The sequence below is a fragment of the Dyadobacter endophyticus genome (genome assembly GCF_014641595.1).
Lineage (GTDB): Bacteria > Bacteroidota > Bacteroidia > Cytophagales > Spirosomataceae > Dyadobacter > Dyadobacter endophyticus.
Window position 1 is genome coordinate 2,537,548 of sequence record NZ_BMIA01000001.1, and the last position, 115,343, is coordinate 2,652,890.

Sequence of the window (115,343 nt, forward strand, 5' to 3'; positions counted from 1 at the left end):
GAAAAAAAAGGCGCCGATCCTGAGCGGATTGCAAGGCGTCAATTTCAAAATTTCGACTACTAACCCGGAAGCACAGGCCTATTTCAACCAGGGAATGATGCTCTCCTACGGTTTCAACCACGCGGAAGCTGCCCGGTCGTTTTATGAAGCCACCCGGCTCGATTCGACCTGCGCCATGGCCTACTGGGGTTTCGCCTACGTGCTCGGACCCAATTATAATGCAGGTATGGAGGAAGACAATTTTGAGCGTGCCTGGGCTGCGGGCGAGAAAGCACAACGGCTGGCAGCCAACTGCACGCCGAAAGAAAAGGCGCTGATCGGCGCACTCGCCGCACGGTATGCCAAAGTACCTCCCGCCGACAGAGCTTCGCTGGACATTGCTTATGCCGCAGCCATGAAAAAAGTATACACGCAATTTCCTTCCGATCCTGATATCGGGGCGCTGTATGCCGAGGCGCAGATGGACCTGCACCCCTGGGACCTGTACGAAAAAAAAACGAAGGCTCCGAAATCCTGGACACCGGCGCTGGTAGCTGTTCTGGAAGGCCTGCTACAAAAGAACCCGCAGCACCCGGGTGCGCATCACCTGTACATACACGCACAGGAGGCTTCCGCAACGCCTGAAAAAGCCCTGGCTTCTGCCGCGCTGCTCGATTCTCTGGTTCCCGGTGCCGGTCACCTGCTCCATATGCCGTCGCATGTTTACATCAATACCGGCGACTACCATCTGGGCTCGCTTTCCAACGTCCGCTCGGTAGAGGCCGACAGCAGCTACATTACCACCTGCCATGCGCAAGGTGCCTACCCGCTCGCCTATTTTCCGCACAATTACCACTTCCTGGCCGCTACCGCTACACTGGAAGGCAACTCGGAGCTGGCTTGGCTGGCTGCGCGGAAAGTACAGCAATACACCGCGAAGGAGGTAATGCGCCAACCCGGCTGGGGCACGCTGCAGCATTATTATACCATCCCCTATTATGTAGCCGCGAAATTTTCGATGTGGGACACCCTTCTTGCAGAGCCGAGCCCGGCAAAAGATCTGGTTTACCCGCGGGCAATCTGGCATTACGCGAGGGGAATGGCTTTTTTAGGAAAACATGACCTGCCCCACGCACAGGAAGAAGTGAAGGCACTCGGTGCATTGGCAGCCGACACCACCCTGAAACACCTCACCATCTGGAATATCAACACTTCGGCGGACCTGGTACAAATCGCGTCCAAAGTGCTGTCGGCCGGCCTAGCAGCACAGCAAAACCAGCTCGACAAGTCAGCCTCGCTGCTCAGAGAGGCCATTGCCATCGAAGACAACCTCAACTACAATGAGCCGCCCGACTGGTTTTTCTCGGTCCGGCACCACCTGGGCGCGGTGCTGCTTAAAGCCGGAAAGAATGCAGAAGCCGAACGCGTCTATCGCCAGGATTTACTGACCTGGAAGAAAAACGGCTGGGCGCTGATTGGTCTCTACAATGCTTTGGAACAACAAAAAAACACCACCGAAGCGCAAGCGGCAAAATCCGCTTTCGGCAAATCCTGGCAGCATGCCGACATCAAAATCGCCGCATCATCGAGTATTATGGATTAGTAAAAAGCAAAAGCGGGTGTCTCAAATCCAATCGGGACACCCACTTTCATTTTTTGTTTTACCTAAACGTCCATCGCGTCGTACACGATCACCTTATCCCAAAGGTGGCTGCAATCCTTGATGAACTTTTGGTGGATCGGGTGGTCCTGATAACTGGCCTGGCCGGCAAGATCTTCAAAAAACATCAGTTCCGACACCCCCCAGCTGTTGTCGACGACGTCCCTTTTCTCGGTACTCGCCACTACGCCGATACGGAGCTCCTTAATAGCCTCGATCTTCCGCAATGTTTTCAGGCCTTCGATGATCCGGTCACGATCGGCCACGGAGCCGGGGTTTTTAAGCCAGAAAAATACATGGTGAACCAATGGCGTTTTGCCTTTCGCAGGTGCGGCGGGCGCAGCTACCGACGCGACAGCGCCTGCTGCCAGTGTGACGGAACTTGCGATAAATTTACGACGGGTGTTGTTCATTGTAGATGTTGAGATGTATTGAAGGATGAAAAGTGGCTTAATTGCTGCAATTTAGGGTCTTTTTGAATTAACTAGAAACAGCTTCGCTTTCTCATGAAAATGAGGCTATTTCCACCCAGGCATGCAAGAAAAAAGAACTCGAAAACGCGCGCCGGACAGTCAAAACCAATTAAAGCGCTTGACAAACCATCCCCATTCATTCTAAAAATCAACAATCCTATTAAAATAGGCCTTCGGTTGAAGCTTTTCATCGAACAGCAGCGGGTAATCCTTCCTGCCGCGTACCGGGAAATTGTCCAGCCAGGTGGTCTTGTCGGATACATTCCAGAAAGTAATGCCGGTAAGCACGCCGCGGTTTTTGCGGAATATTTTGAAAAGCATTTCGTATTGCGCTGCCTGTTTGGCGAGAATCTCAGGCGTGAGCACGGTTTTGTCGGCCTCGGTCAGTTCGCGTCTACCGTGTTCTTTTGCATGAATGGAAACGTCCAGTTCAGTGATCTGAACCGCCAGGCCCAGGCTGGCAAACCGGCTGATCGACTCTTGCAGTTCCGCCTCAGAAGGCTCATACACAGACCAATGCCCCTGTAATCCTACGCCGTGGACGGGCACATTCTTCGCTTTCAGTTTTTTGAGTAGCTCAAATATCTTCGCCCGTTTGGCGCTGCTCTCGGTATTATAATCATTGTAAAACAACTTCGCGGAAGGATCGGCGGCGTGGGCATATTCAAATGCCTTTTCAATATAATCTTCCCCGATGATCTCATAAAACTTCGATGGGCGGTAAATGGCCGTTCCCGTGTCAGGCACCGCCTCGTTCACCACATCCCAGGCGTAAATGCGGCCCTTATAGCGGCTTACTACGTCGGTAATATGCTGTTTCAAGCGTTCCAGGAGCACTTCGCGCGTTACCTGCTTGCCCGCGGCATCAGTAAAAAACCATTTTGGCGTCTGGTTATGCCAGCAGAGCGTGTGGCCCCGCACTTTCATACCGTTCTGCTGCGCAAATGCCACAATCGCATCGGGCGCCTCCCAGGCATAGCGATCCGGCTCGGGATGGATCGGCCCCATTTTCATCGCATTTTCAGGGGTGATGCTGTTGAACTGCCTGACGATCAGCTCCGCTTCCGGGCCCGACAAATTCCTTGGAGCCACCGCTACACCGACCGGGAAGTAGTCCTGGTAAGCATCCTTCAAAGCTTTCTGGGCAAATGCCTGCTCTGTGGCCAGGACCAAAAACCCGCAGCCCAACATGGCAGATAGCACGGCCTGCAAATTGTATTTTTTCATAATCCAAAAATTGCTTTTGACCTGAATCACTTGAAAAGCACCTGCGCAAATTCGAACAGGTCGTGCCGCCATACCGGCCAGGTATGCCCTCCGGGATATTCGCTGTACTGGTAGCGAATGCCCGCCTTGTCGTACTTCGCCAGCATTACCTTGCAATTCTCGTAGGCGATGTCCTTTTGGCCCCCCATCGAAATGCGGAAATGTTTCAGATTAGTGTTGATATTATTCGAATTCCCTTCGATCAAAGCATAATGCGACTTCGAAAGCTCCGCGTTGTTGGCAAACCAACCCGAGCTAAATACACCCAGGTAGGCAAACTGGTCGGTATTTTTCACGCCCGCATACAAAGTCTGCAAACCGCCCATCGAAAGGCCCGCCAGCGCCCGGCCCTGTGCGTCGGTTCTCACCCTGAAATTGCCCTCAACAAATGGCATAACACCCTGTTTCAGTTCATTTTCAAACATTTTCAACGCATTCTCATTAAAACCTGCAATGCCGCCGCCACCGCCCATGTTACCATCCATCATGACCACCACCATCGGTTTGGCTTTGCCTTCGGCGATGAGGTTATCCAGAATAAGGCCAGTCCGGCCCTGGGTTGCCCAGCCGCGCTGGTCTTCACCTCCACCGTGCAGCAGGTAAAGTACCGGCAGCTTTTCGGCCAGCTGGTCGTAACCTGGCGGGGTATACACGCACATTTCGCGCCAGGCGTTGGAAGCTTTCGACAAGTACTTTTTCACACGGATATCCCCATGCGGCACATCGCGGAGCGCATAATACCCGCCTCCTTTAAACGGTATTTCAATGCCGCTCGCCATGCGGCCCATTCCGTAGAAGGTTTCACTGGCCGGGTCGGCCAGCGCAACGCCGTCGATCAGAAGCGAATAATAATGAAAGCCTTCCCCGATAGAATCGGTCGTGACAGACCAGAAACCGGCGGTATCTTTCACCATATCGTACTTTTTACCCAAATCCACCTGCACCCGCTGTGCACCCGGCGCCTTGGTACGGAACACGACCCGGTTATCAGGCAAGATTTGTGGATATTTCGCCGAGCGGATATTGGTTTCAGCCGGTGAGCCGAGGATAGTGTATTGATTGAGACTTTTGATGTCCACCGGTTTGAAAAGAAACTGTGAAAACATAAACAGCCCATTCTTCCAAACCTTGAAATCGTGCACGCCTGGCTCTACATAGTACACATGCGGCACGTCGTTCACGAACAGGTAGTCGTGCGTACGCTTGCTGAAAGTGATTAGCCGGTCGTCGTCGCCGCAGGATAGCCACAACAACTTCAACTTTTGCCGTGCAGCCGCCGGGTCGGGGATCAGTTCTTCGGGCTTTTTGGTGTTGGGAGCGGAAGAAAAGCCGCCCACCCAGGCAAATTTGTCGAGATTCCCGAGCCCGAAATTCAGCGACTGCCCGCCGCCCATCGACAACCCGGCGATGGCGCGGTGCTCGCGATCGGTAAGTACGGGATATTTGCTTTCGACAAACGGGATCAGGTCTGTGAGCAAATCCTGCTCGAACGTCGTAAATGCCGCCACCTTATCGGCCGCCATGATGTTGCCGGTGGCGCGGTCGTCCTTCATCGCACGGCCATTGGGCATTACCACGATCATCGGCTCAATCTTCCCGTCGGCATACAAGTTGTCCAGGATCAGCTGCGGATTACCGCCTTTGAGCCACTCCTTTTCATCCCCGCCAATACCGTGCAAAAGGTACAAAACCGGGTATTTAACCCTTTTGGAATAGCCGGGCGGCGTGTACACCAGCGCTTTCCGCACCGCGCCCACAGTCTTCGACTTGTAGCTTACCGTATCGATTCGCCCGGCCGCAACACCCTGCCGGGGCACATCGAAGCCCTTCGGCATTTCCTTCGCGGTATTGTTTTGGGCAAAAGCCCCCCAACCCGCCAGAAACGGGATCAGAAACAGGAAAATTTTGAGCATAATTATTTGTATAAATTTAAATTCTGACGCTCTTACCCGATGCTACCGATTTGTAAATCGCTTCCACGACACGTATGTCGCGCAGCCCTTCCTCGCCGGGGGCGATCAGGTCGGTGTTGTTTATAATGGCCAGGCAGTCTTCGTCCATTTGCTTCGCCTGCTGGCTTTTGATCGGGAAATTGATAATCGTTCCGTCCGACATGCTGCCCTTGTTCCCGTTGTAACCCGATTGCGGCTCCATTTTCAGCCAGCCTTTTTCGTAGTTTACTTGCAGGTAGTTCATGTTAATGCCGAAACTGGTCTGGCAGGCAGCCCTGGCCCCGCTTGGGAAATCGAGCATAAACATCATTGTTTCTTCCACTTCCTTGTAAATGTCGGGCCGGGTGGTCGAAGCCTGGGCGATCACGCTGACAGGCTCTTCGCCCGTGGCCAGGCGCGCACCCTGCAATGCATACACGCCCATATCGCCCATACAACCGCCCCCAAGTGCCTTTTTCTGCTTCCAGTGATCGGTACGGGCATCGAAATACCCGGCGGCGCTGTTGACCATTTTTACTTTCCCGAACTTCTGTTCCTTTGCTACCTTTATGTAAGTCTGGATATTCGGGTCGTGCTGGCAACGGTAGCCGATCGCGAGCTTCACTTTATTGCTCTTGCAGGCCGCGATCATCGCTTCACAGTCGGCTACGGACGGCGCCATGGGCTTCTCGCAAAACACATGTTTACCGGCTTTGGCTGCCCTTACCACATATTCGCGGTGCATCGAGGGCGGCAATACGACATACACAATGTCGATATCCGGGTTTTTAGCAATCTGGTCGAAGTTCTGGTAATTGTAAATGTTCTTGTCGGGAATATTGTATTTGGCTTTCCAGGTTTCGGCTTTCGCGGGCGTGCCGGTAACTATGCCCGCGAGATAGCACTTTTCGGTCAGTTGCAGCGCGGGAGCAAGCAGGTCGGTACTGTAATAGCCCAGGCCCACGAGCGCAATGCCGAGCTTGTCCTTTTTCGGGGAAGTTGCGGCGATGAGCGGGTTACCGGAGAACAACGTAGCGGCCCCGGCCAGTGTTAATGTCGATAAAAAATCGCGTCTTTCGATTTGCATAGCTTGTATGATTGAATGCTTTGGGATAGGTCATCGGCACGAACATGCCGGTACAGCTTTTAAAAGCCGGTACCGGCATCCGTTTTACCAAAATAATCGGTATTATTTTAAGGGACGATCGGGACGATCGCGCCATCCGCGCCACGCACGAGCTCGCGTACCTTCACGTTACGCAGGTGTGTCTTGCCGGAAATCTCGGTGTCGTGGTAAAAGATGTACCATTTTCCTTTGAATTCTACAATGGAATGGTGGGTCGTCCAGCCTTCCACCGGTTTCATGATCACGCCTTTGTAAGTAAATGGCCCGTAAGGCGAGTTGCTTTCGGCATAACAGAGCAAGTGGGTATCGCCGGTAGAATACGAAAAGTAGTATTTGCCGTTGTACTTGTGCATCCATGCCCCTTCGAAAAACCGGCGATCGTGATCGCCACCGAGCAGCGGTTTTCCTTGCTCGTCCAGGATCTGCACGTCGCGCGGCGTTTCGGCGAACGTGAGCATATCGCCACTCATCTTCGCCACTTTGGCGCTTAATGCAGGCTCCTGGTCATGGCCCTTGCCCAGGTCGGTGGAAAGTGACTTGTCGTACTTCCCCGAATGCCAGCGTTGCAGCTGCCCGCCCCAGATGCCCCCGAAGTACATATAAGTCTGCCCGTCGGTATCGGTAAAAACGGCCGGATCGATGCTGTAACTACCCGGAATAGGCTTTGCCTCAGCCTTGAAAGGGCCCGCGGGCGATTGGGCAGTAGCCACCCCGATCCGGAAAACATCCTCCTTATCTTTCACAGGAAAGTACAAATAATAAGTACCGTTCCTAAATGCCGCATCGGGCGCCCACAGCTGGCGCCCTGCCCAGGGAATGTCTTTCAGGTCCAGCACCACACCGTGGTCGGTCACCTTGCCGCCGATGTTATCCATCGAATACACGTGGTAATCCCGCATGTTGAAATGCCCGCCTTCATCGTCCTGAGGCACATTCGCCTCGATATCGTGGGATGGGTAAATGTAAATCCTGCCGTTGAAAACATGCGCGGACGGATCGGCGGTGAACAGGTCGCTGATCAACGGCTTCACCTTGGCGTGCTGACAAAAGCCCGTTCCCAGGCCGGGGCCAACCATAGCCGCCAGAGCCAGTAGTCCGGCTGATAAAAAGCTGCGGGTCATATACAATGCTGATTAATACGGTTTAATATCCTGAATTTTGAGGAAAAGCAGGCCCGTCCACAACTCTATCGATCTGAGACTGCGGAATTGGCCTTAACATATTGAATTCCTTCACATATTGTGCCGCCTCCTGGTTCCATTCCTGCACGCGGCGCACAAGCGAGCGCGTACGTACGAGGTCGTGCCAGCGTTGCCATTCTCCGAAAAACTCGCGGCTACGCTCGTCGAGGATGAAATCCAGGGTCACGTCGGCAGCGGTAATAGCCATGGCTGCGGCTGCGGCTGCATTCTGCGCGGTGGTGTTGCTTTTGCGGAATGCCGCGCGCTGGCGTACGACGTTGATCAGGGCGGCAGCCTTCGCGGCGTCACCGGTTTTGAAATAGGCCTCCGCGCCAGTCATGTACACATCCGAAAAGCGGTACAAGACGCAGGGACGGGTGGAGGGATCATTAAAGTTGGCACCGCGGCTCGGGTCCATGAATTTCTTTAATGCAGGGAAAATACCGTTGTTCCAAAGACTCGGCGGCACCACAATGCCCTTGAATGGCCTCGTGCCAACGAACTGCGGGGCACCGGGCACCTCGTAATCCGGCAGCCATACAGCCGTATCCGAGCCAACGACGGTGGTATAACCGATCCCCCGGCTGTTGTTGGCCGCATTAGCCGCATTGGTGATGGAGGTATTGGAAATATAAACCGTGTAGAAAGAATTGGCAAAACGGGAGTCAACGTCGCGCTTGGTAAACGCCTGGTCGAGGAAATAGTTCTTGCCTGCGTGTGGGCCGGTGGGCCATTTGTCGGAGTTCGGGCGCATACGTATATAAGGGCGACCGTAATACGAGTCGCGGATCATGCCCGAAGTACCGCTGTTGACAAACGCGCCAGCGGCATTTTTAAATGAGTTGATACCGCTGTTGTTCGGGTAATTCCAGTTGGTAAACCACGGCGAAAGGTTCTGTGCCGCACCCCCGCCGGCCGCACCACCTACGCTGTAATAGCCGTATTTAGGGTCGAGGACGTGGTCGCTGACGAACATGGTTTCCTTCCCGTAATCATTGCCGGCCACGAATGCGTCGCCGTAATCCTGCCATAAATCCAGCCCGTAAGCCGATTTGTTGGCGATGATCTCGTCGCACAATGCGGCTGCTTTCGTAAAATCGGCCGCGGTGTTGTTCAGCCAGCCTCGGGTAAGGTATGCTTTTGCGAGCAGGAATTGCGCCACCGCCTTGGTAGCCGCCTTCCCCAAAAACGGTGCGGTCGGCTGGTTAGGCAGGTCGACCGCAGCTTCGGTCAGATCTTTAATTATCAACTCATAAACCTGCGCCGCTGGCTGGCGCGATGCAGCCTGCGAAGGCACGGTAATAAACTCGGTATGCAAGGGCACATCTCCCCAGGTTTGGACCAGATAGAAATACCAGAATGCCCTTAGGAACTTCGCCTGGGCCAGGTATTGCTTCCGGGTAGCTTCGGGGAGGTCGATCGTCTGGCCGTATTGCAATACGCCGTTCAATGTATTGATATCCTGAAATGCGACGCCCCAGGCCGACCCGAAGTTACTGCCGTTCAGCCCATTGTAAGTATAAGGAATGGGCGTACCAGCGCTGAGGCCCTGGATAAACTCATCGGTACCGGCCTGCATTTCCACGGTAAAACCTTCGGTACCCCATTGGCTGCGAATGTCGTTGTACACCCCGGCAATGCCGCCGAGCACACCCGACGGGCTATTGAAATACGAAGGGACGATCTGGGATTGCGGATGCTCTTCGAGCACTTTTTCACAACCGGAACCCAGCAATGTGACCAGGCCCGCGGTGATTAAAACTTTTATGGATTTCATAGTCGGATCAGAATTTAAGGTTTACGCCCACGGTGAATTGCCTTACCGGCGGATTATTAAGGTTTACGGAAATCTGCCGCTCCGGTGCCCCACGCTCACTGGCCCCTTGCGGGTTAAGCGTCGACTGACCGCTGGCATAGCTGTTCCCTTCCGGATCGACAGCCAGATTGTCTTTCACCAGGGGTGAATAGATAATGAACGGGTTCGTCAGGTTGACGTAAATACGGGCTGACGTAGCCCCGATCTTTTTGATAATGTCGCTGGCGAACGTATACCCGAGGTTAATGCTGCGGCATTTGATGAACGAGCCGTCGTAATACCCGAGCGTCGAACCGAAGTTGGCGACCGCGCTGCTGGCGTCGGGCGCCGGGAATGCGTTGGTGGGGTTGGTATCAGTCCAGTAGTCGACTTTCACCTGGTTGACGCGGCTTTGGTTGAAGAATGCAAACCCACCCGAACCCGTAGAGTTGCCGGTAAGGTAAGGGACAAGCACTTTCATACCCATCCGCGCATAGGTAACGATGGACGCGTCGAAGTTTTTGAAACTGAAACGGTTAGTAAGCCCTCCCTCCCATTTAGGCTGGAAATTACCGAGGATCTGCCGATCGTTCGCGTCGATTTTCCCGTCCGCATTCAAGTCCTGGACCCTGATCTGCCCCGCATATTGCACGGGGGAGGTCTGTTTAGCCAAAGTACCATTCTCGGCGTCGCTGAGCTGCCATATACCCAGTTTTTTATAATCATAAATCACCGAAAGCGGCTGTCCTACGAACCATCCCGCGCCCAGGTTGGCCTTTTCCTGCGGGGTGGTCAGCTGTGTGATTTTCTCGCGGTTGAAGAAATAGGTCGCGTCCACGCTCCAATTGAACCCTTTCGGTTTTCGGGCAATTTCAAAAGTGACAGCCACTTCCAGTCCCTTACCCTCTGTTTTACCCAGGTTTTTCAATGTGGAACCGGCTCCATTGCTTGGAGGAAGCGGTACGGAGAGCAGGATATTCTTCGTTTTCTGATGGTACCAGTCCACGGAGCCGGTAATGCGGTTGTTCAGAAACCCGAAGTCGATACCAATATCGACCTGAGAGGTTGATTGCCAACTTAGGTTGCTCGCGGGAAGGCTGGTAACGGTGTAGGCCAGTTGCTGCCCTGCGGTACCGGTCCCGAAGTTGTAATACCCGGCCGACAATGCGCCCAGCGTCGAATACGCGCCCACATTCCGGTTCCCCGATACCCCCCAGCCGCCACGCAGTTTCAGGTTGGAAACAAAGGCAATGCTTTTCATAAATCCTTCCTCGATCACATTCCAACCCACTCCCACGGCCGGATAGTTGAAGTACTGATTACCGGGCGACAAGGTGGAAGAGCCATCTCTGCGCAATGTCAACGTGAGCAAATAGCGGTCGTCATAGCTGTAATTGATCCTGCCCATGTAGGAAAGCAGGCCAGTCTCCGAAAACGAGTTACCGAAATCCGAATTGGCAACCGGTTGGCCGGATGCCAGCGAGAAGTTCGAAGTTTTAATGTAATCCGCCGGAACGCCCGTCACCGTGAAGCGGCTCCCTAATGAGTGGTTTTTAGTATATTCATAAAGTGCGGTGAAGCCCAGTTTGTGCTTATCTGCAAATGTTTTGTCATAATAAAGCAAATGTTGCAGGTTCACGTCCCAGTACTCGGTATTGCTGATCTCGGCTGTCGACGAGGATTGTACCGTCGCAGAATTGAAATACGTGAGCGGGCCATTGTAGCCATTGTAATTCGATTGACTGAAATTCAAACCCGCATTAAACCGGTATTTCAAACCCGGCAAAATGGTCACCTCCGCATAGAGGCTATTGAACGTCCGCACCGAGCGCGTACGGCCAAGGTACGAATCCTTTTTGGTCAGAATCGTGAGCGGACTCACGCCGGCAGCATCGATCGAGCCCTCCGACGGGAACATATTGACGCTGCCATCGGCATTGTAAGGTGACGCCAGCGGAGTCAGGCGTACCAATCCGCCTGGTACGCCGCCACCACCGGGCGTGTTCTGGTAGGTGAGAGTATTCAGCGTGTTCAGCCCGATTTTGATATTCTTCCCAATGCGCTGGTCAACGGTCGCGCGGAGGTTGAAGCGCTGGAAACTCTGATTAGGGATAATGCCCGTTTCATTGAAATACCCCAGCCCGAGCGAATACTGCGTGTTTTCAACGCCGCCCTGCATGCCAAGCTGGTGATTGGACATGAAACCCGGCTTGTAGATCAGGTCCTGCCAGTCGGTAGACACGCCGTTGGCCAGGGCTTCCTGCTCCTTAGGAGTGAGCAGATAACCCGATGTGCCGGGGCTGCTGCGGTTGTATTTCGCCGCGTCGGTTTTGAACTGGGCATATTCAGCGCCGTTCATGACATTGAATTTACCCATAATGCGGGTCTCTCCGTGGTAACCGTCGTAACTAAAAACGGGCTTGCCTACCTTCCCTCTTTTGGTTGTCACGAGGATCACACCACCCGCGCCGCGCGAGCCGTAAATAGCCGTTGCAGAAGCGTCTTTCAATACTTCCAGGCTTACAATATCGTCGGGATTGATGTCGTTCAACCCTCCGAAAGGTATTCCGTCGACCACCACCAACGGGCCGTCCAGCCCATCGCTGGATCCGGAACTTGTCGTAAGCGTCCTATTGCCCCTGATTCTGATCTGCCCCTGCGAGCCGGGCGTGCTGCCATTGCTGATAATGGACACCCCCGCCGCACGGCCTTTAAGCTGGCTGATCAGGTTGGGCGCGGGCACTTCTTTGAGGGTTGACTCGCTTACGGACACCACCGAGCCGGTCACATCCCGTTTGCGTTGCGTTCCGTAGCCGACCACCACCACTTCTTCCAGCACCTTGTGATCGGGTGCGAGCGACACGTTGATGATCCTCTGATTGCCCGTCACCACTTCTTTGCTAGCGTAACCCACCAGCGAAAATACGAGTACAGTGCTCTCATTATCGGGGATCGAAATTCTGAAATTACCATTCTCGTCGGCGCTCGTGCCCCGTGTGGTGCCTTTAATGAGGATATTCGCGCCGGGCAATGCATCGCCCGTCTCGCCAGTAACCTTGCCCGTTATCTCCACATCCGCAACGACATAGCTGGCCTGCCTTGCCAACCGTTTGTTCAAATCGGTTTCCAATGCACGGACGGGGGCCGCGTGGCCCAGCGTCGCCATGAGCATTATCGGCCATCCTATGGTCGCTAATGCTTCGAGCCGGTTTCTCTTGTTCTGTAAAAAGTAGCGCATAGGCTTGCAGGGTTTTTGTTGAAAATTTTTATTTGTCATTTTGACAATATATTTTTAGAACATAATGATTCCAATAATTTATGGTAACCTGGCAATGGACAAAAGTAGCATGGCCGTGAGGCCGCCCGTGAGCACATTTGTTCAAACTATGGGAACAAATGTTCAAAACAGGGCGAGAAGTGGCCGATTCAGGGACAAAGTTGCATTTAACCCATTCCTGACGAGGAGAAAAGCATCTTTCTTTCGTCTTTATTACTGACCTCTATTTAAAGCATTGAAATTGAAACAGACCAGGCCTTTCCTGCTCCTGCCGATTTGCTTCCTGCTGCTGTTCATCGGCGTTGGCAGGACGGCCATGGGCCAAAACGAACAGCCTCGTTTTACAGCCATTACTTCCATGGACGGGCTTTCTTCCAACACGGTCACCGCAATCCTGAAAGACCGTTACGGGTTGCTCTGGTTCGCTACCGACGACGGCCTTAACAAATTCGACGGGACAGGTTTCACCGTTTACAGACACCGGAAAACAGATCCGAACTCCCTTAAATCGAACGACATTTCGGCGCTCTACGAAGATCGAGCGGGACGCATATGGGTCGGGACGATCATGGGCTCCCTGCATCTGTACGACCGCCGGAAAGATTCGTTCGTGCGGATCAAAACCTATCACAGTATCAATTCGATATGCGGGGATGGGCAGGGCAAAATATGGATAGGAACTACGCAGGGCCTGATTATCGTCGATCCTCTCACATTTGAGATCAAAACTTTCGCAGCTGTTCCCGGTACTCCGGCGCAGGTAGCGGGGAAGCACGTACACCGAATATTCCGCGACCGTCAACAGCAAATGTGGGTCGGTACGGGCAATGGGCTTTTCAGGTATTTGAATAAACATAACCGCTTTTTCTCCATAGACTACCGCGCTGCCGAACGCTATCAGGCGGGGGCAGAATTTGTAACGTCCATTGAAGAGGACAGTACCGGCAGCATGTGGGTCGGCACGCAGAATGGCCTGTTTGTCCTTTCTGCGGAAGGGAAACAAATCCGGCGTTTCAGCTATCAACCGGGAAACAGCCATTCGATCAGCAACAATATGATCTTCTCGGTTGCCGCGCAAAGCCGGGAGGAAGTCTGGGTCGGCACCGACGGCGGATTGAACATCATTGATACCCGCACGGGCGGCATTACGCACCGCTCACCCGACCCGCGCACGCCGTTCAGCATAACGAACAAGTCTATACGCAGCATTCTCACCGATCCTGCGGGCATTACCTGGCTGGGCACCTACAAAGGCGGTGTCAACAAATACGACCGCAGCCTCATGCTTTTCGGCTTGAAACGTTGTGATCCTTACGACCCGTACGGCCTCAGTGCTCCGTTTGTGACTTCCTTCGCCGAGCATTCCGATGGCCGCATTTTCGTTGGCACCGACGACGGCGGGGTGAACCTGTACGACCGCAAAACCAACCTTTTCCGCAAATACGCCATTCATCCGAGGAACAAGGCCGCTTCATCGGGGCTTGCCGTGCTGTCGCTGAAACTGACCGCGCCCGATGCGCTCTGGATCGGCACATTTCAGGACGGACTTTTCCGGCTCAACCCCGCTACCGGCCGGTACGAGCAGTTCACGCAGGGCACGGAAGCCGGTTCGCTGGGCAACAACAACATTTTTGCCCTTACCAAAGACAAAAAAGGAAGGCTGTGGATCGGTACCAATGGCGGAGGAGTGAATATATTCCACCCCGAAACGGAGCAGTTCGAACGGCTTTTTGACCAGAATATTTCCCTGCCAAATCGTATTATCCCGCTGAATGCCTACATCCGCGATATTCTGGAAGATCGGCACGGCAAAATGTGGATCGCGTCGCACGGTACCGGCATCGCCGTTTTTGACCCCGAAAGTCGCACTTCCGTACTGCTCGATCGCGACAAAGCCGCATTGCCCAGCAACAATGTACTCTCGCTCCTGGAAGACAGCCGAGGAAACATCTGGGCCGGTACCGGCGGCGAAGGTCTCGCTTTATTTAATCCGAAAACACGAAAATTCATCACATTCGGCGTCAATGAGGGGCTTTCGAGCGGCATGATCAACAAGGTGTTGGAGGACGCGCAGGGGCGTATCTGGGTAAGTACCAATGAAGGGATCAGTTTTTTTGATATACACAAGAAGAAATTTACCAACTATACCACGCATAATGGCCTGCAAAACAACACTTTCGCATTAGGGGCAGGCCTGCGCACGTCCGATAACCTGCTCTTTTTCGGCGGCATTGCGGGTTTCAACTACATCGATACCCATGGCCTGAAAAGAAACCAGGGTCAAACTCCGGTGATCTTAAGGGACCTGAAAGTAGGAAACCGCACCATTACTTCCGCAGATTCGGGCATGATCGATGCCGATATTTCCGTCGCGCAGTCGATCCGGCTCGATTACAAGCAGAATTTTTCCATCGCTTACGGGGCACTCAACTACACCAACCCCGAACAGACCGCCTACCGGTACCGGCTTGTGGGACTGCAAAACGAGTGGCAGCAGGCGGGCAAGGCAGCTACCGCCAGTTATACCAACCTCAGTCCCGGCGATTACCGCTTCGAAGTACAGGCCAGCAGCGACGACAGTGATTGGAGCTCTCCACCGGCGACTGTCGCCGTGATTGTGAAGCCGCCGTTCTACCTTACCATTTATGCCTACATTTTCTATGTGCTGGCGCCCGTTGCGGCGGTGTTCCTCATGCGGCGGCGCGGTATCCGCAGGCTGCACCGGAAATTCAGGGAAGAGCAGGCCCGCCGGGAAACCGAACGCGCCCAAGAGCTGGACAGGCTCAAAATTAAGTTTCTGACTAACCTCAGTCATGAATTCCGCACGCCTATTTCGCTCATCCTCGCACCCGTCGACAACCTGCTCGGCCAGGAGCAACGGCATCAGCCGCAAATTGCGGCCATCCGACGCAACGCCAAACGACTGCTCAATCTGGTTGACCAGCTGCTGGATTTCAAAAACCTGCAGGAACAGGAACTGAAAGCCGATTTGCGACGCGCCGACATCGTGCCGTTCATCCGCGACGCCTGCGATTCATTCAGCGACCTTTCGCAGCGGAAAAGGATCCGTTTCACTTTCGACAGTGCTGTGGAACATTTACTGATCGATTTCGACGCCGGCAAAATGGAGCGCGTACTATTTAACCTGCTTTCGAATGCATTCAAATTTACACCCGAGGGCGGCGAGGTGGCATTGCAATTGAAATGCAGCACCGACGATTCGCAGCAAAACTGGCTGTATATCAAGGTATCCGACACCGGCATCGGTATTTCGACCGAAAATCACGAAAAAATATTCGACCGGTTCTTCCAGGACGAGGCCGACGCTTCGGTACTCAACCAGGGCAGCGGGATCGGTCTTTCCATTGTCAGAGAGTTTGTGCAAATGCATGGCGGGTTCATCACTGTCGGCAACAATGCGGGTAAGGGTAGCATTTTCACTGTCGCGTTGCCTTGTGAAACGTTGGTGTTCAACCCTGTCGAAATTACGCCAGCGGATGCAGCCGCGGCTCCTTTCGCGGACATTGTTCTACCTGAAAAAGTCGCCGGACCGGCCGGTAAAATACCGCCAGCCCCCGATGAAATGCCGCGCAACGGTTTGCCGCGCAACGGTTTGCCGGGCAACGACTTGCCCCGAATCCTGATCGTGGAGGATAATGTGGAGTTCAGGCATTATCTCAAAGAGAACCTGGAAACGCATTACCGTGTGCTGGAAGCGGCTGATGGCCGGGAAGGCTGGCAAAAAGCATTAAGCTACCACCCCGAGCTGATCGTAAGCGACATCGCGATGCCGGAAATGGATGGGCTGGCCATGAGCGAAAAAATCAAATCCGATAAACGGACCAGCCACATCCCGATCATTCTCCTCACGGCGTCGAGCGGCGAAGAACAGCAATTGAAAGGGCTCAGCTCCGGGGCAAACGATTACCTGACCAAGCCTTTTAATTTTGAAATACTGAATGTGAAGATCAATAACCTGCTGCTGCTCAACCGGCTGCTTAAAGATGTGTATTCGAGGCAGATACAAATGTCGGGCCGTGATGTGGCAATCGAATCCGGGGATGTAAAACTGCTCCGCGACATGCTTTCGTATATCGACGACAACCTGAATTCACCACAGCTCAGTGTAGAAAACCTCGCCCGGCATGTGGGCATGAGCCGGGGGACGCTTTATACCAAAGTACTGGAAATCAGCGGACAAACACCCATCGAGTTTATCCGGTCGATCAAATTGGAAAAAGCTGCGCTATTGCTCGAAAAAAGCGATATGAATGTTTCGCAGATCTCCTACACGGCCGGTTTTGCCACGCCCAACTATTTCACCAAGTCGTTCAAGGCCAAATTCAACATGCTCCCTTCCGAATACATGGCAATGAAGCGCAAGCCATTTTTACACGCATCACATTGAATTACATTATTTTAAATAAAATCGGATTGTTCCGGATGAAGATTTCAAAACTCCTGACCTTGTTCCTCTTCTGCGCGGCCATACCGCTGCACGCGCAGATACGCTTGCCGAAACTGATTTCAGACCATATGGTTTTGCAGCGTGACCAGCCGCTGAAAATATGGGGCTGGGCCTCGCCGAAAGAAAAGATTACGCTTCAATTTGATCGCAAAACCTTTAAAACGACGGCCACCGCAGCCGGAAAGTGGGAAATAGCGCTTCCCGCACATTCCGCGGGTACCGGTTATTCGATGGTTTTGAAGGGCAGGAGTGAAATCCGCATTACCGACATTGCATTCGGCGACGTGTGGCTTTGCAGCGGGCAAAGCAATATGGTGATCAACATGGAGCGTGTGAAGGAGCGGTTTCCGGCAGACATTACGTCGGCCAGCTACCCCGAAATCCGTAATTTCTTCGTCCCCACGCTCACGAGCCTGGGCGGGCCCGCGGAAGACTTCCCAAAAGGCGAATGGAAAACCGCCAGTCCGGAAAACGTGCTGACATTCGGGGCCGTCGCCTACTTTTTTGCTCGGGAAATTTACGAAAAACACAAGGTGCCGATCGGTATTATTAATAGCTCCGTGGGAGGAACGCCCATTGAGGCGTGGATCGGCGAGGGTGGTTTTAAGGATTTTGAAAATATCCGGCAAACCATCGCACAGAACAAGGATACGAGCTATGTCAATGCATTTGCCCGCATCGTGACCGCGGTCCCGCAAGAGCGCACAGTGGCGGACGCGGGGCGGGCGGAGCACTGGGAAAGCGATGCATACCAGCCCAAAGGTTGGAGAAATTTCAATATTCCGGGTTATTGGGAAGATCAGGGATTGAAGGCGCTGGACGGCGTGGTGTGGTTCCGAAAAACAATTGAAGTGCCCCAAAACTGGGTAGGGAAGCCTGTCAAACTGTACATGGGGCGCATTGTGGATGCGGATGAAATGTATGTCAATGGCAAGAAAATCGGCAATATCACCTACCAATACCCGCCCCGGCGGTACGAAATCCCGAGCGGTTTGCTCAAAGCGGGGCGGAATACCTTTGTCGTAAGGGTTACCAATTCGTCGGATAAGGGCGGATTTGTGCCCGATAAGCCCTATTTCATGACCACCGGGAGCGACACGATCGATTTGAAGGGCACCTGGCAGTACAAAGTCGGCGAGGTATTTCCACCCGGTCGAAATACCGCTACCCCGCGCCTCGTGCACCAGAACCAGCCGACGGCGTTGTACAATGCGATGATTGCGCCGGTTTTACCACTGAAAATCAAGGGATTTTTATGGTACCAGGGCGAGTCCAACACCGGAAACCCGGAGCCTTACAACGCATTGCTCCCAGCGCTGATCAAGGACTGGCGGGCGCATTGGCACGACGACCATCTGCCTTTCCTGGTTGCGCAGCTGCCCAATTTCCAGGACATCGATTACACCCCGGCGGAAAGCAACATTGCGTTGCTGCGGGAGGCGCAGAATAAGGCCCTCACGCTGCCCAATACCGCCGTGGCCGTCACGATCGACCTGGGCGAATGGAACGATATTCACCCGCTTAATAAAAAAGATATTGGTAAACGGCTGGCGCTCGCCGCCCGAAACCTCGCATACGGAGAGAAAGACGTGATTTACTACGGCCCGGTGCTGAAATCGTACAGCACTGAAAACGAAAAGATTATATTAACATTCGACCATGTGGGCGATGGCATTTTTTCGTCCGACAGTGAAACATTACGCTGGTTTGCCGTCGCAGGTGACGACCGGAAATTCTATTGGGCGGAGGCTGAAATACTCGGAAAAGACCGGGTCGCATTGCGCAGCGGGCAGGTTACATCGCCTAAATACGTTCGCTATGCCTGGCAGGATAACCCGGAAGGCGTCAATTTTTATAATTCAGCCGGGCTGCCAGCCTCCCCTTTTCGGACGGACGGCCAGGGGGCAGAGGCTATTCAAAGCCATTCAACACATTAAATCACGCTTCCACCGGAACCAACCTTATTTATGATGGTACTTACAAAAACCCTTTTTCACAGTAAGATTCAAAACCTGGCCCTGCTGCTGCTCCTTTTTGTAGCTATCTCAAACAATGCCTCGGCTGACGACGGCTACCGGCTCTGGCTCAAATATGACCGCATTCAAAATACCACTATAAGCGCTACTTATAGCAAGTCATTCAATTTCATAGCCTTATCCGGCAACAGCGACATTCTGAACAATGCTGTCAAAGAACTTCAAACCGGCCTTACCGCCATGCTCGGCAAGCCAATTCCGATCGTGAAGACACCGGTCATTAACCAAGGCGGCATTATCCTGACCATTTCGGCCAACGGAGCATCCGGTGACGGGTATTCGATTCAAATGCAGTCAGGAAATACCGTGATTACCGCTTCGAAAGACGCTGGCGTACTTTATGGCAGTTTTGCCCTGCTCCGGCATTTGCAGCAGCATTTACCCGTCGAAAAAGTGGTAGTTCAGAGCAGTCCGAAGATCCAGTTGCGGATGCTGAACCATTGGGATAACCCCGAAGGACCCATCGAGCGCGGGTACGCGGGGTCGTCGTTATGGAAATGGTACGAGCTGCCCGAGACCGTCGATCCGCGTTACACTGATTATGCGAGAGCCAATGCGTCGATCGGGATTAATGGTACCGTGGTGAACAATGTGAATGCGAGTGCCCGGTTTTTGACGGCTGAATACGTGCACAAAGTGGCTGCATTGGCCGGCGTTTTCAGGAAGTTTGGGATTAAAACCTATCTGTCTATTCATTTTGCCGCCCCAAAAACGCTCGGCGGGTTGAAGACTTCCGACCCGCTCGATCCGGAAGTGCGGAAATGGTGGATTGAAAAGACGAAGGAAATTTACAGCATTATCCCCGATTTCGGAGGGTTTTTGGTAAAAGCCAATTCCGAAGGCGAACCTGGCCCGCAGGATTACGGCCGCACCCATGCCGATGGCGCCAATATGCTGGCCGAAGCGCTGGCACCATTCAATGGCGTGGTGATCTGGCGGGCTTTCGTTTACAAGGCCGATCCAAATGCAGATCGTTTCAAAGCAGCCTACGACGAATTCGCCACGCTCGACGGAAAGTTTGCGAAAAATGTCATTGTCCAGGTCAAAAACGGCCCGATCGATTTCCAGCCGCGCGAGCCATTTTCACCGCTGTTCGGCAATATGCCCCGCACGCCGTTGGGCATGGAGTTCCAGCTCACCCAGGAATACCTTGGCTTCGCGACGCATTGGGTTTACGAGGCCCCGATTTTCAAGGAGTGCCTCGACGCCGATACTTATGTTAAAGGCAAAGGCTCCACCGTCGCCACGATTGTGGACGGTTCGCTGCACAATTACCGATTAACCTGCATGGCTGGCGTGGCCAATACCGGTTCCGACCGTAACTGGACCGGCAATCCCATGGCCCAGGCCAACTGGTACGCATTCGGGCGGCTGGCCTGGGATCACACCCTGAGCCCGGAAGCCATCGCGCGCGAATGGACACAACTCACATTAACCACCGAGCCAAAGCACGTCTCGGCGATCAGCGACATCATGCTGCGGTCGAGGGATATTTATGTGGATTACAATACGCCGCTCGGTCTCTCGCGCCCGTGGACGGGCAGCCATTACGCGCCCGAACCGTGGCAAAACCGCAGCTCGCGCCCCGACTGGACGGCCATTTACTACCACCGCGCCGACTCGTTGGGATTGGGATTCGACCGCACCGCCACCGGCAGCAATGCATTACTGCAATACCGGCCCGAAGTAAGCCGCACCTGGCTCAATGCGGAAACTTGCCCGCTTCCCTATTTGCTTTGGTTCCATCACATTCCCTGGTCGCAAAAACTCAGCTCCGGCCGAAACCTCTGGGATGAACTTTGCCACCGGTTCTACACTGGCGCCGACTCAGTATTGTGGATGCAAAAACAATGGGCCGGCGTTGCGTCCTCCATTGACCCGGCGATCCACTCCGACGTTACCGGCAGGCTCGCGAAGCAATATAATGAGGCGATCTGGTGGCGGGATGCGTGGGTGTTGTATTTGCAGACATTCTCTAAAAAGCCCATTCCCGCCATTTATCCTAAACCGGAAAAGACATTGGAAGAAGTTAAGAAGCGTGTTAATGTGTATTTGATGAGGTGATGTTGATCAGGAACGTTCAGTTTCCCGGACGGGACTCGTTCATTTGCCGCTCTTTTATCCGCTGCTCGGCCAGGGTTTCGACATTGTGGGCTTTACGCTCCTCGTCGCTGACTTTGGTCGAGTCGATGCGGTACCGTTCAAATTTTGCGTTGGGACCCATTTTTACATATTGGGTCCCGTAAATCTGCGGCTGGCCTTTCCGCATCAGGTGCCTGTCGATAGCCGCGGCGAGCAGCCATTTATTGGTATTGCTATCCAGTTCGATAGCCTTTTTCATTAACGTTATGGCCTTACTGGAAGCAAGGGTATCTATGCCGTGTTGAAAGATCATTGCACTGTGATAATAGTCCTTTCCTGTTCGCACCTTGTTCGAATCGAGAAGCTCATTCACGCGGGTACGCCTCTGTGCGTCATCCTTGTTCAGTTGGGTCCAGTTGATGTTCTGGGCTTTTCTGGCCGACTGGTCTTCATTATACATCCTGAGAATTTCGGCGTTATCGACCGCCTGTGCAAAGACGGGCGCACGGCCGATGAATGCTATCGATACAATAATGATTGCCAGCCTCATACTGATGTTTATTTAAATGTCAATATTGGTGACAAAAGTATTCGATGGTCAAATCATACTGGCGTTAACTACTACTTCCAACTTGCATTCAGGGACGAACACCTTCACCGTACCTTAACAGGCTCTTGTCGGGCACGAGCGGGCCCATGAGGAAGAGCATGATCAGCAGCCCGACGAGCGCCACCAGCCCGAAACCCAGGAAAAGGATGTTGTAAGCGTAATGGTAGCCCATTTCCGCAGCATTGTTTTTAAGGATAATCCCCGATACGGACTGAAAAACGGCGCCGCCAAGTCCGGTACCGACGCAAGCCATGCCCCATACTGAGGCAGCCGAGTTCTTTGGCACCACATCAGCCGGAAATGTAAGCGTGTTGGCCGTGTAGGCCGTGTAGCCGAAACCCGCCAGTCCGAAGACAATCAGTGCCGAAATAGGCGTCGAGATCACGAATGGCCCGGCAAGCAGCGGCAATATCATAATGAGACTCGCGATGGTGACCGCCACTTTCCTTGCGCGCGGGATAGGCATGCCTCTTTTGATAATGTATTGAGTGAAATAGCCGCCCGCAATGTTACCGACGTCGGCGATGACGAAGGGAATCATGGCCAGCCAGCCGATTTGCTTCATTTCGAGGTGATGCACATCCACCAGGTAGCGGCCGATCCAGAACGTTACGAAGTACCAGACAGGGTCCATGAAGGTTTTGGATAAGGTAAACATCCGCACGAACCGCGTTTTCAGGAGCGCCTTTACCGGTACTCGAAAGGCCTCCTTCTTTTCCTCTTTATTTTCTTTGGGAGTGTAATAAATAAACCAAAACGCTACCAGCCACAAATACCCGCAGACCGCCAGAATAACGAATGTCGCCTGCCAGCCGTAGTTTACGCCCAGTAATGCCACCAATGGCGGGACAATCACTGCACCCAATGCAGAGCCGCTGTTGAAGATCCCCGAGGCCGTGGACCTTTCGTGCGGCGGGAACCATTCGGTGGTAAGCCGGATGGCGGCGGGCCAGTTTCCCGCCTCGCCGATCCCGAGCATAAACCTGCAAACGCCAAACTGAAAGGGTGTTGAAGCAAACGCGTGGACGAGCCCGGCCGTTGTCCAGAATGCCATGCAAAGGGAATACCCTACCCTGGTACCGAGGCGGTCGATTACAAAGCCGGAGAATGCATTCGAGATCATGTAGGCCGCGAAAAATGCGGTACCGATGTAGCCGAATGCATCGTCCGGGATGAGTTTGCGCAGCTCCCCCTCCGCGCTCAGGTAGTTGAACGACAGCCTGTGTACGTAGTTCAGGACCGTCGCCAGGAAGGCCATTCCGACCATGACCCATCGCATCCCCGACATTTTGATCGCCGGGGACACGGGTATTTGATTTTCTACCATTCAAATGCAGGTTTTAGAATGTAAACGGAACGTCAGAGCTGGAATAGCGGGCTAAGTCGCGGTGTATCGGACGAAACCGACAGTCTGTTTTGAAGCGGCCTCCCCTGCCCTTCCCAATGCACGGTCATGAGGTCGTTGCTTTCGAGCAGCAGCTTGCTTCCGAAACTGAACGCGTCGGCACCGAAGAAATGCACGTGGGCCTGTAAAGGAAGCCTGTGGCCAGGGTATTTGAAATGGTGGTATTCGAGGTTTTCAAGACTGTGGGCCATATTTTGCTCGCCGGTTTGGATATCGGCGCTCCATTTTACCTGCTCGTTGGCCGACACCTGTACATGACCTTTAATATACCCAAAATCACCTCCTACTACCAGCTCCGGGCCGATTGCACATTGCCTCAGCTTGGAGGGTGCGAGGTAGAGGTAGTTCTTTTTCTCCATCACGTGATCGGAAAACTCGTTCCCGGTCGCGAAGCCGATCCGGTGCGGCGTACCTTCCCGGTCGACGATGTAAATGCCGGCAATTTCCGGCTCTTCGCCCCCATCGTCGCCGAAGTCCGGTACTTCGAGCGTTTCGCCGTGTGCCCTCAGTACTGAGCCGTTGCCTTTGTAAAACCACTCCGGCTGAACGCCGATCTCACCGGGCTCCGGAAAGCCGTTTTCCACGCCCCATTCGTACATGATGATGCTGTCGGTGGGCTTGGTACCCTCGGTCGCGGCGTGCATCGCCTGGCGGTTGAGGGCGCTGTTTTTGTGTGTAAGGCCGGTTCCGGCTACCAGGCAGCGGAACGGGTCGCCCGGGCAATCGAATGCCGGGAGCAGCTTCCATTCACTGGTTCCCGCATACACGTCGTCGTAATGCAGTTTCGTTTCCGAGCGCGCGGCCAGCAGCAACTCCACGAGCGTCTTTTTAGTATCGATGGCCTCCATTGCGGCTTCGTAAACCGATTTGGCGCCATTTAAAAGCACCAACGAAGGTTCTTCCACCCTGGCCAGGGCGCGCCCGTGCTGCGGGTGTGAGATCTGTACGATTCTTGTCATGTTTTGCATTAATATCATTTAAAAAATCATACGTACTACTGCGTCACCCACCCGCCGTCGATCGAAAAGCAGCCGCCGGTGGAATAGCTCGAAGCCTTGCTGGCCAGGTACAATGCAATGCCGCCAATCTCGTGTAATTCGCCCCAGCGGCCCATTGGGATCTTGGAAATGAATGCTTTATATTTTTCGGGGTCGTTAATGAGAGGCAGGTTGAGGTCGGTGGCGAACGGGCCGGGCAGAATGGCGTTCACGGTAATGCCGTCGAGCGCTACTTCCATGGCCAGCGATCGGGTGAGCTGCAAAATGGCGCCTTTGCTCGTCGCGTAAGGCGTGCGCTCGGGAATGGCCGTGAGCGCGAGCATGGAGCCGATGTTGATGATCCGGCCGTAACCGTTTTCCTTCATGACCGGCACAACTTCCCGGCAGGCGAGCCAGGTGCCGGTCACATTCACACTCTGTACTTTATTGAAATCATCCAGCGAAAGTGCCTCGATAGGCCCGCGGATATTGATACCGGCAGAATTTACCAGAATATCGATTTTTCCAAAAGTATCAACCGCCGTTCTGACGGCCGCTTTGATATGCTGCTCGGAAGTAACATCGCAGCCCACGCTGATGCAGTTGATGTCGTACGTTTCTTTGAGCAGCTGCTCCGACTCCCTGTTCACCGCCTCGTCTCGCGCCGCGATCACGATATTGGCACCGGCTTCGGCGAGGGCTTTGGCCATGGCCAGCCCCAGCCCGCGGTTACCGCCCACAACGAGCGCGGTTTGCCCGTGCAGTTTAAACTGGTCGAGAATGCTTTGTTGCATGCTTAGCGTTTCCATGGTGCTTATTCGGAAATAATGAAATGTTCGAGACCTTCTGTTTTGAGTGTGAGACCAACACCCGGCAATGTATCGCTGAGCTGTACCCTTCCGTTTTCGGCGATCGCCTCGCCGTCGAAAATGTACCAGAACATTTCGTTGCCTACTTCGATCTCCGTTTGCGGGAAATACTCGGCCATCGGGCTCGCGAAGGAGCTCAATACCACATGCAGATTATGCATTTGCCCCCCGTGTGGGATTACTTCAATGCCATGTGCGAGGGCCATATTACAGATCTTCTGCGCCTCTGTAAATCCTCCCACCCGGTTGGTATCGAACTGAAAAATGTCCAGCGCACCGGTTTGCAGCAGGTCGTGGAAGCCGTAGCGGGTGTATTCGTGCTCCCCACCCGAAAGCGGAATGTCGGTATAGTTGCGGAGTTTGGCAAAATTGTGGATCTCGTCGGGCAAAAGCAGCTCTTCGGCCCAGCGAAGGTTGTACGGTTCCAGCGCTTTCAGGAATTGCTTCGCATAGGCCAGGTTGAAGCCCATATAACCTTCCAGCATCACATTGATGTCGTCGCCCACAGCTTCGCGCACCACTTTCACCATCTCCACGTTCTTCCGCATTCCCGCCACGCCTTCGGTGAGCGGGTAGCCGCAGCGTAGTTTCATGCCCGAAAAGCCCTGCTCCTTGTAATGTACGGCCTCGGCCTGGAGGCTGTCGAGGTCGCGGGTGTAGAGGCGGCTGTAATAGGTTTCGATATCCGGCGTCGTGCGCCCGCCCATGAGCATGAACACGGGCTGGTTCATTACTTTGCCTTTGATATCCCAAAGGGCAATGTCGATGGCGCTGATGGCCGCGATTACGGTGCCTTTCCGGCCGAATGCGACCGTCGAGCGGTACATTTTCTCGAAAAGATATTCGGTATTTAAAGGATTTTCGCCCAGCAGGATCGGCGTCAGTTTGCTGTCGATCACAGCCTTGGTCACATCCGGGCTCAGCCCTGCGTTACCGTAGCCAATATGCCCCTCGTCGGTCTCTACTTCCACCACCAGCCAGCTGAAAAACCGGAAGGCGGCCTGCGAATCGGTTTGGGAATGAATGGGACTGAGCGGCGTCGCAAACACGGTATTGGTCGTCAGCACCGGGCCTGTCCATTTATATAATTTCGCTGTTACTCTCTTGATTTTCATTGAAATGCATGTTAAAACTAAATCATTTTACTATCGGAATGATCTCACTTACCACTTGAAATGCAGGAATGAAACACCCTGGCGCGGGAGCTGCATTTCCACGGTCGTACTGCCATCTTTCGGTTCGATCCACTGCGGCGAAGTCAGCAATTCGAGTTGACCGGCCTTTTCGAGTTGCCTGATCTGCTCCGCCGTCGGTTGCTTCGGCGAGCCCATCGCTTTCCACACTTCGTAGGAGTTGCTGTTTTCCTTGTCGATGCGGTAGTGGTAGAGCATCATTTTCTGCTGCGGCAAGCCTTTCACAGACACTTTCACAGTCGCATCGGGCACGGGCACATTATCGTCGTGATAATTCCACACCATTACCGCCGCCGAATTGGCGCTTTTGGAAGCAATACCATTGATGTCCGCCTCTTTGCGAACGCTTTCGTCCCTAACCCTTTTGAAATCGTAGGCCAGGTCCTGCTTCACTTCCACGCGGTTGCCTTCCATCATGCCAAACATCCGGAAAACGTTTAGTACCGGCTTGTCGACGCCATTGGTAGCCAAATCGCGGAAGCCGCGGAACCAGGCCTGATCCTCAAATTCGAACGACCAGCTCACCGCGCCCAGCAAATTCACTCCACGCGCCTCGGCCAGCTCGTATTTACGTGCAAACGACGCCGCCGTGTAGCTCGAATACATGGTACCATTGCGATAGGCATTCTGCGGGCTCACATCCTCCGAGCAGGCCGCGCAGCCCTCCGGATCCGATTCGCCGATGATGATCGGCAGCTTTTTCAGTGCCGGGTAAGAAGCCACGATCTCGAAACCCTTGTCCAAATCGCGCAGCTGCGTGCCCATGTTCATCTGCACGTGCCCGTCTACAATTTTCGGTGCACCTTTCGCATGGTAGGTAATGAAATCGATCGGCGTGCCCGTTTTGCCGGTCACGTAGTTTTTGCCGGCGGTCACGTGGTCGAGGAATTTTGTCATAAAAACCTGCGACTTATCCCACGACGGTCCCGTCACTTCGGGCCCGCCTATTTTAGCGGTAGGCAATGCGCGCTTCACCGCGTCGGCCGTGTAGTCGTATAGTTTAATGTATTCATCGACAGTCCCCTTCCAATAGCTGATGTTCGGTTCATTCCAAAGCTCCCAGTACCAGCTTTCCACCTCCTTCTTGCCATAGCGGGCTACCGAGTGCTTCACCCATTGAAACACGAGCTCCGCCCATTTGTTGTAGTCATTGGGAGGATAGGCCCAGCCGAGGTAAATGTCGTTGTAATTATCGCCCGGCTTCCAGTGGTGACGGTAGGGCTCCGGTTTGGAGGACAGTGCCTGCGGCATAAAACCGATCTGGGCAATGGGTTTCATGCCTCTTTCGATATAGGTATCGAAAATTTTGTCGACGATCTTCCAGTCGTACACCGGTTTGCCCTGCGCATCTTCGGTGTAGGCATTGGTGGAGCCCCATTTGAGCGCCGCCTCGCCGTCGCCCGTCACGAGCAGGCTGTGCGCTCGCACGTACACGGGAACTTTGCTGAACTGGGAGATTTCCGTGAGCAGCTTTTTCCCGTCCTTCATGTAGGTGTAATTGGGCTCATCGTAGCCAAAAAACGCCCAGATCGGCTGCATAGGGGCTTTTACCTTCGCCAGGTTGACGTCGATAGTGACGGGTTGCTGCTGGCTGAAAACAGGAGTGGACAATGCCGCGCCCAGGGTGGCTGCGTGGAACAGGGCAAGTTTGGTTTTTTTGAAAAACATGAGACTCTGGTTAAGCGTAAAAATTAATATCCGGGATTCTGTTTAATCTGGCTGTTCCGGCTGATCTGCTGGGTGGGTATCGGGAAAAGATTATGCTTCTCGGCTGCGGCGGTAACGCCATTCGCCTGTGCAGTAGCGATCAGGCGGTTGTGCCGGATCAGGTCCCAACGGTAATGCCCCTCGCCCACAAACTCCTGCGCGCGCTCTTTGAGCACCGCATTCCGGAATTCCTCTTTCGATAACCCTTTCAAATCGGGATAAACCGTCGCGGGTTGTTCGGAAGCCGTACCCACTGCCCTTGCCCGTCGCCGTACCTGGTTGAGCGCCTCGAATGCCTGGGGCGTCGGCCCATCGGTTTCATTGGTCGCTTCGGCGTAGGTGAGCAGCATGTCGGCGTAGCGGATCAGTGGATAGTTTACGCCTTCTTTAAGGTAGCCGGTGGCAAAATCTATCCGATGAAACTTGGTCAAAAATGGCGCGTACATCGTAACCGTGTCGCGGACGAGCTCCTTTGTGCCATTTTTGTAATAATAGGGCATTTTCTGGCGCACCGACTGCCACTTGCGGTAAGTGTCAGGGCTTTCAGCAAAAAATGATTTCCGCGCCTGAAAAATGACCAGGTCTTTAAGCACATGGAACTGTACATTCACACCGTTGACCGTCTGCGCGGGCGGGCCGAACAGGTAAATCATCCGCGTCTGGTACATCTGCGAGGTATTGTTGCCATTCCCCCCGTGCTGAATGGAGAAAATATGCTCCTTACCGTTCTGAAAATCAGGATTATTGATGTTTTCATAATCCTCAAAAAGGCTAAAAACGCCCGCATCCAGTACTTTTTTGGCCTCGGTGGCCGCTTCTTTCCATTTGCGTTGCTGCAAATAAACCTTGGAAAGCAATGCAGTAGCCGAAATGGTCGTAGCCCTGCCGGCGGTGATATCGGCCTTGTTGAGCGGGCTGAGCAACGTTACGGACGCATTGAGATCGCTCACGATTTGTGCATACACCTCCTCTTCGGAACTTCTCGGCTTATCCACTTCGCTCAGATCGGTGGTCGCTTTCACGTGCAGCGGCACGCCGCCGAACATTCTCACGAGGTTGAAGTAAAAGAATGCACGCAGGAACTTCGCTTCGCCCAGCACCTTGTCTTTCCCTTGAAATTCAGCCACTTCCATCTTATCGATCAGCGTGTTGGCCCGGTTGATCACCTGGTAAAAATAGTCCCAGGCTGTCACGAGTTCCACGGCATCGGGTGTCCACGAATAGGTATTCCATTCGTTCTGAATGCCCGAGCGGTCGCCCGAACCATTGGCAGAGCCGCCGCCGATGAGCGTAAATGCGGTGACGTCGCCGAGGGTAACCCATTGTCCGTCGCGGTAGTTATCATTCCAGAGATAGTTATAAACCCCGTTCAGTCCCAGCTGCGCCTGGTCGAGGGTTTTGTAAAAATCATCGGTCGCCACCTGGCTGTATACTTTCTCTTGCAGGGAATTTTCGCAACCGCTTCCGCCCAGCAGCGCCAATGCGGCAAGGGCAACGGCGCGGTATGTTGGTTTTTGTTTAAATCGGATCATGTCAATTCAATGTTTTTGCATTAAAACCCTAGCTTGATTTCCACCCGGTAGGTCCGCGACGACGGGTACCCGAACCGGTCCATTCCTTTGGTGGTATTGCTGCCGCCGAAAGCGTTCACTTCCGGATCATACCCCGAATACTTCGTGATCAGTGCCAGGTTATCGACGCCGATGCCGATCCTCGCATTCTTGACAAAACTCACAAAACCAGGGATCTTGTAGCTCAGCGACACATTCTGCACACGCAGGAACGAGCCGTCCTCCACCAGAAAAGAACTCACGCGCTGCGGGTGCGAGGCGCTCGCGGCGGGGATATTGCCGTTGGGATTTTCAGGTGCCCAGCGGTCGAGGCGCTTAGCCGATACGCCGATCCCATCCAGCACGTATTGCTGCGTCGCCAGGTTCAGCACCTTGTTGCCCTGCATGCCGTACACGAACACGTGCAGGCTCAACGGACCGAACGCCAGGTCGTTGGTAAGGCCGTAGCTGAACTTGGGAAGCGGGCTACCCAGGAAAACATCGTCCTTTTCGGTATCGTAAGTGCCGTCGCCATTCACATCCTTATACCGGATATCGCCCGGCTTGGCGGCCGGCATGGTGCCCACCTCCTTGATTTCTTCTTTCGAACGCCAGATGCCTTCATACACCGAACCGTAAAACTCGCCTACGGTATGGCCCGGTTGAAGCCGTACCGTGTTTTTGGCGTGCGGGTTCACGTTGGCACCGCCTACCCAGCCGGAATACAGGTACTCGGCACCGCCCAGCGACAGGATTTCGTTTTTATTAAATGAAATGTTGAAGTTCGTCGTCCAATTGAGCTTGCCGTTGGTATTCACGGTATTGATACCGAATTCCCAACCTTTGTTCAGCATTGCCCCCGTGTTTTTCAGCACACTTCCGTAGCCGGTTTGCGATGGGGTCGGCACGTCGAGGAGCAGGTCGGTGGTTTTTTTGTGATAATAATCCACTGTAAAACTGAGGCGGCCATTCAGCACCGCGGCGTCCAGTCCCACGTTAAACTCGCCTGTCTTTTCCCAGCTCAGATCGGGATTGGCGATGTTGGAAGGGAATGCGATAGGCACGCGGGCACCGCCGAAAATGTAGGAGCTGCGCGTCCCGAACGAAGTACCCAGCAGCGAAAGCGACCGGTAAACGCCAATGGCCTCATTACCTGTTTTGCCATAGCTCGCCCGGAATTTCAACTGATCGAACACATCCAGGTCGCGGATGAACTTCTCCTCGCCCAGCTGCCAGCCAAATGCCACGGCCGGGAACACGCCATATTTGTTGTTGACCCCAAATTTAGAAGAACCATCGGCCCGTACTGAGGCAGTGAACAGGTATTTGTCCTTCAATGAGTAGTTCAAGCGGCCCAGGTACGAAATGAGTGTCCATTCATTCATATTGCTGCCCGGCGCCTGCGGGCTACTGCCGAGGCCGAGATTGTAGTACTCAAAAATATCACTCGGAAAACCAAACGACGAGGCGTCGACGGTTTCATTAGTTTCTTTCTGGTAGGTAAACCCGGCCAGGACTTTCAGGTTATGAATGCCTGCGAAAGTCTTGGAATAGGTCAGTGTATTCGCATTGGTAAAATTGAGGTTGCGCACACCGATTTGCCGGGCTTTTCCGTTCGCCCCAGCCGCGGCCTCGGAGCCGATCGGAAAGTATTGGTGGAATTTCCAGTCGCGAATGTCGGCGCCGAAGCGGACATTCAGATCTAGCCCCGGGATAATGTTGTAATCGGCGTAAATGTTGCCGAGAATGCGCATGGTATTGCTTAGCTGCCGGTATTTTTCCGTCATCGTCAGCGGGTTTTCTAGGCCGCCGCCCATTGGGAAATTCCGAAGGTTAGTGGCCTGGCCGAGCTCGTCGCGGGCCGGAATGGTCGGCGGGGCTTCGTACACGGCGTCCACGACATTGGAAATACCCTCGTAGCCCTTGGTATCGGTCGGCACCACGTTTTCGTTGGTCATTGTAAAGAGCAGGCTCTGCCCTATGCGCAGCTGTTTGCTGATATCCGCATCGATGTTAATGGACGTCCCGTATCGCTTGAAATTCGAGCCCGGAATGATCCCGTCCTGCAAAGTGACGTTTTCGGCGAGCATGTAACGCACGCTGGGGCCGCCGCCGGAGAACGACAGCTTGAAGTTCTGTCTTGGCGCGGAGTTGTAAATTTCGCTCTGCCAGTCGGTACCCTTGCCAAAACCGGCCACCTGGGCAGGCGTGTACACCTGCGATTGCCCGAGCAGGCTCGCTCGCTCGTTCGCCTGTATGGCCCATTGGGTCGCGTTCATGAAATCGAGCTTCTTACGGATTGTCTGCAAGCCGAAAGCATATTCGAAATCGACCCGCTGCTGGCCTGCTTTGCCTCTTCTGGTGGTAATCAATACCACGCCATTCGCCGCACGCGAGCCGTAAATGGCAGATGCCGAAGCGTCTTTCAGGATTTGAATGGATTCGATATCCGACGGATCGATGGAATTCATCGGATTTGCATTCCCGCCAAACGAGCCGGCATCGCTGCTGGCGCCCGTCTGGAAACCGTTGCTGATCGGCACGCCGTCGATCACGTACAGCGGAGAACCGCTCGCGGAAAGCGAAGCCGTGCCCCGTACCTGCACCGAAATGCCGCCGCCGGGTGCGTGTGAGTTGGTATTTACTTGCACACCGGCGATTTTGCCCTGCAATGCCTTGTCGGGCGTGTTGATCGAGCCTTGTTCGATGTCCTTGCCTGCAATCGTAGCGATGGCGCCGGTGAGGTCCTTCTTCTGAACCGTACCATAACCTACTACTACCACCTCGCTGAGCTGCTCCGCATTGGGCGAGAGTTGCACGTCGATCGTCGTCTGGTTACGCACGGCGATTTCCTGCTGCACATACCCAATAAAGGAAAACACAAGCGATTGATTTTCAACAACATTATTCAACTCATATTTACCATTCCCGTCGGAAGTGGTCCCAATGGAAGTCCCTTTCACAACGATGTTGACGCCTACGAGCGGCTGGTCTTTTTCGTCGGTAATTCTACCTTTTACCGCCTTGTCGACGGGCCTTGTGTGATGTAATTCAGGCCGGTACCTGTTCTTACCGACAGCCACTGTACTGATCAGGAGGGTGACTGCGACCCACAGGGGAAAGCGCAGCCAGTTACCCCCTCGGGGGTATCGTATAGCATTTCTCATGATTTTGTTAAAGCTAAGGTGCAGGCAGTATCATACCAGGCCCAGCGACTACCGGAAAGTCGGGACAAAGCATGCTCCGCCAGTTTTTAAACACTGTTCGGACTAAGTTTTTGAAAAACAATACATTCCTGATAACCCTATGGCATAGGGCAGGCAACGTTGCTGACGGGGTCAGCGGACTAAAAAACAGGCAATTAGATTCTCTCGCGCTTTCACTGAAAGCGCGTCAATGCGGTGTGCGTATCAGGCAATCAAGCGTAAACGATAACGACTATACGAAAATATCAAGGTACTTTACTTCATCGGAAACCGGCATAATTCCGTGTTTTTGAAGGCAATTGAAATACATGCTGTCGCCCGCCTTCAAAAGGTATTCGGTATCACCCAGCGTCATTTTCATTTCGCCTTCGATCACATAAATGAATTCCTCACCCTCGTGGGAAAGCTCGTGCTGCTTCACTTCGCCTTTTTTGGCTACGAAAAGCATTGGCTGCATTTTCTTCTGATGGTACTCGGTACCGAACGGGTAAATGAAATATCCCTTTTCCGTTTTCGTCAGGTTCTGCTCCGCCGTAAGCCTTGCTGTGAAAATAGCGTTGAGCCACTCCTCGGTTTCCAGCAAACTGGAAATGTTGGTCCCCAGCACCTGCGCGATTTTCACTAATGCAGCCACCGATGGGACGGTCTTGTTGTTCTCGATTTTGGAGATCATGCTTTTGGACAAATCGCTTCCATCGGCTACCTCCTGCAAAGTTCTTTTCTGGCTCGTTCTCAATATCCTGATCCGGTCTCCGATATTAAGCGTATTCCCTTCGGCTATCAACATAATTTTCAACCCTGTTTACTTATTTGGCGCTTTGTTTCATATCATTCAACAAGGTTGAATGCAAATATAGATGGAAAATACGACGAAGCAAGGAAAACTCTAAATATTTTATGCTTTTGTGCAATTCTTGAACAACCGCTGTTTTTCTTCCAACCTTTTAGGGCTAAAATAGGCTAGTCAGGGGGATTTTCAAATTGAGACAGTGACATCCGAAGCAGGTAGCTTTGAAGTTTGTTTTACCCGAACAAAAAATACAAACATCCCATCACCACGCCAATGCACGCCCAGCCCAGCCAAACTTTGCTGCGGTCGTAATGCGGCTGGGAGGCGTATGTTTCGGCCAGGGTCGGTAATGACGAAACGGTTTCTTTTTCAGGCAATAGCAGGGAAACGACGGTCATAAAAACCATCAAAAAGGCAGTCAGCAGAAATGTGAGCAGCATGAAATGCGGCCAGAATGCTTTGTGGGGAAATTCGGACAGCTGCATAATGCCCACGCCGAGGCAGAGGGGCGAGCCTAGGTACAACGCGAGGTTAGCGGAGCGGCTGGTGGCTTTTTTCCAAATCACACCCATTAAAAATACGGTGGTAAGCGGCGGGGCGAGGTAGGTTCCTACGGCTTGGGAGAGGTCGAACAACCCTTTGTCGACGGTCGACAGCAAAATCGACATCAGCATAGCAATGAACGACGATCCGATGATCACCAGCCGCCCGACAGTCCTGAGCTTTCGCTGCGAGGCATTCGGATCGATGAATTTGGAATAAACATTCAAGGAAAATACCATGCTGAATGCATTGATGCCTACGGCGACGTCATAAATAAGCGCCGCAATAAGCGCCGCGAGGGTAATGCCTACCAGCCCGGCGGGCAGCAGGTTGGCCGTCATAACCAGATATGCGTGGTCGGGATTGGTGAGGTTGGGGAACAGGATGTAGCAGTAAATGCCTGGAAGCAGGAAAATGAAGGGTACGAGGGCTTTAAGGGCTGCCATAAGCATGGTGCCATATTGCCCGTGCTGGATGTTTTTGGCGGCGAGGGTTTGCTGGACGATCGTCTGATCGGTACACCAGTACCAGATCCCTACCACAGGATAACCGAGCAGTACAGCGTGCCAGGGATACACCGGGTCGTCCGACGGGCGGAATATCGTCCAGAATTCTTTCGGCGACCGGCTGATTACCTCGCCCACTCCGCCTATGCGGTCAATGGCGATGACGCCCACGATCACAGCCGCGACGGTCACGACCACCGATTGCAGCACGCCGGTCCTGGCAATAGCTCCGAGACCGCCCGTGGCGGTAAAACTGGTTGCCAGCACGGTAGCGCCGACCGCCGCTACCCAAAACGGCACGTCGAGCATTTGCGCGATCACGAGCCCGCCCGTGAGCAGCACGAAGCTCACCGATACGATGAGCGTCGAAATCATGGAATAGTAGGTAAGGAAGGTAAATGACCGCTGCCCGTAGCGCCGCAGGAGGAATTCGGGCATGGTACTGACTTTCGTGGCAAAATAATGGGGCACAAACACCATCGCCAGAAGCAGCAGAAACCACCATGCGAGCCAATCGAAGTTGGCGGCAACCATGCCGGTCGTGTAGGCCATGCCGCCGTAACCGACCAGCATGACCGGGCTCACATTACTGCTGAAAATCGAAAAACCTACATTATACCATTTCAACGACCGGCCGCCGAGGAAGAGGTCGTTGGCTGTTTCGATCTTGCGCTTCCGCGAAAAATAAAGCCCTACCCCGACCAAAATGGCCAGGTAGAGCACGATAATGCCGGCGTCGATGCCGCTGAGTGCCACTTTTTCGCGCATGGGCCGTCACAATGTTTTTCTCCGGATCAGCACATTGGGCAGGATCACCTGGATCTTCTGTTTTTGCATGATCGCCTGACCCGCGAGCTTGCCCATCAGCGCGAAGTCGGTGGAGTAAGTGGTAATGTCTACAAACTCCTTGGCAGGTTCGTCGTTGACCGACAGCAGCCCCACGTCCACACCCATTGTAAGGTTTTTGCCCTTGCATTCTTTCAGTATCGACCACATGGTGTAGTTGTCGAGCGTGAAATAGGCCTTCCCTTTTTCGACCGAGCCCGGTACGAACTCGCTCACGATCTGCCCTCGGATGGAATAGTCGTGCAGGAACCGCTTGAAAGAAGAAACGATCTCTTTCGGGTCGAGGGATTTGGGGGAATGATAGAAAATGATCTCGTCGAACTCCCGGATCTTGTCCGCAAGTGTTTCGAGTACCGCGTAGGTCGACCGTTCGAATTCCTGGGCAATGTAGCTTACGTCTCCGTCCAGCGGCTCGAAGCGGTCGAAAGTGAGCAGGTTATTACGGGGAATGGTTTCCAGGATCTCCTTCGTTTTGCGGTGTGGGATAGGCGCCACCACGTACATGCCGTATTTCCCCTTAATTTGAAACAAGGTGCTTTCGAGTACGTCGACGCTGCCATGATGGAAGAATACATCCAGATGCACTTTGCTCCCTAGCTCCTTCCGGAAATTCCGGTAAAAAAGTTCTTCGAATGTATCGAGATTGTACATGATCAGGGCCACTTTCATGAACTGGCTCGTCTGCGCATTGGTAACGTAGTACCCGATCCTGTTTTTGGATTCGACCACTCCCCTGTCTACCAGCTCTCCGTACCCCTTGCGTATGGTCTCGCGGGAGAAGCTCAGTTCCTGGATCATCTGGTTGACCGACGGCAGCAAATCATTGGGTGAAACGATTTTCTGGTCGATGGCATTGATGATCCCTGTAACGATCTGATCATGCTTGGAATAGGATGTCACTTCCCGTAATTCCCTTATTTTATCAAATATGCTCTCCATTCGGCGGTATTTACTGCGTAAAGCTAAAAACTTATTTTTTCAATAAAGAGGTTGTATCACCTCGTTGTCACGCCGGGCGTACGGGCCCGCTAGGAGGCCCGGTTCGCTCAGCGTGACAGGATAATCGGCGTGACAGCATACTCACATTTAATACAACCCCAAAAATTACTCAATCCTGGCTGTAACCTCGCGGCCCGCCGGCACCGTCACTTCCAGGAACGATGCTGTCCGCGACCCTTTCACGACCGTCTGGCTTGCTTTCCTTCTGGCCCCGTTCACCATGATAAACGGATGTTTTCCAGCAAACATCACCCGCCATTGCACTGCACTGGAACCGGCATTACGCAACGAAGTGGTTTTTACGCTTTCGGTAACAGATATGTTCCGCTGCAAAACAGGCAGATTCTCAATGGTATGCGTGTCCTCCGCCCGTCCGTTGAACAATGTAGTGACCCGGTTCACGCGTGCATCGGCGTCGATACCCATAATGCCCTGCACAACACCCTGTACAGCTCCATAGGACACCTCGGGGTATTCGCGGCGCTTTGTGGCCGGGTCGGTCAGGTGCAGTACCTGGCTGCGGATCTGGTCGGGATAGCCGTATTGTCCCAGCACATAGGGGAAGTACGACTGATTTTCGATGTTCCAGTCGCGCGCGAGGATCTGATCAATCGTCTTGCGGGTGCGGGTGGTGTCTTTCAGCACATCGAACCAGAGCAGGAAAGTTTCACCTTCGGTATAGCCAAATGCACCTTTGGATGAATAATAGGTAAAGTATTTGTCCTCTTTTTCGCTCCACCATTTGTTTTCGATATGCTGCCGGTACTGTTCCGCCTTTTTGTCAAATGCGGCGGCCTCTGTGTTTTTACCTTCCAAGCGAAGCATATCCGCGTAGGTTTGCATACCGCGCGACAGCGCCGCAATCAGGTCGACACCCATTTTCAGGTCGTGCACGCCTTCGGAATAGGACGCTAGACCGCGGCAACGGTGAAAGGAATCTTTATCATCATAACCCGCAAGCGCATTCGGATGAAGCGGTCTCGACAGCAGCGAATCCGGCTGCAATACCCAGCGCTCCACATATTCGCGGACAGATTTCCGGTAAAAATTGGCAAACTCGAGGCCATTGACGTACCGCTTGTCGCCTGTCCACAAATAGAGCTTCCAGGCAGCGTTCAGCACATCGAAATTCGCATTGAGGTTGTACCAGAATTCTTCGTCGTTCCGGTAATCTGCCGGCGCGGGCTTTCCTTCCTTATTGATTTCCCAATACGAGCACCAATCCTTGCTGTCGGAGATGTTTTTGGCAAATTGAGAAAACATATTGCTGTTGGCCTTGCCGAGACCAAGCATTTCGGCCGCCATGCTCTGATGTGCGACGTCGCGCATGCAGAATGCGAAGCGCGAGGGCAATGCGGCTTCGTACCAGTCGCCCACCGGGTCTGCCGGGTTTCCGCGGTGGCTCAGGGCCATTTCCGTGGCCCGGTCGAATGCGGTTTGCAATGCAGCGTCCGTCGATCGGAACCTCAACCTTTCGCTTTGCGCCATACAATCCTGCTGGAAGCCCTGCTGAAATGCAAACCATATGGAAGCAGCTGCGATGAATCTGATCATTATTCTTGTTTTTGAATTAAAATACAATCTCTTTAAAAATATCCTCTTAAAGCAAAGTTGCATCACCGAAACCTTCGCTCAGGCTGACAGCGATGATGCAAATTCGCTCCCTTTCATACAACCACTATCAATTATAATTCGGATTCTGCGTCAAAGCCGGGTTGCGCTGTAACTCTGTCCGCGGTATCGGGTAAAAATACAGCGCGGGAATCCAGGTACGTTTCTGGACCGTAGACGATTGATAAGTAAATGTACCGTCGGCCTGTTTGGTGATGATCACGCCCAATGCATCCTTTGAGCCCGTCTCGGCAATACCCCACCGCCGGATATCGAAATACCGGTGGCCTTCAAAGCAAAGTTCGATGCGGCGCTCCTGCCGGATTTTGTCCATCAATGCCTGCCCGGAAGCAATCACGGCCGGCATACCTGCCTTTTGAGCACGCAATTTGTTCAGATAAGTGAGCGCCTCGCCATCCTCGCCTAGCGCGGCACAGGCTTCCATATAGTTCAGGTAAATTTCCGACAGCCTGAAACCGACCCATTGCGATGCCGCATAGTCCTGCTTTTGCCAGTCGACGGACTCATCCACCATTTTGCGGATCACATAGCGGGTCTTGGAAGCGTTCCATGGCGAATACGGGCTTTGCGGCGAATCGTCCCCGCCTTCAAAAAACTGCGTCGTGCGGCCTTTGAATAGCTGATTATTAGCCAGGATCGTCGCATAAAACCTTGGATCACGGTTGGCATAGGGACTTTTGGCATGCACCGGGTTAGTCCAGCTGAAAGGCGTCCCGTCGGACATTTCAAATGCGTCCACCATTTGCTGCACTACATTATAGGCGCTATACCCTTCATAACCATTCGGGCTGAGGTCGCGGCTTACGGTATTGTACCGGTCGGCACGGGCCAGACCGCTGTAAACCCTGGCAAAAATCACTTCCGGGTTGAAAAAATCCAGATAGGTCTTATTGTAGGTTCCATTACCGGCATTGCCGTACAGCGCATACGAAGCTCCTTTAAAATCGATCACCGCTTTGGCGGCTTCCTTGGCCAGCTGCCACAGCTTTTTGTCTCCTGATGTATTGAAATAAGGGCTGGCCGCGTACAGCAGCAAACGGGATTTGAGGGCAAGCGCCGCCCCTATCGTGGCCCGGCCTTTGTCGAGGTCGTTCGCATAAGCGGCAGGAAGCAACTTCGTCGCCTGCTCGATGTCGGCCAGGATGAAGTTCTGCGTCTCGGTCCAGGTCGCGCGCTTTTCGTTGAAATCCTTGTCGTTGACGTCGTAAACTTTGGTGATCAGCGGCACGCCGCCAAATCGTTTCAACAGTTCAAAGTAAGCCAATGCTCTCAAAAAATGAACTTCACCCCGCATGGTGCGCACTACCTGCCCATTGGCGACGGTGTCCAGCCTGCCGGCGTTACTCAGAAATACATTACATTTCCGGACAGAAGCATACAGATCTCCCCAGCGGTTGAGCGAAGAAGCAGTTTGGTTATCGGCCGTGGCTTCGCCCTGCACGTAACTGTTTTCGTTGGTCCAGTTGAAGTTACCGTACAATTCGTCGGTCTGCGCGCCCCAGCCGAAGCCGCCGTCTTTGTATGCCATTACTGTCTGATCATAAATCCCGTTTACATATACCTGGACCAGGTTCGGATCTGTCCATACGTCGGATTCGGAATAGGCATTCAGCGGTTTCAGGTCGAGCACATCTTTGCAGGAGCTGACCAACAACATGCCAGTCGCAAGGGCAATGCCTGCGAACAGCGTTTTATGATTGATTTGTGGTTTCATCGGATAAAGAGTAAGGATTAGAAGCTGATGTTGGCGCCCAGGTTCACGACGCGCTGCTGTGGATAGTAGTAGCCCGAGTTGTTAGGGATCTCAGGATCAAAAGATGGCCCGAATTGATCGATCGAGAACAGGTTACTGCCATTGATGTAGATCCGCGCGCTATGCATTTTGGCCTTTTTCAGCAAGCCGGAAGGCACCGTGAAGCCCAGCTCTACGTTTTTCAGCCGAACAAATGCCGCATTGCGAAGCCAGAAATCCGACGTCAGCGTATTCACCCCTCTCGATGCGCCGGTAGGGCCATTGAAATTGCGCGGAAACTGATTATCACCCTCTTTTTGCCAGCGCCCGTCGAAAAACTCCCTCGCCATATTCAGCCCGGCAGGTGCCAGGTACGACTGCGCCCTGGCCTGGCCCTGAACAAACAGCGAGAGGTCCAGGTTACGCCATGAAAAGCCCAGTGAAGTACCATAGATGAGTTCGGGCGTCCGGACCGACGATTTCCTCACCTGATCCAGACCACTGATGGTCCCGTCGCCATTGATGTCCTTGTAGCGGATGTCGCCGGGAGCCGTGTTGGCCGGGTGTGGACTGCCGTCGATCTCGGCCTGGTTCTGGTAAATGCCGTCGGATTCGTACACGAGCCACGAATCGATAGGAATATCTGTTTTGCGTTGATAGGAAGGCACGCTGGCCGCCTCGTCCATGAAAATCACCTTGTTGCGGACGAAAGTTAGGTTGCCTCTGATATTGTATCCGAAGCTCGTCCCGATGGTGCCGTTGTAATAGGCTTCGAGCTCTATGCCCCGGTTCAATACTTTTCCGAGGTTCTGGTTGGGCAATGTCAGGCCCGTGTACGCGGGTACGGACTCGCTGCGCGTGATGAGGATGCCCGAGCGCATGGAACGGAAATAGTCGACGGTCAGACCCAGTTTGCCTTTGAGGAACTGTGCGTCGAGCGCCACGTCGGTGGTAGTGGCCACTTCCCAGGTAATGTCCTTGTTGGGGGTTGGGCCGGGTACCAGCGAGCTTACCTGCGAGGCATTCGGCCCGAGCGAATATCCGAAGCCTGTTCCAAGGAGGTAGGTCTGGATGTAGTTAAATGCCGAAACAGCATCGTTACCAGTCTTCCCCCACGATCCGCGCAGTTTCAGCTCGGTAATGCTTTTGGAATTAAAAAAATCCTCCTGTGAAATGCGCCATGCTGCCGAAACTGCCGGAAAAAAGCCGTAGCGCTTACCTTCCGGAAAGTTTTGCGAGCCGTCGTAGCGCATGTTGTAATCAAAAAGGTATTTGTTCTTGAAACCGTAGGAAGCACGGCCGATGAAGTTGTTGCGGCCCGTCTGGGCGGCAGTCGCATTGTTCTGCTGGCCGATCAGGCTGCCCGCCGAAAGCTGATCGAGCGAGTTGCTGAGAAAATTCAACCTGTATGCGCTGATCTCGTCGGCATTGCCTTCGAAACGCTCATATGCCGCGAAACCTTCGACAGAATGGTCGCCGAACCGGTTGTTATAGCCCAGCCGGATGTTCAGCAGGTTTTGTTTCAGCGTACCACGCAGTTCCGACAAGCTCGGTTTAATGGCCGAATTGATTTGCACATAATTACCCGTCGCGCCGTCATAACGGAAAGCGGGCGGAGGTGTTTTGGTAAATGCTTTCGTCTTCGAAAAAGTAACATCATAGGCATAATACCCGTCCACGAACACGCCGTTGGCCAATTTGGACAGGTCCCATTTGAAATAGGTCTTGGTTTGCAAAAAATCGTTGGTCGCACGGTTATAGCCAGCCTCGCCGCCGGTGATGTACACCATGCTGTTGTTAGGCCCGCCGCCGATGCCCGGTCCCACGAGACCGTTCGGATAAATGGGAACGAGGTACGGATACGCGAGCCACAGCTCCCGAAATATCGCCCCGGCATTGTAATTGCCCACGGCCGAGTTGCGGAATTCGTTGCGGTACAACACATCTACCCCGATTTTCAGGTTGTCCGTCACGGCAATATCCACGTTGGCGCGCGCCTGGGCCTGCTTGTAAAAAGCCGCGTCCCGCTTATAAATGCCGTCCTGCTTCTGGTACTGGCCCGAAAGGAAATAGGTAACCTTGTCCGTACCCCCGCGCAGGGAAATGACCTGGTTGTGCTGCAATGCCTGTTTTTTCATCGTCGCATCCCACCAGTTGGTACTCGGGAACGAGAGCGGGTCGGAGCCGTCGCGGAACTTTTGCAATGTCGCGTCGGGCCAGGTAGGTTTCTGGCCAATCATCTGGTCGTATTCGTTGGTAGCCAATGCGTATTCGTAGGAATTCAGCATTTGCGGTACGCGCGTCGCCTGCGTGAGCGACCAGTTGGTACCGATGGACAGCACCGGCTTGCCGGCCTGCCCGCGCTTGGTGGTGATCAGAATCACGCCATTGGCCGACCGTGCGCCGTAAATCGCCGCCGTGGCGTCCTTGATCACCGTAAACGACTCGATATCCGCCGGATTGAGCCGGGCAAAACCGCCCGAGCGATCGGGAATGCCGTCGATCACCACCAGTGCGCCGGTACTGCCGAGAGTAGCTTTCCCGCGGACGAATAACTCGGCATTGTCGTTACCCGGCTCGCCGCTCCGTGTGTTGGCGATCAGACCGGGTACGCGGCCGGCAATGGAGTTGGTGAGGTTACTGGCGGGCGATTTTTCCAGATCGGCGCCTTTGATCGTCGAAACCGAACCGGTAAGGTCCGCACGGGTTTTGGTCCCATAGCCAACTACCACCACCTCGTCGAGGGCTTTGGTGTCGGCTTCGAGCAGGACATCGAGCTTGCTTAGTTTGCCCACCTGTATTTCGCGGGGAATGTAGCCAATGTAGGAAAAGACGAGGACCGCATCGGCAGAAGGCACATTGATCGTAAAATTTCCGTCGGTATTGGTCGATGTGCCGCCATTGGCACCCTTGATGATCACACTTACGCCTACGAGCGGGCCGGATGCGTCCGTTACCCGGCCCGAAACCGGAACCTGGGACCTGACCGCCGGGGCGCCGATCAACAGCAGCAACACGGCCAGAAGCAGTGGAGAAAAGCGGGTAGAAAAAACCATGTTAAAGAGAGTTATAGGTGAAACGCGAGTCGTGTTCCGACCAGCCTCCGGATGCGGCCGAACACAACCATACGTCTAATTTTTTATCAAAAGAACACAATTTTTTTATTAACCTATACTATTCTATACTATTTTAAATAAAAATATTTTTTGAATTACCCTCCAACTGCCAATACATCATTTTATGGCTAAATAGCTATCAATAAGTATCATTATGACACTTTTAGAGGATTATATGGTAAAAATTAAAGCACTATACTATTCTATACTTTCACAAAACAAAAAGAGACAAGCCCGCTCACGACGCAGACTTGTCTCTTTCATTTTACGCGCCGTTACCGGCAGACGTACCCTATTCCACTACCAGCCAGGTGTAGCTCTCCGCAGGTATCTCCACTTTGTAATCTACCTCGTAGTTACGACCCACCTTGTAGGATTGCGCTACGCCTTCTTTTACCCGGATCTTCACCGATTGATCTTTGCCGGTGTAGTATAATGGCAATTTGATATTTCTGACCATTTTCTCGCTCGTTGGATTGTACAGCATCACCAATCCTTTCGCCGGCAACTCGGGGTTGACGTGCATAATGCCGTCCCAATCGCGGCCGTCGGCGCGGCGGAGGTGGATAACGTCGGAATTGAGGATGTCGCGGTACTTTTTATACCAGCTGATTACATTGCTCACGGTCTTTTTTGTCTCGTCGGTATCGTACAGTCTTGGGCCGCGGTAGCATGCCTGCACACCAGCGCCATAGTACTGCATCATCAGTTGCTCGTAGGCATCCAGGTGCTCCGACAGCGGTTCGAGCACCGCCTCCGGCCCGCCGCCCTGGTATTTGGTGAGCGGCACAAAACCCCATACCATCGACGGCGTTTCGTTCCAGGTCGCGTCGTAGATGTTTTGGCGGTTCAGGATTTTCTGCTGTTCGCGCGGGAGGGAAAAGTTCACCTCCCGGTAACCGAGGGCCACTTTGTTGGTGCCATCGAGGAAATACCAATCTGGCGCATTCACGTAAATACCATTTTCGGCACACCAGTGATAGAGGCCTTTTTGCAGCGCCATCTGCTTCCATTGCGAGTCAACCAGGCCCTCGTGGCCCGGATGTGACGTGGACGCACAAACGTCGCCCGGATAAGGCCCGTCGTTTTCAAAAATATCGAAACCCGTGTAGCTCATGAATTTTTTTAGCTTATCCAGGTAAGCCAGGCCCCATTTGCTCCCCATGCAGGGCGCGTTGCCGAAGAATGCGCCGCCGGTTTTACCCGTTTTTGGGTTAATGACGTCGTCCTCTTCGCTGATCTTCCGCGAGCTAAAAAGCGAATAGCTGCCGATCATGATCTTTTTACTGTGTGCATAGTCGGTCAGGTCCTTCCATTTTTTGAGGTTTTCGGGTGAAACATCCTCCATATTACAATGGCTTCCGAAGCTAAGGATCAGCGCTTCATAGCCCGTAGCCGCGCATTGGTCGATCGCCGTCCGTACCTGCTCGTCGTTTTTGCTTACCAGGTGCATGAAAATCGGGTTGACCGTCGTCCAGGGCGCGATGGTCCGGTACATTTTACGAATGGCCATCCCTTTGCGTTCGCGGTCGTAGCTATCCATCAGCAATTCGTACGTACGGATTGATTCCAGCTTTTCGCCCGCTTTAAGGCGCGTTCCCATAGCTACCTTCGGATGAACTTCGAGCAAACAGGGCGTCTGGTAATCGTAATTAACCTGCGAGGTGTAGCTTTTATCCACCTTCCAATGCGTCGCCTGGTCGCTGAGCGGGTAACGCATGGCATTGTTGAATGCGAAATTGTTTTCAATGTACAAACCATTGGGCTTAGCCATTTCTTCCGGCTTGCCTACTACCGCGCTTTCCTCTTCCGTCACGGCCAGGATCTCGTTCACAACCTGATCGACCGTCATATCGTTCTTGCTTCTGTTTTCGATCGTCACCCATTTGGATACCAGCGGAATGCCGTCGAAGATCGCGTAATGCACGTATACATCCACGCCCGCGAGCACGGGAAGCGACGAGCCGAAACGGAATGTTACCTCACTTCCGGTGGCATTTTTCTTGCTTCCTGCCCACATGGCGGTCTTCCATTTCAGGTAAGGCTCTATTTTCGAAATTTTCAGGTCGATGTAATGAAACGCACTGTCCGACACTTTCAGCTGATCGATCCACTGCGGCAGCAGGTACGCATTTTCTTTCTGCCCGTACAATCCGCCTACATTATAGGCGACGCCATTCACTACCACCCTCGCTTCGGGTTTCACCGCGCGGAGCAGTTGCTGGCCGTTGGTCAGGTTTTTGTATTCAATGCAAGCCAGGTCGGGTTTGAGCCGGAATGCCCTTTTCACCAGGCCATTGGACATGACGATATCGCCTGCTGATTGATCGATACGCGCTTTGGCGATGGTGGGTTTGACAAGCCAGTCGCTGTCCCCGCCGGCCGTTTGTGCGCGGGAGGAAAAACTGAGGAGGCCAAGTGCTAAAAGAAAGTATTTCATAAAAGGTAATTGGGAATTGATTAAGGGCGGTTTAAAAGGTTACTGGTTGTGGCGTTTTCCTGCCATAGGTTCTTCCAAGGTTTTTCAAAAATACTACTTCCCCTCGCAAAGTCGCACCGTTTCACGCCGGGTACTATTGGTAATGGGCCATAACAAATTCTTTTCGGCCGATTTTAAAGCAGATGACGGCACCAGCCGCTCGGCGAGCAAATAGCTTTCAAATCCTCCCTTCCCGTCATAGGAAATGGTGATACGCTGGCCTTTATACGGTCGCAGATCGAATGCCTGCATATTCCAGGCCCGCGCCTTTTCGCTGAGCATGCCCGCTCTGGCATAACCGGCAAATTGGTTGATGCCGGATTTCGAGCTCCTTCGCGGGGCTACCGTCGCTCCGTTTATTTGAATCACCGGAAGCTCCGGATAGCCGATCAGCAGCAGGTCACAGCGGTTACCCGTGTCGGTAGGTACGGTCAGCGTGGTTTCCCTCTTACCGTTTGCTTTGCTTATATTGTTCCAAACGATCTTACCCGCAGGCTTGACAGATCGCATTGGTTTCCCTTTCCCGAATGAAAAAGCCATGGTCGCATAGCCCGGCAGCTCGATCACTATCTTGCCGCCTGATTGGAACGCAGCAGGGTAAGCATCCTGATACGGGAACAGCACGGTTGCAGCATAGTTTTCTCCCTTTTTCTTGTAAAAACCCGTGCTTTCATCGAAAGGAATAATCAGTTTCTGTGTTTCCGCGCTGGGGTTACGGGCCACAAGAATGCCGTTTTGGTCATGCCAGCCTATATAGCCATAGGCCTGGCCTTCGTCGGGCCTGCCTCCCACGTACACCGTATTGTTGAGCGTTTCCCGGTTTTCCTTTGCCCAGCTATCTACGGTACAAAGCGCTTTCCATTCGTCGGGTTTTAGGGCGGAGGGCGTAATGTACCATTCTTTCAGCAGCGTACCCCGGCCGTAATGCATCAGCACGTGTTCCAGCCAGTCCTGCAAATCATCCTCCTTGCTTTCCATTCTGCCGTCGGAACTTTTGATGATCCCGTGGGTCATGAGGCGCGAGATGGGTACCAGCGGGCGGTCGGCGGCATTGCCCCACATGCGCCAGATGTACGTATCGCGGTCGGTGGAGGCCATGGCACGCGTTGAGATTTCCGGCCAGTTCCCATTGGTACCGTCGTCACCGGCGAGCATCCACAGGTAGTCACCGTACATCAGCCACCAGGGCGAAAACCAGACCCAGTTGGTGAGGTTTTGTAAAATATCCGGTTTTACTTTCCGTGTTGCCAGCAGTACTTCGATGGCCGCATCCAGGTTCGCTTCGTGCCCGTGCCTGTCGGTAGCCGGGTGCCCGTTCCCCTCGCCCGTGTCGCTCAGCTCGTTGAAATCGTGTTTATAGTAAACCGTCCCTGTTTCTCTCACGATATGTTGCACCTGCCGCAGCAGTTCGCGTTTGTAGGCCGGCGCCGACAGGCTGTAATATCGCCTGAATTGTTTAAAGTACGGGTTAGGAATAGCCTCACGGTAGCCGTTTTGCACTCCCCAGTCGATGTCATTGGTATAGCCGTTCAACGAAAGCCAGAATCCAAAGTCAACACCTTCCTTTTTGAGGTTGCCGGCGAGCTTTTTGACGTCCGCCCAGCCATTGGGGAAAAATTTTGGCAAAGGCTGCCAAACCGATTTTCTGTCTTGCCAGCCATCGTCGATTACCATGGCGTCGAGTTTCACGCCGTAGGGTTCCGTAGCGGTGCGGAATTCTTTATAAATATCGACCAACGCATTCCCGCTCAGGTCTTTCGCCCGTGGTTCGAACCAGTTGTTATAATGCAAAAACGACCGCGGTGCTTTCCATACCGTAGCCAGGTATTGTATGAATGCTTGATGGATCGACGAACCTGCCTGCGCAAATCCGAACACCGCTGTCTTGCTTTTGATACTGAAACGGACCGAGTCGGCGGTAGCGGCGTAACCCGGAAAATGCATCAGCCTGATCAAACCTGCCTTTCCGGCGGGCTCGATATCCCTTCCTTCAAGGTCGATGAAGCTGTAATTGCCTACTTTCTCATAATGCCTTGCATAATCGGCAGGCGTGTTGCCGTTGGTATGGCGGCTGTACCCGGCCGGATATTCGAGACCGGCAAACCATTTGTTGTCGATAAAAACAGGTTCTCCCCGCCCGCCCCCGGTGGCTGGCTTACTCACTTCGAAGCGCTCCACTTCCAGGCGATCGACCGCGGCCGGATGGCCGGACCCCGGCGATCCGGTCGCGGGATCGCCGGCCGCGGTACCCGCATAATCCAGTGCGAGGGCTTTACGGATATGCCGCTGGCCTTTAACTGTAAAATAGGTAATGAGCAGCTTTTCGGGCACGCCCGACTTGCCCGCTATCGCCGGTTTGGGCCGGTAAGCGATTCTGACAAAACTGGTATCAGCCGAATGCGAACTGACCGGCAGGCTGTCGGCAACGAAATCGCCTACTGTGAAGCCCTTCTCTGCTTGCATGGGCAGGATGTGAAACTCGTCGCTCCGGGTAGTCAATGCAGTTTTGCCGGAAGCGTCCGCAAACCGGACCGTTCGCCATACCTGCCCGTCATAAGACAACACACGCTGGATCTGGTCATTTCGGATAACCAGCTCCTGCGCGAACGATGTTGTGGTAAAGCAAACGAGTATTCCTGCGAGAATGCCTCTCTTCATGGGTTTAGGAAAATTTGGTAAAAGAAATAAGGTGTCCCGTTACGCAGCTTGCATTCCGGGACACCGGTTTCATCTTACATCCCTTCCAGCGGGTCGAAAGTGCCGTCGCCCCAGCCTTTGGTTTGTTTCAGATTAGCATTTCCCTGAATGGTAGCCGTGCTTAGCGGCAGGAAATACATGTTTTCATTGTAAACCATCGGCGCATTGTCGCGGTCATAAAGCGTATAGGTAAAACCGCCCGGCTTCGAAGCATCGGTGTTCAGGATCATCGCATGACGTTTGTCTTTGCCCGTCATTTTCAGGTGCATCAGCCGCCATCTGCGCAAATCCCACAACCTTTTCTGCTCGAATGCAAACTCGATGTACCGTTCGTCCTGGATAGCCTGCCGCATTTCCGATTGGCCCATGGAAGGGCTCAGCCCGTACAGCTTGCCTGCCAAAGATGCATCCCCAGGCGTCGTTTCATTGATGCCCGCGCGCTTGCGGATCTGTTTGAGCACGTCAAATGCCTCCGGCAGCTTGTTGAGTTCCATCGCCGCTTCGGCATAGTTCATCAGCACTTCGGCGTAGCGCATATCGATGTAATCCGTTCCGGAGATTTGCGAATTGGTAATGTCCAACGACTCGTCCACCGCCTTTCTTGAATAATAGCCGGTGAGGCTGCCATTCTGCTTGCCGTAGGAATAACCGTTGCCGGAAGCGTCGGCATTCAGCTCCATGGTTTTGCCAAGATAAGAAGCGCCATTGTACACGACTGTGGTGTAGAACCGGTTATCCCTGTTCTGCCAGCTTTTGGTCACATCGCCTGCATATTGAGGATCGTTCCAGGCGGTCTTTTTACCGCTCTTCAATGGGAACGCGTCCACCATTTCCTGCGTTGGGTGGCAGCCACCGGTTGCATTCGCCGTAAAGTCTATCGGCCGCACGGCCGCGTCGCGGCTCTGCGTGCGCCCGGCGGGGTTCAGGAAGCGGATCGCGAAGATTACTTCCTTATTCATCTCAGCCAGGAACAATGCCGCATTGCTGTAAGTATCCACCAGCCCGACTCCTTTGGAAGAAAGGTAAGTGATGGCCTCCTTATTAGCGTCGTAAGCCGCCTGCCAGTGCGCCGCGTTATTGGTAGGGTTGAACTGCGGACTGGCACGGAAAAGCAGCACGCGTCCTTTCATCGCCAGCGCTGCGCCTTTGGTAACGCGCCCCAGGTCTGCGGCCGGATACGATTCCGGCAATTCGCCTGCCGCAGTATTCAGTTCGGAAATCACAAAATCGAAACATTGCTTCGTCGAGCTACGCGGCACGAGCAGGTCGTCTTCGCGCTCCTGTGCGGTAATTACCAGCGGAACGCCGCCGTAGCGCTTGATCATTTCGAAATAAACGAATGCCCGGATAAACCGTACCTGCCCTTTCAGCGTCGTTTTGACGGCCTGGTCAATGGTGCTGGACGGTTTGTCGATCTCCCGCAGGAACAGGTTCATTTTGCGAATATCGGCATAAGGCCAGTAAGCCGGCCCTCCGTTATCGATGGTGGTGGTACCCGAAATCCAGATACTGCCCCGGGAGGCTTCGTCCGTCGCATCGGCAACGGCCACATCCCAGGAGGGCACCGACAGGTAAACATTGTTCACAAATGCCGTCGCCAGCGCGGGGTCCGTCCACACGTCCCGTTCGGTAATAGCCGACAGGTTCTTTTTGTCCAGCACATCCTCACAGGAAATCAGTCCGAGGGAGCTCGCCAGCATAACAGCGCACAGGTATTGATATGTTCTCTTTCTCATTTTTGTCTAATTCTTTGATCAACTGAAACATTGTTACCCGTCCCGCTCAAAACCTGAGGGACAATCCCGCATTGTAGCTTTTCATGATCGGGTACTGGTATACGCCGAACGGACCTTCGATGGCTTCCGGATCGGAGACCTTGATTTTATCGAAGGTCAGTAAGTTAGCACCGGATACATATATACGTAACGCCCCGATACCCAGCTTGTTGGTCAAAGCCTTCGGCAATGAGTAGCCGAGCTCGACGTTTTTCAAACGAATGTAGTTGCCGTTCATAAGCCAGAATGAGGAAGAAACCCGGCTCGCTCCGTAACTGCTCGCACCGATACCTCCTACACGCGGGTATTTGGCGTCGGGATTTTCCGGTGACCAGGAATCCGTCCATATTTTCAATATCGCCTGCTCGTCCCAAAGGTCGCTGCGGTTCGGAAATACGAGCTTGCGGTTGGCAACGCCCTGTAACAGCACATTCAGGTCAAAGCCTTTCCAGCGCCCGCCGGTAGTGATGCCGTACATGATTTCCGCCGCCGTGCCCTGTTTCGATAGCACGACCATATCTTTCGAATCGATTGTACCGTCACCATTCTGGTCTTTCAGGATCACGTCCCCAAGCGACCATTCGTAGGTGCCCCATTTGGGCAGGTTTTCCAGGTCGGCCTGGGTGCGGGCTATGCCGGCTGCTTCATAACCGGACAAATAACCCATCGGACGTCCTGTCGGGATTTGATAATCGAACGCGCCGGCTGCGTAATCCTGCTGCTTTACTTTGTTTCTTGCAAAACTGAAATTACCGCCCAGGAAATACTGTAAGCCGTTTTTCAGGGTGTGGTCATGTCGCGCAACAATTTCGATGCCCTGGTTGCTCACGATGCCATAATTTTCTTTGGGGAGCGTCGCCCCGAAAGTATTGGGTATTGAAATCACCCTCGCCCCAAGAATATCGTAGGTATACTTTCTGAAATAATCCAGTTCAAAACTCAGCAATCCTCTCCACAGCGACCCTTCGAGACCGATGTCGGTAATTCGCGTTTTTTCCCAGGTAATGTTGTAGTTCGGCAATGCACCCGGAGCAATACCGGAAGTGGCCGAACCGAACACCGCACCGCTCGCAACGGAAAAGACGCTCTGGTAACCATACTCGGCCACATTTGCCCCACCATCATTCCCTAGCAAACCGTACGAGGCGCGCAGTTTCAGGTTGTCGATGTTTTTGAAATTGTTTTTAACAAACGATTCCTCCGACAAGCGCCAGCCTGCCGACACCGAAGGAAAGAAGCCCCAGCGGCCTTCCGGCGCAAATTTCAGGGAAGCATCCGACCGAAAGTTTGCTTCGAAGAGGTATTTCTCATTGTAAGAGTAAGTCACACGCCCAATGTAGCCCAACCTGCCGGTTTCGGAAGCGCTGCCGGTGGCGCTCTGGTTTTCGCTGGCGGCATTGCCGATAAATAGCTGCTCGATGGTGGGCGTCAGCAGCTTGTTCCGGCTGCCATAGAGGTAGTTCCCGGTGCCTTCCGCCTGCTCGTACATTCCCATGATGGTCAGGAAATGCTTTTCGTTGAATGTCTTTTCGTATTGCAATCCCGCGTTGAGCTGATAGGAATTAGCCTCGCTGAAAGACGCGTATGCGTTGTTCTCCCAGTCGCCCAGCAGCAGGCTGTTGGTTACTTCGTCCGTCAACAGGTGGTTGTGCCCGCCTGTGGTTTTGAATTCAGAAACCGGGTATTTTTTACGGACGGTCTTGTCGTAATCGTAGTATTTGCGGTAGTTGAAAGAGACGTTCGCTTTCAGACCGTCGACGTGCGGAATGGCATAATCCAGTTTCAGTATCCCATTGAATGTGTTTTTCCTAATGCTTCTGAAACCGGCGTTGTCGATCAGGCCGATGGGGTTCCACTGCTGGAATGCGCGGACATACTTATCCCCTATTTTCCAGGGCATGAACGATGGTTTGTTGAGCAGCCCGCGGTAAAGATCGTACATCCGGTCGTCGTCCCCGCCGTCGTACGGCCAGTACGGCCTGTCGCGTTTTTGGAGGCTGGCGTCTACCATCAATGCCATATTGAGGCCTTTCGCTATTTTGGCATCCACATTGGACCGTAGGTTAAAACGGTCGTATTTCAGGTTTTTGAACCCGCCATCCTGATAGTTATAGCCCAGACTGGAAAAGTACTTCACCTTTTCGCTCCCGCCCGACACGCTCAGGTTGTGCTGAGTGAAAACCGGGTTCTGCCAGGCGCCTTTAAACCAGTCGTAGTTGACGTTGTTGTTCCGGAAATAATCGATTTCATCCTGCGTATAATACGAAGGGTCGGTAATAGGCCTGTTGTTGAACCGGGCCACATTGTTGCGGTACAATGCATGTTCATACGCATTCATACGCTCGGGGACTTTGCTGGGAGACTCCTTGCCCACGTATGCGCTGTACGTGAAAGTAGGCGCGTCCGCGGTGCCCCGTTTGGTGGTCACGAGGATCACCCCATTGGCCGAGCGGGCCCCGTAAACGGCGGCCGAGGTCGCATCCTTCAATACCGAAATATTGTCTATTTCAGTCGTGCTGAACGCCTCGAAGTCGCCGGCGGTGCGGACTATCCCGTCGATTACATAAATAGGATCTGTTGAATTGAACGTGCTTTTACCCCTGATGATCAGCGTACTCCCAGATCCCGGCGCGCCGCTTTTCTGCGTTGCGAACAAGCCTGCTATGCGCCCCGCCAACGCATTGGTAATGTTCGCGGTGGGTACGTTTTTGATGGCGTCGGCAGACACCGTGCTTACTGCTCCTGTCATGGAAATCTTCTTCTGGGTACCATATCCCACGACGACCACCTCGTTCAGCGCGCTGGCCAACGGTTCCAGTTTAATATCCAGATAAGTCCTGCCTCCGATGGGCACTTCTTCGGATACAAATCCCACAAAACTGAACACCAGAATGCCGTCGCCGCCGGGCACGTCGAAGGAAAACTCGCCTTCCGCATTGGTGAGCGTGCCGGTGGTGGTGCCTTTGAGCAGGATGCTGACGCCCGCAAGCGGCACGCCGATCTCGTCGACTACCTTTCCCTTAACCGGCGCCATGTTGATCATCTGCGCCTCGTTCACTTCCACTTTCACGGGCGTGGGCGCTGCGGGAATGCGCGAGAGAATAATGTGCTTCCCGCTCAGCTCGTACCGGATGTTCATTGGCTGAAAAAGTTTGTCGAGCAGGTAACCCAGCGGCGCGTTGGTCACTTTGAGCGTAACCACATGCTGCGACTGGCCAATCTGGGGCGTGTAGGAGAACCGCACGTCAGCGATCCTTTCCAGTTCTTTCAGTGCAGGTCTGAGTTTTACCTCTGTCAGGTTCAGGCTGACCCGACGACTCAACAGTTCCTGTGCTGACAGATCGTTAGCCCAGGAAACCCCCATAAACACAAACGCCAGTAACGCCTGAACCAACGATATTTTCATACATTGGAATAGTAAATGTCTTGCTTGTTTCATACTTTTGAATCAGTTGTTCGTTTGAAAAATTCGGACACAAGCGATCCTTCCAACCTCTCCGGGATGCTAAGGATTAACACAGGCCAATGATGGAGCAAGCATCATTGGCCATGTTGCTTAAGAAGTATGGGATAGTAGTTATGTTCTCATGGGAAGAGGGATTTGGTTGAAAAGGTTAAAGGGTTAGGTAAGTCAAAAAAATATAGCGTTATGGTTTACATCCGGTGGTGGTGATCACTACCTGCGCGTCGATGATCTCGTACGACGCGCCGATCGTTTTGCAAACCACATTCAGTTTCTCCGGCAGGCTTTCATCTGAAAATGCGGCTGAAAACTGGCAATTTTCCAGTAATTCGGGGTTATAGACTACATTTACCCCATATGCTTTTTTAATATCTTCAAAAAACCTCACCGCGTAGGCGTCCTCGTATTCGAATCTGGGCAGGGATTTTATGTCGGGCAGCGATACGGGGTTTTCCACTAAGCGCTTGTCGAACAACTCCGCTTTCCGGTCGAACACCACAAGCTGGTTCGGCAGCAGCAGAATAGCTGACTGTTTCGGGGCACCAATTGCCCCATTATTCCTCACATTGTTCTGATAGACAGTTACTTTACCATCCAACACCTTTACCGTAACATCCGAGCCGTCGTCGAACGCGACTACCTCGAATTTGGTACCCAATACTTTGGTAACGACCTCGTTGGCATACACATAGAACGGCTTTCCGGCATTCGGAACCACATCCAGCGTTGCTTTTCCCGAGAGGTATACGCTGCGATTCTGCTGGTTATATGCGGAAGTAAAACTGACCTCGCTCTTCGGGGAGAGCATTACCGACGAACTGTCGGGCAGGTAATAAAGCTCTGGCTGCGCCGATTTGTTGGTGTGCCGGGTTACTGTGGAAGTACTTTCCAATGCGGTGATGGTTTCGGCATAACGGCCTTGGGGGGAATTTTTCGGCCGCCACGCCAGGTAACCCGTCGCTATGACTGCCAATGCGACGGCGGCAGCGACAGCGGCTCTCAGGTACCAGCCCGAACTTTCCCGGAGCGGCTTTACCGGCGCGGCTTCTTGTGTGCGGATATCTGCGTCGTGCGCTTCCGTGGTACGCAGGATCCTGTCGAGCAGCTTTGCTTCCTCTTCTTCGGAAAGATACGTTCTCGAATAGCTCGTCAGCCCCAGCAGCACCGCATTGAGCAGTTCCCCCGCTTGTAGCCATTCTGTTTTTTTGTGGGGATAGATGCCGAGGTACTCCGCCCAAAACGCCTCTGAGTTCGCTGAGGGAGCCAGGCGATGCCTCAGAAACTGATCGTCCGTTACGAAGTCTACCGGTCCAAAATGCTCGTATGTGTTGTCCACTGCAAGATTGTTTTACAGTTAGATAACAGATACTTCATTTTCATACTCGGCAGGTTGAATAAATTTTAAAAAAATTTTAAAAGTACCGGGAGTTACAAAATATTATTTTCAAAAGGAGCCGGATTGAAAAATGAAGAATGCCGCTAAAAGCCAGCCACGTAGTTTTTCCATGGCTCGAAATACCAGATTATGCGCCGACTGGGTATTGACTTCCAGCACCTGCCCTATTTCGTTGTAATCCATGTTTTCGACGAACCGGAGTCGGATGGCTTCCTGCTGGCGCGGTGGGAGCCGGGCAACCATGCGAGTAAGCAGTTCCTCCCTGCTTGCCGATTCCTCCTTTTGTGTGAGGATATCTTCTGCGGAGGATTCGAACCACAGGTCCTCGAAATTCTCCTGGGGCACAAACATATGCGGGCGCTCCTGCCGTTTCAGCAAATGCAATATCCTGTTTTTCAACGCAACAAACAGGTACGAACGAATGTTGTCGGGAACAGTCAGCCGCTCGCGTCTGATCCAGATCTCGGCAAAAACATCATGAATGCAGTCCAAGACGAACTCCTCGGAAATAGACACCAGGCTCATCCCGTAACGGTACATTGCCTTCACGTGCAATCCGTAGATTGCCGCATAAGCCTCTTTGCTGCCAGAAAGGAGCTCCTTCCAGCATTTTGTTTCATCTGTGGGTTCGCCGGCCATTGCCTGGATATTTTTCACCGGTAAAGTGAAAGATAAAAAACCTTAAATACAAAAAAAATTCACGGTTTGGGGAAACACCCCCATTTTCTGGTCGCGGTACGATTTTTGTATGGAAAATGGTCTCACCTGTTCTTCACTTTCAGTTTAACCACTTTTCGATCAGCCACTTATGAACACACTACCACTCTGGCTCGCATTTACGGGCCTTCTGATGCCGGCGGCCGACGCCTGGCAAACCGCCGGGGGCCGTCTGGTCGCAACGGTTGTTAAAAGTCCCCTGAATGAAAATGTCGGCTATTTCTTTGCCCTGCGGCAAGTGCCTCTTGCCGACAAGCATTACATTTTTTCAGCAGATCTTCTGAAGAAAGCTGTTTTTGTCGACGGGGACAAGAACATCTTCCTGAGCCACACTATGACCGTGAAGAGTGCCAAAGGGTTCGAGATGTACTTTTCAGCAACCGACTATAACATTACCCTGGCTGTAAAAGAGGCGAAACGAATTGACGACGGGACGACGGAGTACAAGGGTACGTTGTTCGTCCGGCATGGCTCTGAAAAACACAAGTTCGCCGTGCATGGCTTCCAAAATCGTTGAGTGAAGGTATTACATCCGTGCTGTTCCGTTGCCTGGGACAGGCTTACACCTATTTGGCACAAATCTCCACCTCATTCCGGTGGATCTGAGGTAGCATTGCGGTGTCGCTCAAAACTTCACCCATGCTATTATGAAAAAACTGTTCTACTTACTGCTGGCATTATCGCTAACCACCCAGGCATTTGCCCAAAATGAATTTATTACCCGATGGAACCTGGCCAATGTCGGATCAGGACTGACGCAGCTCTACTTTGTAATCAACTCCACCGGGCCGGTCAGCTATTCCTGGACGGAAGTATCGCCGGGTAGCGCCTCGGGCTCGGGGACATTTACCGGACCGATAAGCATTATCACCGGGCTGCCTACGGGTGCTACGATCGACGTCAGTATTAGCCCCACCAATTTCAGTAACATCATTGTCGGTGTAGGCGGCGACGCGGAACGGCTGATTGATGTCCGGCAGTGGGGAACGACCGTATGGACAACTATGGCGACAGCGTTCCTTGGTTGCTCCAATTTGCAAATCAGCGCAACCGATATGCCCAATCTGAGCCTGGTTATCAGCATGGCACGGATGTTCTCCAGCTGCAAGGTATTGACCGGACCGACTAATATAGGTGCCTGGAATACCGCCAGCGTCACGAACATGAGCGCGATCTTTGAAAATGCTTCCATGTTCAACCAACCCATAGGTACCTGGAATACAGCGAATGTAACCAACATGTATGGTATGTTTTCCAATGCCGCCGCATTTAACCAGCCGATCGGCAGCTGGAACACAGCCAACGTATTGAACATGAACAGCATGCTTTTTGGTGCCAAGGTCTTTAACCAACCCATCGGCAACTGGAATACCGACAAGGTTACCGATATGAGGGGCATGTTTCTGGACGCCTACGCATTTAACCAGCCCATCGGCAGCTGGAACACTGCTAATGTCACCGATATGAGCCTGATGTTTCTGAATGCCTCCGCATTCAACCAGCCGATCGGCAGTTGGAACACAGCCAAGGTTACCGGCATGACCTTTATGTTTAACAGCGCCACGGCCTTCAATCAGCCAATCGGGACATGGAATACCGGCAATGTTACCGATATGAGTTTCATGTTTCAGCATTGCCAGTTCAACCAGCCGATCAATGGCTGGAACATCGGAAAAGTCACGACGATGAGGGGCATGTTTGCGAACGACACGCTCTTCAATCAGTCCATAGGCATATGGAACACCGTTAATGTCACGGATATGAGCTCGATGTTCGCTGGCGCTAAGGCATTTAACCAGCCGATCGGGAACTGGAATACTGCCAATGTTACCAACATGAACAGGATGTTTCAAGACGCCTCCGTATTTAATCAGCCCATCGGCACCTGGAACACCGCCGGCGTCAGGGATATGACGTCGATGTTTTTGAGCGCTCCGGCCTTCAACCAACCCATCGGGACCTGGAACACCGCCAACGTGATGGCTATGGAGAGCATGTTTCAGGGTGCAACTCAATTTAACCAGGCCATCGGCGGATGGAATGTAGCTAGCGTGGTGGATATGAGTAGCATGTTTTTCAGTGCCAAGGCCTTTAATCACCAGATCGGCGACTGGACTTTCAGTGCGGCCGTCAACCTGGGCAGTATGCTGAATAACAGTGGACTGGACTGCATTAATTACAGCGCCTCGCTGATCGGATGGAGCAACAACGCCCTCACGCCCAACGACCTCGAACTTGGCGCATTCCAACGACCATATGGCACCAATGCGGTGGCCGCCCGAACAAACCTGATCAGCAACAAGGGCTGGATAATCAACAACGATGAGGCTTCGGGGACCAATTGTGCTTTACCCGTGAGGCTGATCAGTTTCACAGGCAAACAGCAGGGCAACGCCGTTTTACTAAACTGGAAAACAGCCGGTGAAGAAAACAATGCAGGCTTTGAAATCGAAAGGAGTGCTGATGCCCGGAAGTTTGAAAAAATCGGTTTTGTCGACGGCAGCGGGGATGCCAGTGAAGTGAGGAAATATGATTTTACGGACTCAAACCCATTCCCGACCAGTTACTACCGCCTGAAACAGATCGATTTTGACCATACGTTCGACTATTCCAGTATTATTTCGGTCAAAAGTCATGCGGCAATGTTTGGAATTTACCCTAATCCGGCTCAAAACCAACTATTTGTGAAGAATTTGGGAACGAACAATGAAGTATCCATTTCCAATATTGAAGGGAGATTGTTACTGAAAAAAGAATTCAATGCAGCGGTACCCATTGATATTCATGTGCTTCCTCCCGGACTATTTTTTGTCAAAATCGGGGCGGAAACGCAGAAGCTTGTAATCCAGCGATAGCATTAAGATAAACCATTATTGAAGAACTTCCGCCCCCCAAAGGAAGCCTAATACCTTTTTGACTTCCGTATACGTTACATGACGGCACCAGGTTTCGATAACGGTGCCGTAGGTTGCACCTTCGTGCAAAGCATTCAGAAGCGGGGGTATTTCAATCTGGTTAAGGTAAACCATTGGCCTTAAAAGATTAGGATGCACCAATGCACGCCGGATTTCGACCCGGTCGCCCGTGACAGCGAATTCGGAGCTGAATGCCAGCTGGTCCGACAAGCGAACGGGCTTGTCCCAAAGAAAACGGATAAGCGGATCGATGGGGATGGCTGGCGGTTCTTTGATTTCCCGTGCCGCGTCCTCCCGGGTCGACCGCTGTTTTACCAATGCAGTAAAGTCATTGGAAACAGTTATGTCGTCCAGGCGAAAGTTTCTTCTTTTTGCCCAAAAAGAGGACGGCGTTTCCAACTTGCCCGACTGTGCATAATAGTCGGAAGTCCAGCGGCAATGACTGGCCACGGCGTCGGCGAGCTTACTTTCATAGAATGTCCTGGCCACAGCCGGGTTTCCGTCCGAAAGCATCGTATGGACCGCGATGGCCGTTTGCAACGAAAAGCGCATCGCTGCCTCCACCCCTGTTGAGGATAGGGGATCGAGTGTAAATGCAGCCTCGCCGATCTTTATGAATCGCTCGTCCCACGGGCGGGTATGCACGTAGGCGTTCACGAGGCAGCTTTTGATGCCCGTATTCAAAGTATCGTTAGCCAAAGGTGCGAATAACCGCGAGTTGGAGCGCATTTGCTGTAATACCCTTGCCGGACCTTTTTCTTTAACCGACTCCGGGTCCGCGAACGCCATGATGCGATACTGGTTCCCCGGGACCGGCGCGCCCCATATCCATCCTTCGTCAACCGTTTCAATACGGGTTTCGTGGGGTCGGGCCGGCATTGCATTGGAAGGAACGTTCGTCCAGATACCGACCGACGCCGGGGCCAGTTCAACCCGCTCGCGGGAATGCGCGCCCTTCCGGCCACGACCGTCTAAAACTACGCGGCTGGTAATCTGTTCGTTACCAGCCGCCGACTGTATTTTCAATTCATACTGATCATTGCGAAACGACGAGGCGACTACTTTCGCAGGCTGGAAAACATGTAGTCCCTTACCTACTGCCAATGCCAGTAGGTGCGCGTCCATCCGTGCCCTGTCGACCATCAATCCAGCGCCCCGTTGTCCCGCTTCCAGCAGGGCAGGCTCGCCCTCGCCCCACGCGACCCTTGCCGGTATATCGCGCAGGTAATGAGCATCTTCCAATAACTCTCCGGCCCCGAGGTAAGCAAAAATATGCCGTACCCCGGGCGAAAGCGATTCCCCGATCTGCGGGCGGGGAAACGCTTCCTGCTCAACGAGCGCTACCGAATGCCCCATTTCCATTAAACGGATAGCTGCGGTAAGCCCGGCCGGGCCGGCACCGATAACTACGATTTCAAATTCCTGAACCATAAGCCATTACATGTTCCATCCGGGCGCCAGACGCGATAGCCTCTCGTGGGCCTGTATCGTATAATGCAGCCACGCGCGTATGTAGTCGCACGAGAGCCTTCCTTTGGCGATCACCTCGTGATGGCACCCGCCCCCGCACAGGTAACGGGCCCAGCATTGCGTGCACGGGCTTTGATTGCCCACGTGGCGCGACGACAGCCAGTTATTCTGTAAAGTTGCGTCGATGCCGTCGCTGAGGTTACCCATTTTGCCTTCGTCCTCATTCACGAACCGATGGCAGGCAAAGAGCTCCTCGTCGGCGGAAACACCCATGTAACCGGCACCGGCCCCGCAGGGATACGGCCTGTGCGTACCTTTTGAAATCTCCTTCAACGCATTCACCATATTCAGGAACGGGTATCGCTTGCCTGCCAGGACGCTTTTCTCAAAATTCAGCCCGCAGGCAATCATGTTTTCCAGTAAAACCGAAAGCTCTTCCTTCCCCATTTCGTCCCGGCCGTTCATCGACCTTAATAACGGCGAAAATCCGACGCTGTGAAAACCCATTCTGATGAATTCATCGAGCATAACCGGCAAATCAAGGTTGCGCGGCGTGACGGTAACGCGGGCGGAAACCTGCATTTTGCCCTGCATAGCCAGCAATGGCCCCAGGTTTTTCATAATCAAATCAAAACTTCCCTTCCCCCCTTTCATCGGCCTTTGCAAATCGTGGCTTTTACCAATGCCATCCAGGCTCACGGTAACTGCGAAGCCATATTCTTCAAAAAACCCGGCGTCAGCTTCGGTAACCATCGTACCATTGGTGGTAATCGAAAAACCGACTTTGATTTTCTTTTTTTCGGCTTTGGAAACGGCATAGGCGGTGGCTTCTGTCAACGCTTTCCGGTTCGCGAGCGGCTCGCCGCCCAGAAACGTCAGCTGTACCTTTTCTCCCTCCGGACATTCGTCCATCAGCAGGTCTATCGCCCTCAGCGCCGTTTCCAGCGACATACTTTTAGCCTGCCCGCCAAAGCTGCCCTGATCGGCATAGCAATAGGTACAACCCATATTGCATTTCTGCGCGATGGCCAGCGAGAGTGCATACAGCCTGGGGCTTTCCAGTGGCGTGCTATCCACATAGTCGGGTGCGGAAAGGCCGCATCTGACCAGCAAATCCTGCAATTCTGCTTCATCGCCTGCGTCCAGTGCGCGGGAAATCCTTTGCTCGATGTCGCCCGCCACGGCGTAAAGCCTGCTGCCGTTCGGAATGAAAAGTTGTGACTGCCTTCCGCCTTTGATCAGGTGGGCCGACGGCGATTTGGGCCGGGACTGCGTGGCAATAGTCCCGGCCAGTCGTGAAACCGCCGGTTCGATTTCAGCTGTTAAGTGCATCTTTTCCTTCCACGATAAAGTTGAGCTCGCCCTGCCAGTTAATGAACAGGTCGTCATAGGAAAGCAATCGGGTATTGACCCGGTCGTCGGGGATGTATTTGCCGGTGCGTTTTTTAGCCATCCAGCTGTCGCCGGTACTCAGTCCCTTTTCGTCGGCAACGACATTGACGTAGTCGGGCCTGCTGGCTGCCCAGTAATAGCAGGCGCATTCGCGGTAGTCGTTCTGCCACGGGGCGCAAAGTCCCTGCGTAAGTTCACCGGGTTTAATGATCTGGTCGGAAAGTGCGGCGCTGTCGCCTTCGAAAACCTGATTGACCGTCAGCATTACCTTGGTATACCGGGCAGGGTCATCGAGTTTTTTGAGGTCCACAACTACTTCATGCGTGCTGGTTTCAGCCGTAAAATAGCAAGCAACCTGCTGCCCCTGTTTTTGCAGGACATTCACCATCGAATTGGACCATTCCATAAACGATACGCCGTTCGGGTTGGCTTCCGTGCGCAGGGCTACGCTGTCCCCATCCGGAAACACGGGCCCGGAAGTAGCGACCATCGTAGGCTTCCCATCGATAGCCACCAGGCGGTGATGGATTAAATGCTTAAAGGCATCATCGGCATCTATCACGTAATTGTTGTTTTCAATTAATACAATTCCCTGAAATGCCCTCCGCCACAGGTTCCGGAAATCAAATTCAAGGCCGGGGAAGCAGTTGGATATGGCGGTCCGGGGCAAGACGCTGACGGGATTCCCTTTTCCACGGTAATGCAGCTGGGCGGTAAGGTTGGCAGGAGCCAGCGGCACATCGTCTGCAATATGTGCGAGGTCGCCCCCGGGCATAAGCGATCTGGCAGCGGCTTTGATCACCATGTTGATCTGCCGGGAGGTAAACGTAAGCGACCGCCCATCTGCCCCGCGCATCAACGCGGGCATTTTGCGAAGTGCCTTGGCCGAAAGATCGCCGATCTCCTCGGGTTTGCGGAGCAGGTCCGCAAACCAGGGCGAGGCTCCGGTGCTCAGGCCTGCAAAAACGCGTTCGTGCAATACCTGCAACGCCATATTGTCGACCAGCGAAGTGGCCATAATAGGCTCGTAGAGGCGTCCGAAGTCGTTGGTATTCTGCCTTACCATCGTGCTCGCCACGTTCAGTTTGCCTTCGTAGGCGTTTCCGTTCATAATGGCGGTGTTCATCAACCGGATCGTTTCGAATGCGCGGCGTATGATCTCCTCCGCTTCCTCAATCGTTACTTCTTCCTTAATGTCCGTACCCAGCAGAATTTGTTCCAGCTCGTCGGACACGACGCGTATCGGCAGCGTGTCGGGCGCGTAAGCGGGCGGGCCCGCGCTGATGTGTGCATTGGCCGACAATACCGTGCCCACCGGCCCGGAGAGCTTCACCGTCACGAACCCGTCGCATTCATCGTCCAGGTAGCCCCAGCTTACCTGGTTGCCGTTTTTATCCGCATACCCGGCAAATATCTGCGCCGGATTGGTATAAAGCGGGTTAGGCGTACTCGTTTCGGAATAGCCATGCCATTTTCCTTTTTTAATATCATATAAAATAGGGTCCTCGCGCCGGCCGGCAAATACCGGGTCGATCTCTTCCTTTCCGTTATTGAACCTGGTCAGGCTGGAACCGTATACCTTCCCGGCAGCGGGTGTAAACCGGAACCGAATTTCAGGAAAATCAGGTGTTGGTTTGATGAATTGCACATACCCGAGCGGCAGCGTTTTGCCGTCGATGAAATTAGGGCATTCTCCAAGCAGCGGTTTCAGCTCGTGGGACCGGATGTCATCCATGTCGGCATACATCTTGTCGTTTTCGTCGTTCGTCCTTCTGAATATCTTGATATTGCCCACACGAACGTCCCAGCTAATGTCTCCCAGTTCGTGGCCCGCCTTTTGAAGCAAGTCGACCGTGAGCGGCACCAGCGCATCCGGTGCCTGGTCGGTAATGGCAAACACTTCAAGGAACGGGGCGACCGGGTGCGCTTTTCCGGTTTTGTCGTCCAGGCTTTCGGCATCTTTGAACTGTACTTTTTTCGGTTGGTAGGCCGTTATTTCGCCGGTCGACGGATGCACATTAAACGTTTGCTCCGGTACGATTTTCCGGAAATCCAGGGGCTTTTCTTTGGATAGTTCGAGACCATAAGCGGCCATTGGCTCGTCCGATTCACCCAAACGCCCTATCGCGATGGGCGGAAGTATTCTTAATGCTAGAATTTTCATATCCGGCAATGGTTTTTGGCTTTGATGTGTTGAGAAACTCAGGCCAGCTCGGCCTGCATAAGTTGGGAAATGGCTTCAAGCAGCTTGCGGTCAATCTCCTGCAATGCATTGAGGTACTGGCTATGCGGCTGCGTTTTCAATGCCTTCAGGCTGGCGATGAGCTTGGCCGACGCTTCGAGCAAATCGCGGTGCAGGCGCCAGCGGTTGTGCTCGCCGAATGGCAGATCGAAACTGTACGGCGATGTAAACGGCGGACCGGCCATCAGCTTGCTTCCTTTCGCCAGCGGCGTTTGCACGAGAATGGTAGCCAGGCTCCTGAGGTTGTACATCTCGCCAAAAGTAGAGTTGATGATCAGGCCGCGTGGCGTAAACGAGCCGACGTTGTTGTTGCCATTGTCCAGCAGAAAACTGTGATTGAGGAAGTTAAGCAGTAAGCGATAACGTGTATCAAAGAGTTCGGCCCACAAAATGCCTTCCTCGCTGGTAATCTCGTTCTGCTCCATTTCATCTGCCGGCTCGTTCGATGCCGTGCCCGCATGGTCAGGGTCGCCCGCATACGGATTGGTGGCGACATTGTATGAAGGATCAAAATCCCCTCCCGACTCTTTCAATATAGACTTAAACTCCTCATATATAAACAAGAAGCGCTCGAAATGCGATGGCGTGTCCGAGGCCAGCTCATCGCCTTCGCCCTGCTCGGCGATCTGTTCGAGGGCATTGTAGGCATCATCGCGGGACAGCAGCGGCGCTACCAGCACGTCGGGACTTTTGGTGAATTTGCCGCCATTGGCGCTTCCTCTGTCTCCCCCGGTATAACCCCGGCCCCATTCGTCAAATTTGGCCTGATAGGGATAGGTTCCCGGCTGAAACGCGTCGTCGGAGATCACATCCGGGTCCTGGATCAGTTGCAGCAGCACTTTGAAAAGCGCGCCCACAGTATGCGGGTCCGAAGCTTGCGCATGCACGCTTTTATTAATTTCCTTGGCGGTCGGGTTGTCACTGCTGAGCCACTCCGCTGGCGCTTCGGCATATACGTACTTTGCCAGCGACCCGAGGGTAAATTTCTCCAATGTGAAAGGGAACGGATAAAACGGCACGTCCCAGGGATAGCTTTCACGGCCGAAATTGAGCGGGGCGCCGATGATTTTCAACACATTTTGAACGGAGATAAAATGCCCCATTTCCTCCTTGGCGATCCCGAGAATGATGTTTTTCCAGTTATGAACCCGTTCCTTGTACTTCTCCTGAATTTGGGGCCCGCCAATGCTGTAAGCCGCATACAGGTATTGCAGCATCAGTCCGTGTTCTATTTCCGCATCGACATGCAGGAGCATGGTGATGTAGTCTTTTCCGGTAAACTGCATGGGAACAACAAACGGCATTTCAGCATCCGCCCCGGCATCCGTTGCCGACACATCGGCCAGACCTTTCAGGCGAACTTCTTTGTGTTTCTGATTGGCCCTGGCCCATTCCAGAACCGGATCAATAAAAGATTTTCTTAACTGTTTTTCGTCCATGATGATAATTTTTGTGTAACAGGTAGGCAATACATTTCCTAAGCCAAATGCAGGTGCACTGGTCACTGAAAAAGCAATATGAAGGAATTTAGTGGGGCGCTTAAAAAAAGCTACTTCGAAGTAATTCTATAAGCAAAAAGCAAATAGTTTCGTAACCTACCCGTCGCGAAACTATTATTTTTTTAAGAAAATAAATAAGTAATGCCTGCCTTGCCGGGCGAAAGCGTCATCAAATCGTAGTGTATTCGATCTTCGGCGAATGGCCACTGGTCCAGTTTACATTGGGCAAATCAAATGCCAATGTGACGGTAGTTCCTTCACTTCCGTCGATATGAAGTATCCCGCTCACCTCCGTGGCTAATCCATGCATAAGGCTCATTCCCAAAGATTGCACCTGGCTTGCATCGAAATCGGGCGGCAGCCCCATGCCGTTATCTTTGATCATCAGGGTTACCTGAGTTCCTACCTTATATTTAAAGCTAACCGCTATTTTGCCCGGCCGGCTTTCAGGAAAAGCATACTTAATGGAATTGGTTATTGCTTCGTTGAGCAGCAACCCTATCGGTATGGCGTGTGAAACATCGAGGCTGATCTCATCTACGTCCGTTAAAAATGCAATATGATGCATCGAACCAAAACTGTCGCGCAAATACATGACCAGTTCTTTCATATACGCCTGCATGTTAACAGTCGTAATATTCTCGGTCAGATATAGTTTTTGATGGATTAAAGACATTGCTTCAATCCGGTGCTTACTATCCATCACCGCATCAAATTCGCCGTTGTTCAGGTAAGAAGCCTGCGAATCGATCAGGCTGACAATCATCTGAAGGTTGTTTTTCACACGATGGTGAACTTCGCGTATCAACCACTCCTTTTCCTGCACCAGTTGCTCCAAATAGGCGTTTTTCTGAGCAATGCTGTTGCTATATTTCTTAACGATTTTCCACCTGCTGAAAAGCGAGAACAATAAAAGGAATGAAATCAAAAAGGCGACGATCGTCACATTTCTCGTCGTGTTACTTCTGCTAAGTAACTCAACCTGCGTTGCGATATCTTTTTCAAGCAGTTTAATATTCTCCGATTTCAGTTTAATTTCCGCATCCTTTTTTTCGAGATCATACCGGGCAGCAAGCACTTTTAACTCATCCTCCGACCGGAGAAGGTTCAGGGAGTCGCTATACGCTTTATAATTGAGGTGATTAAAGAATGCACTTTTAAATTTCCCTGAAACTGAATCGCTACGGTAGCTTACATAATAATAATCCTGTAAGATGGACAGGTCAGTAGTTTTTTCCTTTAACAGGGAATATTTATCCAGATATACTCTGGCCATTTTTATATTTCCGACCAGCAGGTAATACTCTACCGCGTCACGATAGAGGTTTGCATTGAACGAAATTTTCCCCTCCGGTTCGTAGGCGAGGCATTTATTTAAATAATAATAAGCTTTGGGAGCATTACGGGATTTTAGAAAAAAAAGGCGTAGATCTTCTTCGATCTCGTATTTAACAAACAAAGTCATGTTTTTCGAATGCTTTTGCAGCAATCTTTCCAGGTAGGATATCTGGGCATTCATTTTATCGCCCATTTTGATACTGGTATCAATGATATTCCCCAATATTTCGACCGTGCCATCGTCCCATGCATTTTTGATAGCAAATGACAATCCCTTTTGCAGAAATTCCAACGCAGTCTCGAAACGTCCCAGTTTGGCATAAGTAACACCGAGCCGATTGTACGTTGTTGCTGCCACAATGGAAGTGTCCTGCCTTTCTTCCAGCACCTTCACGGCCATATGCCCGTAAGTAAGCCCGTTATTTAAATCGCCAGAGACAGTATAGATGTGGCCGATCAGGTTATATACCGACTGTAATGCCTCATATTTCGACTCCTTATAGAGCGTAATTGCTTTCCTGAGGCAGGAAATTGCTTCTGCCGGTTTGCCCTTCAACTGATAAAGGTCCCCGAGTTCCAGGTAGGCATTCGCTTCGTGAATTTTATCGCCGGCAGCTGCAAACCGGTTTACCGCCAGTTTTACAATATCGATCCGCTGGTCCATTCCCGGGCCATCCCAGTGATAATAATGGCGCAGCTCCATCAGCGCCGCGCCTTCGCGATCGGGATTATTGGTTTTCCTGAATAGCTTAATAGCCTCATTTACTTTTTGAATAGCCGCCGTTTTATTGCCGGATTCTTTTTCTATCTGAGAATCTAAAAGGAAAATATCACCGCTCACCAAATCGGAATGCAATTTGTAATTCAATTTGGCAACTGCATGGCAATAATAGCGGGCAAGTTGCAGGTCCTCTTTGGTTTCACCAGGTTTCAGCAAATAAAAATAACCTAATTCGACCAGCCACTTTGCTTCCTCAACGGGTGTTTTCGCCTCTGCCAATTTCGTTTTCAGCTCCCGCAAGCGCGCAACCTGATCGTACCCCTCGGCGCATGCGCTTTGGGCCACAATAGTTAATGCGATTGCCAGCGCATAAATGTATTTCATGAAAAGTTTTATTTAATCGTTGTCAAACTTTAGGTGACTCCGATGTGCCTTTTGATCCCTAGTTTCTTCATTTTCGAACCCAATGTAGTGGCGGGAATTGCCAGCACTTTTGCCGCCCCGTTTTCTCCGCTTATTCTTCCTTCACAGGCTTTCAGTACCGCTATGATATGGTCCCGTTCATTTTCGAAAATGTTTTTAAATGTCGGCTCCGGCGTACTGGGTTCATTCGTGGGCGTACTGTTGGCCGGTAAAGATATTTGGTCGATGATATTACTCCTGGCCAACAAAACGCTTCTTTCGATCACATTTTCCAATTCGCGGATGTTACCGGGCCAGTCGTAATCTGTTAAGGCTTTTAGTACTTTTTCGGATACACCGTCGACGGCCTTCCCGATTTTACGGCTGAAATAGCCGATGAAGTGGTTTACGAGCAGCTCTATATCGTCGCGTCGCTCACGTAGCGACGGCATGACGATGGGAAAAACGTTCAGCCGGTAATAGAGATCGAGCCTGAATTTCCCTTCGGCGATGGCCCTTTCGAGGTTACGGTTGGTTGCAGCGATCACCCTGATATCGATTTTGATCGTTTCCGTCCCACCCAGCCTTTCGATTTCGCGCTGTTGCAGGACGCGCAGCAACTTCATCTGGATTTCGGCAGGCATGTCGCCAATTTCGTCCAGGAATATCGTGCCGCCATTCGCTTGCTCAAACCGCCCGATGCGCTTTGCTGTTGCACCTGTAAAAGCTCCTTTTTCATGGCCAAACAGCTCGGATTCGATCAGGCTGATCGGCAGGGCTGCGCAGTTTACCTTTACAAACGGCTTATTTTTCCTCGACGACAGCGAATGAATATTATCAGCGACCCGCTCCTTTCCCGTGCCGCTTTCGCCCGTTACCAGAACCGAGGTGTCGGTCCCTGCCACCTGGTTGATCAGATTGAATACGTTCAGCAGCAAGTGGCTCTGGCCGATCATGCCTTTGAACGAATTCTCTGCATCCCGGTTCCCCGCGACAATCCCTACGGATTTGCCCAATCGTACCTGAGGAAAAGCCGCCGACGTCCTGCCGGTCATTTCCTTGACGATGTGTTCGAGCGGTGCCTGGATCCGGTCGCAAAGTTCTAGGTCATTCCCACTGAACGCGCCCGGTCGCCGGCTGTACAGGGAAATGAAGAAAAACTGACCGTCCATCGAGATGTCCGGATATGGTATGGTCAGGTTAGATCGCATTCCGAATTTTGCGGCTACCAGTTTTCTGATGGAGTTGCCCGATGCCATTTCCCTAAATCGCTCATCGTTATAAAATTGCGTGCGCGGGTCCACAGGAGTTGCTTTCAATAATGCATCCATCTCATCTTTCCGTATGTTCCACACGGTCTGAATACCCTCCGAATCCATTACCTGATATTCGTCGAAACCGGTCCGCAGAAAATGGAGGGCGTTGAAGGGCAAATGCCGGGTTCCCATAAAACCTACCGCGGCATAGTCAAAAGAAATTAGCTTTTGCAACGCCTTGACAATCCCCAACATCTGCCCTGCCCATTCATTTTCACTTTGGAGGAGCTGCTTTACTTCAAGCTGAAAGTTGGCCTCCTGCCTCAGCTGTGATTCACTGCTGTTTTCATGCAAGTATTCCGCGATTTCAAGCGAAACCAGTAAATCCTTTTCCCGGAACGGCTTCACGATAAAGCCGCTCGGCCTGGTTGCTTTGGCCTGTTTAAGCACTTCCTCGCTGGAATTTGCGGATAGATACAGGAATGGGATATGCTGCTGGTTCAAGACGCCGGCAAGATCAATCCCGGTCTTTTTGCCGGCCAGGAAAATGTCGAGCAAAACGATCCCGGGCGGGTGCTGGCGGATCAGGCTAACGGCCTCTTCAAACGTCCTGGCGATACCGGTTACCTCGTAGCCGGCACGTTTCAGCATAATCCGGAGGTGGTTTGCTTCAACGAACAGGTCCTCAACGATCAGTATCTTTCGTTTCATGCAGCTATGTTTGTAAGGAAGAGAATCAAGCGGTTTTTTGAAGCAAACAGTCATGCAAAACCGTGCCCGCTGCCAGTAGAAACACAAATTATTTCATCTCCTACTGATCCTAAGCCATTTATCACACGCCTATCGTCGCCGGTGTGCTGCCGACATTGCATGCGCTCCCGAAATATCGTCAATAGATTCGTCAATTGACGATATTTCGTCAAAAACACAATTGGTGTCCCGCATCGAAGCGATGCTACTTATTCAGCGCTTCAATTTTTCTTTCCAGAACCTGTTTCGCCGGGCTGGCCCTGGTAAGTTGTAGAGCCAGGCGGTAATGATCTATGGCTTTGCCGACATCCGTCACTTCGTACAGGTAACCTAATAACTTGTGATACTGGTCGTTACCGGTCAGCCCCAGCTTTTCGGTTTCCAGTATGGCTTTCCCGTGCCCGTACACCCGGGCTAGCGCGAAAGCCCTGTTCAATGCAGCAATCGGCGAGTATTCAATGAGAATGAGCTGATTATACAGTTGCAGGATATGCCTCCATCGATCGGGGGAGGCGGGATGCGCATGCCAATAGGCGATCGCCGCTTCGAGGTGATATTTGGATACCTCGTTGCCCTGGCAGGCATTTACAAGGTAGTAGTTCCCCTTTTCGATGAGTTCCTGATTCCACAGGCTTTGGTCCTGCTCTTCAAAAAGGACCATTTCGCCCGTGTCGGCGGCACGCGCTTCGAGCCGTGATCCCTGATAGCACATCAGGGCCAGCAGCGCTTTTGTTTGTGCGTTGTCTGTCAACGGATTGTCCGTCAGCATCAAAGCCAGTTTCATTGCCTCGGCACAAAGTTCATTCCGGATCAACTGGTCATTGGTTTTGGAAAAATAACCTTCATTAAACAACAGGTACAGCGTTTTCAATACCGTGTCCAGCCGCGACTGGATACTGGCCGCGCTCAGTGTCCGGATCTGAAATCGGCTGTCACGAAGCTGGGTTTTAGCCCGGTACAAGCGCTTTTTGATAGTTTCGAGGTTGGTCAGGAAGGCATTGGCAATCTCTTCCACACTAAAACCGCAAAGGATCTGAAGCGCGAGGCAAATCTGGCTCTGCGCTGAATTACCCGGATCGCAGACGGCGAAGATCATCGCCAGCTGACTGTCCCCGATATAGCCGCTCCCGAACCCAAAATCGGATTCCGCCTCTTCCTCGTCGGGTTTAATGTGACCGGCAATACGGGTTTCGAAAAGCGAAATGCGTTTGAGGTGGTCTTTGGCCTTGTTTTTGGCGACAGTATAAAGCCAGGCGGCCGGGTTTTCCGGCACGCCGTGGACGGCCCAGTATTCGGATGCTTTCAGGAACGCATCGCTGATAATGTCTTCCGCAATTTCAATATGCTCCAATCCGAACCGACGGCATAGTACAGCCGTCATCTTCGGGTATTCCTGCCTGAAAAGGTCTCCCAGCAGGCTGTTATTCCTGAATCGCTGTCCGGTCAATGCAACTTATGCTTTATGACTTCCCTAACCTCGATATTTCCCCCAAGTTTGAAGATCGTGTTTTCCTTCGCCATTTCCACCGCTTCATCGATGGTTTCTGCTCTCACAATAATATAGCCTACAATAAATTCTTTGATCTCCGTGTAAGGTCCGTCGGTCACCTCGTTGTCGGGGCGCACAGTTTTAGCACTTTCGGGAAAAGGCGAGAGGGAGTTACCCTGGTCGACCAGCTTGTTTTGTGCCGCAATGCCGGCGAGCCAGTTCAGTCGTTCCTGTATTTGCTCCGGCGTCGGCTTAAAGTCGGCTATATCTTTTATCCTGAAAATCAGCATAAACTCTTTCATATTCTGTCGGTTAAAGGCTTTGAATAATTTCTTCGTAGTCGATCGCGACACCCGGCATGGCTGTGCCTTCAACCCTGTATGTCGAGACATCGGTAATGCCCGCATAGGTACTGAACACGGCCTTTATATGTGATTCTATAAACTCGTAACCTTCCGGCCAGAACGCCAGTTTTCCGCCCGATGCGATGGCCAAATATACCTTCTTGTTCGTCAAGCACCCCGATTTTGAGCCGTCGTCGTTGAATTTATAGGTAAGCCCTACCCGTACCAGCTGATCGAGCCAGCCTTTCAACAGGGCCGACATCCCGAGGTTATACATGGGTGTACTGAGAACGATAATATCGGCCTGGTTTATCTCGTTGAATACCCCATCGGCATAGGCCAGCAGTTGCCGCTCTTCCCCATTTGTCGCGCCGGCCTGTTTGTAGAACTCCCAAATCAGCGTTTCATCCAAAAACGGCGGCGGTGACTGGGTCAGGTCGCGCTCTACGACGGTACTTACTTCGTTCCGGGAAACCAGCTTATTGATAATTGCCGTGCTGAGGCCCCGGCTGTACGACTGCCCGCCCCGCGCACTTGATGTAATGTGTAATGCCCTTTTCATATTGTTATTGATGATTTTGGGCAGATGACGACCGGCGTTCGTCAATGGGGACAGCTCACTGAAAAAAAGAGGGAGGTATCGGCAAAATTTTCATTTAGCCAGGCAATTCCACAAAAAATGTCGTTCCGGCGCCGCTCGCCGATTCAAACCAGATTTTCCCTCCGTGTGCTTCTACGATCTGCTTGCAAATCGAAAGCCCGATCCCGAAGGATTGTTCTCCGGCGGTGCCTACTCTCCGGGCATCGTTGGTAGAATGAAAGATGTGCCCCTGAAGATCTTCGGGAATCCCAATGCCGTGATCCTGCACACTAAGCAGCGCCTGGTTCGAACGCTTTTTCAGGTTCACCTTTATGGCACTTTCCGACGGGGAAAATTTGACCGCATTACTCAGCAAATTGGAAAACACGCGCCAGATTTTTTCCCTGTCAACGGCTACCATCGCTTTTTCGTAATCGTAGTAGATCGTCTGCCGCTTTTCCTTGCCCTTATAACTCAGCATATCAATGCAAGACTGAACTATTTCCGCCAGGTCCTCCTCATTCTTAACGATCTTTTTCCTGTCCGTTTCCGATTGCAATATCTGGCCGATCAGCCCAAACGCCAGCTGGCCGGACTGCTGAATGGCCTCGATGATCATGGCCTGCTCTTCGGACGGAGGCTGGTCCCAGAAAAGCACATCTGAACCCGAGATCATCGCGGCGATCGGGTTCCTCAAATCATGCGCCACGATCCGTAACATATTTTCCTTATCGATTTCGGATTGTTCCAATGCATTGACCGTATCCAGCAGCGCGATATTACTTTGCGTGATCTCTCCATTCAATTTGGTCACGGCACGCAGGTTCATTGCTTTTTTTCGGGCATTTCGCCAGATCAGGTAAACAATCACAGCCATAGCGAGGGAAATCAGTATCGAAAACCGGAGGATCAAATCTTCCCGTGCATCTTTCCCGGCAGCCAGTTCTATTTCATGCTCGCGCTGAACCTGTTGCAGAAGCCGCCCGACATTACTTTTAGTTGCTATATTTCTTTTCAGTTTAGCAATGCGCTCGTTTTCGAGTTCGGCCAGTAACAATTTGCCAGCCTCTTTATAATCCCCGCGGCCATACAAAATAGAGGCTTGCATTCGCTGAAATGAGTTGTATTTGAATGCATTGTTTACAGCACCAGGCAGGCGCCGAAGCGTGTCCAGCTCGGCCTGCGCTTTGTCGTACTGTTGCGTATCAATGTAAATCTGCGTCAATATCTGACGGGATTCCTGCTCTACTTCCACAGACCAATCGATATTCGGGTCGTGTTCGAGGCATTTTTTGATTAATTTTTCGGCGGTCCGGTTATCACCCTTCAAAGCATAAGCTTCCGCCTGGTTTCTTAAAATGACAATCCGGGCAAACCGGATAAAATTTTTCTCACGGGGAAACCGGGCCGCGTTCTGCCTGACGAATTTACTTGCCTGATTAAAGTAATCAAGCGCCATGGCCGGGTCGTTCAGGTGCAGGTAAGCAGTTCCGATATTTCGCATGCTTCCCTGCTTCTCAATAAATTCCAATTGAAAATTATCCGCTTCCCTACACTCCGACAATTCCTTTAATTCCTGCTTCCAGTATTCAATAGCCTGGTAATAGTTTTCTTCCTTAAAAGAAATGGTTGCGATTCTGCTGCTGTAACGCGCACATTCGCAAATTTCACCAATCGACGTCAAAAATGACTTGCCTTTATAATAGTTGCGGTATGCCAGATAATATTCTTTTTGTTTCAATAAATCATCTCCCTTTAAAAGCAACGCTTTCGAATAATCGTTGGGATTTTCCAGACGGACGTGTTCGGGGTCGAACAGATGAAGCAGGCTATCGGTATAGATCAACGCGTTGTGTTCCAGGGTAGAATCGCGGTGGCTTAATACCTTCATGAACTTATAGTAGAGGATACTGTCATGGACGTTTTTATCCTCCTGGGTAGCCATGAACGAATCGAGCCTGGCTATCGCTTTCGGGATACCCATCTCCCGCGAGTGCCTGTCGAGGCTGTCGATCCACACTTTCAGTTGTACATGACGCTCACTTTTTTCCGATTTCCGGCATCCTGCAAGGCATCCGGCCAAAACCAGGAAAATCAGAATAATCCTACATTGAAAGGAAGGCAACAATAGGGAAGATGGATTACTCATCGTTTTCAGATCGATTTACCTCTATAACGATACCAGGAGATACAAAACCATAATGCGTTTTGTACAATTCATCCACGGAGGCCAGTCTTCTGTGGATATATCAAGATTGAAAAGTCAGCAAAAATCTACACAATTCGTACGGAAAAATTGTAGAAAAAATTCAGTCGACGGGAACGAGTCGAACGCGTCGCGGGGTGACAATGGGAGCCGGATGAGCAGGGTGCCATACTGAAAAAGCCGGCAGAGTCCTCCGCGACGGGGACTACTGCCGGCTTTTTATGATAACCAGGATGATGCGTTTAATACTTAGAATCTGAAAGAAAAACTGGCTACAAAGTTTCTGGTAAACTGCGGATTTCCGACCGAGTCCCAATATTCCACATCGGCAATATTGTTAAGTTTCAGCCCGAACTTCCATTTTTCCTTTTGATAAAAAGCGGTAGCATTTATCGTGTGGTAGGCCGGAATTGCGTAGGTATTGCTGGAATTAAAATATGATTCACCTACATAATTGCCGCCGAAACCCAAGCCAATACCCTTAAGAGTCGGGAAGGGCAAACGGTAGCTAAGCCAGTAATTGGCGATATGCTGTGGCGCCTGTGTTTCGAACTTGCCTTCATACACATCGGCTTTCACGAATTTGTTTTCATTGAAGCCATATCCGGCTACGATATTAAGCCCAGCTACCGGATTGGCAGTAAGTTCGACTTCCAAGCCCTTGCTTACCTGCTGGCCATCCTGAAAACTATATTGCGCATCGTCGGTACGCAATGCATTATCAATACCAATATAATAATAGCTTACGCTTCCACCCAGTTTATTTCCTGGCAATTCGGCTTTTATGCCTCCTTCCAATTGATTGGCAAATACCGGTTTAGGTTTAAACAAGCTGCCGTTGGGTTGTTCAACTGGCCCCTGGTTCCGAAAGCCATTCATAAAATTACCGAACAGGGATACCTGGTCTTTTACCACCTGATATACAACGCCCAACTTTGGAGAAAGCGACGGTTGAACAAAACCGCCTTCATAAGTTTGTTCGAACCTGTCATAGCGCAAGCTCAGCATCGTCGATAAACGATCCGTCCAATTGATAACGTCAGAAACATATACGCCGAAAGCATTTCCTCCGTAAGCGTCGTGCGAGGCAACGGTTGAAGGATTGGCTAAAATGCTGTTCACCCTGCTCAGGCTCACTTTTTGGAAGGGGTCGTTGATATTGATTTTATCAAGCGGTAATGCCCGGTAAGTCAGTGTTTCGTCATTGTACTCGTAACTGGCCCCAATCAACAGGTTATGGTGAAACCTGCCCGTATTGAAACTTCCGTTGAAATTCTGCTGGACATTGGCGTAAGTCCTTTCCCTTGGGCCGAAAAGCCTGATACTCGTTACAGCCGTATCGGCGCTGATCCAGTTAACATAAGGCTGAAAGCTGTTATTCAGAAATTCGTTCACGTAAGAAACACCCGTTGTGGAAGTCCAGTTTTTACCTATCTGATACTTGGCCTGTCCAAAATATTTGGTCGCTTGCGCATCGCTGAGCAAATCATTTTCGAAGAACGATTTTTTGAAACCCAGCCGAATATCCTTCGTGGATTTGAATGGCACCTGATCAGCAAAAAGAATCGTGTAGGACAGGCGCGTGGCATTACTCTTGAAATACTCAAAATCAAAAAGAAACGAAAGGCGTTCGCTGGCCTGGTAATAAAGGCTCGGGGTAATGACATACCTTCTGTTTTTACCATATTCATTCGAACTGTTCTGCTGGTGGTTCACAGCGTTGAACCGCAACAGCACCGTCTTCTCCTTATTCAGCGGTGTATTGAGATCGACAGTACCCCTGCTCAGGTTAAAACTGCCCATACTGTAAGATACTTCGCCCCCGAAACCGGCATATGGCTTCTTGGTAACCAGGTTCATCGCTCCGCCGAAAGTGGATACCTGCGAACCGAAAAGCGTACCGGACGGGCCCTTGATCAATTCGACCCGTTCGAGATTCGCGATTTCGGTTCCCGTCCTGTAAACCGACGTCGCCATCCCGTTCCGGGCATAATCGAAGTTCGTGAATCCCCTGAACACGACGGCAAAACTGCCGGTCACGTATTCGGTAGGAGCAACACCGGCTGCAGCGCGAAAGACGTCCTTAATGTCGGTCATCTGCTGTTCCTTAATCAGGTCCTTCCCCACCACGTTGTACACCTGCGGGTTTTCCAGGTTCTTCAAAGGCATCCGCGCCACATATTCGGTTTCCTTGTTCATAAGCCGGCTATCGTCCCGAACAACCACCTCCTGCAATTGCCGGTTATCTTCGGCAAGCGTAAAATCCACCGAACTGGTTTCCCCGGCGGTGACGGTTACAGTACTTTTCTGTGCGATAAGCCCTGTAAAACTCGCTGTGATCGTGTAGGTTCCGGCAGAAACTTTGTGGATCACATACTGCCCCTCCTCATTCACGACGGCTCCCCTGGCCGTTTTTTCCAGCACAATATTCACAAATTCGGCAGGCTTACCGTCCGAAGTAGTCACCGTGCCCCTGATCGTCCCGGTTTGCGCATAGGCCTCTACCGAAAGCAACAAAAATAGCAATAGAAATCTCGACATTTGCTTATATTTAATTTGGACTTATTATAAATAATAGCAAATATAGAGAAACTTCCGGTTCGATTGCAAGCCGGAAGAAATCGGGAGTGTCGGTCTACACCTGTGAATAGGCTGTTGGGGCCAAAAAAGTGTTACTGATTTTCGAAATAGTGTTGGCGTATTGGGGATCCCCTACCAATTTCTTCCATGCCGCGTCGGCTACGAAGGCAGACCACCCTTTGTCGCGCTCTTCCATGCTGTTGCATGTGAGCATATAGGTGAGCCGGGGCATCCTGTCGCCGGCAATTACTTCCCCAAAGAATACAGGATTCAATTTCGCCCTGGTAAATATGGGAAACTCTCCGTCATGGAACATCTTGATTTTTCTTCTCAGAGCGTCTTCATTGGCCGCCTCATACGTCCGTAATTCAAATACCCGGGATGCGCCCGATGGTAACGTCAAAGCGGGCCAACCTTCGAAAGCGGTCATCAAAGAGGAGGTAAAACGGTCGTAAAGCGGTTTATCGGCAGGTAGGCTGTTATATGCTGAGCTATTTTTGATGTAATCTGCGTCCGATTTTAATTTTGTGTTGATAGAAATATAGCTTTCAAAAGAAGCATAGGGCGTCAATAAATAAAATTTAGCCGGGTCCGACGGCCGCCACTCTTTAAAGACGCCCACCGTTTTAACGCCAAGCTTATTTAATGCAGGAATAAGCGCCGTTTTGAAATAGTTTTCAAGCTGGCCCTGGTCGGCACCGAAACGCATTTCGTATTCACGCCATTCATACACTTCTTTTTGTGCCTGATATTTTTCATGGGCTAATGCGGGGTTGACGGCGACGGTCGTTGCCGCAAGTGAAGATTGGATAAATTTCCTTCGTTGCATGTGAAATTGGTTTAGAGTTTAGAGTTTATGAGCGGTCTGAGCTAAGCACTTATGAGGTCATATAACCGAATTTTCGTTTAATATAACTGATACCAACCTGTGCTGGTCCTGCGAATCGGCTATGGTTACAGCCTGTTGGGAGAATGCCTGCCCAGAGCGCTAATTACAAGCAACATGGCTATTACCATCCTTCGAACGCGATCCAGCGAGTTGTAATTTTGAGAGTAGTATACCATGGGTTAAACGAGCAAAATATTTGTTTAAGTGAACCTGATACCGGCTTGCCTATCAACTTGCCGACGTTTTAACCGGGTGGCTACATGGCCGGACTACGCCTAATCTTACAAGCTGGTACCTCCCGTCGGATCAGAACACCGTTTCTTTGGTCAGAATTCAGAAAAGATCATGAGAGAAATACTGACCAAAATAGTTCAACGAAGCGAACTGCACAAAAAATGGCTTAACACGCTTTCTTTTTTGGAAAATGCCGGTGCGCGCAAAATCTCGGCCTGCGAAGAGCCGGAACTGGTTGACATCACACAGCTCAAACATGCGGCCGAGGAGCATCGGCATGCCTATTACCTTAAAAAGCAGATTCAGAAGCTCGACGGGCCGGCCCCCCGGCATTACGGGCTTTCCGAATTGCTGGCGCCTATTCATACCCGGCAGTATCTCCACAAACTCGACATCCAATGCGCACGTTACCTTAAGGCCCAATTTGGTTTCGAGGGGCGCAAGTTAAAGTATGCAGCCTATTTGTACGTCACTTACCTCATCGAGGTGCGGGCGGATGAGCTGTACCCAGCCTACCAGGACGTGCTGACCGGCCAACAATCCAAAGTAACCGTCAAGTCCATCATACTGGAAGAAGAAGGTCACTTGAAAGAGATGACTTCCATGCTGGAAATCCTCCATCCGGACTGGCAAATGCACGCATCCCATCTTCAGAGGATAGAAGAGACACTATTTAACAATTGGTTTGAGGAAATAGCGAAAAACGTTCTTAGGAGTGAACCACTTAGAGCTGAACTGGCATAACGCCCTTTCAACACGGAAGGAAAACGGTCATTTGCGCCGATTAAGGCCACCGAACGAAGGTTGTGATTTTTATTCCAATGATTACCTGGGATTGTCCGCGGATGCCGCGTTTCAACAGACTATTTACGAAGCGATCGGCCGCGATACGAGGCTCCTAACCGGGTCAACGGGCTCACGATTGATCAGCGGCAATTCGGATGCAGCGACCGGGGCTGAAAAACGGATAGCGACGGCACATCAGGTCGAAGACGCATTGCTATTTCCATCGGGGTACAAGGCCAATCTTGCATTGTTTTCCTGCATTGCGGGCAGGCACGATACCATTATTGTGGATGAGCTCATTCATCGTTCGGTTCACGATGGCTGCCTGATGTCGACGGCCCGAAAATGGAAGTTCCGACATAATGATTTGACCCACCTGGAAGCCCTGTTGAAAAAAGCCAGCGGGAATGTGGTCATCGCGGTAGAAAGCCTTTATTCCATGGAAGGCGATTTCGCTCCGCTGGGCGCAATTGTAGCGCTGGCGAAAAAGTATCAGGCGGGCATCGTTGTCGATGAGGCCCATGCCATCGGTGTTTTCGGCAAGGGCCTGGTACATCGTGCCGGGCTGCAACAGGAAATGCTTGCAACGGTGGTGACCTACGGAAAAGCAATGGGCGTGCAGGGAGCCGCAGTGCTGGGGACCCATTTGCTGAAAGAATACCTGGTGAACTTTGCGGCGCCATTCATCTACTCTACCGGAATGCCCGGCGTGCAGATCGTAAGCATCACGGCCGCATACGACCACCTGGAAAGGCATCCAACATTAGCGATCACACTGCAAGACCGGATCCGGCATTTCAGAAAGTATCAATTATCCAATACCTCCCAGGAATCGAGCCCGATCCAGTCCGTCCAATTTCAACACGACCGCGAGTTGCGGGCAGTAACACAGGCTTTGGCCGAGGCAGGCATTGGCGCGTATGCACTTTTCCCGCCCACAGTCGGGCAGGCTCGTTTGCGGGTGAGTATTCACGCTTTCAACTCCCATGATGAAATAGACCAACTGTGCGGAATCATCCAACAATATGAATACAGGAAATAGGTTCTTTATCACCGGCATCGGAACCGGCGTTGGGAAAACGGTGGTTTCGGCTGTGCTCGCACAACATTTTCAGGCCGGTTACTGGAAACCCATTCAATCGGGAGACCTTGCGCAATCCGACAGCATTGAAGTCGGGGGCCTGATCAATCCCTATTTGAAGATCTACCCGGAGCGGTTTCGTTTGCAGCTTGCCGTCTCGCCGCACCAGGCAGCGGAGGCAGAGGACGTTCGCATCGAATTGTCTGATTTCCAGTTACCCGGCACCGACGGCCCGCTTATCGTAGAAGGTGCCGGCGGTCTGTTCGTTCCGATCAACGACCAGCATTTTGTGATCGAACTGATAGAGCAACTGCAACTACCTGCGGTTTTGGTCGTGCGTGATTACTTAGGCTGTATCAACCATACTCTGCTGTCGGTACAAGCATTAAAAGCGGCCAACATTCCCGTTGCGTTTGTCGTTTTTAACGGCACTTTCAACCCGGCCACCCGGGCTGTTCTGATCAGGCACCGCCCCGCCGAGGCGACGATCATCGAATTGCCTGAATTTGAGTATTTAAACAGAAGTGAAATTTACAAAGCAGCCATTGCTTTAAAGAAATACCCTCATTATGACCCAACAAGAACTAATCAGGCGGGACCGGCAAGTTAACTGGCACCCCTACACCCAGATGAAATCGGGAACGCTGCTGCCGATCGTCAAAGGGGAAGGAACCTACCTCTTCGATGCCGACGGCACGCGATATATCGATGCCATTTCTTCCTGGTGGGTCACCTTGCACGGCCATGCACACCCCTATATTGCCCGGAAAGTAGCTGAGCAGCTGTCGACGCTGGAACAGGTAATTTTTGCGGGATTCACCCACCCTCCCGCCATTGAACTGTCCGAGAGGCTGTTAGCATTGTTACCCGATAACCAGCAGAAGGTTTTCTACACCGACAATGGATCGACAGCCGTAGAGGTTGCCCTGAAAATGTGCATCCAGTACCACCATAACCAGGGTGTTGGGAAGACCAAAATTCTCGCCTTTCATCACGGATACCATGGGGATACTTTCGGGGCAATGTCCGTCAGCGGCCGGAGCGCCTGGACGGCACCTTTTATGGACTTTATGTTCGAAGTTGTGTTTATCGACGTCCCGACGAAGGACAATCTTCCTGAATTAAAAAAGGCGATCGATCAACATTCCGCCGAGCTGGCGTGCTTTGTATACGAACCGCTGGTACAAGGCGCGGCGGGCATGCGGATGCATGGCGCGGAGGAATTATCGGAATTACTCGCATACTGCAGGGCAAAGGAAGTTTTATTGGTGCAGGATGAGATTTTTGTAGGTTTCGGACGCACGGGAAAGCTTTTTGCAGCCAATCACCTGAGGGTTGCCGCAGACGTGATGTGTTTCTCCAAGGGCCTGACCGGCGGCACAATGCCCCTTGGTTTAACGACCTGTTCCCAAAAAATATACGATGCATTTTATTCCGACGAGAGGTCGAAATCGCTCTTTCACGGCCATTCGTTTACGGCCAATCCGATAGCGTGCAGCGCCGCGCTGGCAAGTCTGGACCTGCTGCTCAGCGACTCCACCCAAAGGAATATTCAACGCATTTGCTTACAGCACCAGGCGTTTATCCAGAAAACAGATGCTTATGCCAACCGTCTGACGGCAAGACAATGCGGCACCATACTGGCTATCGAATGGAAAACAGAAGAGGCCACCTCCTATTTTAATTCCATTCAGGCATTCCTCAGCAATTTCTTCCTGGACCATCACATATTGGTGAGGCCTCTCGGCAACGTCCTGTACTTCGTGCCGCCCTATTGCATTTCGGAAGAAGATTTAGATTACATATATGACCGTGTTTTTGATGCGCTGAACATGACGAATGCATAGATTAAAACGGCGAGCTACTTCTTGATGATCTTCCAGGAGTTTTCCTGTTTGCCGCGGTTCAGTTTTAAAATATAAAGACCCGACGGCAACATCCGGGTATCGATCTCGTAGGAGGCGCCGGGCGAAGGAACACCGATCCCTTTTTGAAAGAGTTTTCCGTCGGCACCGTAAATGTGCCACTGGAAAGCATCCCGCCAATAGGACTTGCCACGCAGCATAAGCCGCTCGGTCGCCGGATTGGGATAAGCCGTAATTCCATTTCCCGAAAACGGATCGACACCGACCAACAGGCTGACGGTCACCGTACGGTTTCCGGCAACCAGCCCGTAACCGCAAACATTCCGCACCGAGTCAAGTGAAAAAACCGTCGTTTGACGCACAGTGAGCACCTTGCCTGCTGTCGGTTCACTGGTCGTTCCGGACAATATGTCGGCCCCGTAGCGGAGGTAGTAATAGGCGGGCAATGTCCCCTTCAGAAACAGCTTCAATTCCACGTCCTCCCCTTCAAAAACAGCCGCCTTACTCAGCGTGAAGTTCCCTTCCGCACGGCTGCGCATCGGATTGATTGGAGGTAAAATCGACATCAGGATTGACTGCCACAACCCGGATCCGGTAATCATTTCCTTCGGCGAGCGCGGCAGGCAGGCGCATTCGAACCGGACTGCCCGCACTATTGCCAAGCAATGCGGCAGAGCCAAACCCTCCATTAGCATCGGAAAGCTGGGCTGCGTAGGTCCGTTCGCGATCGGGTCCTGTCACGGTAAAGCTCACGGCAACAGAGTCTCCGTCACAGAGCGCCGTTTTAAATGGTGCCAAGGTCAGTTGCGAAACATCGGATACGGTCAGGAATGGCTCTTTGACCGCCACTTCCACCGCGCCGCTCACATCCCCTGCCCCGCACCCATTGCTCACCGAGCGCAGCATGTACGGCCCGGTACTGCCCGCCTTCACCCGAATGGACGTGTCGGCCGCGGCAGCGGTACCTTCCGTTCCGTCGGACGCCACATAATGCCAGGGCCCCGGTCCCGCAAACTTCACGGACAAGGTAACGAACTCGCCCTTCCAGACCGTGACCGCCGGGGCAGGCAGGATTGCCGCCGTCGGCAATGCCTTCACAAACGTCTCCGGCCCTTCGAGGTCATCCATAAATGCATTTTTAGTGGCTATTCTCACCTTGTATTTTCCCTCAGCCAACCCCCTGGGCAGCCGTCCCAAAATGGGCGACCGCGTCCCTTCACCGAACGGCACATCACCGGTAGCGGTTACCAGCCTGGCTTCGTATAAAACGGGAAACCCTGATTCGTTGCCAACCGCCTCAAATTCCACACTGACCGTATCCCCGGCACACGTCTGCTGGCTCAACGCCACGGTTCCCAGCTTGAATTGTTTGGAAGCCGGCGGCGGTGCCAGGCCTAGCGGCATGCTGATCAGCTGTGCGTCGAATGTAAATGGGTCTGTGGCAGGATTGACAGAAGTCAACGACATCGGATAGATGTAATAGCTCACCAGAATGTAGTTGATCCCGTAAACAAAGCCGCGGTTGCTTAATGTGTAGGTGACTTCCTCCCGACCATTCCCAAGATCCTTTGTGCTGGACGCGGTGATCTCTATGGGCTGTCCGTTCACGAGCAGAAGGTGCTCTTTTGTGTAAAAGCTTTTCCGGTTGGAAAGGTTCTTATCCCGCAGCAGTGTGAGTTTGAAGCCGGCGTAGGTCTGGGCTGAGCCGTTCAAAACGAAACTTCGTCTAAACCATAGCCTTTCCGCAGGAACCATTACCTTTTCAATCAAATAGGTGGCCATCGGGTATCCTTCATCACCATGCCCGAAACCTGCAATGCTCTTAACCGGCATTTCAAACGGAGGGCCTGTGAAACTCCACGGGGCAATGCATTGCTTTTCAAGTTTAATATCCTTGCTCATAATACCAGCCATCAGCGGGAGGAGCCATTGCGACCGAAACTTAATCAGCGTATCGCCCGTACTGACCGGTTTGGGATTGGTAACATTCACAATAAAGGTATCGGCCAGGTAACCCTTATCGTCTTTGACGTAGAATGTGCTCGAACTACCCGGTCCGATGCTCAGGTCGCGTACACCTGATGCCAATAGCACCCCTGGCTGCTGAGCAGTGTACCAATTGTACTTGCCGATCCAGGAGGCAGTCAGTTTGACTGCGTCTCCACCGTTCTGAATCGTCATGGTCTTTTTCTTGCTTACATCCTTCATCACCACGAACGAATCCGCAACGACAAATCTTGGAGACACATCCGACTCCTTGATAAATTTCACATCCAGCCGGTTCTCCTGAAACACCAGTTCCACCGATCCGCCTTCCTTGTGATAAAAGTCTGTGGTATTATCGCCCGTCAGATTGTCCAGCGGGGGCACCGAGGTGCTCGGGTGCTTTATACTCGAAGAGCCCGGGGTATACCCTCCGTCGCTTAGACTGGTTGTGTACCAACCACGACCCGCCGACCCGGACAGGATATAGGTATAAGCTGTTTCGCTGTTAGTCTTGGCATATGGCAGCGTATTGGGGTATCTTCCCAGGTTACCATTTCCGGCTTGCCCGCCGGTTTGTGTATAATCGCTAGTCCGCGCCTGTGTGCCTTTTTTGCGGATCATCCCCGCACGCTCATATGCATGCGAGTGCGATACAACCAGCGCATCGACATGGTACTCAGGCTTTTCCAGAATCGGCAGCAGCTTCTCCTGCACCCGCAACAAATCTTTCTCGGTTGGAAAATGGCCTATCGTCGAGAAGGGCGGCAGGTGAAAGGTTACCACCGTCCACTTTTGCTTATTCTTGGTCAAATCTTTGACCAGCCATTTAACCTGCGGCAAGGAATCGATGGGCGAATTGGTGGAATCGTCCATCGCAATCGAGTTTTTACTGAACAGGTCATAGTAACCTGCGGTGGAAGATTCCCGTTCCCAGTTTTCGTTCACATTCTGAGATTCGACCATCGGTGGGTTCAAAACGACAAAATGGACATTACTCTGGTTAAAAGAATAATACCCCTTTTTATTATATGTAGGTTCTCCCCCGATCTGCGCGCTATCCGGGTAAGCAAAAGCTGAAAAGCTCGCGGCTGTCTGGTTTTGATAACCCTTTTTGAGCTTGATCGTCTTTCCGCTTTTGGTTTTGTAGGCCAAATCCGGATCATAATCGTGGTTTCCGATGACCGTCCAGGAGGGTATGCGCGAGAGCAGCTGCTTGTCGGAAGGGTTGTTGTAAAATTTGAACAGCGTCAGGTCCAATGCGGTCTGAAGACCCTCATAAGGGAATGTATTGGAATTGTCACCCAGGAAAAGCATACCGTCGACCTTCGGGTTGTTTTTAGAGGCCAAATAGGCCAGGTAGGCATCCCGCACGTTGTAGGGCCGCGGATTGGTGCTTTGCCCTGCTCCGGAGTCACCCAGCAACCAGAAGCGCAGCGATTTGGTAGTATCGGCCGGGTCATGCAGCGTTCGGAAGTAATTCACCGATGGGTTGTATTGCAGCTGCACGTAGTCGTAACCGCTGTAATAGCCTACGCTATAATAATATTGGGTATCGGGAGCCAGGTTTTTAAGCGTAACGGTGTGCAAGGTATCACTGACTGACGACCTGACCTCCTGGTATATTTCCAGATCGGGATTGGTACTATACCGGACGCTCGCATTGGTCTTTACATTGGTGTACCAGTAAACCGTCATCTGATTGTGCGAAGCCAGTTGCAGGTACGGATGGCGGAACAACGACGGCGGTGCCCCTGCCGGCTGCCCATCCAGTTGCAAGTCGAAGTAAATATCGGAGCTGGTTTGGCCTGTCTGGTGCAATTCAACCGCTATGATATTGGTCCCGTTTTGAATCCGGTTTACCGATAACACAGTATCGATCGTCAGCAGCGGGGTACCTACGGGCGTACCGGCGTAGCCTCCCTGGGAGGGTGTCATATTCTTTCGGGCAACCTCCACCCCTCCGATATAGATGACAATGCCGTCGTCGAGCGTAGCGCGCAACCGTAAACTAGCATACGTCGAGGTATTACTGACCTGAAAGCTTTTTCGAAAATAAAACACCGGGTGGTTCGGCGTCGTATTGTTGGGCCCACGCTGAAGTGTGGTGGCATAGGTATAGCCTGCATTGCTTCCGAACCCGAATGGCGCATTTCCGCTTTGCCAGCTGGCGTCATTATACCCGGCAGTGGCCCAGGTGCCGCCATTTTGCACTACTCCATCTTGCAGGTATTTCCAATTGGACTGGTAAGGTACGATAGTTTGTGCCAAAACCTCCGCGGCACCGAACAGTAGTAACCAGACCAGGAGCGCGCCGGCGGCAGCATGCCCCGGGGCTCCCTGATGAGCGGGTTTCGTTTCCATAACATACTGAATTTGAGGGTGATCTTCGCTTTAATTTACAGATTTATTTATAGAAAAACTATAAATAAAATAAGAAGTAAAACAGATCGAAATCTGGCTGCTTTACGAGCGCCGAAACGACGACTACGTGCCGGGTTACAGCCGGACATTACAAACTAATTCTACCGATAACTCAATACTTTATTAGAAAAAAGTGCTGCCAAAAGTAAAAATAGCTACATACTCCTTTGTCCTAAGATCATCGGCCAATACCGGTTGCATTCGATTGCAATTAGGGGCAGTCCGGATTTCCATTCATTCACATCAACCATTTAAACTGAAAACAGATGCCCTCTACCATCAAATCAGTTGCGATTTATCCACCGCTCGGCATTGCGCGTGTCGGGAACTCGGATGAATTTTTCCTGGCCTCGGAGATACCGGGACAACCTCCTGTGCCCGAGAGCGGGTACAAGGATGCGCTCGGGCGCGTGAAGAAACAGGCCGTTCTCTTCCGGATTTACGGCATCGGCGAAAACGGCGAGGTGATCAGGGAACTGACAGCCTCCGACAATGTAAGCATTAGCTGGCGGGTGCATGTTGCCAACAGGAAGGCCGGCTGGTACCAGTTTATGAATGCCTTGGATATTCCCGGTTACGGAATACCGGCGGCATTTCGTAATGCGGGCGTCAAAGGTGATGACCGTTCCCAGTTAATCATCGACCCCGGGCCAAGGGCGATCAACGGCCAAAACGTGAGCGGCCCCGCTTACCAGTTTGACGGTGGCAAGTTTTACGATACCGAGGTTCCGCTTGGAGAAGTCCGTACAGATCACGCAGGACGCCTGATCGTGTTGGGCGGGGAAGGAAAGTCGGCCTCGCATAACAGTTTGCCAGCCATCACTTTTGCCAACAACGACGGCTGGCACGACGATGTTTCCGACGGCACGGTCCGCGCGACTGTCGTGCTGGATGGCCAGACGTTCGAGGCTGCGCCGGCGATGGTAGCGGTAACGCCTCCCAACTTCGGACAGGGATTGTTTGCCGTCGTGACCATGTACGACGTCGTGTATGACCTGTATGTACGCAGCGGCTGGCTGGAAAAACCGGAAGCGATCGTTTTCTATGAACACATCTATCCGATCCTCAAACGGACCGTCGACACGCAGTGGGTAAACCACGGTTTCTACATGCTGTTTGGCCAGAATTCGCCCAGCGATTTTACCGAAAAAGACATTCTTGCCAAACTCTCCGACCCTTCCGAAAGCAGCCGGGCAGATAGGGAACGGGTATTCAATTGGTACCGCAAGCCGAATGGCGACCAATATGAGCCGGAAAAGATCCCGCCGTTTTACGGAGATACCTTCGGCGATTATGAAGCGCTACCGAGCGTGGATTTGCCTCTCACCGCAACCCAGTATGAATGCATGGAGCGTTGGGCGAATGGAGATTTTACCACGGGTTCGCTACAAGCACCACCGTTGTTTGACCATCTGAATCCGGAAGAACAGGTTGCCGCCCTTAACAAGGCCCCCCTGGAAGAATGCCTCGGCGGGCCATTCCACCCCGGCATCGAAATCACCTGGCCTTTCCGCAACCTGATTTTCTGGCAGGAGAAAAAGCCTTTCCGTATTAAAATACTTCCGGAAGGTGTTTCGCCCAAAGACGATTATGGTCCCCTGTTGTCCCCCGCCATCGCCCTGCAACCAGGAGGGCCGCTCGATGGCAGCGGGCCGGGGTCGCTCACCCGCTGGCTTGGCGTGCCCTGGCAAACCGACGAAGCAAGCTGCCTCTCCGGATATGTGGCCTCATTGTACCTGGCGCTTCCCTCCTTTTGGGCCGCGCGCGTTCCTAATCAGGTGCTTTCGAGCGACAGTTTTACCAGGCTGTCAGACAGCGGTATGAATGACGCCCAGCGGTTGAAGCACCTGGATTACCGCCAGGACTGGCTGCGCGACCTGGGTACACAGTATCAATCCAAAATCAATAATATGGTGGCCCGCTGGCATGAGCTGGGCATTATCGTGCAACATCCGCTGCCGAAAACCGGTGAAACCAAGTGGCTCCCCGAACAGCTATGGGTAGAGTCGGACCGCGCGCAGTTTACGGAGAGCGACCCAACCTACCAGCAGGTCCTGGAAGCGGAACATGCAACGCCACAGATACTTCGGGAAGCTACGGTGCTTTTGAAAACCGTGGCGGGAGACGAGGAAAGCCCCGCGCGGCCACGGCGCGAACGGCGTGCATTCAGACGCGACGAACGCTAGATGGAGCACACAACGCCCGTCGTGATCGCCGGAGGAGGCATTGCCGGGATGGCTACTGCATTGAGTCTGATTAACCGTGGAGTTGGTTGCCTGGTTGTCGAGCCTGAAATTGCATTGACGGCTAAAATCGGCGAAACGATTCCACCCAATGCGACTTCCATATTGGCAAGGGCCGGGATCGATCATTTGATGGTCGATCCGGCTCACCTGCCGTGTTATGGCAACCATTTCGTATGGGGCAGCGATGTTCCGTACGAAAAGAGTTTTTTCACACAGGTCAATCCGCATGGGTGGCATCTGGACCGGCCTTTTTTTGAAAAACAGCTGCGGACGCACTGCATTTCCCGTGGCATTGGATGGCTGTCGGGCCATCGCGTGACATACATCGAACAACTTCCCGACCGTTGGCAGGTTTCCCTGGATGGGGAGCAAAATGCCACAGTTTCATGCAGCTTCCTGGTGGATGCCACCGGCCGCCAGGCCCGGATCGCCCGCATTCTGGGCCGGAAGCGAAAGCGGCTGGATGCGCTGGTGGGCATCTCCGCGCAACTGACCGTCGGCGACACTATGCTGCGGCAAAATACTTTTATCGAAGCTGTCGCAAACGGCTGGTGGTATGCTGCGCCGCTTTCCAATCACAAGCTGTCAATTGCCTACATGACCGACAACGACCTGGTCGACAAGGAATTAATGAATACCAATCATTTTATGGCATTTGCCCAGTCAAGCACCAACAAGTTAATATCCAACCTATTAAAGAAACCCATTGCCTGTAATGCCGAAGAAATAACGCTAAGACCCGCCTCCACCTCCATGCTCGATGAGCGAACTGGTAACCGGTGGCTGGCCGTCGGCGATGCTGCCTATTCTTTCGACCCTATCTCTTCATACGGGATCATGTCGGCATTGGAAGGCGGCTATTATGCGGGCCACGCGATCGCGGACACGCTTGCGGGTCACACGGACGCCCTGCTCGCTTACGATGTGATCATCAGCCAGGCATTCGATATTTATCTTCAAATGCATAGCCAACAGTATTCAGCCGAGCAGCGATGGGCGGGATTGCCTTTTTGGAACCGGCGGAAAGTCGGATAAAACAAAGGGAAACGCTTTTTTAAATTCAGCTCATTGCTTCCCGGCCGCGAACCGCGCAACCTGGTTTTGCTGATATTTGATCACCTCATCCAGTTTTTCAGCACCTAATGTTTCGACCAGCATGTCGGCAAAGCTCCGGGTGCGGTTATCGCCCAGTATCCTTCCATGCTTCGTCTCAACAGGCCCCAGCAAGCTTATAATCAGATGAATATCCACTTTCGACATTTCGCCAAACAATAGGTAAGCGGGAAAATAAAGTCGTTGATAAAGCGAAAACAACAGCTGTTTCCCGGTACCGGTGAGTTGAACCAGCTTGGCGCGTTTGTCCGATGGATCGGTTCTTTCGGAGATGTAACCCGCTTTTTTTAATCGGTTCAGTAAGTCGATACCCGTGGTTTGCTCGAAAAAGTTATAGCTGATCACATCAATTTTTCGGGCCTCGCCCTGGTGGAAAATTGTGTTCAGACAATAGAATGCATCCAGCTCCACTTCGTCTCCCTCTTTCAATGCCAGCTTGGAATAGGCGGCTAGCATACTGCCTAGTCTTCCAATCAATTTGGCAACGGTCGATGTCTGATCTGGCGGCTCCACCCCTGCAAAGAGCCCTTCGGACACGCTGTTAATCTCCGTCATGGCCAGGTAATGCCTGCAAAAGTCCGACACGGTCGCGTCAGGATGGGTTTCCTGGTAATTATCCCATTCACTGATCAGTTCAACGACAGGTTTCATAATAAATCGATTTTGTTGCAAATATAAATAAAATAATCGGTTTCGTTGTTTTTATATCTTTTTCGATCTAGTTTTGTATTTATAAAACGAAATCGATGTAAATATCAGGAGCGTTTTACAAAAATCTTTACGGCATACAGCCGGAAACGAGGCTCCCTTTCACACGTCTGACAAATAGCGGAAAGAGTTCTGAATTCCTTAAATGAAGCGTTTATATGAAAGCAATTATTATTGGCTGCGGGATCGCCGGCCCTGCCATGGCACTTGCCTTGAAAAAAATTGACATCCAGTCTGTGATCTACGAAGCAAAACCGGATACTGACGACGAAAAAGGCGCTTTCCTTGGTATTTCCCCGAACGGACTTAACGTTTTGAAGCAATATGTCGCATTAGATGAAGTCCTGACGGAATACACGCCCGGAAAGATCCGGTTTTTCAATTCCCGTAACAAGGCCATCGGCGTGATCGATAATGCGGATCAAATTTCCCGCTACGGCAGTCAGACGGTTCAGATTAAACGTAGTTTGCTTAATAGCTCCCTGCGCAAGGCCGCTCAGCGGGCCGATATTCGCGTCGAGTTTGGTAAATACCTGGTATCTGTCGTTCAAAATGAGGAGAATGGCATCGTAACGGCCCATTTTGCGGACGGTTCCACGGCCGAAGGCGATTTGTTGATTGGCTGCGACGGCATTCATTCGGTCGTCCGCCAGAAACTTTTCCCGGATGCACCCAAACCGGAGTACACCGGCTTGCTGTCCACCGCGGGGACCAGCAATTTGGCCAATTTTTCGCTTCCGACGGACGCTATTCACATGACATTTGGCGAACGCGGGTTCTTCGCATATGCGGTCTCGAATCATGGCGAAGTCTGGTGGTTTAACAACATCGCCCAAACAACCGAACCGTCCCGGCAAGCGCTGAACCGCTCGGAGAAGGCCGATCTGACAGAGCGGTTGCTCGCATTGCACCGGAATGACCCGGAACCCATTGCAGCTACCATCCGGGCCGCACATTCGATTGAAATTTACCCAATTTACGACATCCCGTTTTTGCCGGAGTGGCATCAGGGACGCATTTGCCTGATCGGCGACGCTGCCCATGCTACGGCCCCGCACATTGGCCAGGGCGCCTCCCTGGCGCTGGAAGATACACTGGTTCTGGCCCAATGCATCCGGGATTTTGCCGATCTGTCAACAGCCTTTACGCACTTTCAATCCCTACGTCAGGCACGGGTTCAGGCCATTATCCAACAAGCCCGCAAGGTTGGGGATAGCAAAACCGTCCCTAACCGTTTTCAACAATTTTTCCGCGACTTGCTCCTGCCGTTGTTCGTCAGGCTGGAAGCCCGAAAAATGGAATGGGTATACGGCTACCAGGTCGACTGGCATCGAAAACTGGTATGATTCAGACCGAAAAAGCCATGAAAACAATCCTCATGCAACTACTCAGCCCTTGTCAATACAATGCTGCCGCTCGCACGGCATTTAAGCCGCAGAAGCCCACCTTCATCTTTGACGATCTCAATTCCTTTGGCTGACGCTACCCGGTATTTTTCAAAAGGTTTTTTCAAAACAATTTCACCCTCCTTTTCGGCGGTCATTCCGATCGATGTAACCTTACCGCCACGTTTGGCAGCACTTACGAGAACGGCCCCTTCGGCGCGTAAATCCTTAAAATCAGCGTCTTTCCATACTTCGGGCACCGCCGGCATGATCTCAATAAAACCGGCATAACTTTGTAGCATCATTTCCTGCAAACCCGAGGCGAATGCGAAATTACCTTCCAGGGTAAACGGCCGGTAGGTAAATTTTGAAAGCCCCGATTTCGTCTGGTCGCCGTTGGCGTGGAAGCTATTGGGCAGGCAGAATGCCTTCGCGAAAATTTCAAGGGCCTTTTGGGCGCCCGCTCCGTCTTTCGCCCGCGCTTTCAGGTTTGCCAGCCAGGAATAGGAATAGCCGCACCAATAATCGGGACCGATTTTATCCAGCAATGCGATGGTGTTCCCGATCATTTTCTGCGCCTCCGGGCCATCCTCCCATTTGATGAGGCCCAATGGATGAATGGCCATCAGATGCGAAAAATGCCGGTGCGATTCGTTGTACGGAAGCGTTGGGGCAAACATCAGCTCGCTGTTTTCAGTAAAGGCAAACGGCGGGAATTCGGCCAGAAGCTCACGCCACTTTTGCGCCTGTACCCGGTCGCCCGTCGCGAGCGCGAGTTCCGCACCCGCCCCGAATGCAAACCTGATCAACGCCAGGTCATAATTCGTTGTCTGGGGAAACCAGGCTTCCAGCTTGTTGTCGCGGATTTCGGGACTCGAACTGATGGGCAATTGCCGGATCCCCTTTTCATTTTTAATAGTAATATTTTCAAAGAATGTACAAACCTGTTTGAACCAGGGATAGGCACGATCTTTCAGAAAATCGCTATCCATACCGTAGCGCCATTGCAGATAGTAATGATGCGCAAGCCAGCCCGATACGGTCGGGGAAAGCGAATACTGGATCCAGCCGCCCATTTCGGTACCATCGAGGGTGGTTACGCCCGGAACAGCGAGACCTTCTACACCGAAATATTGTTTGGTATAGCGTTGGTAATTCTCCTTGTTTTCGTCCAAATGATCGAGGTATCCCAATGCTTCTTCCAGGTGGTTACCACTGTAAGCAGGCCAGTAGCTGAGCTGGGTGTTGAGGTCATGGTGGTAATCACCTTTCCATGGCGGGATACGGCCATTATCCGCCGTCCATACCGCCTGCAATGAAATGGGCGGGGCGCCACGCCGGGCGGCCGAGCCGAACTTGTATTGTTCGACGTACCATTGTTTTTCGATCAGCGCGTCCGGCACACGAATGGACGACATATTCCAGAATTTCTGCCACCAGGCAACGTGCGACGAATAAGCGGTGGAGTAGGTCCCTTTTAATGCATCGCTCGTAATCGCGGCAGCATTGGGTCTGGCCGCTGCGTTCGGATAATGTGACGAAACACTCCATACCCCTTCTATAATTCCGTTACGAAGCGGCTTCCATTTCACGGCGATCTCGTAACTGAAACCGCCCCAGCCCTCCTGACGATAAGTAATGCTATTGGCTTCCCGCGTAATGATGCCCTGTTTGTACCCGAGGCGGGCGAGATCATCACCCACCAGCGAGTTGACCTCGCCTCCTTCCTTGACCGCCCCACTGTATTTGGGCGCAATGAGCTCTGGCATCACATTCTCCGAAACATGCTCAAACCGGAACCAGCCCGCTGGTTTAGTGGCGTGTACAAAGGTCTTCAGCACCATCCCGTTGGACCATTCCACCACTGCCGTGGCCGAAGCCAGCAGCACATCCGCCTTCGTTACTTCAATCCCTGCGGGAAGGGCGAATTCCAGTGCGCCGGCAGGAATCTTGGACGGCGCCGGCTCGCGGTCATAAGGCGCATCAAAATACTGCTGCACAGGCTTATAATCCTTTTTCCGAACCTGGTCCTGTACCCATTTGTAGCTGAATTCTTCGCGATGCAGGCCAGCCATCGGGCGCATGTCCCAGATATCGGCGCGATCCAGCGAGAGGCGTAGCTTACCTTCGCGTTCCCAGATCAGCGCTCCTACCGTGCCATTACCCAGCGGCAAAGCCTCGTCCCAAACTTTGGCAAGCTTGTCAAAATGGAGGTTATGTTTCTCCTGCGGTTGGGCCTGGCCCGTCAAAAACGACAACGCCGCCAGGCAGGTCAGCGTGGTTTTCAAAAAGAAATTATGATCAGTACCCGTCATTTTGTTCCTCATTTCAAATCTTCAATAGAATTGATAGCCGATTCGATATCCTTGATAGCATTTGATTTACTGACAACCTTTCCGGCCTTATCAACCAGAAAATAGGTTGGAAAGGCGACAATATTATAGGTCTGGTTCACTTTTCCATTGTCTGCTTCAAGCTCGGAGAGCTGGACCCAGTTCAGGTTATTTTCCTTAATCATATTCACCCATTTGTCGCGGTCATTTTTGGATTCTGCCGCAATCCCGACAATCGTCATTTTGTTTGCGAAGCGGTCATAAAGGGCCTTCAACGCCGGAAATGCCCGGACACACGGGCCGCACCAATGGCCCCAAAAGTCGAGAAGGACGTATTTACCTTTGAAATCAGCCAACGAAACAGGGTTGCCGGAAACATCCGGGATTGTGAAGTCGGGTGCTGATTTGCCGGGAACAGGTTGATTTCGGACGGCATTTAATCTCTGCGAAAGCTTTATTCCCTGCTTAGAGGCACGGACAGCCGGCGTGAATGCCTGCCACAACGTTTCGTGTGTCGCGAGCTCGGCATCGTTGTACATGGATTGCCAATAAAGAAGCTCAGCGGCCATGCGGCTGGATGGATGCGATTGGATGAATGCCCGTGTTTTTACCTCCTTCTCCTTTTCCAGTTTGCTCTTCACCGAGTCGGGTTTACCATTTGCCAGCTCGTCATATTTCCAGTCGATTGCTGCATTGTACTGATCCACCAGCGCGTTTTCCTTCCCACCCTTTAAACGTAGCCTGAATGGGTGATCAAAAGAGCCGGAGACAGTTACTTCGCCCGGTTCAACCCATAGCCGTAAATATCCCGACGTTGCGAAGAGCATTGTCAATGTGCTATCGTCGGAGCCTTTGGGAGTGTATTTAAAATGGTCATTTACAGCTAAAACTGTATCAACCTGGCGCTTCCCGTCCTTCACATACCGGAATTGGATTGGCGACTTCCCTATCCCGGTAATTGATCCGGCAATGGTCGGTTTTTGGGCATAGGAAGTAAAAACGCCGATAGTGAGAAATAGAAAAACCGATTGGAGAATGATGTTCGGGTTCATGCTGGCTAATGTTGGTGGACGCCTTTCGGATTTACAATGTAATCGAATTTTTCCCTGCTTTTAAATATAGCATCCTGCCGACCCTGAAAAATCGGCTGCGACCTTATCCGTACGTGTGTATCGGGCGAGCGGTACCGCCCCGCACCGGGCCGCCTTATTGCCCAATGTGTCCGTTTCGCAATGATTCCGCTTACGTAACTTCCGCCAGCACGCCAATTTTGGACATTAATCCTTGTCAACAGACAGTAATGTTCATCCTTACAATTCAAATTATGAAAAAGTTATTATTGGCGGCCTTAGTGCTAATGTCAACAGGTGCATTCAGCCAGGGTTTGGTGCCCGGCCTGACGAAAAGACTGGAATTCGGAATCAAAGCCGGCGTGGGTTACAGCGATTTCGTTAATGCAAACTTCGCTACCGATCCGCTCGTTGGCTATCACTTCGGAGGCACCATCGGCTTTAAGCTCAACGACCGGTTTTCTATCCAGGAAGATATTTTGTATTCTCTGCAGGGAGCCAAAGCCAAGTCCGATATTTTGGGCAAAGAGGATATCAAACTCCACTACACGACCGTCCCGATCCTGCTTCGCTATAAAACAAGGTCGGGATTCTATCTTGAAGGCGGTGCGCAAGCGGCTATGCTTATTAAAGAGGAAGTGCCGGGTCTTGCCGGTGACCAAAAGTTTGCAAAAAAAGTCGACGCCGGCGCAGTAGGCGGTATCGGTTTCCAATCCAAAATGGGCCTTGGTATGGGGGTGCGCTACATTTATGGTTTTACTAAAATCGGCGACACAGGTAATCCGATCATCAAACCGGACTTTACGACGTCGACCGCGCAGGCAAGCATCTTTTATACTTTCTAGCGGCTTACCGCACGCTCATATTCCACAACTCCGGGTAGCCGACAGCCGCCCGGAGTTTCCTCATACCGCTCCGGTAAGCCATTTGAGAAAGGCTGGCGCCTTCTCTTTACTAATTGTCACCGTTTCACTTACAGGCACATTCACACTGATGGAAAGCTTCCGTGACAAGATACTCGACGCATTCACGATCGCGCTCCGGTTGACCAGATATTGCCGGTTTACACGAAAAAATCGTCTCCCACAACTCCTTCCAATTCATCCAGACTTTTACCCGGATAATAGATCTTTTTCTCAAAAGTAGTCAGGTGGACAATTCCGTGCTCCAGACGGAACAGCGCGATATCCGCTATTTTAAGCGGGAATATCGTATCCTTAAAATGGATCAGCAATGACGAGGGCCTGGCCGCCCTCACATCGGAAAACAGCCGCCTGACCGATTCGTATTGCGTTGAAATGTCCCCGACCTTGCCGCGGGTCAGGTTTTTGTATTTAGCCAGTGCCCGGGAAACGGATTCTTTGGTAAAAGGTTTGAGGATATAGTCGATACCGTTCGCATTAAATGCATGGAGCGCATATTCGTCGTAAGCAGTACAAAAAATCACCGGAACCTGCTGTCCCGCGAGTATTTCAAAACTCAATCCGTCGCCCAGCTGGATGTCGCTGAATATCAGGTCGGGGGCCGGGTTGCTCCCGAACCAGCGAACGCCTTCGTCCACCGATTTGATGATTGCAGTGATTGCAAGGGACGGATCCGCTTCCTGTATCGTCTGCATCAGGTCATCCGCCGTCAGCCATTCGTCTTCGATGATTACGATGTTCATTTGTTGAGAATTTTAATGCTCACCCTGAATACCTCCGGGCCCGATTCGATCCCGATCTGCCCTGCTCCCAGGAGTCGGTACCGCTCGGTCAGGTTCGACAGCCCCTGACCTGTCGACGGCTCCTTGTAGGCCCGTACTTGCAGGTTGTTGCTTACACGAATGTAGCCTTCGTGCTCGTCGATCAGGATTTTAATCGGTTTTTCTTCCGTCAGCAGGTTGTGCTTCAACGCATTCTCGACCAGCGGCTGCAAGGAAAAGAATGGCAGGAATCCACTATTCACCGTGTGGTCGGAAAGCGCTACTGAATAGGTCAACGCGCTTCCAAACCGGACCTGCTGCATTTGCAGGTAGTTCAGGCAAAAGTCAAGCTCGTTTTTTATCAATGTGGTGGTGGTACCATGGTTCGAGACGGCGACCCGGAGAAAATTGGCCAGATGCACCAGGTAACGTTCGCCTTCGTTAACATCTCTTTTGTAAAGTGATTTGACGGTGTTCAGAGCATTGAACAGAAAATGGGGATGGATTTGCTGACTAAGCAGAAGATTCCTCGTTTCTCCTGCATATGCTTTCAATTGGAGATTTTCGATCTCGCTTCTGGCTTTGCGGTGTTGCAGGATCACCAGATTTTGCAGCATCAGGATCAGTGTGTTGAATGCAGATACCGCCAGTATCGCCAGGCTGTAAGATTCCAGCATGTTTTCCCCCTCGCCCTCCCAGGGCCGTCCCGTTACAGCCATATGGAAGTATCTGACCAAAAGCCAGACCAAAATGGCCACGCAGTAGCTCAGACTATAAAATAGAAACTGGTCGTGAGTGAGATACCGCGAAGATCTTCGGGCAAAAAGGATGTGTAAACAAAGATTGAGAAAGCCCGCCAGGCCGATAAATAGCGAGATCTGGACAAACCGTACAAGGGTGTCGGCCGGATTCTTGGTGATGGCCAGGAGAAATACGCAAAACACGACCGACAACAATACAGAAAGCACGATGTTGAGCTTTACGAGATTTCTTGTCGGCAGCGATTCAGACATTGACCAAGGGAGTGTTTGACAATGCCTAAAAATAGTTTTTTTCTTCTATCCTACCGCCGGATATGAAGAAAGACTGACTTAAAAAGCCAGTCTCTTGCGTACCACCGATTAACCTATCTAATGGGTATTCTGCTCTAATTCACTATGATCTCGTCCACAAACATCCAGCCTTTTCCTCCCTTGCCCTGATGCCAGGCCGGCAATTTCCCGAGGGGTTTAGCCACGACTTTAACGCAACTAAGCAACTGGGGTTCGAACGCCGCTTCGTAAACAAGGTTCTCCGCTCCCGGGATGTCCTTTGCGGGCACTTCCGGGGTGATCACTTTCAGTAATTTGAGCGATTTTTCATTGGCGCCACCCCACACCTCGATCCGGGTTGGCGGGAAAATATAACTTCCCAGGTTTCTAAGCATGCTGACGGTCACATTAGCCGCTTTTACCGGTTTTTTGAAATACAGATAGCCCTGGAAATCACTCTGGTTATAACCCAGCCAGGTCCCGCTGACCCGTTCGGTGTCCCCTACCTTGCCGTCGAACAGTGATAAAGCTCCCTTTCCCTTGTAACCCTGGTCTGCCGGCGTGAGCAGCTGCGCGCTGTCGACGGGGTAGCCGGCTTTGAAAAACACCTTTCCAACCTGCTTGCTGCCATACCACCCCGCTCTGAATGCGCGGGCTTTCAGCATCGTGTTCCTGGTAATGGAAATCGGCTTTTCGTACACTGGCGATTTTGTGCTATCGGGCTCGCTGCCGTCCAAAGTATACCGGATAACCGTACCGGCTATCTGATGTTTAAGGGATAATGTACCGTCCGCGCCCACGAGCTGATTTTCGGTAACAATAATCGGCGGGTTGAGGGCCAGCACCACAGTATCGCCGCTAAAACCCGTTTCAAATGCGATTTTAGAGCTTTTTTTCAGTCTTGCCAGCTCGTCTTTCTTCATGCCCGTACTCCACAAATAAACCTTTTTCAGGGATGGGATGGCTTCCAGCGCTTTCACCTGCTCCATTTTCACGGCAGTACCACTCAGCGACAGTTCACGAAGCTTTCCGAGTTTTTTCAGCTCCCCGAGCGAATTACCCGTCACATCGGTGAAGTTCAGGATCAGCTTGCGGAGTTCGGGAAAACCGGCTATCACTTTAATGTCCTCATCACGCACCGGCATCTTGCTCAAATCCATGGAGACGATCTGAGCCTTCAACGGCTGCAATCCTTCAATCTCTGTTATTTTAAAATTGGCACGACTATAAAAATTAACAAACAATGCCGGGGATTCCGCTGAAAGTGGTTTGATCAACCGGTAGCTTGTATTGAGCTTAATCACTTCGTCGGGGTCCGCTGCACTAAAATCATATGCCTCTTCGGTCCGGCCGCCCCCCAGTACATTCTGCCCGTAGGCATAAACCGGATTCTGAGGCGATAGGGAACTAACCAGCTGATCGAACCGCGAACCACCCTTCACCCATGCCGCGAGCAACATAATTTCGTCGTCCGTGAGCTGTACTTTCCCGCGTGGAGGCATGTGTTTTTTGTCGTCGAGCGGCAAATGCAGCCGGCCGATGAGCAGGCCGAGGTCTGCTTTGGTAGTATCCCACAAAATGCCTCCCTTCCCTCCTTTGGTAAGCAATGCCTGGGTCTGCATCTGCAAATCCCCTTTCGATTTCTCTGCATTATGGCACGAGAGGCATTTCTGATCCAATACAGGTTTTACTAGATCGGCATAAACTTTCGCCTCTTCAAAGGCCACTTTCGGGCTTTCCTCTACCGCTGGCCCCAGGGGCGAGATCAGGAAATCCTCGCCGTGGGTAAGATTCCCCCCCAGGTGCCCGCCTACAAAAAGCAGCACCAGAAACGAACCCGCCACCATTTTGGAAGGTATTTTCCAAGGCATCAGCGACTTCCGGAACCCATACCAGATAATGCTCGCAAGCGAGATCGCGACACCCAGCCATTTATGCCATAACAATGTTCCCGATTCATACCCCTCTTCTTTGGAGAGGATAAAACCTGAAAATGCCGCCACTACGGCCGTCAGCGTCCCGATGATCAGCAAACTATCCGCCAATCCGGTATTCCATCGGGCCGACTCCGGCTTTTCGACGATGATCACCCATAAACTGTACAATATCAGCACCACCAAAGGAAAGTGTAAAACCAATGGGTGCATCCTTCCGATGGCCTGCATCCAGAACGGGACGACAAAACGGCCTTCGAAAAGCAAAAGGAATACGAGTAAACCATTCAGGAAGAAGGCCAGGTTATAGACCAGCCCTTTCCAATCCGACAAATATCTGCGCACTGTTTCGAGGTTTGAGTTTGATTATGCAATGATCCCTTTCACCAGCTTGCCGGCTACATCGGTAAGTCGATAACGGCGTCCCTGGTGTTTGAAAACCAGTTTTTCGTGATCCAAGCCCAACTGATTAAGTATGGTCGCATGAAAATCATGCACATGCACCGGGTCCTTCACGATGTTATATCCGAACTCATCGGTCTCTCCATAAACAATGCCCGGCTTCACACCACCGCCGGCCATCCATACGGTAAAGGCCCTCGGATGATGGTCGCGACCGTAGTTGTCTTTGGTGAGTGTTCCCTGGCAATAGTTGGTACGACCAAACTCCCCGCCCCAGATCACCAGCGTCTCATCCAGCAATCCACGCTGTTTGAGATCGGTGATCAAAGCCGCCGACGCCTGGTCGACATCCATACATTGCCCCTTGATCTCGTTCGGGAGCCCGCCATGGCTGTCCCAGCCCTGATGGTACAGCTGCACGAAGCGGACGCCCTGCTCGGAGAGCTTCCGTGCCAAAAGGCAGTTCGCCGCGTAAGTACCGGGCACAAGGCACTCCGGCCCATACATTTTCACAATGGATTCCGGCTCTTTGGTCATGTCGGTGATTTCCGGAACGGCAGTCTGCATACGAAAAGCCATTTCGTATTGCTGCACCTTGGCGGTAATTTCCGGGTCACCAAATTCATTATATGTTCCCTGGTTCAGCTCGGTCAGATTGTCAAGCATTTTACGACGCTGCGCCCTATCCATGCCGTCGGGGTCATTGAGGTATAAAACCGGATTTTCCCCACTGCTGAACTGTACGCCCTGGTGTACCGAATCCAGGAAGCCATTAGTCCACAATTTGGAATAAACGCCCTGTCCGTTTCCTTTCCCGCGCGACAACAAAACGCAAAAGCCGGGCAGGTTCTGGTTCTCGCTTCCCAGGCCGTAACTCAGCCACGACCCGAAACTTGGACGGTTGCCTACCTGCGCACCGGTCTGGAAAAAGGTAAGGGCAGGGTCATGGTTGATTGCCTCGGTATTCAGGGTTTTGATAATACAAAGATCGTCGGCGATACTTGCCATATGGGGCAGTAACTCGCTCATCCACGCGCCGCTTTTCCCGTGCTGTTTAAAATTAAATACCGAACCGGCCAACGGAAACTTGGCCTGATTGGCCGTCATACCGGTCAGGCGCTGGGTACCGCGGATCGATTCCGGCAGGTCCTGCCCATGCATTTTGTTCAGCATGGGCTTGTAGTCGAACAGGTCAAGCTGCGACGGTGCACCGTTTTGAAAAAGGTAGATCACGCGTTTCGCTTTGGGCGCAAAATGAGGCAGGCCGGCCATGAGCCCTTCCACGTCCGGTTCTCCGCCTCCGCCTTTAAACAGATCCGGAATGAGTAGCGAGCCCAGGGCAGCACTGCCAATTCCCAGACTCAGTTTGGATAAAAAGTGCCTGCGGGTGGTATTCATCCCGAAATCAAATATTGGCTTTTCCATTGTCACTAGTTTTAGCTTTTTGTAATCGTCTCTTCCATGTTGTACAGCGCGTTGATCACCCGCATGAGCGCCGCTGCCCGTACCTCATCCGCTTTGGCTTCGTGCGGATATTCACCCACATTCAGCACTTTGAAAGCGTGCTTCTTGTCTTTGGAGAACATAGAGGCTTCGCCATTGTAGTAATCTGTCAGCAGCTTCACCTCCTTGTCGGTGGGCTGGCGGCAGACAATCCGTTGAAACAACGTCCTGATATTGTGATCTACGTCGGTAGATTTCACAACAGTCCGTTCGGCGAGTACCCGTGACGCTTCCAGGACCGTGGGGTCGTTGAGCATCACCAGGGCCTGCAATGGCGTGTTCGTTTTGGAACGTTTGACCTCGCAATGGTCGCGGTTACTGGCATCGAAAATGATCATCGACGGCGGCGGTACAGTCAGCTTAATGAATGTATACATCCCACGCCGGTACAATGCGTCACCTTTGTCCTGCTGATACGTCCGCAGCGTGCCGCGCCCCGAAGTTGCAGCCTCCCAGAGTCCTTTCGGCTGGTAAGGCTTTACGCTAGGCCCGCCGATTTTCGGGTTGAGGAGCCCGCTCGTCGACAATACCATGTCCCTTACCAGCTCCGCAGGCAGCCTGTAACGCGGGCCGTGCGACAGGTAAATATTATCGGGATCGGCTTTGAGCTTTTCTTCGCTGATCTTAGCCGATTGCCGGTAGGTGGCCGATGTTACGATCTGCTTCACCAACCTCTTAATGTCCCAGCCATGGTTCATGAAATCAACGGCAAGCCAATCCAGCAACGCCGGGTTTGTAGGCAGGTCGCCCTGCATCCCGAAATCACCTGTACTTTTGACAATACCTCGGCCGAAGAACTCCTGCCAGATCTGATTCACGAATACCCTGGCCGTGAGCGGGTTGCTTTTGCTGGTTGTCCATTTGGCCAGTCCCAACCTGTTCTGTGGCATTTTGGTGGTGTCGAATTTCATTACTGCCGGCAATGCGACCGCGGTCACCACGCGCCCGGGAGCGTCGTACACGCCGCGGTTGAGAATGTGCGTAGGCCGGAGCGTGTCCAGGTCGCCCAATACGGACACCATGAGCCTGCTGGTATCGGGCCTGTTGATGAACGATAGCAACGTCTTCGCTTCGGCGTCGGAAATCGTCATCACCGGTATTTTGGCCGGTCTGGTATTATCGATCGCGCCCTCGAAACCGAGCTCTTTCGAGTTGTTGAAAAACGCGAAAAGCCGGTAGTAGTCTTCCTGGGAAATGGGGTCGTACTTGTGGTCATGGCATTGCGCACATTCTACGGTCAATCCCAATATCCCGGTACTGAAAGTCTTCGTCTTGTCGATATTGTACTCAATCCGATATTCCTCCGGGATCACTCCGCCTTCTTCGGTGTATTTATGGTTCCGGAAAAAGGCAGTCGCCAGTATTTGCTCCTTATTGGCATTGGGCAGCATATCGCCCGCGATCTGCCACGACAGGAAACGGTCATAAGGCATGTTTTTGTTGAATGCATTGATCACCCAATCGCGCCAGGGCCACTGGGTACGGTACTCATCGTCCTGGTAACCATAGGAATCGGCATAGCGGGCCACATCGAGCCAGTAAACAGCCATTTTCTCTCCAAATGTCTTTTGAGCGAGCAGCTCATCTACTATCTTTTCGTAAGCTTTGTCGCTTTTATCGGCGGCAAATTTTTGCTGCATTTCCAAAGTGGGTGGCAGGCCGGTCAGATCCAGCGCGGCCCTTTTCAGCAGATGGCTCTTCCCGGCCTCCTCGTTAGGCGCAAGCCCTGCTCCCTCCATTTTTTGAAGGACAAAATGATCGATCTCGTTTTTAGGCCAGGCTTCATCCGACACTTCCGGCACGGCAGGCAATACCGGGGCGGCAAACGCCCAGTGCTTTTCATATTTGGCACCTTGCTTGATCCAATCGCGTACCAGCCCGATTTCCGATTCACTCAACAAACCCAGGTGCGATTCGGGCGTAGGCATCTGATAAGAGGGATCTACCGAAGTGATCCGCTTGTACACCTCCGACTGTTCAGGTTTGCCCGGGAAAATCGCGAAACCTTTGCCATCTTTCAATTTGGCATAGGCACTTTCGGCAACATCGAGCCGTAAGCCCGCCTCCCGTTTCTTGGCGTCGGGACCATGGCAGGCAAAACATTTATCAGAAAGGATAGGCCTGATATCAAAATTATAACTGACAGGCCCGGTGCCTGATTTTTTCTGCAAGGTCCCGTTCTTTTGAAAGCAGGAAACCACCAGCAAGGCAAAGGCGCCAATTGCCAACACTAAAAATAAAGACTGCTTCTTCATTTATCGATCACTAAAACTGGAAAAAACTCATCCGATTATCCGCTCCAAGCCATGCAAACTCCGCACCCAGGTAAATGCTAATATACTATCAGTGATATCTGCCCCTCGCCTCCTGCTATTTCTCCACCCGGGAACACCGAAACAACCTTATCTGCCACAGCCACACACCGACAAATTGCAAATTTATAGCAATTTAGTCCAAGGGTTCAGTTTCATATTGACACCTTTCGATACCATGTTTGCATTTACCTCGTTTCTTGCCTCAACCTGCTTGTTCTTCTCATTACCACCTCCCTTTTCGGGGCGACAAACGCGATTACAAGAGCTGCTATGTCTGGTTATTTTATATATGTTCAAATATACCAACATATTAACAGCACACAAAAAAGAAAGCTAAAAATCCATTTTACATTTGCATTAAAATACATAATACTTTAATATTCAGTACTTTATATATCAGTCATTTTTTAATGCAAATTTCGACAGTTACAGCAGATGACGCAATCTTACCCTCTTTCATGGATAGTATGTATTTAATGTACATACATACTAATTAGGCCCGCAAATAGACCTTCCCGAAGCGGTAGCCTGTGGCTTGTGCATTATCCGCGCCTGACAGGCAGAGACTAGCGTAATCTTTGGATGATATGGGCCCCTACTTTCTTGCCCTGCCTGGCGCCCTCGTCGACACTGAGCCTGTAATGGATACCGCCATACAAACGGCTCACCGATGCCTCGGAGGCAGCTTCCTGAAATGAGTTAAAATGCCGCTGCATGCCGATGTACCGGAGATCACTCGTGTCCTGAAACGCAAAATTGGCCCCATACAAATGGGTCAGCACGGTCGACGCCGACGCTGTGATGCTACTGTGCCCGCTGGGGTATTCGGGGAAAGGCGGTGTTTGCAAAAAGGGGACAAAATTTCTGTCGATCATTTCATTGACGACCGTTACGGGCCTTACTACACTGCTGCGGTACTTTTCGTCCCAGCAAGCGATAAACGCATCGTATAATGCGATGGCGGTGAGCGCATACCCCCTCGCGGTTTTTACCGGATCGGCGTGGGTTTGTTTTGCGGCGATGGCGGCGATACCCATCCAGTGGCCTCCCGGGGTAATTTTCTTTTTACCCATTATCAAATGCCCCGAATGTTCAATAGTAAAAGGATTGTCGTCCCAGAAACGCGCAATTTCCCTTTGCGCTTCGGTCAAATGGATCCCCGTTTCAAAAACCTCTTTTGCGCCTTTATAGAAAGCGCTGTTGGTATCTTTACTGTATTTGGGCGGCCTGGGCGGCATAAATTGCGCCGCGGAATCGAGCGCCATGGGCATCATGGTGTTCCAGCACCATTCTACGCCGTCCAGGTAATCGGGCGGTGTGGGCCTCCATTTTCCGGGCTCGCTGGTACCGAGGTATTTCGGCTTGCCTCTTGATTTCACGTAACCATCCGCTTTCGCTCTCGCCAGGATGGTTTTCGCAACCGTATCGCCCAATGCGACCGATCGCTGATAGGTTGAATCATCCAGCGTTTCTTTGAAATTACCGTATACAGAGGCCTCGTAAGCGCTCAGTGAATCGACTGAAAACACTTTTACCATCCTTACCACCGTAAAAAATGCCTTGGTAGCTGCCAGCGTATAGTTGTATTCCTTGCCTGGTACCGGCTCAGGCATTTTCCCGAATCCATTCAGTTTTTCCGTGATAGAAGGGCTCCCTTCCTTCGCGAATCGTATGGCTTCATAGGATGCGAGGGACGAGTACGCGTAAATACGGCTTGCTACGGGCGGCGAGAATACGTCGTAAATGATGACTTGGGTGAGAATATCCTGGTTTTCGTGAAGTACTTCGGCTTCATCCCGGCGTACTGCCCTTTCCCTGGTGCAGCCCGTGATCACGTTCAAAAGAATGACTGACGCGCAGATCGCTTTCAATAATATTTTCATTTGCGGTTTTTGTGGCGGGTTAGTAGACTACGGGAGGTTCAAAAATCGATTCTCCTTATTCTGCCCGTTTTTTCAGTGACAGCTACCGATTTTACACCTTTTCCGGCACTGAAAAAACTGGCTGATTGCGAAAGAAACGACGAACCGTAATGCACCTCCACTTTTTGTTTTCTGCCATCGGCAAAGGTGATCCCGACGCTGACGTCGGCGCGTTTCAAAGGAATGGCGTTGATGGCCTGTTTGAGTTCGAATATTTTCAGCGGGCCCCGGTTCTGTCCCGCGGCAAGCAGATAGCTCCCCGCGGCGCCCCTTAGCTTCACCATCGCTTTTCCATTGCCAGGAATAAAAATCCCGCTTTGGAGGATGGACATCGGCACAAAATCCCCTTTGCCATTTCCTTTCAGCATCAGGCCATTCAGCGCATCGTAACGGCCGACAGTCACGTCGGTTCCGTAATCGTTGGTATTGATGGCCAGATCGAGATTGCCGTCGCCGTCGAAGTCATCGGCTATCATGCCGTTCAATGCAGACAGCTGCGCCATAAACGGCAGGGGGGCCAATGTAAACTTACCGCCGCCATCGTTGCGGCAGTAGCCCGAACTGAGATTGCCCGCCTTCAATACCAATGCGCCTTCGAGTTGCTCGCTGGTGAATAGCTGGTCCATGCCGGCATTGGCGTACGATTTATAGTTTTGAAATTTCGCACGCATTCCGATCACCTGCTTCACGGCATCGTCCCGCATGTGTGCAGGATATTCTTTCCGGGTGAGGTCGGCCTGGCTGGTGGGCAGGTACAGCGACGGGAAGGCGTCATAACTGCCATTATTATCGAAATCTTTGGCATAAACCGATACAGGATATTGCTCCGAAGCCTGGAAAAACGAATTCCGTCCCAGATTCCCGACCACATAATCCATGTCGCCGTCGTTATCGAAATCGCCTGGCACAATGCTGTTCCACCAACCTTTCTGATTGGAAATCCCGGTGGCGGCTGACACGTTTTTGAAAACCCCGTTATTATTTTTGAAAAAAGTAACCGGCATCCATTCACCGGCCAATAACAGGTCGGGCCAGCCATCGTTATCAAAATCAGTAAAAACGGCATCGCACACAAGACCGATCCCACCGAGTTCACCTGCCACCTGTGCAGTAACATCCGTGAAACGAACTTTGCCGCCCTTCGAATCATTCCGGTAAATAACGCTGGACACCGGCCTGGGGTAATGCCAGGGATCTACCCGGCCGCCAACGAACAGGTCAAGGTCGCCATCCCGGTCGTAATCTACCGCCCTGACACACGACTTACTCGTAAAATTACGGGGGAATACAGTACTATCGGCTGCGAAGTTACCCTTACCGTCGTTGACATAGAATTGATCCTGATAGACATTGGAATTGGATTTCGCCGTATAACCACCCCGGGCAATGTAAAGGTCCGGGGCGTCGTCGCCATCGGCGTCAAAGAGCAGGGTCCCCATATCTTGATAATGCGCGTCGGCAATAGCCGATGGCGGCACTATCGTCTTTTGAGCAAACAAACCATTGTTTTGCTGCACGAGCAGCGTGGTCCCGGATGTAGCACTGCCGCCGACTACGATATCATCCAGCCCGTCGCCATTCACGTCGCCCGCAGCGAGGGAGGGGCCATACTCGGAAAGTTTGTGCGGAAGCAGTTTTTGAATACTGAAATCAATCTGATCCATTTGTGCGTGTACATAATGCACGCCCAGCATACCCGTAACATCACGAAACAGCGTGTTTTGGGCAAATACCGGATGAGGTTGAACGTGTTTGCCTTTTGAAGCGGCTTTGTTGACCTTGATGGCCTGGTCGGCCTTCACATTCAGCAGCGTTTGCCTGTCGCCATCGGGCCATTGGACAACCAGGGAATCCACCACGGAAACAGCTCCGAGGCCAAAATAAGGGTTAAGTTGTACCGAAGAAAGATACCCGCGGTAGGGCGTCTGCTCGTACGCCTGGTGTGTGCCTGCGTGGTAAACCTCAACCCAGGCACCCAGTCCATTACGATTCAAGGCATCGCCCTGTAACTGAACAGACAGGTAGTGTTCCCCGGAAGATCCGGCATCGGCCTTCGTGTTCTCATATAAAGAAGCTGCATCGTTGATATTGTTCACCACCATATCCAGATCGCCGTCATTATCGAGATCGGCATAGGCGGCACCGTTCGAAAACGAAATGTCGGTCAGTCCCCAGTCTTCGGAGACGTCGGTGAAGGAGCAGTTACCGCCATTTTTGTAGGCATAATTATGGAGCTTCACCTCCGGAATCTGCCGTAAGGTTTCGGATTGCGGTGTAACCGGCGACGCTTCGAGGCGGTAAGTCATAAAATCCCGGTCACTCACGTCCTTCGGAAAACCGTTGGTGACGACCAGGTCGCGCCAACCATCGTTATCGAAATCGGCCACGAGCGGGGTCCAGCTCCAATCGGTTGCTGAAACACCGGCAATGTAACCCACCTCGCTGAAAACCGGATCGCCGATCGAGTCGTTGGCATTCACCCTCGGTCCCTGATTGAGCTGAATGGTATTCCTGACATATTGGTACTGGTATTTATAAAAATCGTTCAGCTGAAATGTCTGATAGCTGCCCGGCCCCATCATCATTTTTTTACGATAATTATCCTCCGGGTTCATGTCCAGCTCCACAATATCCGACAGCCCGTCATTATTAATATCGATCACGTCCTGCCCCATTCCGTTAGCGGAAGTATGCTTGAAATAGGACGCGGCCTTATCAGTAAAAGTCCCGTCGTGATTATTGATATACAAGAGGTCGTTAGCGATGAAATCGTTCGTGACGAATATATCCTTCCAGCCATCACGGTTAATGTCGGTGACGGTCACCCCGTGGCCGTAACCTTCGATCGTCAGCCCTGCTTGCGTGGTGACGTTGGTAAATACCGGATGTTTCAACGCAGGATCGGGGTCGTTGCGGTAAAGCCGGCCCGTACTCGGGAACGAGCCATCAGTGATTTTAGGCTTGAAAGTAGAAGGGTCTACCCTGGGAACTATCTCGTTCACCACCAGGTATACATCCAGGTCGCCGTCATTATCGTAGTCAAAAAAACTGGCCATGGTGGAATGCGTGGTATCGTCCAGGCCATAGGCCGCCGCGGATTCCCGGAATGTCACCGCTCCGGTGCTATCCTTGCCCTGATTAATATAGAGTAAATTCTTCCTTTTCTCCGGATCCCCATGAATGGACGCGCATACGTACATGTCGAGCCAGCCATCGTTGTTGATATCCACAACCGCCACCCCTCTGCACCATTTACCGTTTCCGCCTACACCGGCACGGTCGGTCACATCCTCAAACTGCATTTCGCCTTTATTCAGGTATAGTTTATTGGATACCATATTCCCTGTAAAATAGATATCCTGCAAGCCATCGTTGTTAAAATCCCCTATCCCGACGCCACCCCCATTGTAGATATTGATGAGATTGATCGGGTTGATCGAATCATTCTCTACGATTTTATTATTGAAATCGATACCCGAATGCTCCGGAGATACCAACTGAAACAGTTTACCATTCCTTTTGCAGGAAAAAGACATTAAAACGATCGCCCCTGACAGAAGAGCAGTAGAAATAAACCTCATAAATAGCTGCTTAATGATGGGACTCCCAATTAAAAAAAACCTGTGACGGGGAATCCCGCCACGGGTTTAAAATACTGCTAATTATTAACCTATTCTAATTCACTATTTTTAATATCCAGGGTTCTGTTTCAAAGCACCATTACTCTTTCTGATCTCTGTGTTCGGGATCGGGAAAAGGTAGTAGTGGTCACCTTTCCACGGCTTTCTCACCTCTGCCTCAGGTATTACACCATAAGTATAGCTCAGTTTGCCCAAAGCATCGCCCGGCTTGGCAGCCGACCAGTCCATGGTCACTTTCGTAAGCCCTCTCACGGCGATATCCACATTCCCCGGCGCGGCTTTCCAACGCATGAGGTCAAAGAAACGCGTATCTTCCAAATGCAGCTCGATCGCCCTTTCGTTGCGATAATCCCTTACCAGGGCCGCACCGCTGCTTTTAATGTCGGGCATATTCACCGATCCGCGCTTTCTAACCTTGTTGATATACTCCCGGGCCACGGCGTCGTTGCCCAATGCCATTTGTATTTCAGCGTAGTTCAGGTAAAACTCCGTCAATCTCATGAATACAACCACCTGGTTATAATCGTAGTCAAAGCTTGCGCGAGGGCCGGAAAAGTCGTCGGTCTTTTTGAATGTATAGCCCGTTTGCACCCGCCAGTGGAAAGGCGTAAGCCCTTTTACCCAGTAGGTTTTCGAATCGCGGCCGAAGTCGAACAGGTTCTGGCCGTTTTTAGGGTCCACTTTATTAGGATTGGTATAAGGCGGCGCATTGTCCGGATTCGGATTGGCATCCTCCCAGTATTCGTAGAGGCGCTCGGTACTTTTCGAACCATCGATGATGTTGATCGGGCCTGCTCCCGGATAGATCACCGCGTCGTAGAACCTCGGGTCTCTGTTTTTCTCAGGTTTCTGAGGATCGTAACCCGAAGCGGGGTTCACCGTGACACCATCCGGCATGTACGGATATTCTCCGTTTGTCATCTGGAACATGTTCACAAAATTCTGCGTCGGTACGATCCGCTGCTGCGCATCGAAACCGCTCGGCCAATAGTCGTAATTGTAACCCCAGCCGGGTATGCGGGTAGCCGGCGTGAACGACTTTCCGAAAATGGTTTCGTCAGTTTTCAGCGGTTTTTTAAACAATGCAGCGTATTGCGGGTGCAGCGTAAATCCGGCGTCGAGCACCACCTTGGTTGCTGCTTCGGCCGCTTTCCATTTAGCTATGTCGTTAGACGGGTTATTCAACGGACTGGCCAGGTAGAGCAATACCCTCGCCTTCAATGCCTGTGCAGCCGCTTTGCTGATCTTGCCCGTATTGACCGGCACCCCATTTAAAAACCCGATCGATTTATCCAGCTCGGCCAATACAAACTGAGCGCATTCGTCAAAAGTATTTCTGGGTACATCGAAACTCTCCGAGTTCAGCTGGAAGCTGCTTGTAATGATGGGCACACCACCAAACGTGCGCATCAACTCGAAATACATCCACGCCCGCAGGAAATGCACCTCGCCCCTCATTGGGTCCAGTTTATCGGCAGCAATACTCGATTTTTCGATATTCTCGAAAAATACGTTCGCCTTTCTGATAAAACCATATTCAAAATCCCAGAGCGACGCGCCATTCTGCATGGCAGCCAGGTCTGCAACGTTGTCGGCTGTCAGGTTGCCTTCGATGTAGTTGCGGATACCCGCCGAACGCTCATGCGTTTCGGGCTGGTTCACCGCGATGTCCGTCAATGCGTCGTAACCGCCGGTTCCGGGTGCCCAAGGGGGTTTGATGCCATTGTAGACGTTATAGACATAGTTTTGGAGAAAAACCGCATCATTGAATACCGCATCGTCCGATATCGCGTCCAGCGGCTTTTTGTCGAGCACGTTACATGAAGTGGCGGTAGCGATGATGCCGATGACCGACATCGTGAACGCCCGCTTCATTACGTGATTTTTTATAACTGAATATTTCATAGGTTTTTCTGATTAGAAAGTAAGATTGACTCCGAAGCTCAACGTCTTCATGTTGGGATACGCCCCGCCGTTTCCGCTCAGGAATTCCGGGTCGCCGTTGCCAAACTTTTTAAGCGAATTAAATAGCATGAATGCATTGTCGCCGGAAACATAAATCCGCAAAGCGGTAACCTTTGCTTTTGAAAGCAGGCTTTTGGGAAGCGTATAACCCAGCTGCATGTTTTTCATGCGCATCCATGTGGCGGTGTGGTAATAGAAATCGCTGTCGGAACCGGCTACGCCCGTTGGTGCGATCATCGGAAGCACCGAATTTACATTATCCTTGGAGTAGCTGTTCAGGGCCACATATTCCAGCCCGTTACCACCTGCACCCGAGTTGAATCCTGTACTCAGGCGGAACTTCGCACCGCTTTGTCCTTGCAGCAACATCGTCAGATCGAAATCTTTGTAATTCAACCCTATGCTTAAACCGTATTGCGTACTTGGGAAAATCGTGGTGACACCACTTGCATCGGTATTATTGGTGGTATTGAACATATAACGGTCGTTGCTGTCGATTTTACCATCGTTGTTCAGGTCCGCAAAAATCAATCCTCCCAACATCGCTCCCGGATATTTCACGCTATTGTCGAGGTCTTGCTGCGTGCGGTAAATACCGGTTGCCTTGTACACCAGCCTGGATCCGAACGGTTGCCCTTCCAGCTTTTGATAGAGCTCAGCCTGAGGTGTTTCGTCGAAATAAACGATTTCGTTTTTGTTATAGGAAATATTTCCGTTGATGCGCAATGTCAGATTCGAGAAGTTGTGCCGGTAACCTGCCTGGAATTCGATCCCTTGGCTGTTCATCTTACCGATGTTCTCATCCGGCAGGATCAATCCCGTGTAGCTCGGAATCGACGCCTGTCTTCTACCGAGGATATTGGAGGTTTTATTTTTGAAAAGATCCATTTCGAAAGTCAGCCTGTTATCCAGAAATGCTGCTTCAAGTCCCAAATCGGTCTTTTCGCTCACCTCCCAGGTGATGTTCGGGTTCGGTGTCGACTTCACAGCAATACCGCGTGCATCTACCCCGTTCACCACCCATCCGGCGTCGTATCCATAAGCGGCGATGTATTGGAATGGGTTAACCCGGTCGTTCCCCAGGCGTCCCCACGAGGCTCTCAGTTTCAAATTGCTGATCACATTCTTTGGAATGAATGCTTCGTTGCTGATCACCCAGCCCGCCGAAACCTGCGGGAAAAAGCCGAAACGGGTTTCTTTGGGAAAGATCGGCGAGCCGTCGTACCGCGCACTGAAACCGAACAGGTATTTTTCCTTAAAGTCGTAGCTGACACGTCCGAAAAAGTTCTGGCGGCCCGATTCCGTCGCAGTACCATCGTTATTCCAGTTCGATCTGTTGGTACTTCCAGCAAATAACTGGTCTATCAGCGGTGAATCGTAGCCAAGGCGTTGTGCCCAGAACAGGTTGTCATTATAGCTCATCTGCTCGTAAGCCACGAAAGCGTTCACTTTATGGTCTCTTGCAAATGTCGTGGCATACGAAAGCTTCACGTTTCCAGTGGTACGGAAACTCTGTTTGAAATCCTCCCTCAGACCGATGTCTTCCACTGTTCTGGATTGCTTCTTCACGATCGATCCGTCCGGAGCCCGCTCGTAGTATGGCCACACGTAGTTAAACTGCTTATTGTAGTCGATCGTTTTCACCAGCGACAGGTAACCATCCAGCGCCAGGCCCTTCACAAACGGAATGATGTATTTCGCCCGCAGCGTTCCGCTGGCAACATCGGCCCGGTACCTGCGATAACCGGGGCTGAGCAAGCGTGCAGCCGGGTTAAGGTGCGACCATCCTTCGCCGGGGTAGCGGTAATCGCCGCCGATATAAGCTTCCTGCAACGGGCTAGTGCTCGCAAGTGATCCTACTTCACCGCCGGGGCCGCCCTGAGGCGTTTGCGTGTATTTCTCGCGGACCGAAAGGTCAAGACCTACTTCAAAATCCTTGGTTACCGACACATCGATATTACTTCTCACATTATATTGTCTCAGCTTCGACTTGTTGTCGCCACGGAGGATCCCACCTTGCGAAGCCGTACCAAGCGATAGAAAATATCTGACCCTTTCGGTACCACCGCGCATTGTCAGCGAATAACGTGTTTGATGCACCGGCGGGCCGATCAGGGCATTCCACCAGTTTTCCGGTCTTCTTTTCCCTGTTTTGAAGGCATCCACCAAAGCGTCGGGAAAGTCGGGAGGCGTTCCTTCCAGCGCTCTTCTGTCGTTGAGCACCTTCATATACTGGAATGCATCCGCCGATTTTACTTTCATCGTCGGAGACTGCCATGCCTGCGTGGTAGAGAAATCGAATGTTGGCTTACCGGTAGTACCCCTTTTGGTAGTCACCAGAATAACCCCTCCCGCCGACTGCGCTCCATAAATGGCTGCGGAGGCATCTTTCAAGACTGAAATAGACTCTATATCATTGGGATCCAATCGGTTCAATCCATCGGGATCGGCATTGGCCACCCCGTCGATTACGATCAGCGCAGAGGTATTGCGGTAAGTGCTAGCACCCCTAACCAGGATCTGCGCATCGTCAAAACCCGGCGCGGCGCTCCTTTGCGTCACGTATACCCCAGCCATGCGGCCCGCAAGCGAGTTGGAAAGCGACGCAGCCGAGGATTTCTTAATCTCCGCGCCGGTTGTCTGCACAACGGCATTGGTCAGCTCCGACCTTTTCTGCGTACCATAACCTACCACCACCACGTCGTTCAATTCCTGCGGCGACACGTCGAGCTTAACCTGTATTGTCGACTGCGAACCGACCTTCACTTCCTTACTCGTATAGCCGATATAAGAGAAAACCAGCATGCTGTTCTCGTCTTTCACCCTGATAGAATAATTCCCGTCCTGGTCCGAAACGACGCCGTTGTTAGTGCCTTTCTCCAAGATATTCACGCCGGGTATCCCTGCGTTGTTTTCGTCGGTCACCTTTCCGGAAACAGCTTGGTCGGCCTTAATACGGGTTCCGGGTTCATGATGGGCAACCGCAGTCAGTCCGCGGCTTAACGGGCTGCTGCTCGCCCTCGGCGTCGGCGCCAGAAGACTCACCAGGGCAATCCCCCAGAAAGCGCCCAACGACTTGTGCGCATTGTCTGTAAGTAGTTTAGGTTTCATAAAAAATTATTGGTTAGTAAAATCGGCAATGGCGCTATCCTTCAGTCCAGGGTTAAGAACTTAAATTTCTTACAAGTCATATTTTCACAAAAAGCACATACGAAAGCCCGCAGACCAATATATTCAAAAATGCAAAAGCCATTAAGGCGGGAATACGGTCCGATACCGGTATAAGCGCTACCCGCACGCCACCAACCGGTAAGCAATATACGCTACACCTGGAAAGCTGCCACAGTACGGCGGTGTGCTCAAAAGCACCGCCTGAAAAGTCGCTGTATTTTTACTACTGCCTACCAACCCGGTTAAGCCGGGGTTCCGTCGTTTGATTTTGAATAACCGGAAGCGTCGCTCAGCATACGCTGTGCTTAAACGCCTTAAAAGGCCCGGGTAATACCGTATTCAAAATCAGCACTAAAAAATCATTTATATGTACAAACATATCGACATAAAACCGAACAAACAAGAATTATCGTAAATAATAATTCGATGAAAGGATATGAATATTGCAAGTAACCGTATTTCACATCTCTCGCGGATATTTCTTAATAAACAGCAAAAATGCGTTTTCAGGCCGTTTATTTGCATTAAAATACCCAGATATCAGAAATTAATCCAATATCTTGTTTTGTATTAACATACTCCGACACTATGTTTGCACAAAGACTCAGACAGAAGGTATCCGCCCACAACGCCCGGGAGCTATTCTCTTACGCTTTCTACTGTATACACAAAGCTGTCGGCCCGGTAATAACCCAAGTTATACTCGATGGGCCGCTCGCCCTGATCGAATACGAAACGTTTCCTGAACAGGATAGGACTTCCCGGTTCGACCTCCAGTTTAGCCGCAATGAATTTATCGGCGGCAATCGCCCCTACTTCCTCTTTGGAGAGTGTCGCAACCACCAGATGGTCCCTTTCCAGAATATCGTAAAGCGGGCGCTTAAAATCTTCCTCGCCCGTGAGGCCTACCCTGGGATGAAAATAGGAAATGAAATAGACAAATGGCCCCTCCACCTTTCCTCTGAGACGTTCCAGTTTCAGGACTTTTTTGT

General features: G+C 52.0%; 69 protein-coding genes (2 of these 69 only partly in view). 14 read left to right on the forward strand and 55 right to left on the reverse strand.

Features of this window, described 5'->3' with window-relative positions; all coding sequences use genetic code 11:
- Window positions 1-1,582: the 3' portion of a tetratricopeptide repeat protein gene (locus IEY24_RS10310; RefSeq protein WP_188931347.1), read on the forward strand. 143 nt of this gene lie to the left of the window's left edge; only the last 1,582 of its 1,725 coding nucleotides appear in the window; its start codon lies beyond the left edge, outside the window; its stop codon occupies window positions 1,580-1,582.
- 62 nt (window positions 1,583-1,644) lie between these two features.
- Here IEY24_RS10310 and IEY24_RS10315 read toward each other — a convergent pair whose 3' ends face one another.
- The 7 genes from IEY24_RS10315 to IEY24_RS10345 form a co-directional block, all read right to left on the reverse strand.
- Window positions 1,645-2,052, reverse strand: a complete 408-nt coding sequence (locus tag IEY24_RS10315) for a Dabb family protein (RefSeq protein WP_188931349.1) — start codon at window positions 2,050-2,052, stop codon at window positions 1,645-1,647.
- A gap of 201 nt (window positions 2,053-2,253) precedes the next feature.
- Window positions 2,254-3,339 (reverse strand): endo-1,4-beta-xylanase, encoded by a 1,086-nt coding sequence (locus IEY24_RS10320; RefSeq protein WP_188931351.1) that lies wholly within the window; start codon window positions 3,337-3,339, stop codon window positions 2,254-2,256.
- 26 nt (window positions 3,340-3,365) lie between these two features.
- Window positions 3,366-5,291: an alpha/beta hydrolase-fold protein gene (locus IEY24_RS10325; RefSeq protein WP_188931353.1), complete on the reverse strand. Its 1,926-nt coding sequence runs from the start codon at window positions 5,289-5,291 to the stop codon at window positions 3,366-3,368.
- A 16-nt stretch (window positions 5,292-5,307) separates the two neighbouring features.
- Window positions 5,308-6,396, reverse strand: a complete 1,089-nt coding sequence (locus tag IEY24_RS10330; RefSeq protein ID WP_188931355.1) for a Gfo/Idh/MocA family protein — start codon at window positions 6,394-6,396, stop codon at window positions 5,308-5,310.
- Between the two features lie 107 nt (window positions 6,397-6,503).
- Window positions 6,504-7,511: a glycoside hydrolase family 43 protein gene (locus IEY24_RS10335; protein WP_229222132.1), complete on the reverse strand. Its 1,008-nt coding sequence runs from the start codon at window positions 7,509-7,511 to the stop codon at window positions 6,504-6,506.
- A gap of 67 nt (window positions 7,512-7,578) precedes the next feature.
- Window positions 7,579-9,393: a RagB/SusD family nutrient uptake outer membrane protein gene (locus IEY24_RS10340; RefSeq protein WP_188931359.1), complete on the reverse strand. Its 1,815-nt coding sequence runs from the start codon at window positions 9,391-9,393 to the stop codon at window positions 7,579-7,581.
- 7 nt (window positions 9,394-9,400) lie between these two features.
- Window positions 9,401-12,649, reverse strand: coding sequence for a SusC/RagA family TonB-linked outer membrane protein (locus IEY24_RS10345; RefSeq protein WP_188931361.1), 3,249 nt, complete (start codon window positions 12,647-12,649; stop codon window positions 9,401-9,403).
- Window positions 12,650-12,929: 280 nt separating this feature from the next.
- On the opposite strand from IEY24_RS10345, the gene IEY24_RS10350 reads away from it, so the two are divergent.
- From IEY24_RS10350 to IEY24_RS10360, 3 genes are read left to right on the forward strand one after another with little or no spacing between them, the layout of a single operon-like run.
- A complete protein-coding gene (locus tag IEY24_RS10350) occupies window positions 12,930-17,096 on the forward strand; it encodes a hybrid sensor histidine kinase/response regulator transcription factor (RefSeq protein WP_188931363.1) in 4,167 nt (1,388 codons plus the stop codon).
- A 35-nt stretch (window positions 17,097-17,131) separates the two neighbouring features.
- Entirely contained in the window at window positions 17,132-19,093 is a 1,962-nt protein-coding gene (locus IEY24_RS10355; protein ID WP_188931365.1) for a sialate O-acetylesterase, read from the forward strand.
- A 30-nt stretch (window positions 19,094-19,123) separates the two neighbouring features.
- A complete protein-coding gene (locus IEY24_RS10360; RefSeq protein ID WP_229221797.1) occupies window positions 19,124-21,256 on the forward strand; it encodes an alpha-glucuronidase family glycosyl hydrolase in 2,133 nt (710 codons plus the stop codon).
- A 16-nt stretch (window positions 21,257-21,272) separates the two neighbouring features.
- Here the strand turns inward: IEY24_RS10360 and IEY24_RS10365 are convergent, their stop codons facing one another.
- The 20 genes from IEY24_RS10365 to IEY24_RS10460 all read right to left on the reverse strand — a co-directional run bounded on the left by IEY24_RS10365 (window position 21,273) and on the right by IEY24_RS10460 (window position 55,422).
- Window positions 21,273-21,824 (reverse strand): hypothetical protein, encoded by a 552-nt coding sequence (locus tag IEY24_RS10365; protein ID WP_188931367.1) that lies wholly within the window; start codon window positions 21,822-21,824, stop codon window positions 21,273-21,275.
- Between the two features lie 88 nt (window positions 21,825-21,912).
- Window positions 21,913-23,211: an MFS transporter gene (locus tag IEY24_RS10370; protein ID WP_188931369.1), complete on the reverse strand. Its 1,299-nt coding sequence runs from the start codon at window positions 23,209-23,211 to the stop codon at window positions 21,913-21,915.
- Window positions 23,212-23,243: 32 nt separating this feature from the next.
- Complete coding sequence (araD1, locus tag IEY24_RS10375; RefSeq protein ID WP_229221799.1) at window positions 23,244-24,248, reverse strand: AraD1 family protein; 1,005 nt, start codon at window positions 24,246-24,248, stop codon at window positions 23,244-23,246.
- 35 nt (window positions 24,249-24,283) lie between these two features.
- Window positions 24,284-25,075, reverse strand: a complete 792-nt coding sequence (locus IEY24_RS10380; RefSeq protein ID WP_229221801.1) for an SDR family NAD(P)-dependent oxidoreductase — start codon at window positions 25,073-25,075, stop codon at window positions 24,284-24,286.
- 5 nt (window positions 25,076-25,080) lie between these two features.
- Window positions 25,081-26,250 (reverse strand): enolase C-terminal domain-like protein, encoded by a 1,170-nt coding sequence (locus tag IEY24_RS10385; RefSeq protein WP_188931373.1) that lies wholly within the window; start codon window positions 26,248-26,250, stop codon window positions 25,081-25,083.
- Window positions 26,251-26,298: 48 nt separating this feature from the next.
- Window positions 26,299-27,996, reverse strand: a complete 1,698-nt coding sequence (locus tag IEY24_RS10390) for a GH39 family glycosyl hydrolase (RefSeq protein WP_188931375.1) — start codon at window positions 27,994-27,996, stop codon at window positions 26,299-26,301.
- Window positions 27,997-28,019: 23 nt separating this feature from the next.
- Complete coding sequence (locus tag IEY24_RS10395) at window positions 28,020-29,567, reverse strand: RagB/SusD family nutrient uptake outer membrane protein (protein ID WP_188931377.1); 1,548 nt, start codon at window positions 29,565-29,567, stop codon at window positions 28,020-28,022.
- Between the two features lie 20 nt (window positions 29,568-29,587).
- Window positions 29,588-32,752: a SusC/RagA family TonB-linked outer membrane protein gene (locus tag IEY24_RS10400; protein WP_188931379.1), complete on the reverse strand. Its 3,165-nt coding sequence runs from the start codon at window positions 32,750-32,752 to the stop codon at window positions 29,588-29,590.
- Window positions 32,753-33,023: 271 nt separating this feature from the next.
- Window positions 33,024-33,578: a helix-turn-helix domain-containing protein gene (locus tag IEY24_RS10405; protein ID WP_188931381.1), complete on the reverse strand. Its 555-nt coding sequence runs from the start codon at window positions 33,576-33,578 to the stop codon at window positions 33,024-33,026.
- Between the two features lie 236 nt (window positions 33,579-33,814).
- Window positions 33,815-35,398: an SLC5 family protein gene (locus IEY24_RS10410; protein WP_188931383.1), complete on the reverse strand. Its 1,584-nt coding sequence runs from the start codon at window positions 35,396-35,398 to the stop codon at window positions 33,815-33,817.
- A gap of 6 nt (window positions 35,399-35,404) precedes the next feature.
- Window positions 35,405-36,415 (reverse strand): GntR family transcriptional regulator, encoded by a 1,011-nt coding sequence (locus IEY24_RS10415; RefSeq protein ID WP_188931385.1) that lies wholly within the window; start codon window positions 36,413-36,415, stop codon window positions 35,405-35,407.
- Window positions 36,416-36,580: 165 nt separating this feature from the next.
- The gene (locus tag IEY24_RS10420) at window positions 36,581-38,029 is read right to left on the reverse strand and encodes a trehalase family glycosidase (protein ID WP_188931387.1); all 1,449 of its coding nucleotides are present in this window, start codon (window positions 38,027-38,029) and stop codon (window positions 36,581-36,583) included.
- A 127-nt stretch (window positions 38,030-38,156) separates the two neighbouring features.
- Window positions 38,157-39,821: a RagB/SusD family nutrient uptake outer membrane protein gene (locus IEY24_RS10425; RefSeq protein WP_188931388.1), complete on the reverse strand. Its 1,665-nt coding sequence runs from the start codon at window positions 39,819-39,821 to the stop codon at window positions 38,157-38,159.
- Window positions 39,822-39,838: 17 nt separating this feature from the next.
- A complete protein-coding gene (locus tag IEY24_RS10430) occupies window positions 39,839-42,895 on the reverse strand; it encodes a SusC/RagA family TonB-linked outer membrane protein (RefSeq protein ID WP_188931390.1) in 3,057 nt (1,018 codons plus the stop codon).
- 352 nt (window positions 42,896-43,247) lie between these two features.
- On the reverse strand, window positions 43,248-45,395 hold the full coding sequence (locus IEY24_RS10435; RefSeq protein WP_188931392.1) for an alpha-galactosidase: 2,148 nt from the start codon (window positions 45,393-45,395) through the stop codon (window positions 43,248-43,250).
- A 93-nt stretch (window positions 45,396-45,488) separates the two neighbouring features.
- The gene (locus IEY24_RS10440) at window positions 45,489-48,092 is read right to left on the reverse strand and encodes an alpha-amylase family protein (RefSeq protein WP_188931394.1); all 2,604 of its coding nucleotides are present in this window, start codon (window positions 48,090-48,092) and stop codon (window positions 45,489-45,491) included.
- Between the two features lie 74 nt (window positions 48,093-48,166).
- On the reverse strand, window positions 48,167-49,867 hold the full coding sequence (locus IEY24_RS10445; RefSeq protein WP_229221803.1) for a RagB/SusD family nutrient uptake outer membrane protein: 1,701 nt from the start codon (window positions 49,865-49,867) through the stop codon (window positions 48,167-48,169).
- Between the two features lie 46 nt (window positions 49,868-49,913).
- Window positions 49,914-53,312, reverse strand: a complete 3,399-nt coding sequence (locus IEY24_RS10450; protein WP_188931396.1) for a TonB-dependent receptor — start codon at window positions 53,310-53,312, stop codon at window positions 49,914-49,916.
- Window positions 53,313-53,553: 241 nt separating this feature from the next.
- On the reverse strand, window positions 53,554-54,705 hold the full coding sequence (locus IEY24_RS10455) for a FecR family protein (RefSeq protein WP_188931398.1): 1,152 nt from the start codon (window positions 54,703-54,705) through the stop codon (window positions 53,554-53,556).
- A gap of 108 nt (window positions 54,706-54,813) precedes the next feature.
- Window positions 54,814-55,422 carry an RNA polymerase sigma factor gene (locus tag IEY24_RS10460; RefSeq protein WP_229221813.1) on the reverse strand — a complete coding sequence of 203 codons (609 nt, stop codon included), beginning with the start codon at window positions 55,420-55,422 and terminating at the stop codon, window positions 54,814-54,816.
- Window positions 55,423-55,573: 151 nt separating this feature from the next.
- On the opposite strand from IEY24_RS10460, the gene IEY24_RS10465 reads away from it, so the two are divergent.
- Both IEY24_RS10465 and IEY24_RS10470 read left to right on the forward strand, forming a co-directional pair.
- Window positions 55,574-55,999, forward strand: a complete 426-nt coding sequence (locus IEY24_RS10465; protein WP_188931400.1) for a hypothetical protein — start codon at window positions 55,574-55,576, stop codon at window positions 55,997-55,999.
- 130 nt (window positions 56,000-56,129) lie between these two features.
- Window positions 56,130-58,337, forward strand: a complete 2,208-nt coding sequence (locus IEY24_RS10470) for a BspA family leucine-rich repeat surface protein (RefSeq protein ID WP_188931402.1) — start codon at window positions 56,130-56,132, stop codon at window positions 58,335-58,337.
- Window positions 58,338-58,352: 15 nt separating this feature from the next.
- Here the strand turns inward: IEY24_RS10470 and qhpG are convergent, their stop codons facing one another.
- From qhpG to IEY24_RS10530, 12 genes are all read right to left on the reverse strand, one after another.
- Complete coding sequence (gene qhpG, locus IEY24_RS10475; protein WP_188931403.1) at window positions 58,353-59,828, reverse strand: flavin-dependent monooxygenase QhpG; 1,476 nt, start codon at window positions 59,826-59,828, stop codon at window positions 58,353-58,355.
- A gap of 6 nt (window positions 59,829-59,834) precedes the next feature.
- Window positions 59,835-61,199, reverse strand: coding sequence for a radical SAM/SPASM domain-containing protein (locus IEY24_RS10480; protein WP_188931404.1), 1,365 nt, complete (start codon window positions 61,197-61,199; stop codon window positions 59,835-59,837).
- Window positions 61,183-63,423 (reverse strand): hypothetical protein, encoded by a 2,241-nt coding sequence (locus IEY24_RS10485; protein WP_188931405.1) that lies wholly within the window; start codon window positions 63,421-63,423, stop codon window positions 61,183-61,185. The genes IEY24_RS10480 and IEY24_RS10485 overlap by 17 nt, the downstream gene beginning before the upstream one ends.
- A gap of 38 nt (window positions 63,424-63,461) precedes the next feature.
- Window positions 63,462-64,940, reverse strand: a complete 1,479-nt coding sequence (locus IEY24_RS10490) for a ferritin-like domain-containing protein (RefSeq protein ID WP_188931406.1) — start codon at window positions 64,938-64,940, stop codon at window positions 63,462-63,464.
- A gap of 229 nt (window positions 64,941-65,169) precedes the next feature.
- Window positions 65,170-67,443 carry a histidine kinase dimerization/phosphoacceptor domain -containing protein gene (locus IEY24_RS10495; RefSeq protein ID WP_188931407.1) on the reverse strand — a complete coding sequence of 758 codons (2,274 nt, stop codon included), beginning with the start codon at window positions 67,441-67,443 and terminating at the stop codon, window positions 65,170-65,172.
- Between the two features lie 29 nt (window positions 67,444-67,472).
- Window positions 67,473-69,428, reverse strand: coding sequence for a sigma 54-interacting transcriptional regulator (locus tag IEY24_RS10500; RefSeq protein WP_188931408.1), 1,956 nt, complete (start codon window positions 69,426-69,428; stop codon window positions 67,473-67,475).
- Window positions 69,429-69,672: 244 nt separating this feature from the next.
- Entirely contained in the window at window positions 69,673-70,914 is a 1,242-nt protein-coding gene (locus tag IEY24_RS10505) for an RNA polymerase sigma factor (protein ID WP_188931409.1), read from the reverse strand.
- Window positions 70,911-71,258 (reverse strand): YciI family protein, encoded by a 348-nt coding sequence (locus IEY24_RS10510; RefSeq protein ID WP_188931410.1) that lies wholly within the window; start codon window positions 71,256-71,258, stop codon window positions 70,911-70,913. The genes IEY24_RS10505 and IEY24_RS10510 overlap by 4 nt, the downstream gene beginning before the upstream one ends.
- 10 nt (window positions 71,259-71,268) lie before the next feature.
- Window positions 71,269-71,862 (reverse strand): FMN-dependent NADH-azoreductase, encoded by a 594-nt coding sequence (locus IEY24_RS10515; protein ID WP_188931411.1) that lies wholly within the window; start codon window positions 71,860-71,862, stop codon window positions 71,269-71,271.
- Between the two features lie 94 nt (window positions 71,863-71,956).
- On the reverse strand, window positions 71,957-74,029 hold the full coding sequence (locus IEY24_RS10520; RefSeq protein ID WP_188931413.1) for a sensor histidine kinase: 2,073 nt from the start codon (window positions 74,027-74,029) through the stop codon (window positions 71,957-71,959).
- 306 nt (window positions 74,030-74,335) lie between these two features.
- The gene (locus IEY24_RS10525; RefSeq protein WP_188931415.1) at window positions 74,336-76,627 is read right to left on the reverse strand and encodes a TonB-dependent receptor; all 2,292 of its coding nucleotides are present in this window, start codon (window positions 76,625-76,627) and stop codon (window positions 74,336-74,338) included.
- Window positions 76,628-76,721: 94 nt separating this feature from the next.
- Complete coding sequence (locus IEY24_RS10530; protein WP_188931417.1) at window positions 76,722-77,495, reverse strand: NIPSNAP family protein; 774 nt, start codon at window positions 77,493-77,495, stop codon at window positions 76,722-76,724.
- Window positions 77,496-77,900: 405 nt separating this feature from the next.
- Here IEY24_RS10530 and IEY24_RS10535 point away from each other — a divergent pair, with 405 nt between their 5' ends.
- From IEY24_RS10535 to bioA, 4 genes are read left to right on the forward strand one after another with little or no spacing between them, the layout of a single operon-like run.
- Window positions 77,901-78,533 carry a hypothetical protein gene (locus IEY24_RS10535; protein ID WP_188931419.1) on the forward strand — a complete coding sequence of 211 codons (633 nt, stop codon included), beginning with the start codon at window positions 77,901-77,903 and terminating at the stop codon, window positions 78,531-78,533.
- Window positions 78,505-79,617, forward strand: coding sequence for an aminotransferase class I/II-fold pyridoxal phosphate-dependent enzyme (locus IEY24_RS10540; RefSeq protein ID WP_188931427.1), 1,113 nt, complete (start codon window positions 78,505-78,507; stop codon window positions 79,615-79,617). Before IEY24_RS10535 ends, IEY24_RS10540 begins: the two co-directional genes overlap by 29 nt.
- Window positions 79,601-80,266 (forward strand): dethiobiotin synthase, encoded by a 666-nt coding sequence (gene bioD / locus IEY24_RS10545; protein ID WP_188931432.1) that lies wholly within the window; start codon window positions 79,601-79,603, stop codon window positions 80,264-80,266. Before IEY24_RS10540 ends, bioD begins: the two co-directional genes overlap by 17 nt.
- On the forward strand, window positions 80,226-81,503 hold the full coding sequence (gene bioA / locus IEY24_RS10550) for an adenosylmethionine--8-amino-7-oxononanoate transaminase (RefSeq protein ID WP_188931434.1): 1,278 nt from the start codon (window positions 80,226-80,228) through the stop codon (window positions 81,501-81,503). The genes bioD and bioA overlap by 41 nt, the downstream gene beginning before the upstream one ends.
- 14 nt (window positions 81,504-81,517) lie before the next feature.
- Here bioA and IEY24_RS10555 read toward each other — a convergent pair whose 3' ends face one another.
- Both IEY24_RS10555 and IEY24_RS10560 read right to left on the reverse strand, forming a co-directional pair.
- Window positions 81,518-82,060 carry a T9SS type A sorting domain-containing protein gene (locus IEY24_RS10555; protein ID WP_188931435.1) on the reverse strand — a complete coding sequence of 181 codons (543 nt, stop codon included), beginning with the start codon at window positions 82,058-82,060 and terminating at the stop codon, window positions 81,518-81,520.
- A complete protein-coding gene (locus IEY24_RS10560; RefSeq protein ID WP_188931436.1) occupies window positions 82,023-85,868 on the reverse strand; it encodes a purple acid phosphatase family protein in 3,846 nt (1,281 codons plus the stop codon). The genes IEY24_RS10555 and IEY24_RS10560 overlap by 38 nt, the downstream gene beginning before the upstream one ends.
- 326 nt (window positions 85,869-86,194) lie before the next feature.
- On the opposite strand from IEY24_RS10560, the gene IEY24_RS10565 reads away from it, so the two are divergent.
- Both IEY24_RS10565 and IEY24_RS10570 read left to right on the forward strand, forming a co-directional pair.
- Window positions 86,195-88,114, forward strand: coding sequence for a LodA/GoxA family CTQ-dependent oxidase (locus IEY24_RS10565; RefSeq protein WP_188931440.1), 1,920 nt, complete (start codon window positions 86,195-86,197; stop codon window positions 88,112-88,114).
- The gene (locus tag IEY24_RS10570) at window positions 88,115-89,209 is read left to right on the forward strand and encodes an FAD-dependent monooxygenase (protein ID WP_188931442.1); all 1,095 of its coding nucleotides are present in this window, start codon (window positions 88,115-88,117) and stop codon (window positions 89,207-89,209) included.
- Between the two features lie 30 nt (window positions 89,210-89,239).
- Here the strand turns inward: IEY24_RS10570 and IEY24_RS10575 are convergent, their stop codons facing one another.
- On the reverse strand, window positions 89,240-89,938 hold the full coding sequence (locus IEY24_RS10575) for a MarR family winged helix-turn-helix transcriptional regulator (RefSeq protein ID WP_188931444.1): 699 nt from the start codon (window positions 89,936-89,938) through the stop codon (window positions 89,240-89,242).
- 215 nt (window positions 89,939-90,153) lie between these two features.
- On the opposite strand from IEY24_RS10575, the gene IEY24_RS10580 reads away from it, so the two are divergent.
- Complete coding sequence (locus IEY24_RS10580) at window positions 90,154-91,341, forward strand: FAD-dependent oxidoreductase (RefSeq protein ID WP_188931446.1); 1,188 nt, start codon at window positions 90,154-90,156, stop codon at window positions 91,339-91,341.
- 38 nt (window positions 91,342-91,379) lie between these two features.
- On the opposite strand, the gene IEY24_RS10585 is transcribed toward IEY24_RS10580, so the two are convergent.
- Together IEY24_RS10585 and IEY24_RS10590 are read right to left on the reverse strand one after the other, a co-directional pair.
- Entirely contained in the window at window positions 91,380-93,695 is a 2,316-nt protein-coding gene (locus IEY24_RS10585; RefSeq protein ID WP_188931448.1) for a glycosyl hydrolase family 95 catalytic domain-containing protein, read from the reverse strand.
- Between the two features lie 8 nt (window positions 93,696-93,703).
- Entirely contained in the window at window positions 93,704-94,765 is a 1,062-nt protein-coding gene (locus IEY24_RS10590) for a TlpA disulfide reductase family protein (protein ID WP_188931450.1), read from the reverse strand.
- A 272-nt stretch (window positions 94,766-95,037) separates the two neighbouring features.
- Here IEY24_RS10590 and IEY24_RS10595 point away from each other — a divergent pair, with 272 nt between their 5' ends.
- Window positions 95,038-95,628: a porin family protein gene (locus IEY24_RS10595; RefSeq protein WP_188931452.1), complete on the forward strand. Its 591-nt coding sequence runs from the start codon at window positions 95,038-95,040 to the stop codon at window positions 95,626-95,628.
- A gap of 60 nt (window positions 95,629-95,688) precedes the next feature.
- Here the strand turns inward: IEY24_RS10595 and IEY24_RS33085 are convergent, their stop codons facing one another.
- The 11 genes from IEY24_RS33085 to IEY24_RS10645 all read right to left on the reverse strand — a co-directional run.
- Window positions 95,689-95,814 carry a hypothetical protein gene (locus IEY24_RS33085; RefSeq protein WP_369009287.1) on the reverse strand — a complete coding sequence of 42 codons (126 nt, stop codon included), beginning with the start codon at window positions 95,812-95,814 and terminating at the stop codon, window positions 95,689-95,691.
- A gap of 32 nt (window positions 95,815-95,846) precedes the next feature.
- Window positions 95,847-96,449: a LytR/AlgR family response regulator transcription factor gene (locus tag IEY24_RS10600; RefSeq protein WP_229221831.1), complete on the reverse strand. Its 603-nt coding sequence runs from the start codon at window positions 96,447-96,449 to the stop codon at window positions 95,847-95,849.
- Complete coding sequence (locus IEY24_RS10605) at window positions 96,446-97,480, reverse strand: sensor histidine kinase (RefSeq protein WP_188931454.1); 1,035 nt, start codon at window positions 97,478-97,480, stop codon at window positions 96,446-96,448. Before IEY24_RS10605 ends, IEY24_RS10600 begins: the two co-directional genes overlap by 4 nt.
- A gap of 134 nt (window positions 97,481-97,614) precedes the next feature.
- Entirely contained in the window at window positions 97,615-99,777 is a 2,163-nt protein-coding gene (locus tag IEY24_RS10610; protein WP_188931456.1) for an FN3 associated domain-containing protein, read from the reverse strand.
- Window positions 99,778-99,798: 21 nt separating this feature from the next.
- Window positions 99,799-101,259, reverse strand: a complete 1,461-nt coding sequence (locus IEY24_RS10615; protein WP_188931458.1) for a DUF1501 domain-containing protein — start codon at window positions 101,257-101,259, stop codon at window positions 99,799-99,801.
- A gap of 11 nt (window positions 101,260-101,270) precedes the next feature.
- Window positions 101,271-103,592: a PSD1 and planctomycete cytochrome C domain-containing protein gene (locus tag IEY24_RS10620; protein ID WP_188931460.1), complete on the reverse strand. Its 2,322-nt coding sequence runs from the start codon at window positions 103,590-103,592 to the stop codon at window positions 101,271-101,273.
- Between the two features lie 626 nt (window positions 103,593-104,218).
- Window positions 104,219-105,535: a vanadium-dependent haloperoxidase gene (locus IEY24_RS10625; RefSeq protein WP_188931462.1), complete on the reverse strand. Its 1,317-nt coding sequence runs from the start codon at window positions 105,533-105,535 to the stop codon at window positions 104,219-104,221.
- Window positions 105,536-105,573: 38 nt separating this feature from the next.
- Entirely contained in the window at window positions 105,574-109,155 is a 3,582-nt protein-coding gene (locus IEY24_RS10630) for a VCBS repeat-containing protein (RefSeq protein ID WP_229221834.1), read from the reverse strand.
- Between the two features lie 108 nt (window positions 109,156-109,263).
- A complete protein-coding gene (locus IEY24_RS10635; RefSeq protein WP_188931464.1) occupies window positions 109,264-111,120 on the reverse strand; it encodes a RagB/SusD family nutrient uptake outer membrane protein in 1,857 nt (618 codons plus the stop codon).
- A gap of 12 nt (window positions 111,121-111,132) precedes the next feature.
- On the reverse strand, window positions 111,133-114,291 hold the full coding sequence (locus tag IEY24_RS10640) for a SusC/RagA family TonB-linked outer membrane protein (RefSeq protein ID WP_188931466.1): 3,159 nt from the start codon (window positions 114,289-114,291) through the stop codon (window positions 111,133-111,135).
- Window positions 114,292-114,990: 699 nt separating this feature from the next.
- On the reverse strand, window positions 114,991-115,343 hold the end of the coding sequence (locus IEY24_RS10645; RefSeq protein WP_188931468.1) for a GntR family transcriptional regulator. Its footprint extends 379 nt past the window's final position; only the last 353 of its 732 coding nucleotides appear in the window; its start codon lies off the right edge, out of view; its stop codon occupies window positions 114,991-114,993.

Bases quoted from the DNA above. Each gene is read 5' to 3' on its own strand.
- IEY24_RS10315 (WP_188931349.1), bottom strand. From the start codon at position 2,052: ATGAACAACACCCGTCGTAAATTTATCGCAAGTTCCGTCACACTGGCA.
- IEY24_RS10320 (WP_188931351.1), bottom strand. From the start codon at position 3,339: ATGAAAAAATACAATTTGCAGGCCGTGCTATCTGCCATGTTGGGCTGC.
- IEY24_RS10325 (WP_188931353.1), bottom strand. From the start codon at position 5,291: ATGCTCAAAATTTTCCTGTTTCTGATCCCGTTTCTGGCGGGTTGGGGG.
- IEY24_RS10330 (WP_188931355.1), bottom strand. From the start codon at position 6,396: ATGCAAATCGAAAGACGCGATTTTTTATCGACATTAACACTGGCCGGG.
- IEY24_RS10335 (WP_229222132.1), bottom strand. From the start codon at position 7,511: ATGGTTGGCCCCGGCCTGGGAACGGGCTTTTGTCAGCACGCCAAGGTG.
- IEY24_RS10340 (WP_188931359.1), bottom strand. From the start codon at position 9,393: ATGAAATCCATAAAAGTTTTAATCACCGCGGGCCTGGTCACATTGCTG.
- IEY24_RS10345 (WP_188931361.1), bottom strand. From the start codon at position 12,649: ATGCGCTACTTTTTACAGAACAAGAGAAACCGGCTCGAAGCATTAGCG.
- IEY24_RS10355 (WP_188931365.1), top strand. From the start codon at position 17,132: ATGAAGATTTCAAAACTCCTGACCTTGTTCCTCTTCTGCGCGGCCATA.
- IEY24_RS10360 (WP_229221797.1), top strand. From the start codon at position 19,124: ATGATGGTACTTACAAAAACCCTTTTTCACAGTAAGATTCAAAACCTG.
- IEY24_RS10365 (WP_188931367.1), bottom strand. From the start codon at position 21,824: ATGAGGCTGGCAATCATTATTGTATCGATAGCATTCATCGGCCGTGCG.
- IEY24_RS10370 (WP_188931369.1), bottom strand. From the start codon at position 23,211: ATGGTAGAAAATCAAATACCCGTGTCCCCGGCGATCAAAATGTCGGGG.
- araD1 (WP_229221799.1), bottom strand. From the start codon at position 24,248: ATGACAAGAATCGTACAGATCTCACACCCGCAGCACGGGCGCGCCCTG.
- IEY24_RS10380 (WP_229221801.1), bottom strand. From the start codon at position 25,075: ATGGAAACGCTAAGCATGCAACAAAGCATTCTCGACCAGTTTAAACTG.
- IEY24_RS10385 (WP_188931373.1), bottom strand. From the start codon at position 26,250: ATGAAAATCAAGAGAGTAACAGCGAAATTATATAAATGGACAGGCCCG.
- IEY24_RS10390 (WP_188931375.1), bottom strand. From the start codon at position 27,996: ATGTTTTTCAAAAAAACCAAACTTGCCCTGTTCCACGCAGCCACCCTG.
- IEY24_RS10395 (WP_188931377.1), bottom strand. From the start codon at position 29,567: ATGATCCGATTTAAACAAAAACCAACATACCGCGCCGTTGCCCTTGCC.
- IEY24_RS10400 (WP_188931379.1), bottom strand. From the start codon at position 32,752: ATGAGAAATGCTATACGATACCCCCGAGGGGGTAACTGGCTGCGCTTT.
- IEY24_RS10405 (WP_188931381.1), bottom strand. From the start codon at position 33,578: ATGTTGATAGCCGAAGGGAATACGCTTAATATCGGAGACCGGATCAGG.
- IEY24_RS10410 (WP_188931383.1), bottom strand. From the start codon at position 35,398: ATGCGCGAAAAAGTGGCACTCAGCGGCATCGACGCCGGCATTATCGTG.
- IEY24_RS10415 (WP_188931385.1), bottom strand. From the start codon at position 36,415: ATGGAGAGCATATTTGATAAAATAAGGGAATTACGGGAAGTGACATCC.
- IEY24_RS10420 (WP_188931387.1), bottom strand. From the start codon at position 38,029: ATGATCAGATTCATCGCAGCTGCTTCCATATGGTTTGCATTTCAGCAG.
- IEY24_RS10425 (WP_188931388.1), bottom strand. From the start codon at position 39,821: ATGAAACCACAAATCAATCATAAAACGCTGTTCGCAGGCATTGCCCTT.
- IEY24_RS10430 (WP_188931390.1), bottom strand. From the start codon at position 42,895: ATGGTTTTTTCTACCCGCTTTTCTCCACTGCTTCTGGCCGTGTTGCTG.
- IEY24_RS10435 (WP_188931392.1), bottom strand. From the start codon at position 45,395: ATGAAATACTTTCTTTTAGCACTTGGCCTCCTCAGTTTTTCCTCCCGC.
- IEY24_RS10440 (WP_188931394.1), bottom strand. From the start codon at position 48,092: ATGAAGAGAGGCATTCTCGCAGGAATACTCGTTTGCTTTACCACAACA.
- IEY24_RS10445 (WP_229221803.1), bottom strand. From the start codon at position 49,867: ATGAGAAAGAGAACATATCAATACCTGTGCGCTGTTATGCTGGCGAGC.
- IEY24_RS10450 (WP_188931396.1), bottom strand. From the start codon at position 53,312: ATGAAAATATCGTTGGTTCAGGCGTTACTGGCGTTTGTGTTTATGGGG.
- IEY24_RS10465 (WP_188931400.1), top strand. From the start codon at position 55,574: ATGAACACACTACCACTCTGGCTCGCATTTACGGGCCTTCTGATGCCG.
- IEY24_RS10470 (WP_188931402.1), top strand. From the start codon at position 56,130: ATGAAAAAACTGTTCTACTTACTGCTGGCATTATCGCTAACCACCCAG.
- qhpG (WP_188931403.1), bottom strand. From the start codon at position 59,828: ATGGTTCAGGAATTTGAAATCGTAGTTATCGGTGCCGGCCCGGCCGGG.
- IEY24_RS10480 (WP_188931404.1), bottom strand. From the start codon at position 61,199: ATGCACTTAACAGCTGAAATCGAACCGGCGGTTTCACGACTGGCCGGG.
- IEY24_RS10485 (WP_188931405.1), bottom strand. From the start codon at position 63,423: ATGAAAATTCTAGCATTAAGAATACTTCCGCCCATCGCGATAGGGCGT.
- IEY24_RS10490 (WP_188931406.1), bottom strand. From the start codon at position 64,940: ATGGACGAAAAACAGTTAAGAAAATCTTTTATTGATCCGGTTCTGGAA.
- IEY24_RS10495 (WP_188931407.1), bottom strand. From the start codon at position 67,443: ATGAAATACATTTATGCGCTGGCAATCGCATTAACTATTGTGGCCCAA.
- IEY24_RS10500 (WP_188931408.1), bottom strand. From the start codon at position 69,428: ATGAAACGAAAGATACTGATCGTTGAGGACCTGTTCGTTGAAGCAAAC.
- IEY24_RS10510 (WP_188931410.1), bottom strand. From the start codon at position 71,258: ATGAAAGAGTTTATGCTGATTTTCAGGATAAAAGATATAGCCGACTTT.
- IEY24_RS10515 (WP_188931411.1), bottom strand. From the start codon at position 71,862: ATGAAAAGGGCATTACACATTACATCAAGTGCGCGGGGCGGGCAGTCG.
- IEY24_RS10520 (WP_188931413.1), bottom strand. From the start codon at position 74,029: ATGAGTAATCCATCTTCCCTATTGTTGCCTTCCTTTCAATGTAGGATT.
- IEY24_RS10525 (WP_188931415.1), bottom strand. From the start codon at position 76,627: ATGTCGAGATTTCTATTGCTATTTTTGTTGCTTTCGGTAGAGGCCTAT.
- IEY24_RS10530 (WP_188931417.1), bottom strand. From the start codon at position 77,495: ATGCAACGAAGGAAATTTATCCAATCTTCACTTGCGGCAACGACCGTC.
- IEY24_RS10535 (WP_188931419.1), top strand. From the start codon at position 77,901: ATGAGAGAAATACTGACCAAAATAGTTCAACGAAGCGAACTGCACAAA.
- bioD (WP_188931432.1), top strand. From the start codon at position 79,601: ATGAATACAGGAAATAGGTTCTTTATCACCGGCATCGGAACCGGCGTT.
- bioA (WP_188931434.1), top strand. From the start codon at position 80,226: ATGACCCAACAAGAACTAATCAGGCGGGACCGGCAAGTTAACTGGCAC.
- IEY24_RS10555 (WP_188931435.1), bottom strand. From the start codon at position 82,060: ATGCGCAGCCGTGCGGAAGGGAACTTCACGCTGAGTAAGGCGGCTGTT.
- IEY24_RS10560 (WP_188931436.1), bottom strand. From the start codon at position 85,868: ATGGAAACGAAACCCGCTCATCAGGGAGCCCCGGGGCATGCTGCCGCC.
- IEY24_RS10565 (WP_188931440.1), top strand. From the start codon at position 86,195: ATGCCCTCTACCATCAAATCAGTTGCGATTTATCCACCGCTCGGCATT.
- IEY24_RS10570 (WP_188931442.1), top strand. From the start codon at position 88,115: ATGGAGCACACAACGCCCGTCGTGATCGCCGGAGGAGGCATTGCCGGG.
- IEY24_RS10575 (WP_188931444.1), bottom strand. From the start codon at position 89,938: ATGAAACCTGTCGTTGAACTGATCAGTGAATGGGATAATTACCAGGAA.
- IEY24_RS10580 (WP_188931446.1), top strand. From the start codon at position 90,154: ATGAAAGCAATTATTATTGGCTGCGGGATCGCCGGCCCTGCCATGGCA.
- IEY24_RS10585 (WP_188931448.1), bottom strand. From the start codon at position 93,695: ATGACGGGTACTGATCATAATTTCTTTTTGAAAACCACGCTGACCTGC.
- IEY24_RS10590 (WP_188931450.1), bottom strand. From the start codon at position 94,765: ATGAACCCGAACATCATTCTCCAATCGGTTTTTCTATTTCTCACTATC.
- IEY24_RS10595 (WP_188931452.1), top strand. From the start codon at position 95,038: ATGAAAAAGTTATTATTGGCGGCCTTAGTGCTAATGTCAACAGGTGCA.
- IEY24_RS10600 (WP_229221831.1), bottom strand. From the start codon at position 96,449: ATGAACATCGTAATCATCGAAGACGAATGGCTGACGGCGGATGACCTG.
- IEY24_RS10605 (WP_188931454.1), bottom strand. From the start codon at position 97,480: ATGTCTGAATCGCTGCCGACAAGAAATCTCGTAAAGCTCAACATCGTG.
- IEY24_RS10615 (WP_188931458.1), bottom strand. From the start codon at position 101,259: ATGGAAAAGCCAATATTTGATTTCGGGATGAATACCACCCGCAGGCAC.
- IEY24_RS10620 (WP_188931460.1), bottom strand. From the start codon at position 103,592: ATGAAGAAGCAGTCTTTATTTTTAGTGTTGGCAATTGGCGCCTTTGCC.
- IEY24_RS10625 (WP_188931462.1), bottom strand. From the start codon at position 105,535: ATGAAAATATTATTGAAAGCGATCTGCGCGTCAGTCATTCTTTTGAAC.
- IEY24_RS10630 (WP_229221834.1), bottom strand. From the start codon at position 109,155: ATGAGGTTTATTTCTACTGCTCTTCTGTCAGGGGCGATCGTTTTAATG.
- IEY24_RS10635 (WP_188931464.1), bottom strand. From the start codon at position 111,120: ATGAAATATTCAGTTATAAAAAATCACGTAATGAAGCGGGCGTTCACG.
- IEY24_RS10640 (WP_188931466.1), bottom strand. From the start codon at position 114,291: ATGAAACCTAAACTACTTACAGACAATGCGCACAAGTCGTTGGGCGCT.